The sequence below is a fragment of the Paraburkholderia sp. XV genome (genome assembly GCF_020177535.1).
GTDB lineage: Bacteria > Pseudomonadota > Gammaproteobacteria > Burkholderiales > Burkholderiaceae > Paraburkholderia > Paraburkholderia caribensis.
On the sequence record NZ_JAGUUD010000023.1, the window covers coordinates 1 to 85,401 of the forward strand.

The window sequence follows — 85,401 nt, forward strand, 5'->3', positions numbered from 1 at the left end:
TTTGCGGCGGCAAAGAAAAGTAGGTGCCGCCCCGCACAGGGGCAACGCGTGAAGCTAGATAACGCATCGCGGATGCCAGCGCCAAGTCAAACCCACACAAAACCAAAACCCACACAAAACCCACACCCTCACCCCGACTCACGCCCAACCACCCGAAACCCAACATCAACGAACGCCCGCTCCAGCCCCCCATCCAACCGATCAAGCAGCGCCCGGGCGGCGCTCAAGCCAATCCTCATCCCATCCACCCGCACGGTCGTCAATTGCGGCATCGTTTCCGTCGCGAACTCGAGATCACCGAAACCGCAAATCGCGAGACGCCCAGGCACCTCAAGACCCATGCGCCGCGCCGCGCCCAACGCTCCAATTGCCAGCAAGTCCGAGCCGCAAAATACAGCATCGACATCAGGCGCATCTTGCAACAACCGGGGCAACGCACTCTTCCCGGTAGCCACCGAACTAGGCGGCGCGACGATCGCTTCGGCCACCTCCGTCATACCCGCCTGCGCGAGCCGCTCGCGAAAGCCCGCGCGCCGCGCGAGCGCGCGCACGTCGCTCGCCGAAATCAACCCGGGCCGCTTCGCACCGCGCGCCAGAAAACGCTCCGCCACCGCGACGCCGATCTGGTAATGCGAGAAGCCGACCAGCATATCGATCGGCGTGTCCGTCATGTCCCACGTTTCGACCACGGGGATGCCCACATTGCGCAACCGCTCGCGCAGCGAATCAGTGTGCGCGACGCCCGTCAGCAGCACGCCTTCGGGACGTCGGCTCAAGACCGTATCGAGCAGGCTTTCTTCGTTCGTGTCGCTATAGCCGCTCAGCGCAAGCAGCACTTCATACCCCGCGCGCGACATGGTTTCGCTGAACACCTGAATGGTCTCGGAGAACAGCGAGTGCGCGACAGTCGGCACGATGGCTGCAATCAGCCGCGAACGCGCCGACGACAAACCGCCCGCCAGGCGGTTCGGCACATAGCCGAGTTTCTGCACGACCTGCCGCACGCGTTCGAGCGTTTCCGGCGCGACGGACGCCGGATTGTTGAACACGCGCGAGACCGTGATGGGCGACACGCCCGCCTGCGCCGCGACATCCGTGATGCGCAAGCCCTTCGGTCCGCCCCGCGTGCGACGCGCGGGCGCTGCCTTGAGATCGATCGGTGCGTCGGTTGGCTTGGCGGTCGGCATGAGTGATGGAGGGGATGACGTTGCGCGGCTATTGTAGCCAATGGCGCAATCGTGAATTATTCAGTGACGGGCGCGGCGTTGACGCCCTGCACTGCACGCCCGCTACGCCGCAGAACGAACGTCGTCACGCACGCGAAAATCAGCATGCAGGCAGCGGGAATCAGCATTGGCGCCTGCGTGCTGCCCGTGGTCTGCTTGACGAACGGCACGAGGTTCTGCGCGATGAAGCCGCCAATGTTGCCGAGCGAATTGATCGCCGCGATGCCCGCCGCAGCGCGCGCGCCGAACAGGAACTTCGGCGGCAGTGTCCAGAAGCATGGAATCAGCAAATACATGCACGGCGCGCCGAAGCACAGCGCGACGAAGCGCAACGTGTTGGTCGGCAAAAACACCGACGACAGAAAGAACACCATGCCGAGCAGCGCCGAAGCAAGCATCGCGATGATCGCGCGATTGCCCGCGCGCAGTTTCGACGGCAGCCACGCGAGCACGATCGTCGCCATCAGCCACGGAATGATGTTGAGAAAACCGTTCGTCGTGTTGCTGACGCCGAAGCCCTTCACGAGCGTCGGCAGCCAGTAGCTGACGCCGTAGACGGAGATCGACAGCATCATGTAGTAGAGCGCCATGCCGATCACGCGCGGCTCGGTGAGCACGCTCAGGAGCGTGCCGTGACGCGCGGCGCTCTTGCGCGCCTGCGCGCTTTCGCTTTCCAGTGTGCGCGCGAGCCAGTTCTTCTCTTCGTCGTCGAGGAACTTCGCTTCGCGCGGCGATGCGGGCAAGCAGAACAGCACGACGAGCGTCAGCAGCACGGAAGGAATGCCCGTCACGACGAACACCAGCTGCCAGCCTTGCAGGCCGAGCACACCGCCCTTGTCGAGCAGCCAGCCGCAGATCGGCGCGCCGACCATGTTGCCCAGACTGCTGCCCACCGTGAAATAACCGAGCATCCGTACGCGATGCCGCTGCGGAAACCACAGCGTCAGGTAATAGATCACGCCGGGATAAAGCCCCGCTTCCGACGCGCCCAGCAGAAAGCGCAGCACATAGAACATCGTCGCGTTCTGCGTGAACGCGAGCAGGATCGTCACGACGCCCCACGTGAACATGATGCGCGCCATCCACTTTGGCGCGCCGTACTTGTGCAATAGCACGTTGCTCGGCACTTCGAAGATCAGATAGCCGATAAAGAACAGCGACGCGCCCAACCCATACGCTACTTCCGACAACCCGAGGCTCCCAAGCATCTGCAGCTTCGCGAAGCTGATGTTCGAGCGGTCGATATACGCGACCAGATACAGCAGGCCGAGCAAGGGCATGAGCCGCAAGCCGAGCCGATTGATGAGGCGCGATTCGTCGATCGCTGAAGTCACGGTGTTCACGGTGTCTCCCGGGTCCGGCTGCATGCGCGCGGGCCTCGTTGTGCAGGTTTTCGTTGCGACGCGTGCGTTACTGCTTCTGCGCTTCGCGCCACGCCTTGTAGGCAGCCAGCGTTTCCTCGTTCGGCGGATACGTGCCGCGCAGCGGACTGCCTTCGGCGATGCGCTGCTGGATGAACACTTCGAGCTGCTCCTGCTCGGTCGCGTCGCGCGCGACGTCTTCGGCCATCTCGCGCGGCACGATCACCACGCCGTCCACGTCCGCCACGACGATATCGCCCGGATAGACGGCTACGCCGCCGCAGGCGATAGGCACGTTCATGTCGACGGCATGGTGCTTCGCGAGGTTCAACGGGGCGCTCGCGCCCGCGCACCAGATCGGCAGGCCCAGTTCGGAGATCGTGCCGCTGTCTCGCACCGCGCCGTCGGACACCATGCCCGCGACGCCGCGCTTCGCGAGGCGCAACGTGAGGATCGAGCCCGTCGATGCCACCGTGCGATCCCCGCGGCAGTCCTGCACCAGGACGCTGCCGGGCGGCGCCGTTTCCACCGCTTTGCGCTGCGGATGGTCGGGGTCCTGAAACACGCCGACATGATCGATGTCCTCGCGCGCGGGGATATTGCGCAGCGTGAACGCGGGGCCGACCAGGTTCGGCGCGCCCGGCGCGGGCTTCACGAGCGGCGCGACGCCTTGCAGGAACACGTTGCGCAGGCCGCGCTTGAAGAGTTGCGTGGTGAGCGTCGCGGTGCTCACGTGACGGAGTTGTTCGAGCGCCTCGGCGCTCACGGTCGTTTCGGATGCGGTCATTTTGTGTGGGCTATGACAGTGTTCGTGTTAGTGGATTTCCGGCTCATTGCTGTTCGCTTCGTGGGCTTCATGCGAAGGCGCCGCCAGTTTCTCTTCGAGGAAGTCGAAGTCGCAACCCTTGTTCGCCTGGGTCACGTGCAACTGATGCATGACGCCGAAGCCGCGTTCGAATGGACGCTTCGGCGGCTTCCATGCTGCTTTGCGCGTCGCGAGTTCGGCGTCGCTGACGTCGAGATGCAAGCGGCGGGCCGTTACGTCGAGCTCGATGATGTCGCCGTCCTTCACCAGCGCAAGCGGGCCGCCGACGAACGACTCCGGCGCCACGTGCAGCACGCATGCGCCATAGCTGGTGCCGCTCATGCGCGCATCGGAGATGCGCAGCATGTCGCGCACGCCCTGCTTGAGCAGCTTTTGCGGGATCGGCAGCTGGCCCCACTCGGGCATGCCCGGCGCGCCGACGGGTCCGGCATGTTGCAGCACGATCACCGAATCGGCCGTCACGTCGAGGTCTTCGCTGTCGATGCGCGCGGCCATGTCGCCATAGTCCCTGAACACGACAGCCGGGCCCCGGTGCTTGTGCAGATGCGGTTCCATCGCGGCGGGCTTGATCACGGCGCCATCGGGCGCGAGGTTGCCCGACAGCACGGCGAGCCCATCGCGTTCGACGACGGGATTGCCGCGCTTGCGGATCACGTCGTCGTTGAAGATTTCCGCGCCCGCGATGTTCTCGCCGAGCGTCTGGCCGCTCACCGTCATCTGCGTGCCGTCGATCAGTTCGCCCAGTTCGGCCAGCAGCGCGCGCAGGCCACCCGCGTAATAGAAATCCTCCATCAGATACTGGCCCGCTGGGCGGATGTTGCCGAGCACGGGCGTCACGCGCGCAAGCTCGTCGAAACGCGCCGTGGTCAGGTCGATGCCCGCGCGGCGCGCAACGGCGACGAGGTGCACGATCGCGTTCGTCGAGCCTGACATCGCGAGCACGGTGGTGACGGCGTTGTCGAAGGATTTCGCGGTGAGCAGGTCCGATGGCTTCTGGTCGGTCCACACCATCTCGACGATCCGCTGGCCCGTCAGCGATGCAAATTGAGCGTGCCGCGAATCGGCGGCGGGGATCGACGAGAAACCCGGCAGCGTGAGGCCGAGCGCTTCCGTCGCGCTCGTCATCGTCGAGGCCGTGCCCATGGTCATGCAGTGCCCCGGCGAACGCGCGATGCCGCTTTCGATGCCCTTCCACTCGTCTTCCGTGATCTTGCCCGCACGCAGTTCCGCCCAGTACTTCCATGTATCCGAACCGCTGCCGAGCGTGCGGCCATTCCAGTTGCCGCGCAGCATCGGGCCGGCGGGCAGATAGATGGCCGGCAAGTCCATGCTGATCGCGCCCATCAGCAGACCGGGCGTGGTCTTGTCGCAGCCGCCCATCAGCACGCAGCCGTCGAACGGATACGACTTCAGCAGTTCTTCCGTCTCCATCGCGAGGAAGTTGCGGTAGAGCATCGTGGTCGGCTTCTGGAACGGCTCGGCAAGCGTCATCACGGGCATTTCGACGGGAAAGCCGCCCGCCTGCCAGATACCGCGCTTCACTTCCTCGACGCGCTGCTTGAAGTGCGTGTGGCACGAGTTGATCTCGCTCCACGTATTGACGACGGCGATCACCGGCTTGCCCATGTAGTCCGACGAGTGATAGCCCATCTGCGCGGTGCGCGAGCGGTGGCCGAACGAACGGAGATCGTTGACGCCATACCAGCGGTAGCTGCGCAACTCTTCAGGCTTCTTGCGATTCGAGGACAAATCAGTCTCCTTGGTAACGCTATCATTTCCGGCCGCACAGACACGCGGCGGGACATCATGGACAGTCTTTCGCAACGGCGAAACGATGACGGGATCGACGGATGGTAGCGTTATCATCTGGCGCAGTCCGCCAGGGATAGTACGGAGAGGCGAAGGAAAACCAGAGCGGAAAAGACCGCGCGCGGGAACGCCGTATCCGCGTCAGACGTCTTTCGAGTCGAACACGAGCAGTTCGACGCCCGCCTGCGCGAAGTTCTGCAGATCGGCGGTGGTGGCGGCGGCTTCGGGCGTGCCCAGCGCTTGCTGCAGCGACTCGAAGCTGTCGAAGCTGAGGATGGCCGCCAGCGCATAAGGCGATTCGCCCTTCGCGACGGCCACCGGCCCGACGCTGACTTCGTAGCGCCGCAAGCCGGGAATCGACTTCGCGAGCGGCACGTGTTTGTCGAAGTAATGGGCGTCGAATGCGTTGCGGTCGGCTGGGGTCTTGTAGAGCGCGATGAGCTTTGCCATGTGAGGCCTCCTGAAACGGACGTTCAGTGCAAGGTTGCTTGATGCCACATGCTGCCAGGTCGACGGTGCGTGGATTTTACGCTCGGCATCTGCCATTCCCGTGTCGAAGGGACGCGTTCCAGGCGCGGCGCCGCGAGCGCCCCGCCCGTCACGCCGACGGACGCCGGCGCAACGCCCACCAGCCGGCCAGCACGGTAAAGCTCACCACCAGCAGCACCATCACCCAGAAACCGTGCTTGTTTTCCGCGAGGGGCACGCCGCCCACGTTCATCCCGAACAGACCCGCGATGATGTTGATGGGCAGCGCGAGCACCGTCACGATGGTCAGCGTGAACAGCGTGCGGTTGGTCTGCTCGTTCAGGCGCGCGGCGATCTCTTCCTGCAGAAGCTTGATGCGCTCCGCGAGGCCCGACAGGTCGCCGAGCACCAGCGAGAACTCTTCCGTCGAATCGCGCAGGCTTTGCACATCGACGGGCGACAGCCACGCAGGCGGCCGCACCAGCAACCGGAAGATCGAGCCCGGCTCCGGCGCGAGCAGCCGTTGCAGCCGCACGAGCACGCGACGCATCGCGCCGAGGTCGCGGCGGCTTTGCCAGGCGCGCTGCGATAGAAAATGATCTTCGATGCGGTCCACTTCGACGCTGGTTCTGCGCACGATTTCCACCAGCAGATCGGCCTGGTCGCGCAGCAGATGGATCAGCAGTTCAGCCGCCGTATCGAAACTCTCGCCGTTGCGCACCGACGCGCGCAGCCGGTCGACTGAGCGCAGCTGCTTCAGGCGCGCCGTCACCATGATCCGCTTGTGCGTGTAGACCCACAGCGTCGCGATTTCGGAAGGCGTCTGCTCGAAGTCGTACATCACGTCGTTGACGACGGCGAGCAGCGCGCCATGCTGGTGCTCGATACGCGTCGAATGCGAGCCTTCGCGCAGGGCTTCGAAGAAGGTGTCGGGCAGATCGAGGTGCGTGCGCATCCAGCGCTCGCTCGACACATGCGCGAGATTGAAATGCAGCCAGAGGAATTCGCCCGGATGGGCGCCCGACCCTTTCGCCTCGTGTCGGCATTCGGCGAGCCATTCGGCTGCTGTGTCGGTATCGACGGCGAGGCCGGGCTTGTCGGGTGAAAAGCGGAATCCGCAGACGAGGCCGGAGCGGTCGGCCCCATAGGTGGCGGGCGCCAGGTTCAAAGTCATGTGCGTTTCGAGGTGGGGTCCGCGAAAGCGCCATTCTGACATGAGCAAACGGCAGAAACGTTACGTGACAGCTGCTTGACGTGTATTTGTCGGAGCCTTGACAGCGTTTTGACAGGCTCCCGCAACGCCCTGCCTGCAAGCGTCGCGAGGAACCTGTCAGTCAGGCGAGACCTCAGGCGCTGAAGCCGCCATCGATCATCAGGTTCGCGCCCGTCACGAAGGCCGCTTCCGGGCTGGCGACATACGCGACCATGCCGGCGATTTCGTCGGCCTTCCCGTGACGCGGGATCGCCATCAGACCATGCAGCGACTCCGCGAATTCACCTGCCTCCGGGTTCATGTCGGTATTGACGGGACCGGGCTGCACGTTGTTGACCGTGATGCCCTTCGGGCCGAGATCACGCGCGAGACCCTGCACGAACCCTTGCAGCGCCGACTTGCTCATCGCGTAGACCGCGCCGCCCGCAAACGGCATGCGATCGGCGTTCGTGCTGCCGATGTTGATGATCCGTCCGCCCTCGCCCATATGCGCGAGCACCGCCTTCGACGCCACGAACACGGCGCGCACGTTGACCTGCACGGTCGCGTCGAAGTCCTCGAGCGAGAAGACGTCGAGCGTGCCCAGGCGCAGCACGCCGGCGTTGTTCACGAGAATATCGATCTTGCCGAGCTGGCGCGCCGTCTCGTTGATCGCGTTGGTCAGTGCCGCTGCATCGGCGACGTCCGCCTTGACGGCAACGGCACGGCCGCCCGCCTTCTCGATGCTCGCGACGAGTTCGTTCGCGCCTGCAGCCGAGCTGTGATACGTGAAAGCGACCGTCGCGCCTTCGCTTGCCAGCCGGCGCACAACCGCCGCACCGATGCCGCGCGCGCCGCCCGTGACGAAAGCTACCTTGCCTTGCAGATTCGAGTTCATGTTGTGCTCCAGTGGGTTTGTTGATCAGGTGAGGCCAGTATGGCGAGCGGATTGCATTGCCGGTAGTATCGAATCACGACTAACAGTTTCAACCACAGGTATAAGCTACAGATACGGCAGCATCACGACGGATATCACATGGAAGCGCTGAACCTCATTGAATCTTTCATACAGTCCGCCGAAACGGGCAGCTTTTCGGCGGCGGCGCGGCGCCTCGGCCTGACGCCCGCCGCCGTCAGCAAGAATGTCGCGCGGCTCGAAACGCATCTGGGCGTGCGGCTCTTTCATCGCAGCACGCGCAAGCTCACCTTGACGCCAGGCGGCGAGCAGCTCTGGGCCGACGCGGGCAGTCCGTTCGCCAGCCTGCAGGACGCGTTTGCGCGCGCCGCGCAGCAAGGCGGCCAGCCGTCGGGCGTGCTGAAGGTCAGCATGGCCGTCGCGTTCGGGCGCGAGTATCTGCTGCCCTTGCTCGGCGAGTTTCTCGAACGCTACCCCGACATCGTCCCCGACTGGCACTTCGACAACCGGGCCGTCGACCTGATCGCGGGCGGCTTCGATGCGGCGATCGGCGGCGGGATCGAGTTGACGCAAGGCGTGGTCGCGCGCGATCTGGCGCGGCCCGCCGTGATCGTCGCGGCGTCGCCGGCCTATATGGCGGGCCGGCCGCTGCCCGCGCATCCGTCCGATCTCGCCGAACTGGACGGCATCGCGCGCCGCTCCAGCAGCACGGGCCGTCTGCGCGCGTGGACGATGCGCAATCAGGTCGGCGAGGAAGCGCTCGCCGAATGCAAGACGCGGATGATCTTCGACGATCCCGAAGCAATGGCGCACGCGGCGCTGGCCGGTCTCGGCGTCGCGTTCCTGCCGACGCCGCACGCCGCGCGGTGGCTCGAAAACGGCCAGCTGATGCGGCTCTTGCCCGGCTGGTACGCGGAACTCAGCCCGCTCACGATTTACTACCCGAACCGCAAGCTGCTGCCCGCCAAGACGCGCGTGTTCGTCGATTTCGTCGTCGAAGCGTTCCGTGAGCGGCGGCTCGCCGCGCGCTTCGACGCGCGCTGATCGCCGCTCTCCGCACAATCCATGACAGGGTTTCCCTGTACGCAAGCCCACGCCTCAGTTGTCGATATATCAGATGGAGACATGCGTGCCGCATTGCAGCGCGGCGCGTCCACATTTCATATATCGCCCACGTAGCGAGGCGTCCGAATGCTGAAGCTGAGTTTTACCCAGAAACTGTGGTTGCCGCTCGTCATCAGTCTGATCGCCTTGCTGCTGGTGTCGGTGTCTGCGGCGTATCTGTCGCGCGAAACGCGCATCGAGGAACGCAAGAACGACCTCGTGAACGTCGCGCACGTCGGGCTGTCGCTGGTCGAGGAATACGCGAAGCTCGCCCAGAGCGGCAAGCTGAGCGAAGCGGACGCGCGCCAGGAAGCGCTCGCCCGGTTGCGCGACATACGCTACGGCGAGGACGGCTACTTCCTCGTGATCGATTCGACGCCACGCATGATCATGCATCCGATCAAGCCTGCAACGAACGGCAAGGATCTCGCCGGCACCGCCGACGCGGACGGCCGCCATCACTACGTGGCTTTCGCCAAAGTCGCGCAGTCGCCCGATGGCGGCTTCGTCGATTACGTGTTTCCGCATTCGCGCCCGGCGTCGGCAGCGGGGCCCGCTGAAGCCGTCGACAAGATTGGCTACGTGGTGCGCTATGCGCCGTGGGACTGGATCATCGCGACGGGCGCCTATGTCGACGATATCGACGCGGCCTTCATGCGCTCGCTGTATCTGATTGGCGGCGTGTTCGCCGCCATTGCGTTGCTGCTGGCCACGCTCGTCGCGCTGACCAATCGCAGCATCCAGCGCACGATCGGCGGCGATCCCGGCTATGCGGCGGACGTCGCGAACGCGATTGCCGTCGGCGACCTCACTGTGTCGATCGACACGCGCACCGACGACGAGCGCAGCCTGCTGCGAGAAATGCGCCGCATGCGCGACACGCTGACGGACACGATCCGCGCCATCAAGCACGCCGCCGATCACGTCGCGACGGGCGCCGGAGAAATCGCGAGCGGCAACGCGGACCTGTCGTCGCGCACCGAGAATCAGGCCGCTTCGCTGCAGGAGACGGCGGCGAGCATGGAGCAGATGACGTCGATGGTGCGGCAAACGGCCGAGAACGCGCGCACCGCGAGCGAGCTGGCCGAAAGCGCCGCGCAGATCGCGAACCAGGGCAGCGTGATGGTCGGCGAGGCGGTGACGACGATGCGCGATATCTCGACGGAATCGCAGAAGATGGTCGAGGTGATCGAGGTCATCGAGAGCATCGCATTCCAGACCAACATTCTCGCGTTGAACGCCGCTGTCGAAGCGGCGCGCGCGGGCGAACAGGGACGCGGCTTCGCCGTCGTCGCGGGCGAAGTGCGGACGCTCGCGCATCGCAGCGCGGGCGCCGCCAAGGAAGTGCGGCAACTGATCAGCCGCGCCGTCGACAGAGTCGGCAGCGGCGCGGGCCTCGTCGAACGCACGGGCACGACGATCCAGCAGGCCCGCGATGCAATTGCGAGCGTCACGGGCGTGATGCAGGAAATCGCCGCAGCCGCCGCCGAACAGAGCGCGGGTATCGACCAGGTGAATCTCGCCGTCACGCAGATGGACAGCCTCACGCAGGAAAACGCGGCGCTCGTCGAACAGGCAGCCGCCGCTGCGCATTCGCTGACCGAGCAGGCTGGGCGGTTGAAGACCTCGGTCGACGCCTTCCAGGTGGCCGACGCCGTGGTCTGATGGTTCGGCGCAGGGATCTGGTTGGACCACTTTGGAGCCGCTGACAGCGGCTCAACCCTGCCGTTCGCGGATACTGCGCACGAAGTCGATATGCGTGTGCATTGCGGTGCGCGCTTCTTCCGGGCGCCGCGAACAGATTGCATCGCTCACCGCACGATGCTGGATCAGCAGTTGCTCCGATTCCGCCGGGCCTTGCAGGCGCACGTCCGTGCCGCTGATCGTGATGTGTTCGCGCAGCATGCCGAGCACGCTGGTATGCAGATGCAGGAACATCGTGTTGTGCGACGCGAGCGCGATGGCGTCGTGCAGCTGCGCGTCGGCGGCGGCTTCGCTGTCCTTGTCGTCGCAAGCGTGCGAGCGTTCCAGCTCGCGCATCATTGAACGGATGCGCCTGATATCCGCCTGCGTCGCGCGCATTGCCGCGAAGTAGGCTGTTGCGCCTTCCAGCACGCGGCGAAATTCGAGAATGTCGTCGCGCAAGACCGGGTGGTCCGCAACCAGTTGCCCCCACGGCGATGCGATGCCCGCGCGCAACTGGTCGGTCGCGAACACGCCCGCGCCGCGCCGGCTCTGCAACAGGCCGCGCGCCGCCAGCCGCTGAATCGCTTCGCGCACCGTGTTGCGCGACACGTCGTACTGTTCGGCCAGCGCGCGCTCGGCGGGCAGCCGCGAACCCGGCGGCCATGTGCCGTCGAGCAGCGACGTTTCCATCTGCCGCATCACGCCCTCCACCCTGCCCCGCTCTCTCGTACCCGTCGCCATACGCTTCCCTTGCTGCGTCGCTCATGCTTAAGTGGTCCAACCAATTTGTATTGTCGCGCACATTTGGGAATCATGCGTCAACGATTCAAGCGATCCGCGCGAGCCGCATCCGATGCCGACAGCGCACAAAGCGGACGAACAAGCGGAAGTACTCTGGAGCGAGATATGAAGGAAAGGCACTATCCGGCGGCCCCACGCGACGTCTATCTGTTCGCGACCTGCCTCGTCGATCTGTTCGTCCCCGAAGCCGGGCTCGACGCGGTGAAGCTGCTCGAACGCGAAGGGCTGGTCGTGCACTTTCCTCAGGAGCAAAGCTGTTGCGGCCAGCCCGCGTATAGCAGCGGCAATCCCGAACAGGCGCGCGACGTTGCGCGCGCCCAGCTCGATCTCTTCTCGAAACCGTGGCCTGTCATCGTGCCGTCGGGTTCGTGCGCGGGCATGATGCGCCACCACTGGCCCAAGCTGTTCGCCGACGATCCCGCGATGGCGCAAAAAGCGCAAGCGCTCAGCGAACGCGTGTACGAGCTGAGCGAATTCCTGCTGCGCGTGCTGCACATCGAACTACCCGCCTTCACCGATGCGCCGTCCGAACGCGTCGTGCTGCACACGTCGTGCGCGGCGCGGCGCGAAATGGGCACGCGCGTGCACGGCGTCGAACTCGTCGATGCATTGCCGGGCGTCACGCGCATCGAACACGAGCGCGAATCGGAATGTTGCGGTTTTGGCGGCACGTTTTCGCTGAAACATCCCGACATTTCCGGCGCGATGGTACGCGACAAGGTCGCCTCCGCTTGCGCGACGGGCTGCGAGCGGATCGTTTCCGCCGATTGCGGTTGCCTGCTGAACATCGGCCATGCGGCCCGTCACCAGGGCGCGCCTGTCGAAGTCGAACATATCGCGAGTTTTCTGTGGCGGCGCACGCAACGCGCCGATGCGAAAAACACGGGAAGCAAAGCATGAACGCGCGCGAACGCATGCTCGGACGGTTGCGCGCCGCTGTGCCCGCTCAGGTTTCAGGCGACGAACTGGAACGCCTCGACCAACGGATCGACCTGCATTACGACAGCCGCCGCGCCGCGCTGCCGACGCACGCGCTGGTCGAATCGATGCAGGCGGCGCTGACCGCCTCGCATGCCGAAGTGTTTCGCGCGACGGATCGCACGTGGCCCGCGTTGATCGCGCAACGTTTGCGCGATGCGAACGTGAAGCGCCTGCTGCTCGATACGTCGCGCGCGGAAGGTGCTGTGTTGAAGCAGGCGTTGCCCGCTTCCGTGGCGACGCGCCACTACGATCAGCCGATCGAAAACTGGAAAGGCGAACTGTTCGACACCATCGACGCAGGCTTCACGGTCGCGCGTTCGGGTCTGGCGTCGACGGGCACGCTGATCGTCGCGCCCGACGCCGGTTCGCCGCGCACGATGTCGCTCGTGCCGCCGCTGCATATCGCCCTCGTCTACGCGCATTCGCTGCACGCCGACCTGCACGCCGCGATGCGCGCCGAGCACTGGCAGGCGGGCATGCCGACCAATCTCGTGATGATCTCCGGCCCGTCGAAGACTTCCGATATCCAGCAAACGCTCGCCTATGGCGCGCATGGCCCGCGCGAACTGTGGGTCGTGATCGTCGAACATCAGGACGATGCGGCTGCCGCCACGGATGGAGACGCAGCATGAACGCCACCCCGATGCACTTCGTGCCGTCGCAGGACTTCAAGGCGCGCGCCCGCGCCGCGCTCGACGATCCCAAACTGCGCAGCAGCTTTCGCGGCGCGATGGACTTTCTGCAAACGAAGCGCCGCGCGCAGTTTCCCGACGACGACGAGTTGCAGCATCTGCGCGATCTCGGCGAAGCGGTGCGGCGTCATGCGCTGTCGCGCCTGCCCGATCTCCTCGTGCAGCTCGAAGCCAGTCTCACCGCGCGCGGCGTCCACGTGCATTGGGCCGAAACCGCCGCCGAAGCGAACGCGATCATCCACGGCATCGTGCAAACACATGACGCGAAGCGCGTGATCAAGGGCAAGTCGATGGCGAGCGAGGAAATCGAGCTCAACCATTATCTCGAAGCGCGCGGCATCGACTGTATCGAGTCGGACATGGGCGAGTACATCGTGCAACTCGCGCACGAAAAGCCGTCGCATATCGTGATGCCCGCGATCCACAAGACGAAGGCCGATATCGCCGGACTGTTCGAGCAGCACATTCCCGACACACGCTACACGGAAGACGTCGACGAACTGATCCAGACGGGACGCCGTGCGCTGCGCCGCGCATTCGTCGATGCCGACATCGGACTGTCGGGCGTCAACTTCGCGGCGGCGGATACAGGCACGCTGTGGCTCGTCGAGAACGAAGGCAACGGACGCCTGTCGACCACCGTGCCCGACGTGCATATCGCGATCATGGGCATGGAGAAAGTGGTCGAGAAGCTCTCGCATATCGTGCCGCTGTCCAGCCTCTTGACGCGCTCCGCCACGGGCCAGGCGATCACGACGTACTTCAATCTGATCACCGGACCGCGCCGCGAAGGCGAGCGCGACGGTCCGCGTGAAATGCATGTGGTGCTGCTCGACAACGGGCGCACGCAGGCCTATGCGGACGAGCAACTGCGCGCGACGCTGCAATGCATCCGCTGCGGCGCGTGCATGAATCATTGCCCCGTGTACACGCGTATCGGCGGACACGCTTATGGCACGACGTATCCGGGTCCGATCGGCAAGATCATTTCGCCGCATCTGCTCGGTCTCGAAGAAACGGCCGACCTGCCGACGGCATCGAGCCTGTGCGGCGCATGCGGCGAAGTGTGCCCGGTGCGCATTCCGATTCCCGAACTGCTGGTGCGGCTGCGCACGGAAGCGAATCGCGATCCGCACGAAGTGGTCGCGCATCCGCTGCGCGGACAGGGCGCGAAGTTCAGCCGCGAGGAACAGTTCGTATGGCGTTTCTGGAGCGGCGCGTTCGCGCATCCGCGCGCGTACAAGGTGTTGCGCTGGGCGGCGACCAGGCTGCGCGCATTCGCGCCGAAGCACCAGATGGGCTGGACCCGCCACCGCGAGCCGCTGAAGCCCGCGGCGCGCAGTCTGCATGATCTGATGCGCGAGCGCGGCCAACCCGAGTAACGCGCTTTCAACCGCTGAACGACACACGTGCATCGCCCGCCCGGCGATGCACCGGGCGCGGCTGCGTGCCGCCAAAAAGAATTCATTGACAGCATATTCGGAGGAGACCGACATGCACCCGTGGTATCAGACCTACCTGCCCCTCGGCAGCCTCTGGCTATCCGCGCTCGCGGCCAGCATCCCCATCATCTTTTTCTTCATCGCGCTGGCGGGCCTGCGCCTGAAGGGTCATGTCGCGGCAGCAGGTACGCTGGCGCTGTCGCTGGCCGTCGCGATCTTTGCGTATGGCATGCCGGCGCAGCAGGCGTTCGCGGCGGCGGGCTTCGGCTTCGCCTACGGCTTGTGGCCGATCGCGTGGATCATCGTCACGGCCGTGTTCCTCTACAAGCTGGTCGTGAAGACGGGACAGTTCGACATCATCCGCGCATCGGTGCTCGCGCTGACGGACGACCAGCGTCTGCAACTGCTGCTGATCGGCTTTTCGTTCGGCGCGTTTCTCGAAGGCGCGGCAGGCTTCGGCGCGCCCGTCGCGATCACGGCGGCGCTGCTCGTCGGGCTGGGTTTCGATCCGCTCAAGGCCGCGGGTCTGTGCCTGATCGCGAACACCGCGCCCGTCGCGTTTGGCGCGATGGGTATTCCTATCATCGTCGCGGGCCAGGTGACGGGCATCGACCCGTTTCTGATCGGCGCGACGGCGGGCCGCCAGTTGCCGCTGCTGTCGCTCGCCGTGCCGTTCTGGCTCGTGTTCATGATGGACGGCAAGCGCGGCCTCAAGGAAACGTGGCCGGCCGCACTGGTCGCGGGCGGCAGCTTCGCCGTCACGCAATACTTCACGTCGAACCACATCGGACCTGAACTGCCCGACATCACGTCGGCGCTCGTCAGCCTCGTCGCACTCGCGTCGTTCCTGAAGGTCTGGCAGCCGCGCCGCGCTCGCGATACCGCACGCGGCGCGGTGAGTGGCGGCGCAGCGGCGTTGTCGGGCTTCGGCGGCACGGGTGGCTTTGGAGGCGGTTCGAATGGCGCTGCGGGCGTCAGCCGTCGCGCGTCGCCTTATACGCTTCTTCAGACCATCCGCGCGTGGGCGCCGTTCGGCATTCTGACCGCCGTCGTCACCGTCTGGAGCCTGCAACCGTTCAAGGCGCTGTTCGCCGCGAAGGGTGCGCTGGCGTGGAGCATCCTCAAGTTCAAGGTGCCCGCGCTCGATCAGCTCGTGATGAAGACGGCGCCCATTGTCGCGACGCCGAAAGCGTACGAAGCCGTGCTCAAGATCGATCTGCTCCCGGCAGTCGGCACGGCAATCCTCGCGACGGCACTGATCTCGATGGTGTTGCTGCGCGTGAAGCCGCGCGACGCGCTCGCGACATTCGTCGAAACGCTGAAGGAACTGCGCCGCCCCGTGCTGTCGATCGGTCTGGTTCTCTCGTTCGCCTTCGTCGCGAACTACTCGGGGATGTCGTCGACGCTCGCGCTGCTGCTCGCCGGAACGGGCGCTGCGTTCCCGTTCTTCTCGCCCGTGCTCGGCTGGCTCGGCGTGTTCCTGACGGGCTCGGACACGTCGTCGAACGCGCTCTTCTGCTCGCTCCAGCACACGACCGCGCATCAGATCGGCGTGTCGGACACCTTGCTCGTAGCGGCGAACACGACGGGCGGCGTGACGGGCAAGATGATCTCGCCGCAGTCGATCGCGGTTGCTTGCGCGGCAACGGGGCTCGTCGGACGCGAGTCGGAGCTGTTCCGCTTCACGGTGCGCCATAGTCTGCTGTTCGCGGTGATCGTCGGTCTGATCACGCTGTTGCAGGCTTACGTGCTGCCGGGCATGTTGCCGGGTTGATCTTCCCGTTCCACCGCGCCTGGTGAACGCCCGCTTTCCTGAGCGGGCGTTTCTGTTCATGGCTCGCCGGTGAACCATGCCTTCAGGGTCGCCGCGCCCGGCTTGAGTTCGATCGAGTTCGGATGCACGAGGTAGTACGCGGTCTTCAAAGGCAGACTCTGACCGAATGGATCGATCAGCGATTTCGCCGCCGTCTCCGCTTCCGTCAATACCGCGCTCGTGAGAACGACGCCCTGTCCGCGCACTGCCGCCTCGATCGCCATCAGCGACTGGTCGAAGTGAATGCCCGCCATGCCGTCGATCTGCCGCGCAGACAGCTTGCTGAATTTCTTCAGCCACGTCGTCCAGTGCGGATGCAGCGTGTTATGCAGCAGCGTTGCACGTTGCAGATCGTCGGGGGCCTTCAGCTTCAGCCGCCTCGCGTACGATGGACTGCAATAGACGCGCGCTTCGTCGGCATGCAGCAGTTGCACATGCAGATCGGGCGCATGGCCGTCGAAGTAACGCACTGCGAGATCGATCGACTGCAATTCGAAATCGACCATCGCGGTCGTCGTGTTCAGCTCCAGTGCGATGTCCGGATGCGCGATCAGAAAGTCCGTCATGCGCGGCGCGAACCATTTGGCCGCGTAGCTGGGCGGCATCGACACGCGCACGCCTTTGCCCTGATTCTCGCGCACGCGGCGGCTGGCATGCATGATCTGCGCGAGTGCCGGCTGAATCTGTGCGTAGTAGGCGCGCGCTTCATCCGTTGGGATGATCTGCCGCACCTGACGCGCGAACAGCACCACACCGAGCCACGCCTCGAGCTTCTGGATCTGCTGGCCAACTGCGCCGGGGGTCACGTTCAGTTCATCGGCAGCCGCAGAAAAACTGTGCAGACGCATCACCGATTCGAACGCGATCAGCGCTTTCAGGGGTGGCGTGGCGGACATGGGATAGTTTCTCTACGGTATCGACGAGAACAAATCGTTTGTACCGCATCCGTGCGCGCAGCACAATCGGCGCATCGTCCTTTGCATCCGATGGTGTTCACCATGAATCCCGCTTATCTCGCGTTCGCGCTGCTCGGCCTGATCTGGGGCAGCAATTTTCTGTTCATGAAGTGGGCCAGCCTGTGGATCACGCCCGCGCAGATCGTGTTCTTGCGCGTGCTGTTCGGGTTCCTGCCGCTGCTCGTCTATGCGCTCGCGACGAAGGCGCTCGCGTGGAAACAGCTGCGACATGCGCACCATTTCATCGTGATGTCGCTGCTCGCGACGACTGTTTACTACTATGCGTTTGCCAAAGGCGCGTCGCTGTTGCTGTCGAGCGTGGCGGGCATGTTGAGCGGCGCCATTCCGCTTTTCTCGTTCGTCTGCGCGTGGGTGCTATTGCGCGCGGAACGGCCCAGCCCACGCGCGCTGGTCGGCGTGGTGGGTGGTTTCGTGGGCGTGTTGTTGATCGCGCGGCCATGGAATGGCGCGGTCGCGAGCATCGATCTGAGCGGCGTCGCGTATATGGCGGCGGGCTCGCTGAGCGTGGGCTGCTCATTCGTCTACGCACGGCGCTTTCTGTCGAAGCTCGACATGTCGCCCGTCGCGCTGTCCACGTGGCAAATCGGCTTCGCGCTGTTGACGATTGCCTGCGTGACGCCGTTCGACGGCATCACCCGCATCGCGCACGACACGCGCGCCGCCGTCGGCATCGTGCTCGGGCTGGGACTGCTCGGCACGGGCGCCGCGTATATCCTGTACTACTTCATCGTGCAGCGGCTCGGCGCGCTCGCGGCTTCGAGCGTCACGTATATTCCGCCCGTCGTTGCGCTGGGAATCGGCGTGCTGGTCGCGCACGAACCCATTCAACCGCTCGACCTGCTCGCGATGGCCTGCATTCTTGGCGGCGTGTTCCTGCTGCAAAACGGCCGTAATCCGCAGAAGACTGCAACCGTGGCACGACGTACCGCGTAACGTTCAGGTCTCGCTCCACATGCGCAGCAGGTTGTGGTAACAGCCCACCAGCGTGCGGCGCGCCGCTTCATCGCCGTTCGATGCGTTGAGGCGTTGTATCGCGCCGTCGAGGTCGAACAGCATCGCGCGTTGCGTGTCGTCGCGCACGAGGCTTTGCGCCCAGAAGAAACTCGACACGCGCGCGCCGCGCGTGACGGGCCGCACCTGATGCAGGCTCGTGCCCGGATACACGATTGCATGCCCGGCAGGCAGTTTCACTTCCTGCACGCCGAAGGTATCTTCGACCAGCAGTTCGCCGCCGTCGTATTCGTCAGGCGGCGTGAGAAACAGCGTGATCGAAATATCGGTGCGCACGCGCACGCCGCTGCCCGGCACCAGCCGGATCGCGCCGTCGACATGACTGCCGAAGTGCATCCCGCCTTCGTAGCGGTTGAAGAGCGGCGGATACACCTTGTTCGGCAGCGCGGCGCTGATGAACAGCGGGTGACGCTCCAGCGACGCGACGATCCGGTCGCCCATTTCCAGCGCGATCTGCGAGCCTTCCGCGATCTGCTGGTTGCGCTTGACGGGCGCGCCCTGGTAGCCGGCCGTCGCGCGGCCGTCCACCCATGCATCGCTGGCTTCGAGCGCAGCACGCATCGCGGCGGCTTCGGCGGGACTCAGTACGTCGGGGATCGAGACAATCATCGTTCAACGTTCCTGCATAAGCGGCAGCGCCGCGCACTCGAGCATGAAACGCTTCATGCGGCCAGGCGCGCGGCGTGCCGTGGGCTATCGCTTCGTGCGATCAGAAGAAGCGATAGTTTAGCGTCGCGAGGAACGTACGGCCGTAACCCGGCACCGCGCGTCCGCCGTCGGACGGAATCAGCGCGTCGTAGTAGTTCTTGTCGGTCAGGTTCAACACGTTGATCTGGACGTCGTAACGCTTCGCGTGATAAGCGGCCATCGCATCCCAGCGCGTGTAGCCGCCAACCTGCACGAGGTTGTTGTTCGCCGCGTAACGCGACGACATGTACGTCGGACCGCCGCCGATTTCCCAATGCGGCGTGAACAGATAGGTCGTCCACAGCGTCAGCGTATTGCGCGGCGTATTCGCGGGCGTCTTGCCTTGCGTGCCGTCGAACGCCTGCAGGATCGTGCCGTCCATATACGTGTAGCCGCCGAATACCTGCCACTTGTCCGTGATGTGACCGGCGAGACCGAGCTGATAGCCGCGCACGCGGATATCGCCGTCGAGCGTGTAGCTGCCGTCGGGGTTCGCGGTACGCGCGTTGGTCTTTTCGATGTTGAACAGCGATTGCGTGACGGACAGACCGCCGCCGAGCAGGTCCAGCTTCGCGCCGACTTCGTATGACTTGTTGTGCTCGGGCGGCAGGTTCTGCTGGCCGTTGGTGAGCGTCAGCGCTTCGAGCGACGGGTCGAACGACGTGCCGTACGACACGTAGTACGACTGCCAGTCGGCCGGCTGATAAATGATGCCGCCGCGCACGCTGGTGAAGTAGTTGGTCTGCGTCGCGTAACGCGGCAGGTTGATCGTATTCTTGATCGACGCTTCGTAGCGGTCCCAGCGCACGCCGCCCACCACTTTCCAGTGCTCGCCGAGCGAAATCGTGTCGTTCAAGTACAGGCCCACGCCATTCGCGCTCGATTCCGCGAGATTGGTCGCCACTTCCTTCACGTTCGCGGGACGCGGCGTGTACGGAGGATTGATCAGCGGCACCACGCCGATCGTGTTCGACGTCATGCCCGGCGAGGTCGCCGTGAAGCTCTGGTTGCTGTACGTTTCGTGGCTCAGATCGACACCCGCGAGCAGGTCGTGCTTGACCGGCCCCGTGTTGAATTTCCATTCGACGTCGGTCGAGTTGTAGACCGAATGGTCGTTGATGTTGCGGTCCTTGCCCTGCAGCTTCACGAACAGCTTCGAAGGATCGATCGTCGTGAAGTTGCCGTTGGTGAGCGCCGTCGACGTCGAGAGCGGCCCCGTCAGCACCGACGCCGCATTGGTCGCGCGCGCTTCCGTGCTGTAGTGGCTGAACTGCGTCTGGTTGCGCACCGTCACGTCGTCGTTGAAGCGATGCTTGATGCGCGCGCTGAAGGTCTGCACGTCCTGAATCGTGCGGTCGTCCGTGTAGCCGTAGAACGTGCCGCGATTCACCGGCGCGGGGTGGCCGTTCAGCGGCGGAATGCCGTAGTCGGGCTGATCGCGGTTGTGCTGGATCAGCGCAGACAGCGTGATTTCCGTCGGCGTGCCGATACCGAACTTCACTTCGGGCGCGACGCCGTAGTCCTTGTTCTTCATCACGTCGCGCGACGAGCCGAGGCTCTGGCCGAATGCGTTGATACGGAACGCGGAGGTGTCGGTGATCGGCGTGTCGAGGTCGACCGTGGTGCGGTAACGGTCATGCGTGCCCGCCTGCACGGAGACGTCGGCGCGCTTTTTCAGCGTCGGCTCCTTGCTGACCTGGTTGATCACGCCGCCCGTCGAGCCGCGTCCGAAATACAGCGACGACGGACCATACAGCACATCGATCGATTCGAGGTTGAACGTGTCGCGATAGTACTGGCCGCGATCGCGGAAGCCATCGAGGTAGATGTCGGTGCGCGCCGAGAAGCCGCGCAGGTTGATGTTGTTGCCGATCTGGCCGCCTTCGGCTGCGCCGATCGTGATGCCGGGCACATTGCGCAGCGCGTCGGAGAACGAGTTCGCAGCCTGCGATTGCAGCACGGCCTTGGGAATGACGGTGACAGCCTGCGGAATATCGCGCAGCGCGGTCGGGACCTTGGCGCCGACACTGGATTTGTCGGGCTGGAAGTCGGTGGCGTTGTCGGTCTGCCCCGTCACCTTGACGGCGGGCAGTGTGTTGCTATCGGAAGGCTGGCTGGCGGAGGGCTGGCTGGCGGGAGAAGCGGACGATGAAGCCTGGGCAAGTTGCACTGCCGGTGTGGCCGGCGTCGTCGTCTGGGCGTAGAGCGGCGTCGCAAAGACGGCCATGACGGCCGCTGCGAGTGGCGTGGTTCGAAGCATCGCGATTCCCTGTCGTTGTAACTGATTTTTTCTTGGTGCAACGGGCGGTGCCTGCCCGTCCGGCTCGCGTATTCGCGCGAACCGCCCCGCCGGTAACTGCCCCCGGCCGGCCCCTTCTAAATGAGAATCGGTATCATTACATGAACGCTAATGGTTCGCAATCATCCGTAATGCATGTGTGGTCATTGCGCGTCAGTCTTTCAAATGACAAATTGCTTTCTATTAATGGATTAACCGTACTTGTTTAATCTTTATTTCAAGCCGATTAAAACCAATAAAAAAAAGGGCGGCGTCTTTCGACACCGCCCGCTTCAACCTTCCCGCTTTTCTACATCAAATGCCTAGCGAACCTTGCCTGCCTTCCACGCTGCGAGCAGCTGGTCGTACTTGACCGTTTCACCCTTCGGCTTTTCGTTCGCGAGCTTCTTCCACGGCGCGTGCTGATCCGAAAGCCATTTCGACGGATCGCTTTCCGCGTTCAGTTGCGGCGCGCACACCTTCATCCCGGCACGCTGTAAACGCCCCAGCACCTGGTCCATTTCCTTCGCGAGGTTGTCCATCGCGGCTTGCGGCGTCTTCTCGCCGGCAGCCGCCGTCGCGACGTTCTTCCACCAGAGTTGCGCCATCTTCGGATAGTCGGGCACGTTGTTGCCCGTCGGCGTCCACGCGACACGCGCCGGGCTGCGATAGAACTCGATCAGGCCGCCGTATTTGTCGGCATTCTTCGTGAAGTAATCGCTATGAATGTCGGAGTCGCGAATAAACGTGAGGCCGACAATCGACTTCTTCAGCGACACCGACTTCGACGTCACGAATTGCGCGTAGAGCCAAGCGGCAGCACGTTGATTCGCAGGCGTCGACTTGAAGAAAGTCCACGAGCCGACATCCTGATAGCCGTTCTGCATGCCGTCCTTCCAGTACGGGCCATGCGGCGACGGCGCCATGCGCCACTTGGGCGTGCCGTCCGCATTCGTCACGTTGCCGGGCTTGAGCATCGACGCCGTGAACGCGGTGTACCAGAAGATCTGCTGCGCGATCTTGCCCTGCGCGGGAACCGGGCCGGCTTCGCTGAACGTCATGCCGGATGCTTCGGGCGGCGCATACTTCTTCAGCCAGTCGACGTACTTGGTGGTCGCGAAGACGGCAGCCGGGCTATTCGTGCCGCCGCCGCGCGACACGGATGCGCCAACGGGATGACAACCGTCCGGCGTCACGCGAATGCCCCATTCGTCGACGGGTATGCCGTTCGGAATGCCTTTATCGGCTTCACCTGCCATCGAAAGCCATGCGTCTGTGAAGCGCCATCCAAGCGACGGATCTTTCTTGCCGTAGTCCATGTGGCCGTAGACCTTTTCACCGTCGACGGTCTTCACGTCGTTCGTGAAGAAGTCGGCGATATCCTCATACGCGGACCAGTTCACGGGCACGCCGAGATCGTAGCCATACTTTGCCTTGAACTTGTCCTGCAGATCCTTGCGCGCAAACCAGTCCGCGCGGAACCAGTACAGATTGGCGAACTGCTGGTCGGGCAACTGATAGAGCTTTTTGTCCGGCGCGGTCGTGAAACTCGTGCCAATGAAGTCCTTCAGGTCGAGGCCCGGATTCGTGTACTCCTTGCCCTCGCCCGCCATGTAATCGGACAGCGGCACGATCACGCCATAGCGATAGTGCGTGCCGATCAGATCCGAGTCCGAAATCCAGCCGTCGTAAATGCTTTGACCGGATTGCATCGACGTTTGCAATTTCTCGACGACATCGCCTTCCTGAATGATGTCGTGCTTGACCTGAATGCCCGTGATTTCCGTGAATGCCTTGGCAAGTGTCTTCGATTCATACATGTGCGTGTCGATCGTTTCCGACACCACGTGCACTTCCTTGACGCCTTGCGATTTGAGTTTCGCAGCCGTGTCGATGAACCATTTCATTTCGTCCATCTGCTGCTGTTTGGACAGCGTACTCGGCTGGAATTCGCTATCAACCCATTTCTGCGCTTCTGGCGTGCCTGCCAGTGCAGCGTGATTCGCACAAGCCCCCGCGACCACTCCTGCCACCGCGAGCGCGACGATCCGTCTCCTGTGTTGCATGGTCTTCTCCTGTGTCTCCACACCCCTTTGGATCATCAGCCGGTTGCCGCCCGGGGCATCAACGAAACCGGTTTATTCTTGACGCTTTATCCCTTCCACATGATCGCGAGCAGCACGACCACAGACGCCGCAAAGCCCGGCCATGCGCTCGCGCCTTCGCCGCTGATCGCAATCCACGCGAGATTCACATAAGCGGCCGTCAACAGTCCGATAAAGAGCCTGTCGCCACGCGTCGTCGCAATCGGCAAAAAGCCTTTGCGTTCGATAGTCGGCGCGCGCATCTCCCACAGCGTCATGCCCGCGAGCATCGCGACGACGCAGCCGAAGAAGATCGCGACTTCGGGTGTCCAGTACATCCACGTGAACATCACACTCTCCCCATCGCAAAGCCCTTCGCGATGTAGTTGCGCACGAAGTAAATGACGAGCGCGCCGGGAATGATGGTCAGCACGCCCGCCGCGGACAGCACGCCCCAATCCATCCCCGCCGCCGATACCGTGCGCGTCATCACGGCGGCAATCGGCTTTGCGTTGACGGTGGTCAGCGTGCGAGCGAGCAGCAGTTCGACCCAGCTGAACATGAAGCAGAAGAACGCCGTCACGCCGACACCCGACTTGATCAAGGGAAGAAAAATCTTGATGAAGAACGCCGGAAATGAATAGCCGTCGATATAAGCGGTCTCGTCGATTTCACGCGAAACACCCGACATGAAACCTTCGAGTATCCACACTGCGAGCGGCACATTGAACAGCATGTGTGCGAGCGCGACGGCGACATACGTGTCCATCAGTCCGACGCTCGAATAGAGCTGGAAGAACGGCAACAGGAACACGGCGGGCGGCGTCATCCGGTTGGTGAGCAGCCAGAAGAACATGTGCTTGTCACCGAGAAAGCGATAGCGCGAGAACGCGTACGCGGCCGGCAATGCGACCAGCACCGACATCACCGTATTCATCAATACATAAACGATCGAATTGATGTAGCCCCAGTACCACGACGGGTCGGTGAAGATCACCTTGAAGTTCTCGAATGTCACCTGGTGCGGCCAGATCGAGAACGCCGACATCGTTTCCTCGTTGGTGCGCAGCGATATCGACAGCATCCAGTACAAAGGAATCAGCGCGAACGCGATATAGCCGAGCAGGACCAGCGCGCGTATCCAGCGGCGGTTGTCACGCATTGTCTTCTCCCGTCGTTGCAGGACCGCCCTTGCCTACGCGCTCCATCCAGTTATAGAGAATGAAGCAGAGCAACAGGATGATCAGGAAGTAGATCAACGAGAAAGCCGCCGCGGGTCCAAGATCGAATTGACCGACGGCCTTTTGCGTCAGGTACTGGCTAAGGAATGTGGTCGAGTCGCCCGGGCCGCCGCCCGTCAGCACGAATGGCTCCGTATAGATCATGAAGCTGTCCATGAAGCGCAACAGCACGGCAATCATCAGTACGCCGCGCATCTTCGGCAACTGGATATAGCGAAACACCGCAAAACGGCTTGCACCGTCGATTTCCGCGGCCTGATAAAAGGCATCGGGAATGGCGCGCAGACCCGCATAGCAGAGCAATGCAACGAGCGGCGTCCAGTGCCAGATATCCATCACCAGCACCGTGACCCACGCGTCGGTCGGACTCGCCGTGTAGTTGTAGTCGACGCCGATGCGATTGAGCACATAGCCGAGCAAACCGATATCGGGCCGGCCGAAGATCTGCCAGATCGTGCCGACCACATTCCATGGAATCAGCAGCGGCATCGCGAGCACCACGAGCGCCGCCGATGCACGCCAGCCGGACGCCGGCATCGCGAGTGCCAGCCCGACGCCGAGCGGAATCTCGAACAGCAGCACGCAGGCCGAGAAAATGATCTGCCTGCCCAATGCACCGCGCAGATCGGGATCGGTCATGATGTTGCGAAACCACTCCGTGCCGACGAACACATGCTGCGTCGGGCTGATGATGTCCTGAACGGAGTAGTTGACGACCGTCATCAGCGGCAGGATCGCTGAGAACGCGACGCAGATGAAAACAGGCACGACGAGCAGCCACGCCTTCTGGTTGAGCGGCTTGTTCATCACGCGCCTCCTGCGGCTCGCACCGCAATGCGTTCGTCGTTGCTGAAATAGACGGTTTCGGGCGAAGCGACGCGCAACCACACGGGGCCATCCACCACACGCAAACTCGGCTCCATCTTCGCGTTGAATACGTGACCTTCGCAGTTCGCCGTCACGAGCTGGTAGTTGCCGAGTTGCTGCGCGCGCGTGACTTGCGCGCGGACTGCGCCCGCTTCGCCGTCGCCGGCAAGACGCACGAACTCGGGCCGAATGCCGAGCTTGAGATCGCCATTCGTGCTTTTGAGCGTCGCGAGCGTACTCGCGTCGACAGTGACGCGCTGCGAGCCCAGCTTGATCGCGCCTTCATCGAGACTCACGGGACACAGGTTCATCCCTGGACTACCGATGAAATAGCCGACAAACGCGTGATCGGGACGAAGAAACAACGCTTCCGGCCCACCCTTTTGCACGACGCGGCCATTCGTCATCACGACCACTTCGTCCGCGAATGTCAGCGCCTCGACCTGATCGTGCGTCACGTAGATCAGCGTGAGCTTCAATTGCTGGTGGATCTTCTTCAGCTGACGCCGCAGCATCCATTTCATGTGCGGATCGATGACGGTCAGCGGTTCGTCGAACAGAATCGCCGCCACGTCCTTGCGTACCAGTCCGCGTCCAAGCGAAATCTTCTGCTTCGCATCCGCCGACAAATTGCTTGCCTTGCGCGGCAACTCACGCGCCATGTCGAGAATGTCGGCCACTTCATGCACGCGCGTGCGGACTTCGGCGGCAGGCAGCCCGCGATTGCGCAGCGGAAAGGCGAGATTGTCGAACACGGTCATCGTGTCGTAGATCACCGGGAACTGGAAGACCTGGGCGATATTGCGTTCGCGCGCGCCTTGCAGGGTGACATCGCGTCCATTGAAAAGCACTTTGCCTTCCGACGGCGTCAACAGGCCCGACACGATATTGAGCAACGTCGACTTGCCGCAACCCGAAGGACCGAGCAGCGCGTAAGCGCCGCCGTCTTCCCACACCATGCTCATCGGCTGCAGTGCGTAGTCGTCGAGCGAGGCGGGGTTGGGCCGGTACGCGTGACCGAGATTCTGAAACTCAATGCGCGCCATATGCCACCTCCTGCACCTTGGGACGCGCGACAAGATTGGCGTCCGCGCCGAACACGAACAGTTCGTCGGGGTCGATATAAACGTCGAGCTGCGTGCCGAGCGCGATCTGATGCACGCCTTGCAACTGCGCGACGAGATCGATGCCGCCGTGACGCGTATGCAAGTGAAGGTACGTTTCCGAGCCGCTCAGTTCGGCGAGTTCGAGCAGACAGGGCACGGCAAACGAATGCGCGTTGCGCGGCGCAAGACGCAAGTGGCCGGGCCGGATGCCGATCCGGCAAGTGCCCGTTCCGACAGCCGTCGCCGCCGCGCGGCGCACGGGCACGTCGATGCCGATGGGCAGACGCGCGTCGCCGTTCTCCAGCAGTTCGCTCGTCAGCATGTTCATGGGCGGATCGTTGAAAACGGCGGCCACATCGACGCTCGCCGGTGCGTTGTAGACGTCGAGCGTCGGGCCGAACTGCAGCACGCGGCCCTTGTCGACGACGGCCGTGTGGCCCCCTAGCAGCAACGCTTCGAGCGGATCGGTCGTCGCGTATACGACCGTGGTCTTGCCGTCGGAGAAGAGTGTCGTGAGTTCGGCGCGCAACTCCTCGCGCAACTTGTAGTCGAGATTCACGAGCGGCTCGTCGAGCAGCACCAGCGACGTGCGCTTGACGAGTGCGCGCGCCAATGCGCAACGTTGCTGCTGGCCACCCGACAGTTCGCCGGGACGCCGGTCGAGCAGATGCTCGATATGCAGCTTCGACGCGACCTCGTTCACGCGGCGGCGTATCTCACCCGCTTCCGTCTTTTGCAGCTTCAGCGGCGAAGCGATGTTGTCGAACACCGTCATCGCGGGATAGTTGATGAACTGCTGATAGACCATCGCGAGATTGCGCTGACGCACGCTCACGCCCGTCACGTCCTGGCCGTCGGCCAGCACGCGCCCCGTCGTGGGCCTGTCGAGTCCTGCCATCACGCGCATCAACGTGGTCTTGCCTGCCTGAGTGGGACCCAGCAGCACATTGATCGCCCCCGGGACGAGCCGCAGATCGACGCCGTATAGATGCGTCAGCCCGCCCGAAACGACGGTGACCCGCTCGAGTTCCAAAACCAAATTGCTCTCCTTTGTTCGATGCTTCTGATGCAGCTTCGCTCTTCTTCTGCTTGTTCTGTGTTCAACCGCGGCGTCGATGCCAATGCAGATGCTTTGGTACGGCTACAGCAATGATTCGGATACGGCGTTCGCATACGCCGGGCGCCGCAAGGCGCGGCCCGGGTTGCTGACGAGAGGCAGGGCAAGGGATAGCGCCCAGGGGCGCCGGAGAAGCCGTTGTCGATCCATTGTCCCGATGCTTTTCTTATTCGGGTACTTCAAAAACAGGCCACACGACCCATGTTCAAAAAGGAAATCAAAACAACAGCAACAATGTTCTCTTTTGTTCGTTTACGTTTAAATCGGGGTTAACCATACAAAACGTGAACAACTGCCATCTACTGTACTTACGGCCAGTAGAACAATCTATTACGCATTGACGCCGTTTTACTTACAGATGGAAAGTTGGCGGTCAGCGTAACAGAAGACAAACCACAGGCTGGAGCAGCTGCCGGGTTCGTCTGACCTGTCGAACGGGCCGTCCGGCTATCCGCACCTCGTGTGCGCGAGTCAATCGCATGCGTTCGATTCCCGCGCAATGAAAAAGACAGCAGGCTTAGGGTTTCTCGTGGTTGATCCGGTGCATGGGCGAAACGTCGCGGCGTGAGCGAGGCGCGAGCCGGACTCGCTATTTACGAAGCACTCCATCCGTGAGTCCGTGCGGAAAGTGCCTTGTTTTGCGGGCTTTTCACCCGTTCGAGCCCGTATTCAAAGGAACCCGGATGACATGCGAAGGCGTGCGGGTATACGTTAATTTGTGCGCGCCGGCCAGCCTCGTTTACTGAACGAAAGCCAGGTCGTCCGAACTACTTTGATCAGACATGATCGAGGGGTTCGGACGTTGTTTGTCCGTACCGGAGGTGTAGCATGGCGAATCTGTCCAGCAGTGCAATCGACGAATTCAAAGCTCTCACGCGGGGCCAGGTCGTATTGCCCGGCGATCCAACGTTCGACGAAGCACGCAGCATCTGGAATGGAATGATCGACCGTCGCCCCGCGATCATCGTTCGCTGCGCAGGCACGGCCGATGTCCGTCGCGCCGTCAATTTCGCGCGCGACAACAAGCTGCTGCTCGCCGTGCGCGGCGGCGGCCACAATATCGCAGGCAGCGCCGTATGCGACGACGGCATGGTGATCGACCTGTCGCAGATGAAGTCGGCGCGCATCGATCCCGTCGCGCGCCGCGCCTATGTCGAGCCGGGCTGTCTGTTGCGCGACTTCGATCACGAAGCGCAAGCCTTCGGGCTCGCCACGCCGCTCGGCATCAATTCGACGACGGGCGTCGCGGGCCTCACGCTCGGCGGCGGGTTCGGCTGGATCAGCCGGCGCTTTGGGATGACGGTGGACAACCTGATTTCCGCTGACGTTGTCACCGCCAACGGCGAATTGATCCGCTGCAACGCCGATTCGCATGAAGATCTGTTCTGGGCGATTTGCGGCGGCGGCGGCAATTTCGGCGTCGTCACGATGTTCGAGTTCAAGCTGCACGAAGTGGGACCCGAGGTCTACGGCGGCCTCGTCGTGCTGCCAATGGACCAGGCGCGCGACGCGCTCGTCAAATACCGCACTGCGTTCGAAACCTGGCCCGACGAGTTGACTGTCTGGGCCGTCGCGCGCTTCGCGCCGCCGCTGCCCTTCCTGCCCGCCGAGGTGCACGGCAAGCCGATCATCGCGTTTGCGGTCTGCTACACGGGCCCTGTCGCGAACGGTCCGGCCGTGGTCGACGAAGTGCGCAAGTTCGGCACGCCCTACGGCGAACATCTCGGACCGATGCCGTTCACCGCGTGGCAACAGGCCTTCGATCCGCTACTCACGCCGGGCGCGCGCAACTACTGGAAGTCGCACAATCTCGCAACGCTCGACGACGGCCTGATCGACGCGTTCGTCGATGCCATCGCCAATCTGCCTTCGCCTCAGTGCGAGATCTTTTTCGGCGCGATCGGCGGGCAGACGATGCGCGCGGCGCCCGATGCGACGGCTTACTCGAATCGCGACGCGAAGTACGTGATGAACGTGCATGGCCGCTGGACGGAAGCCGCCGACGACGAGCGCTGCATTGCATGGTCGCGCGCGTTCTTCGATGCATCGGCGCCGTTCGCGCTCGGCAGCGTGTACGTGAACTTCATGACGGAAGAAGAATCCGCGCGCGTGGGCGCGGCCTATGGTCCGAACTACGAGCGGCTCGTCGCAGTGAAAGACCGTTACGATCCGCAGAACCTGTTCCGCCATAACCAGAACATCAAGCCATCCGCCATGGCCTGAACGCCGCGTGTGTGACGTGCCGGATAGCAATCGTGGTGGCGTTGCTATCCGGCATTGCTTTTCAACGCCTCTCTTCTCTTCACATTGCACCGCGTCATGCGCGGCTGCAGCGCCTCACGCTAAAGTAGCGTGCACGCCCACCACGCTCCTTTTCCGCTCAACGCGCCCAACGCACCATGCCGCGCATGCGCATCGCCTTGCTGACGATCGTCGCCATGTTCGCCTTCGCGGGCAATTCGCTGCTATGCCGCATCGCGTTGAAGGGTACGTCGATCGATCCCGCGACGTTTACGTCCGTGCGCATCGTGTCAGCGGCTATCGTGTTGTGGATCATTCTGCGCAGCCGCAGCCCGTCGCAAGCCATCTCCGGTAACTGGCTTTCGGCTTTCGCGCTATTCGTCTACGCGGCGGCGTTCTCGTTCGCCTATGTATCGCTGTCGGCGGGAACGGGTGCGCTGCTGCTATTCGGCGCGGTGCAGGCGACGATGATCGGCTACGCACTCTGGCGCGGTGAACATCTGCGCATGCTGCAATGGACGGGTCTCGCATGCGCGCTCGCGGGCCTCGTCGGGCTCGTGCTGCCCGGCGTGAGCGCGCCGCCACTGCTCGCGTCGCTGCTGATGCTGTGCGCGGGCGTCGCCTGGGGCGCGTATTCGCTGCGCGGCAAACGCGCCGCCGATCCGACGGCCACCACGGCAGGCAATTTCATGCGCGCCATCCCGTTCGCGGCGGCGATCAGCGCCGCGACGTTTGCGCGCGCATCGATCGACAGAACGGGTCTGCTTTTCGCGGCGATATCCGGCGCGTTGACCTCGGGTGTCGGCTATGTGATCTGGTACGCCGCGTTGAAGGAAATCAAGGCCGCCACGGCCGCAACGGTGCAACTGAGCGTGCCGCTGATCGCCGCCGTGGGCGGCATCGTGCTGCTCGGCGAACCGCTGACCGCGCGAATCGCATTGAGCGCGGCCGCGATACTCGGCGGCATCGCGCTTGCGATCAGCCGCCGCTGAGTATCGGATCAACGGTCGAATCGCATGTGACGGAGATCGGGGTGGGCAGCACTCGTCGCGATGCGCCAACGGATGCGCTATCCGGGAAAATCAGCACGCTCAAGCCGATGTCGGCCGACGTGCGCGCGCAGCAGATTCGTGACGTAGTCGATGCGTTCCAGCGTCTGCGCAGCAGCGTCACGCGCTTCGTGCAGATGTTCGCGGCGACGCGGGACACTGCGTCGATGGTCAGCAGTCTTTCTTCTGCGTCGCTGCGCGAATTGCTGTCGATGCTCGCAAACGAAGCGCAAGCCGCGCGCTTCAGGCCACGGCGGGCGACGACCCGTGCGGGCGTTCGGCCTCGCTGGCGATTCTGGAACGCATGCGTATCGTGTATGTGGGCGGAAGGCCGGGTTCGACTGCGGCGATCACGACTCGATGAACATGCTCAAGCGAGTCTGCGAACGCGGCCACATTGCGTGGCATCCGCTGCGCACCGCGAGCGTCGCGAGCTTCATCGAACTGATCGGGCGGCTCAATGCCGATGCGCAGACGAACACCCAATCGGGTGGAGCGCCGCGCTTCTGCCTGCGCCACGGCTAGGCCTCACGCGACATCGAAATCACTCGCCGATCAACGCCGCACCATCTTCGTGAGCGCGGCGATATCGTCGGCACAGGCGGCGTATGCCTGCGCTTCGATGCCGCGATAGAGCCGGATGATCTCCTCGCCGACGGGCGTGAGCGCGCTGCCGCCGCCGCTCTGGCCGCCATGCTCGGATACCGTCGCGGGGGATTTCAGCGAGCGGTTCAATTCATCCATCAACAGCCAGGCGCGCCGATACGACATGTTCAGGCTGCGCGCCGCCGCCGAAATCGAACCATGCTCACGCACCGCTTCGAGCAGCGCGACCTTTCCCGGTCCCAGCGCGATCGTGTCTTCCTGCTGAATGCGCATTCTGAAGCGCACTTCGGGCTTCGGATGTGCCGATGTCTTCATGTTGTTCGCCGTTGACTCATGCGCGCAAGCATACACGATGCCATATGCTGGAATTCAATCGGCACTTGCACCCGTGCGCCGCGGCTCATGCTCATGCTCACGCTCACGGCGATGGCCACCGCGACCGCATCAAAGCTCGAGCACGCGCGCGAGCCGGCTCACATGACGCGACGCGGGCAGAATGTCAGCCGCTGAAAACAGGATGGGCGCGCCTTCGTCGTATCGGTTCGTCGTGTAGCAGCGCAGGTCGAATGGATCGGCCGTCAGGCGTGCGTGCTGCCGCAGCGCGTCGGCGCCTATCCGATGCTTGACTGGCGCTCAGTCGACGCCGACGATCACGCTCGAAGCCTTGAAGATCGCGGCGGCCGCCTTGCCGCTGGCAAGGCCGAGACGCTCGACGCTGTCGTTGGTGACGATCGCGGCGACCTGCGCGCCGCCTGCCGACGAGATGATGACCTCGCTGTTGACGGCGCCCTTCGTGACCGACGCGACCGTGCCCGCAATGCAGTTGCGCGCCGACACCTTGCTGCTGTCGGCATCGACCATCACGATCACCGACGACGCCTTGACGAGCGCGAACGCCGGCTTGCCCGCCGCGAGTCCGAGCGACGACGCACTGCCGTGCGTGATGACGGCGACGATTTCGAGTCCGTCCTGAGTGCGGAGCGTGATTTCGTCGTTGACGGCGCCGGCCTTGACGGCCGTGACCTGGCCGGCGAAATGATTACGGGCGCTGGTACGCATGCGACTCTCCTTTGGGTGGCCCCTGTGTGTCGTTCAGTATGGACGAACGGCAAGCCTGCAGTGTACCGCGCGGCCTGTGACAGCCTGTCATCGGCACGGCGGGCCCGCACGGCGCGCAATGTGACGCGTGCTCGACGGGACAGTGGCCTCCTGGTCGCTCATATCCAGCGGACAACTGTTCGATCGAACTCGACGTGGACGATACCGCCTCCGACGTGCCCGACGAACCCTACGACATGCGCTAGCGCCCGCAACGCAGCGACGGCCGGACACTTCCGGTCCCGCCGCCGGGACAATAGACTATGCTAACGCGCGAGCCCGTGTGCTCGCGCCGTTGCACACGCGGCCTTCTATCGAGTCCATTGCCCATGAATTCCACCACCGACGATACCCCGCGCCCCGCCATGCGCGCCCTGACGCCGCTCGAAGCCCGCGTGCTGGGCGTGCTGTTCGAGAAGCAGCACACCGTACCCGACACCTATCCGCTGTCGCTCAATTCCCTCGCGTCGGGCTGCAATCAGAAGACCTCGCGCTCGCCCGTGATGAACGTCAGCGAATCCGAGATTCTCGACGCGATCAACTCCATGAAGCGCCTTTCGTTGGTGCTCGAAGGCAGCAGCAGCCGCGTGCCGCGCTTCGAGCACAACATGGAGCGGGTGCTCGGACTGCCGCGCCAGTCGGCGGCGCTGCTGACCGCGCTGTTGTTGCGCGGCCCGCAGACGGCCGCCGAACTGCGGCTCGCCACCGCGCGCCTGCACAGCTTCGCCGATACGTCGTCCGTCGAGGCGTTTCTCGAAGAACTCGCCGCCAATGTGCCGCCGCGCGTCGTCAAGCTGGCGCGCACGCCGGGCGAGCGCGAGAGCCGCTGGATGCATCTGCTGTGCGGCGAGCCGACGGCCGAGCAGATCGGCGCCGGGGCACTCTCCGACGACCCGCTGCCACCCGGCGAGCTCGAAGGGCTGCGCGCGCAGCAGCGCGAGCTGAGCGAGCGCGTCGAGCGGCTCGAGGCGCTTGTGACGCGCCTCGCGGGCGAACTCGGCGTGCCGCTCGATGACCTGAACGGAAGCGTGTAACCACCGGAATCGTACCGGTTTGCCGTGCATGATCGCGGCGAACCGCTGGCGCGCCATCAACGTGTGGCCTGGCCCGACGGATGACTGAGCCAGGTCAGACCGACAAGCTATCCAGAACGCAAACCCTTGCCTGACCACGCATCCACCAGTCACCCACCAGGCCGCTAAACGGGTTGCGAAGCGCCCTGAACGAATGCGACGATGCGGTTGGCGCGCGGCCGACGCCAGGGCGCGCCGCCTTGCGCCCTGCCCTGCTTTGCCCATTTTTGCGATTCACTGTGCCAGGAGACTGACCGATGAACGAGCACGACGCCCCCAATCCGCCCGCTGCTGCCGACCTGCCCGCCGACGACCGCCCGGACGATCCCGACCGCCGCCGCGTCCTCACCGGGCTTGCAGCAGCGGGCCTCGGCCTAGCGCTGGCGGGCTGCCAGTCAGTCGACACCGCCTCGACGGGCGCGCCGCGCAGCGCGGCCGACGCCCGGCTTGACGCCGCGTTGCGCGATCAGGTCAAGCGCATCGTCGTGATCTACGCGGAGAACCGCAGCTTCGCCAACCTGTACGGCAACTTCCCGGGCGTACAGTATCCGCTGTCCGCCGTCACGCCCGAGCGCTACGTGCAACTGGACCGCGACGGCAACACGCCGCTCGCCACGTTGCCGAAAATCTGGGGCGGACTCGTGCCGCAAGCGCAGGAGGTCGACGGCAAGCGCTACATGATTGCCGAGCGCGATATCACCGGATTGCGGAACCAGCCGTTCCATCTGACCGACGCGCACGGCGCGCCGCTGCCGAACAGCGTGATCACCCGCGACCTCGTGCACCGCTTCTATCAGAACCAGATGCAGATCAACGCGGGCCGCAACAACCAATTCGCCGCGTGGGGCGATTCGGGCGGCCTCGTGATGGGCCATTACCGCAGTTCCGGCGAATCGCTGAAGCTGTGGGCGCTCGCGCAGCAGTACACGCTGTGCGACAACTTCTTCATGGCCGCGTTCGGCGGCTCGTGGCTAAACCACATCTTTCTGATTTCCGCGCAGGCGCCGCTCGTGCCGGACATCGGCAACGGCCCGGGGAAGAAATTCGTGTCCGTCGTCGAAGGCGACGACCCGACGGGCACGCGCCTGAAGCAGGCGCCCAATTCGCCGAAGACGGCCCTCGACGGGCCGCCTGTGTTCGTCAGCGACGGCCTGTTCACGCCCGACGGCTATGCAGTCAACACGATGGCGCCGCCCTATCAGCCGAGCATGGTGCGGCCCGCCGAGGGCGGCGACCCCGCGCTCGCCAATCCGGCCGACCCAAAGGTGCTGCCGCCGCAGCGCTACGCGACGATCGGCGACCGGCTGAGCGACAAGGGCGTCGACTGGGCGTGGTATAGCGGCGCCTGGCAATACGCGCTCGATCATCGCGATACGGGTGCCGTGCCCGACTTCCAGTATCACCATCAGCCGTTCAACTACTTCGCGAACTTCGCGCCAGGCACGGCGGCACGCGCGCGGCATCTGCGCGACGGCGGCGTTGGCGACGACGCGTCCACCAACCGCTTCATCGCCGATGTCGACGCGGGACGCCTGCCCGCTGTGACCTTCTACAAGCCGCAGGGCAATCTGAACATGCACGCGGGCTACGCGGACGTCGAGTCCGGCGACCGGCATATCGCGAACGTCATCGAGCATATCCAGCGCGGCCCGCAATGGCAGAACACCGTGATCGTCGTCACGCACGACGAAAACGGCGGCTGGTGGGATCACGTCGCGCCTCCCAAGGGCGACCGCTGGGGTCCGGGCTCTCGCATTCCCGCGCTCGTCATTTCGCCGCTCGCGAAGAAGGGCTATGTCGATCACAGCGTGTACGACACCAACTCGATCCTGCGTCTGATCAGCCGCGTGCATGGCCTGGCGCCGCTCGATGGCGTCGCGCTGCGTGACCGTGCGTTCGTGCAGAATGGGCTGACGCCCATCGGCGATCTGACGGGCGCGCTCGATCTCGCGTGATGCCGTTGTCGAAGCCGTATGAAAGGAAACACATGTTCGTCGTGTATTGGCTGGAACAAGGCACGTCGACGGAAACCGCTCGCTTCGAGCGGTTCGCCGCCGACCAGATGACCCAGGCGCTCGCATTCACCGAAACGCTGCGCAAGCAGCAGGCTGCCGGCGAAGACGTGAGCTTCGTCACGCTCTGCAGCGAGAACCCGCGCTCGGTCGGCAAGCCCGGCGCGTCCGATCCGCCCGCCGATTACGCGTGGAAAAAGCGCCGTCCATGAGCGCGGCAGCGTGGCGCCATGCCATCCAGCCATCCACGCATCACAACACCATTGCGCGCGTAAAAGGCAAATAGGCGAAGCCCTGTAACAAGAAGGAGCCAACATCAAACGCGGCGAAACGATCGCCGAGATGGCGGAAACCGACCATGGCAACGGCTCGATGCAATTCGAAGTCCGCAACGAGTGCGAGCCCGTCCATCCCGCAGCTATTTGCCGCGCGTGGGTTCATGACGCGCCAGCGCACAGCAAAAAGCCGCGCACGGCGTGATGCCGTGCGCGGCTGGGTCTTGCCCTACTCGCGCGTTGCGCTCAACGCACCGCGTTCGCTTCGAGCAGCGGATCGAGATTGCCGGCGGTTTCCAGCGCGTTGAGATCGTCGAAACCGCCCACATGGGTCTCACCGACGAAAATCTGCGGCACCGTACGGCGTCCCGTGCGTTCCATCAATGCAAGCGCCGTGGCGCGGTCGCCCTGTAAGTTGACTTCCTCGTACGACACGCCTTTCTTCTTGAGCAGCGCCTTCGCGGCGAGACAGTACGGGCACGTCGGAGTCGTGTAGATCGTGATTGCGGACATGGTTATCTCCGTGAGCGTATTGAGCGTATTGAATGCGGCGCGTTACTGGCCGCGATAGATGTCGTCGAATGCGGACGATGCGCCTGCCAGCGAATGAGCGCGCGCTGCACGGAAGCCCGAACCGGCGCTGCCGCTGGCCGACGGACCATACGAAGTCGCGATCAGATCATGCGAGCGATGAAACACGTGCGGCGCAGCGGCCGGATCGTTCGCGGGCTCCGGGTAGCGGGTGTCGCTTTGCGGGTACTGGCCGGCTTGCTGCGCGGCGATCAACTCGGCGCGAACCTGTGCGCGCGTGGCCGCCGGTTGAGTTTCAGCGTGGCTTGCGAGCGGCAGACCCAATGCAGCCGCAAGAACGAGAGCTTGATAGACGCGTTTCATGTTGAGCACCTTTGAGAAGCGTTGCCGTCGGCGACGGGATGGCTCAACTGTAGGCGCGCATCGGATGGCCGTTAATGTCGGCGCGTCTCATGAACATGCTCGATCGGCTCACGGCTTTTCGGCGCACGCGCCGCTAGCGCCATGCGCGGCTCCCGGGTGATCGCTCGACGCCTTGTGCGGCAAGGCTTGACGGGCAACGCTCGCGGCCGGTCGCAGAGGCCCCGGCGCATGCTGTGCGATTAATGAAATTCTCTATTGCTCCGCGTCAGCCGCAGCGTCAGCCGCCGCGGCCTCCTGCGCCGGCTGCATGGGTCCGCCCGATGCGCGCCAGCGCGCGGGCGTCACGCCGATCTGCTTCTTGAACACGCGCTGGAACGCCGCTTCCGACTGATAGCCGACCGTCTCGCCGATATCGCCGACGGGCGTGGTCGATTCGAGCAGCATGCGGCCCGCGATCGTCATGCGGACTTCCGTGAGCACGTCGGTTGCCGAGCGGCCGATCGCTTCCTGGAATTGCCGCACGAAAGTTGCGCGCGACATGTTGCACAGCGCCGCGAACTGGTCGAGCGTCCAGGGCTTGCCGGGCGACTCGAACATCGCCGACAGGGCCGCCTGCAAGCGCGGACGCCCCGCCAGCGCCAGCAGCCCGTGCGGCGGATGCGCCGCCTCGCTCGCAAAGCGCAGCGTCAACGCGAACAGCGCCGCCGACAGATGATTGACGAGGGTTTCGCTGCCGGGGCATTCGTCCGTGGCCTCTTCGCGCATCAGTTGAATCAGCCGCGCGAGCCGCGAGCCCGCGACGCCGCCCGGCTGTTCGCCATTGGCGGCGGCGTCGCCGTTGCTGGTGGTACGCGCGCCGCTGCGCACCACCAGCCGTGACGGCAAGTGATCGCGCAGCAGCCGGTCCGGCACGGCGCCGAGCAGGAAGCGGCCGCACAGGATGTCGACCGTGTCGCCCGTGCCGCTGTTCTCCGCGACGCTCAGCATGATGTTGCGCCGCTCCGTGACGGGCACGGGCGGCGCGCCGCTGCCGTCGTGGATACGGTGCGGGCTGCCCGTTGGAAACACGATGATGTCGCCCGCGGCCAGATGCTCGGGCGGCCCGTTGCCGTCTTCGAGCACCGCGCGCCCCGACAGCAGCACGTGATACGGAATCTCGCGCACGCCCGCCGGGCCTTCTTCGATCGCCCATGGCGCGCCGAAGTGGCAGCGAACGTCGACACGCCCGCTCACGGGCATCAGCGACAGGAAGCGGCTCAGCAGATCCATTCGAGCCGCCGGTTGAGCCGCGAGTTGAGCCGCGAGTTGAGCCGATTAAGCATGTTTTTGAATCGTTCGAGGATTAGCAACGCCCACGCAGGACCGTACAGTGAAGCTGTGCAATGCAAACCGATTCTACTGGACGGCAGCGACGCGCGCGGCACAGCACACTGATTCCGCCACCGCCCGTCAGAGCGAGGAACATCATGAAGACGCTTCATATCGATGTCGCAGTGATTGGCGCGGGCAGCGCGGGCTTGTCCGCCTTCCGCGCCGCGAAGGCCGCCGGCGCGAGTGTCGTGCTGATCGAAGGCGGCGCGTACGGGACGACTTGTGCGCGTGTCGGCTGTATGCCGTCGAAGCTGCTGATCGCCGCCGCCGAAGCCGCCCATGCGGCGCGCAGCATGGCGCCGTTCGGCGTGCATGTCGATGGCGCCGTGCGGGTCGACGGCCGCGAAGTGATGGCGCGCGTCAAGCGCGAGCGCGACCGCTTCGTCGGGTTCGTCGTCGAATCGACGGAAAGCATTCCCGATGCAGAGCGGCTGATCGGCTACGCGCGGTTCATCGACGACACCGTGCTCGAAGTGGGCGAGCACACCCGCGTGCACGCGAAGCGCGTCGTGATCGCGACCGGCTCGTCGCCGTACGTGCCTGCGATGTACCAGGCGCTGGGCGAGCGCGCGATCGTCAACGACGACGTGTTTGCCTGGGATGACTTGCCGCGCAAGGTTGCCGTGATCGGCGCGGGTGTGATCGGGCTGGAACTGGGCCAGGCGCTTGCGTGGCTCGGTGTCGACGTGACGATGCTAGGCGCGCGCGGGCGCGTTGGGCCGTTGAGCGATCCGGCAATCAAGGGTTATGCGCGCGATGTGTTCAAGGATTCTTTTCACTTCGAGACCCACGCGCAGGTGGAAGCGGCGACGCGGGAAGGTGACACGGTGCGTTTGCGCTATCGCGACGGCGCGGGGGAATTGCACGAAGACACGTTCGATTATGTGCTGGTTGCGGCAGGCCGTCGGCCGAATATGGACAAGCTCGCGTTGCATAACACGACGATCGAGGTCGATGCGCGCGGTGTGCCTGTGTTCGATCCGCTGACGTTGCAGGCGGGCAAGCATCCTGTGTTCATCGCCGGCGATGCGAATGATGTGCTGCCGCTCCTGCACGAAGCGGCGGATGAAGGCCGCGCTGCGGGCGAGAATGCGGCTCGGTATCCCGATGTGAAGCCGCTTGTGCGGCGGGCGGCGATTTCAGTGGTGTTTTCCGAGCCGGGGATTGCGATGGTTGGTGCGCGGTTTCTGGATCTTGCTGACGGGTCGTTTGTGACGGGTGAAGTCAGCTTCGAAGACCAGGGCCGCAGCCGCGTGATGCTGCGCAACCGCGGGCTGATGCATGTCTACGTGGATCGCGCTACGCGGCGGTTCCTGGGTGCCGAATGGATCGGGCCGGATGCCGAGCATATCGCGCATCTGCTTTCATGGGCGCTGCAGATGGGGCTGACCGTCGATGCGATGCTCGCGATGCCTTTTTATCATCCTGTTGTCGAGGAAGGTCTGCGGAGCGCGTTGAGGAGTGCGGCTGCGCAACTGGCTGTCGTGTGATTTCGGGGTCGGATTTTTGGCTTCGCCGGGGTTTGCGGTTTCGGGGGGCAGCGGTGCGCGCCCCCTACTTCGAGTACAACGTCGACTCCGCGAAATCCTCCGCCTCCAGCACCCGCCCGACCAGAATCAACGCGGTACGCTCTATATCCGTCGCTTGCACCTTTTCAACAATATCAGCAAGCGTCCCGACAACTTTCTCCTCATCCGGCCAGCTTGCCCGATACACCACCGCGACGGGACAGTCGCCCCCATAGTGAGGCATCAATTCATCGACGATCAGCGCAATATGGCGCACCCCAAGATGAATCGCCATCGACGCGCGATGCCGCGCAAGATCCGCAAGCTGCTCGCCTTCGGGCATCGAAGTCTTCCGCGCATATCTCGTCAGGATCAACGTCTGCGACACATCAGGCAACGTCAGCTCGACCCCGAGCGCAGCCGCGCAGGCCGCCGTCGCCGTCACACCGGGCACGATTTCATACGGAATCCCAAGCGCCCGCAAGCGGCGAATCTGCTCGCCAATCGCGCCGTACAACGACGGATCGCCCGAATGCACGCGCGCGACGTCCTGCCCCTTCGCATGCGCTTCGGCAAGCAGACCAATGATCCCATCCAGATCGAGCTCGGCCGTGTTCACCACTTTTTCAGCGACGTTCCCGCTCAACACAGCTTCAGGCACAAGCGAACCGGCATAGAGAATCACCGGACACGTACGCACCAGGCGCTGCCCCTTCACCGTGATCAGTTCAGGATCACCCGGTCCCGCGCCGATAAAAAACACCGTCATGTCACAGTACTCCAATCTTCTTCGTTCAATGCGCGCAGCAGTTGCGCCGGACTGTCGAACGCCCGATCGACCTCGGGCAGCGCAGGACGCCGCATCATCACGACCGGCACCTTCAGTTCCCGCGCGACCTCGAGCTTCGCCTGCGTCGCCGCGCCGCCGCTGTTCTTCGTCACCAGCACATCGATGTGATTCAGCGCGAACAGCGCCCGCTCGCCGTCGATATCGAACGGGCCGCGCGCGTCGATGATGCGCGCGCGCCCGTTGCCCGGATGCGCGTCGAGACAGCGCACGATCCAGTACTGATGCGCGGGTATCTCGTCGAGATGCGCGAGCGGCTCGCGCCCCGACGTGAACAGCACGCGCCGAAGCGGTCGGATCGCATCGACCAGTTCGTTCCAGCCGCTTACCATGCGCCAGTCGTCGCCCGTTTGCGGCGTCCAGCCCGCGCGGCGCAGCGCCCAGCATGGCACGCTGGCTTCGCGGCACGCAACAGCCGCGTTCGCGCTCATTTGCGCGGCATAGGGATGCGTCGCGTCGATCACGAGCGCAATGCCTTCGCTTTCGATAAAACGCGCAAGCCCTTCGCTGCCGCCGAACCCGCCGACCCGTACTTCACACGCCAGCCCGTCCGGCACACGTCCGAGCCCCGCCAGGCTATAGACATGCTGCCGCCCGAGTTGCCGCGCGATCTGCAATGCGTCGCCCGTGCCGCCGAGCAATAACAGACGTTTCATCGCGCCACCCCGATGATGTTGCCCTGCCGGTCGATCGCAAACATCTCGACTTCGACCGACGCGGGCACGATGTCGCGCGCCACGTCGCGCGCGCGTGCGCAGACGATATCGCCGAGCGGCACGCCTTTTTTCCGCGCCATCGCAAGCGCTTCCTGGCTCGTGTTCGCGCCGACGATAGCGGCCTGCAACGCGGCGTCGCTCGCGGCATGTTGCGCCGACCACGCGGCGAGTTGCGGCAAGTCGATGCTCGAATGGCGGCTGTGCAGATCGAGATGCCCCGCCGCGAGTTTGCTCAGCTTGCCGAAACCGCCGCACATGCTGAGCTTGTCGACGGGCGCGCGCTTCAGATGCTTGAGCACGGCGCCCGCGAAGTCACCCATTTCGATCAGCGCAATATCGGGCAACCGGTAGTAAGCGCGCATGGCGTCCTCGCTCGCATTGCCCGTGCACGCGGCGATATGCCGATAGCCGTTGGCGCGCGCAACGTCGATGCCCTGATGGATCGACGCGATATACGCCGAGCACGAGAACGGCCGCACGATGCCCGTCGTGCCGAGTATCGACAGCCCGCCGACAATGCCGAGACGCGGATTCATCGTCTTCTGCGCCAGCGCCTCGCCGTTCTCGACGCCTATCGTCACTTCGAAGCCGCCCGCGTAACCATGCTCGGCGGCCAGTTCGTTCAGATGCGCGGTCATCATCTGACGCGGCACCGGGTTGATGGCCGGCTCGCCGACGGGGAGCGTGAGGCCCGCGCGCGTCACCGTGCCGACGCCCGGCCCCGCATGAAAACGCACGCCGGGTTGATCGGCGAGACGCACGCGCGCGAACACCACCGCGCCATGCGTGACGTCGGGATCGTCGCCCGCGTCCTTGACGGTGCCCGCTTCGGCGCCGCCTTGGCCGCCGTCGATCAGGCGGCAGAACACGAGTGGCATCGGCACGTGCTGGCCTTTCGGCAGCACGATTTCCGCGACATCGCTCGCCACGCCCGACAGCAGCAAACGCGCCGCCGCCAGCGACGTCGCCGTCGCGCAGCTTCCCGTCGTGTAGCCGCTGCGCAGCGGCGCGGGCTGTTCGGGCGTTTCGTCGCGCATCACGGTTTGCGGGTGTCGAGTAGCGTGATCGGCAGCGCGGCGCGCCACGTCTCGAAGCCGCCCAGCGGCTGCGCTTCGGCGAGCGCGATACGCGTCAGCGTGCCGCCATTCTGCGCGCGCCACACGACGAGCGCCGCCTCGCCTTCGAGCGTGACGGCGTTCGCAATCAGCCGCCCGCCTTGTTTCAGCGCGCCCCAGCAGCCGTCGAGCACACCCTGCGCGGTCACGCCGCCGCCGATGAAAATGGCATCCGGCGCGGGCAGGCCATGCAGTGCGTCGGGCGCCTTGCCAGCGACCAGTTGCAGCCCCGGCACGCCGAGCGCGTCGCGATTGTGTTCGATGAAACGCTGACGTTCGCCGTTCGCTTCGATGGCTATCGCGCGGCAACTGGCGTGCGCGCGCATCCATTCGATGCCGATCGATCCACAACCCGCGCCGACGTCCCACAGCAGTTCGCCAGGCGCTGGCGCGAGGCGTCCGAGCGTCAGCGCGCGCACGTCGCGCTTGGTGAGCTGGCCGTCGTGACGATAGGCGTCGTCGGGCAGCCCGGGGGTCAGCGCGAGCCGCGGCGCGTCCGGTGCATCGCGCCGGCAGTCGAGCGCGATCAGGTTCAGCGCCGCCGACTCTCCAATCGACCAGTCGTGCGCGCGCGCGTCGACGATGCGTTCGGACGCGCTGCCCAGATGTTCCATCACGATCATGCGCGTCGCGCCGAAGCCGCGTTCGACGAGCCACGCGGCCACGGCGGCGGGCGTCGCGCCGTCAGCGCTCAGCACGAACACGCGCGCGCCATCGTGCAGATGCATCTGCAACGCGGCAAGCGGCCGGCCGACCAGCGACACCGTCGCCACATCCTGCAACGCCCAGCCGAGACGCGCCGCCGCAAGCGATACCGACGACGGCGCGGGCAGCACGCGCAATTCGTCGGCGGGAACGAGGCGCGCGAGCGTCGCGCCGACGCCGTAGAACATCGGATCGCCGCTCGCCAGCACGCACACGGGCGTGTCGCGCCGCGCCAGCACGGGCGCGATGTCGAACGGATGCGGCCATGGCTCGCGCGCGGCGGACAGGCACACGGGCAGCATCGCCAGATGCCGCTCGCCGCCATAGATCACCGACGCGTCGATCAACGCGCGCCGCGCCGTTTTCCCCAGGCCGGCAAAACCGTCATCGCCCATTCCCACTACGGTCAGCCACGCTGACATGCGTCGATCCTCATCTGCTTGCTGTACTGAAAACGCTGCTGCGGGCCGTGTTTCAAGGCTGCGGCATCGTTGTGCTGTTCGAAAAAAGGCATAATACCCGTTCGCCGGTGCCTTTCGGGGCCTAAGAGGGAACACACATCACTGCGATGACCGTGACTGCCCCCGCAACTGTATGCAGCGAGTCCACGCCAATTTGCGCCACTGGTGATACCGGGAAGGCCCGGCGTGTGCAGCGACCTGTGAGTCAGAAGACCTGCCGGCCAACAGTTCGTGCCAGCCAACATCGGGCGGGGTGTACCGATGCCGAGCCGCTCTCCTTCGAGATGCCCGGGCCGTCGCGCGACGTAAACCCCGTAATGTCTTGAGCCACGCTTTCCATTCGTCCGACGCTTCCGCCTTGCGCCCTTCGGCTTGTCCGGGGCTGTTGCGCATCGTGCCCGCGCTCGACGGCGGCCTGTGCCGCGTGAAGCTGGCGGGCGGCGAATTGAGCGCGACGCAGGCACTCGCCATGGCCGGGGCGATCGACGAACACGCGTCGGGTGTCGTCGACATCACGAATCGCGCGAATCTGCAGTTGCGCGGCGTGAAGCGCGGCCATGAAGCTGCGCTCGTTGCAGCGCTGCTCGACGCGGGGCTCGGACCGCAGAACGCCGAGCATGCATTCGCCGACGACGTGCGCAATGTGATGGTCAGCCCGGTTGCGGGCCGCGACGCAAACGCGTTATACGACACGAGCGCGCTAGCTGGCGATCTGCTGACGCTGCTGCAAGGCGACACACGGTTCGCCGCGCTTTCGCCGAAATTCGCGCTGATGCTCGACGGCGGCGAGCGTCTGATGATGCTCGATCATCCGCACGACATCTGGTTTTCGGCGATGCCGCAGCGCGACCGTCCGGACGTGCTGTTCGCAATCGGACTCGCTGGCTGTCCGCCCGTTACGACGGACCATGACAGCGCTTTGGCCGCCGTCACGGCTACGGATCTTGCGACGTTCACGCAAGCGCTCGTCCACACGTTCCTCGACCTCGCCGCGCCGGACGATGCCCGCATGCGCGACCTGCTCGCCGCGCATTCCATCGAGAACATCATCGGGCACGCCGAACGCAGGAGCGGTGTGAGCCTGCTGCGCGACGCGTCGATCCGAGGCTGGCGCCGGGAACCCGCCGATGCCGAGCGACGGCTCGGCGCGCATCGGCAAAACGACGGACAGCGCTGGCATGTCGGCGCGCAGCCCGCGTTGGGCCGCATGAACAGCACGACGTTGCGCGGCCTCGCCGAACTCGCCGGCGGCAATGCGCGCGCGACGCTGCGCATGACGCCGTGGCAAAGCGTGCTGCTCACCGACATCGACACGGTGAACCTCGACGCAACGTTACGGAAGCTCGAAGCACTCGGCCTCGCCACGACCGCTGACAATCCGCTGACCCGCGTGATCGCATGCGCCGGCTCGGCCGGCTGCGCGAAGAGCCAGGCGGACACGAAAGCCGACGCACTAAAACTGGCCGCACAGGTACCCGAGCATACGCAAGTGCATCTCAGCGGCTGCCCGCGTTCATGCGCGGCGGCGCATCGCGCGCCCTACACGCTGCTCGCGGCAGCCGACGGCCATTACGACCTGTATCACACACACGACCCGCGCGAGTCCAACGGCTTCGGCCGATGCATCGCGCGCGGTCTGACGATCGACGAAGCGGCGGATGCACTGAACGCGTCCGCCCTTCCCCCAACTGATGAGCCATTCGATGCTTGACTACATCCGCGACGGACAGGAAATTTATCGCCAGTCGTTCGCGACGATACGCGCGGAAGCGGACCTGTCGCGCATTCCCGCCGACCTCGAAAAGCTCGCCGTGCGCGTGATCCACGCGTGCGGCATGGTCGATATCGCCGGCGACCTGCGCTTTTCGGACGGCGCGGGCCGCGCGGGACGCGAGGCGCTCGCCAGCGGCGCGCCGATCCTCTGCGACGCGCGTATGGTCGCCGAAGGCATCACGCGCGCGCGGCTTCCCGCGCACAACGACGTGATCTGCACGCTCGCCGATCCGTCCGTGCCCGGGCTCGCGCGCGAGATGAACAACACCCGCTCGGCGGCGGCGCTCGAACTGTGGCGCCCGCGCCTGCAAGGCAGCGTCGTCGTGATCGGCAATGCGCCGACCTCGCTGTTTCATCTGCTCGACATGCTCGACGGCGGCGCGCCCCGCCCGGCGCTGATTCTCGGCTTCCCGGTCGGCTTCATCGGCGCCGCGGAGTCGAAGGCGATGCTCGCCGCCAATAGCCGCGGCGTGCCGTTCGTCGCCGTGCAGGGCCGGCGCGGCGGCAGCGCGATGGCGGCGGCTGCCGTGAACGCGCTCGCATCGGAGGACGAATAATGGCCGATCAGGCGAACAGCACGCGCGGGCGTCTCTATGGTCTCGGCGTCGGCCCCGGCGACCCGGAACTGATCACGGTGAAAGCGCTGCGGCTGCTGAAATCGGCGCACGTGGTCGCGTATTTCGTCGCGAAGGGCAAGAAAGGCAACGCGTTCTCGATCATCGAGTCGCATCTGTCGAGCGAGCAGCAGCAGTTGCCGCTCGTCTATCCCGTGACGACGGAAGCACTCGAACCGCCGCTGTCGTACGAAGCGATCATCGCCGACTTCTACGACACGGCCGCCGAAGTGGTCGCGAAGCATCTCGACGCCGGGCGCGACGTGGCCGTGATCTGCGAAGGCGACCCGTTCTTCTACGGCTCGTACATGTACCTGCACGACCGGCTCGCCAACCGGCTCGCGCCGCGCTTCGAAGGCGAAGTGGTGCCGGGCGTGTGCTCGATGCTCGGCGGCGTCGCCGTGCTCGGCCAGCCGCTCGTGTATCGCAACCAGACCTTGTCGGTGCTTTCAGGCGTGTTGCCCGAAGACGAACTCAAGCGCCGTCTCGCCGCCGCCGACGCCGCCGTCGTGATGAAGCTCGGCCGCAATTTCGACAAGGTGCGCCGCGTGCTCGACGAACTGGGGCTCGCGGAGCGCGCGCTATACGTCGAACGCGCGACGATGGCGAACCAGCGCATCGTGCCGCTCGCCGAAGTCGACCCGATGGCGTCGCCCTACTTCTCGCTGCTCGTCGTGCCGGGGGAAAAATGGCAAGGCTGACAGCACCGCCCGCGATCGTGATACTCGGCGTCGGTGCGCGGGACACGGCGCGGCGCGTGCAATCGCTGTATGACGGCGCGCAGGTGCATGGCCTGCAGGGCCGGGTCGCCGATGCCGATGTCGCTTACACGGAACTCAACGCGCATCTGCGCGAGCTTTACGCGAGCGGCACGCCGATCATCGCCCTGTGTGCGGCGGGCATCGTGATTCGCTGCGTCGCGCCGCTGCTCGCGAACAAGGGCGCCGAGCCGCCCGTGCTGGCCGTCGCCGAGGACGGCAGTGCCGTCGTGCCGCTGCTCGGCGGGCTGTCGGGCGTCAATGCGATGGCGCGCGAAATCGCCGCCGCGCTCGACGTGCCGCCCGCGATCACGACGAGCGGCGAGTTGCGCTTCGGCGCGTGCGTGCTGAATCCGCCCGACGGCTACACGCTCGCGAGCCTCGATCAGGGCAAGCGCTTCGTGTCGGATCTGCTGGCGGGCGAAGCAACGCGTATCGAAGGCGACGCGCCGTGGCTCGACGGCGTGCAACTGCCGCTTGCCGACGACGCGCAACGCGCGATCCGCGTCACGCCGCTGGCATGGCACGGCGCGACGGACGAACTGGTGATTCATCCGCGCAGTGTCGTGGTCGCCGTGCGTGCAACCGGCTCCGGCGCCGGATCGTTGCCTCAACGGATACGCGAAGCGGCGCAGACGCATGGGCTGGCGGCGCAAGCGCTGGCGGTGCTGCTCGCGCCCGCTACGCTGACGGGCGATCCCGCGCTTCGGCAGGCAGCCGACGAGTTGCAGGTCGCACTACGCTTCACCACTGACAGCAGCCTGGACCACGATGCAGACCATAGCGCGGCCCGGATGCTCAGCCAAACCTTACGCGTGCCTCACAAAGCGCTCGACGCGCCCGGCGACGCGCCCATCGCCTTCGCCGTCGCTCAAGCGCCGCTCGATCCCGCGACAGTCGGCCGCGCGCGCGGCAAGCTGAGCGTGATCGGCCTCGGGCCCGGCGACGCGTCGCTGATGGTGCCCGCTGCGCGCGCGGCGCTGACGCAGGCCACCGACATCCTCGGCTACGAAACCTACGTGAAGATGGCGGGCCCGTTCCGCGCGGATCAGCGCGTGCACGGCACGGACAATCGCGAGGAAATGCAGCGCGCCCGCCATGCATTCGAGCTGGCGAGCGCCGGGCGGCATGTGGCGATGGTGTCGTCCGGCGACCCCGGCGTGTTCGCGATGGCGGCCGCCGTGCTCGAAGCGCTGGACGGCGCGCGCGAAGAAGCACGACACGCGGCATGGTCGGCCGTCGAACTGGAAATCGTGCCGGGCGTGTCCGCCGCGCTGGCGACGGCCGCGCAGGCGGGCGCGCCGCTCGGCCACGATTTCTGCATGCTGTCGCTGTCGGACAATCTGAAACCGTGGTCGATCATCGAAAAGCGGCTGCGGCATGCGGCCGAGGCCGATCTGGTCATGGCGTTCTACAACCCGATTTCGCGCGCCCGTCCGTGGCAGCTCGACAAGGCACTCGATATCGTGCGTGAATATCGCGCGCCCGCGACGACCGTCGTGCTCGGCCGCGATATTGGCCGTCCCGGCGCCACATTGAAAACAACGACGCTCGCCGGATTGAAATCCGCCGATGTCGATATGCGGACGATGGTAATAATCGGCTCGTCGACGACCCGGGCTTTCAAACCCGCCGGAAGCGGCCGGGAATGGGTCTACACGCCGCGCTGGTATGAATAGGAGGCGATTTTAACGTTTGCATTGAATTGAATCAGCCAATTGTTGATATTCAATCAACCGGCTGAAAGGAAGATTGAAACTGTGCAAAAGAAAAATAAATTAAACTTTTTCCATAGTGCGACGTATACAACGATTATCTCCGGCCACCGCTTCGTTCGCCCACCATGCAAACCAGTGAAGACACCGTCGATACAGACGTGAGCGCACCTGTCCCCGCTGCGCGCCAGCTTTCTCCCGATGCCGTACCCGTCGGTACGCCGCTCGAGTTTCCGATTCTCGACAGCGATGGCGCGCTGCTGTTCGATCGCGGCGCGGTCGTGATCGGCGCGGATGAACACCGCTTTCTGTTCCAGCATTTCAAGCCGCAGCGCGGCGATCTGGCCACCGCGAACGACGACGCCACACGTGCCGCGCGGGCGGCGGCCAGGCAGGGCGAAGCCGAATCGCTCGCGCTCAAGGACATGCATCTGACGATCGGCGCGCTGATCGGCGTGCGCTCGCAGGTCGGAATGGGCGCGCCGATGCATCCGTCGCGCATCATCGGCTTTGCGCCGAACGAGTCGCTGTTCGTCACGCCGCCGCTCGTCGATGGCAAGCCGATGCTGCTGTCCGTCGGCGAGAACGTCGAGATCGTCGCGATTGCGAGCCAGGCGGTGTTCCGCTTCGTGTGCACCGTCGATTCCGTCTGCCAGGTGCCGTTCCACTATCTCGTGTTGTCGAAACCGGGCGTGGTGCGCCGGCTGCGCGAGCGCAAGTCGGTGCGCGTGCGCGCGAGCCTGCCGCTGCGCTTCAGCATCGAAGCGCAAGGCACGGGCTACGAAAGCCTCGGCCTCGTGCAGAGCGTGAGCGCGATGGGCATGTCGTTTTCCGCGCCGTGGACGGTCGGGGAAGTCGGCAAGCGCATCCGCGTCGCGTTCACGCTGCGCTCGAAGGACATGGAAACGCCGATCGAAACCACCGCGACGATCCGCAACGTGCAGCCCGGCTCGAAACCCGGCGAGCCCGCCACTCACGGCATCGAGTTCGACCAGCTCAACCAGGTCGAGCAGATGGCGCTGAAAGTCTATGTGTTCGACCGGATCGACGATGTGATCTTCTGGACGAGCGGACCGAAGTAAGCGCACTGCTTTCCTTTGCTGAAAAAAACGGCCCGGTCATTTGCATGACCGGGCCGTTTGGCTTGTGGGCCGCCTCGACGGCAGCGGCCCCCGTGACCGCTATTACTGCGCGGGCGGTTTTTGCAGCGATTGCGGCGCCACCTGCCACTGTTGTCGCTGCGGCGGCTGTTGAAGCTGCTGCAACTGGAGCTGTTGCGTTTGCGACGGCTGTTGCGGTTGCTCCTGTTTCATCTGCTGCGGCCTTGGTGACTGCGGCACGGCGGGTGCAGCGGCTGTAGCGGGTGCAGGCGTCACTGCTGAAACAGACTGCCCGCTCACACGAATCTCGACGCGGCGATTCGGCGCCAGACACGCGATGACAGCAGCGGACTTGCGTCCCGGGCAGGTTGCGATCGGCGCAGTCGATCCCGCACCACGCACGTCGAAGCGCGCGGGGTTCAGCCCGCGCTCCTTCAGCGCGTCCGCTACGGCCTGCGCACGGCGCCGCGACAGGTCGCGGTTGTGCGTGACCGAACCGAAGCGGTCCGTGTAGCCGATCACCGTGACGACATCGATCGATTGCACGCGCTTCAGATCCGTGGCGAGCGCGTCTATCGCGGTGGTGCCCTCTGCCTTGAGCTTCGCGCTGTCGAAATCGAACAGCGCATCGGCCGACAACGCGATCGGTGTGGCGGCATCGACGATGGGTGGCGGAGGCGGCGGTGGCGGCGCGCAGTGATCGAGTTCCTGATTCACCTGCACGCTCAACTTCTGCGCGCGCTCGATCGCGTCCCAGCCGTGCACCCAGTGCGTGCCGTGCGTCTCGTCCTGCTCCTTCCAGACTTCGTCGGTGAGCGCCAGCAGGCGGCCCGCCGACTCGCCTTTACATGCCGATGCCGATACCCGCGCGTTGGTGGCTTCGATAGCGCGGATCGCCTGCACCCACTTGTCGCGCGTTGGCCAGTTCTTCGCCGTATACAGCGGCTCCCACGGCGTGCTCTGGTCGATCAGGTAGCGCGCGTTGCCCAATGCCCGTTGCGCGGCATTGTTGTAGACGCGCGAAACGAGAACGTGGCTGTCCTGCCGCCCGGCGATTTCCAGGAAGCCTTCCGCCACGCCGCGACGGTAGGGATCTGCAATCTTCTGCGCGGCAGGCATCAACGCCTCGGCCTGGCTCTTGATGCTGGCCGGGAGAGCAAACGCGGCGGGTGCGGCGAACGCCGCCGCAAGCGTTGCGGCGAGCGTCACTGCAAACCGGGAGCGCACTGTTCCGCGTAATGTTGGTTTTCTCATAGATTTCTCCACGTCCGCCGCGCTTGTCGCGCGGCGGACGTATCAGGCCATCAGAAGCCGATCGTCACGCCTGCCGACGCGCCGGTGCTTGCACCGTTGCCCGTGGCGCGCGTCACGTGTGCATTCACGAGGAAACGATCGTTGACCCAGTAGTTCGCGCCCACGGCGACGGCTGCCGCCCCGCCATAGGTGCCGGCTGCCGCCGACATCTGGAAGTTGCCTTCCGCGCGCGCATTCGGGATCAACGAGGTCGCTGCCATCGCTGCTGCACCCAGCGAGTTCATCTTGTCGTTCATCTTGTTGAACTGGCTGTCGGTGTACGAGTTCGACTGCTGGACCGCCTGGTTCACCGTGTTGTTGCTGGCGTTCGTGATCGCGTCGTTCAACTGGCCGACGTTGACTGCGTCGGTGGTTGCCGTGCCCGCTGCGACGTTCGTGACGCGACGCTGCTGGCTTGCGGAACCGACGGACACGGTGTTGTCTTCCGACGCCACCGAGCCTGCGCCGAGCGCGACCGAGTTGTTGCCGCTCGCGGTGGAGGTCGCGCCGATTGCAACGGCGTTACTGCCCGATGCGTTCGATGCGTAGCCCGTTGCGACCGATTGCAGACCGTTCGCGACCGACAGCGCGCCCATTGCCGTGGCGTGCGTGCCGCCTGCCTTCGCCTGTTCCGTGTTGCGGTCGCCATCGCCGACGAACAACGTATCGACACCCGTGCCCGCGTTGCTGATGCTGTTGACCTTCGACAACAGATCCGCGTACTGCGAGTAGTTCACCGCGTCGGTGTCCTTCTCGCCCGCTGCAACGTTGTGGATCGCCACCGGCGCAGCACCCGACGAACCGTCACCCAGCGTGATGCTGCTGTAGTTGGTCACCGTCTTGCCGGTGTTGTCGGTGGTCGTGTCGTACGTCACAGCAGTCTTCATCGAACCATCGCCGCTGATGATGCCAGCAGCCTTCAACTGCGCGTTGTTGACAGCGTCCAAGTCGCCCGTACCTGCGGCTACGCCCGTGAGAACACGCGCGCCGTCCTTGCCCGTGAAGTCGACGATCGAACCGTCAGTCTGCGATGCGACCGTAATGTTCCTGCTCGACTGATTCTGCGTCACGAGACCAATACCGCCTTCATTGATCTGCGTCTGCAGGTTCGTGATGTCGGTGCTGTTCGCATACACGCGTGCGTCGAGGTTCGTGATCGCGCCGCCGATCGTCGTGACCGTCGAGCCCCCCACGATGTACGTCGGGTTGCTGATCGTGCCGTCCGTCTTCACCGTCGAACCGCCGCCGATCGCATTAGCCGTCGATGCCGCCACGTTATACAGCTGCGTGCCGTTCACCGCGTCGAAGCTCGATGCGTTCACGTTGCCAGCTGCTACACCCGTGAGCTTGCGCGCGCCCTTCGTTCCCGCGAAGTCGACGATCGAACCGTCCGTCTGCGATGCTACCTCGATATTCCTGCTCGACTGGTTCTGAGTCACGAGACCGATGCCGCCTTCGTTGATCTGCGTTTGCAGGTTCGTGATGTCGGTCGCGTTCGCATACACACGGTCGTCGAGGTTCGTGATCGCCCCGGCGATGTTCGTGATCGTCTTGCCGCCGATGTTGAACGTCGGGTTCGTGATCTTGCCCGTCGAAGGATCGAACGTCGAACCGCCGCCGATTGCATCAGCCGTCGATGCCGCCACGTTGTACAGCTGCGAGCCGTTCATCGCGTCGGTGCTCGATGCGTTCACGTCGCCCGCTGCCACCTTGGTGATCTTCGTGCCGGTTGCGCCTGCCAGCGTGATCTGGGACTTGGCGTCGCTGTCGTACACGACACCCAGTGCATTGCCCGAACCCGCGGCGTTGTTGAGCGCCGTCAAGGCATCCGCCACGTTGGTGTACGTGCCGCCGCCGAACGTGTACGCCGGTGCCGTGATCTCGCCCGTCGCCGTGTTGACCGACGCGCCACCGCCGAGTGCCTTGGCCATCGACGTGCCCTGCGCGAACAACTGCGAACCGTTGATGGCCTCCGTGCTCGACGCGTTCAATGCACCTGCTGTCAGACCTGTGATCTTCGTGCCGGTTGCGCCCTTCAGCGTGATCTGATCCTTCGTTGCGGTGTCGTAATCAACGGCCAGCGGGTCGCCGCTCGAAGCGATACGCGTGTCCAGCGAGGTCAGCGCGGCGGCTACGTTGACGTAGGTGTTGCCCGCAAGGGTGTATGCCGGTGCTACGACTGCACCCGTTGTCGGGTTGACGGATGCGCCACCGCCCAGGGCGCTTGCTACGCCGGCCAGCTGCGATACGTTCACGGCGTCGGTGTTTTGCGTACCGGCTGCGACGTTGATGATCTGGCGTTGCAGCTTGCTGCTTCCGATCGACAGAACGTTGACGCGGCCACCGTCTGCACTGGCGTTACCGAGCGTGACACTGTTAGAACCCGTGGCAACGATGTCCTTACCAATACCCATCGAGTTGACACCACCGACGCTGACGTTGTTACCAATCGCAATCGAATTGTCCGTGTCCGCTTCCGTGCCGTTGTTACCGATGGCGATCGCATTATCGCCCGCGGAGGACACCATCGAACCGATCACCACCGCGTTCTCTCCCTGAACCGCGATGTTCTGGCCAATACCGACTGCCGCAGCCGAACCGACCCGGACCGAGCCCCCAATCGCTACCGCGTTGTCAGACATTGCCTGCGAGTTCAGACCGATGGCCATTGCGTCGACGCCTTGGGCGTTAATCTGCCCTGCCTTGTCCGTGACGCCCGACATGATCAACTGATCCGGCGGCAGACTCGACGTTGCACCGAGCAAGGACGGAGACCCCGACAATTGCGATGAATACGACGCAGACTTCAGGAGTGCAGGCTGAGTTTGTGAAGAACTCAGATTCAGCTTGGCAATAGCCGCCTGAATGTCGGTAGTCATCTGACCAAGCGTCACTGCATCCGTATCGGCTGTACCATCCGCCACGTTGACGATGCGGCGGGTCGACGTTGCGCTACCGACTGCAAAGGTGTTGGCCACGCTGGTAGCCGAGCCGTAACCGATGGCCACCGAATTTTGCGCGAGCGCGCGCGCCCCCGTACCAATGGCCAGGCTGCCCGTTCCATTCGCAAATGCGTTTCCGCCGATCGCGACAGTATCGCTGCCCCCAGCCTGGGCCGCTGCCGCCTTGGTAGGACCGAACTTGATGTAGCTAAGGCTATTCAGGAAGCCATCAGTGCTCGTGAGGCCAGCCAGTGCGCTACCCACGTCCGTGTACGTTTTGCCGAGCACGTTATATGCCGGTGCTACGATCGAACCGTTTGCCCCCACCGTTGCGCCCGCACCCAACGCAGCCGTCACGCCAGTGAGTTGCGAAACGTTCACGGCATCGTTGCTTTGCTGACCGGCCGCCACGTTCACGATCTGACGTTGCGCGCCTGCGGAGCCCACCGACACCGTGTTATCACGGTCCGCCACCGATTTCGCGCCCAGCGCCACCGCATTCGATGCCGTCGCGACTGCAGCAGGGCCTGCCGCAACGCTATCCATACCCGTTGCCGATGCAGCCGCCAGTGACGAGTTCACAGCGAAGTACTTGAGGTTCGCGCCGCCCGCGATGTTGTTGACGATGTTACTCAGGTTGCCGACGTTGTTCGAAACGTTATTGACCTTCGCATCTTCAGCCATCAACTGGCTCACGTTCACGGCGTCCGTACCCGCATAACCTGCTGCCACGTTCGTGATACGACGTTCCTTGCCTGCCGCGCCCACCGACACTTCGCCGAAGGCCGTTGTAGCCGACAGCGTTGCGCCGCCCGGTGCGAAGCCTGCCTGGCCCAGCGTCGTCGAGTTCGCCAGCGAGTTCGAGCCCAGCGCGACCGAGTTCGCCGTCGATGCCATTGCCGCGCCGCCGATCGCCACGCTGTCCTTGCCCAATGCCGACGAATCGCCCAGCGTCGAGTTGGTGTGGAAATACTTGATGCCGTCGCCGTTGATGATGTTGTTGCCGTAGTTCTGGACGAGATTGTTCAGGTACGTAACGTTGTTCGAAACGTTATTGACCTTGCCATCTTCGGCCATCAACTGGCTCACGTTCACCGCATCCGTGCCTGCATAACCTGCTGCCACGTTCGTGATACGACGTTCCTTGCCTGCCGCGCCCACCGACACTTCGCCGAACGCCGTTGCGCCCGACAGCGTTGCGCCGCCCGGCGCGAAGCCTGCCGAGCCCAGCGTCGTCGAGTTCGCCAGTGCGTTCGCGCCCAGCGCAACCGCATTCGCCGTCGATGCCGTTGCCGCGCCGCCGATCGCCACACTGTCCTTGCCCGATGCCAACGAATCCGCCAGCGTCGAGTTGGCGTGGAAGTACTTGATGCCCTCGCCAGTACCGCTGGTTATGTTCGACAGACGAGCGTCGATGTTGGTGATCGCACCGCCCACGTTGTTATACGTCGCGCCAGCCGTGACATACGTCGGCGCCTTGATGTTGCCCGTCGCCGGATCGTAGGTCGAGCCGCTGCCCAGCGCCGCTGCCGTCGCCGAGCCTTCGGCGTTGAGCTTCGCGTTTTCGGCCATCAACTGGCTCACGTTCACTGCGTCGGTGCCGGCATAACCCGCGGCCACGTTGGTGATGCGGCGATTGAAGCTTCCATTTCCCACCGAGACCTCGCCTGCCGCCGTCATGCCCGACAGCGCTCCGTTGCCCGGGTTGTATGCCGTTGCCGACAGATTGGCCGTCGTCGTCGAATTCGAGCCGAGAGCGACCGATTCAGCGGCGGTTGCGCTCGCGTTGTAGCCAACCGCGATCGCGTTCGTGCCCGCTGCGGTCGCTTGCGGACCCACGGCGATTGCATTCGCACCCGATGCCGTCGAATCCACCAGCGACGAATTCGCGTGGAAATACTTCATCGACACATTAGCGCCGATGTTGTTGACTACGTTACTCAGGTTGCTGAGGTTATTGCTGACGTTGTTGATCCTTACGTCTTCGGCCATCAACTGGCTGACGTTGACTGCGTCGGTCGCGTTGTAGCCTGCTGCGACGTTCGTGATGCGGCGTTCCTTACCCGATGTGCCAACCGACAGTTCGCCGAAAGCCGTTCCCGCCGTCAGCGTCGCGCTGTCCGGTGCGAAACCCTTCACGCCCAGCGAGCCGGAGCTTGCTACCGAACCCGAGCCCAGTGCAACCGAGTTCGCACCCGAGGCGATCGCACCACCGCCGATTGCCACCGATTCCGCCCCCGACGCAGACGAATCTGCCAGCGTCGAACTGGCGTGGAAGTACTTGATGCCGCCGCCGTTGAGGACGTTGTTGAAGTTCTGGGTAAGGTTCGTGACGTTGTTGCTGACGTTCGAGACCGTACCGTCGAGCTTCGCGATCGCCGTGCCGACGTCGGTTGCCGTCGTGCCTTGCACGTTATACGTCGGCGCCTTGATCGAGCCGTCCGTGTTTACCGTTGCACCGCCACCCAACGCAGCCGTTACGCCTGTGATCTGCGACACGTTCACTGCGTCGGTCTTTTGCGTGCCCGCTGCGACGTTGATGATCTGGCGTTGCTGCTTGCTGCTGCCAACCGACAGAACGTTGGCGCGGCCACCGTCAGCACTGGCATTACCGAGCGTGATACTGTTCGAGCCACTGGCAATGATGTCCTTGCCAATACCCATCGTGTTGACGCCACCGACGCTGACGTTGTTACCAATCGCAATCGCATTGTCGGCGTTCGCTTCCGTGCCGTTGTTGCCGATCACGATCGCGTTGTCGCCCGCGGCCGACACCATCGAACCCATCACTACCGCGTTCTCACCTTGAACGGCGATGTTCTGACCGATACCGACTGCCGCGGCTGAGCCAACCCGAACGGTGCCGCCGACAGCCACAGCCTGGTCCGCCATTGCCTGCGAATTAAGGCCGATCGCCAGCGCGTCCGAGCCCTGGGCGTTAATCTGCCCCGCCTTGTCCGTGACGCCCGACATGATCAGTTGATCAGGCGGCAGACTCGACGTTGCACCGAGCAAAGACGGAGAACCCAGCAATTGCGATGAATTCACGCCCGACTTCAATGCCGATTGGCCTTGCGCAGAACTCAGGTTCAAATTGTTGATAGCCGACTGAATGTCGGCAGTCACCTGGCCGACCGTCGCTGCATCTGTATCATTAATGCCGTCGGCGACATTCACAATGCGGCGCTGGTTAATGGCATTGCCCACCGAGAAGGTGTTAGCCGCCGTGGCCATAGAGCCAAAACCAATTGCAACAGAGTTCGAACCAGTAGCTACAACAGATCGGCCAATGGCGACGGCACCATTCTGGCTTGCGACAGCGCCACCGCCAAGAGCGATTGAATCATTTCCCGTTGCTTGCGCAGTCGTCCCCGATGTATAACCGATGGCGATCTTGTCCGTCGTTTTCGTAATGTTAGCGACCACGTCACCAACATTAGAATATGTAGTGTCCCCAACGATATAAGCAGGTGCCTTGACCGTACCATCTGTCGCGACCGTCGCACCGCCGCCCAGCGTGCTCGCCATGCTCTTGAGCTGCGCCACGGTAGCCGGATCGCTGTCGCTCGTCGCACCCAATAACGCCGACGATTTCAGAAGCGTCGCTTGAGGCTTGCTCAAATTTGCAATTTGAGCCGCAAGGTCCGTGCCCATCTGATTCATCTGACCCAGCGTAGCTGCATCCGTATCATTGATGCCGTCGCCTACGTTGACGATGCGACGCGTGGACGTCGTACTACCGACTGCGAAAGTGTTGGGCGCGCTGGTGGCCGACCCGTAACCGATTGCCACTGAGTTTTGCGCTAACACTCGCGCACCCGCACCTATCGCCAAGGCGCCCGGCGCATTTGCAAAAGAATTGCCGCCAATCGCCAAGGAATCGGTGCCTCCTGCCTGTGCAGCGGCTGCCGCGCTCGTACCAAACTGGATGTACTTCACGTTCTGAACAAGGTTCGCCGTGCTGCTGGAAATATTCGACAGCGCATCACCCACGTTCGAGAACGTATTGCCATACACGGTGTACGACGGCGGCTTGACCGAGCCATCCGCATTCACCGCTGCACCGCCGCCCAGCGCCGCCGTCACGCCGCTCAGTTGCGACACGTTGACGGCATCGTTCGGCGACGTGCCGGCCGCGAGATTGGCGATCTTCGTCGCGCCGTTCGCGCCCTGCAGCGTGATCTGGTTCTTCGACGCATCGTCGTAGGCGACGGCAAGGGGGTTATCTCCGCCCTTCGAATTGTCGAGCGCCGTCAGCGCCGCGCCGACGCTGTTATATGTGCCCTTGGCGACGACGTACGTCGGATTCGTGATCGCGCCCGTCGTCGAATTGAAGCTCGAATTGCCGCCCATTGCTGCGGCAGTGTTCGCGCCCATCTGGTTGACCTTCGCGTTTTCCGACATCAGCTGGCTGACGTTCACCGCATCCGTCGCGCTATAGCCTGCCGCGACGTTGGTGATCCGGCGCTCCGTTCCCACGCCGCCGATCGACAGTTCGCCGCTCGCAGTTGCCGCGGACAAAGCGGCGCTGCCAGCGTTGAAGCCCGCCGATCCAAGCGTGGACGATCTCGCGACGGAGTTCGATCCCAGCGCAACCGAGTTCGAACCCGTCGCGCTTGCACCCGCGCCGAGCGCGACCGAATAATTGCCCGATGCGTTCGCTACGGCGCCCTGTGCAATCGACGCGGCACCCGAAGATACGGCCGCTACGCCCACGGCAATACTCTCGGCGCCCGATGCCAAAGAATCGGTCTGCGTCGAATTGGCGTGGAAATACTTGACGCCGTTGGCGCCCCCAATGTTATTGACGACATTGCTGAGGTTGGACACATTCTGATTGGTCGCGTACAGCTGCGAACCATTGATCGCGTCCAGGCTGCCCGACGTAACTGCGCCGCGATCCAGGCCGGTGAGCAGCACGTTGCCGTTCGACGCCGTAGCCGTCATCACGTTCGATGTCGTCTGCTTGCTATTATTGAGATAGAACGTTGCTTTCCCCGACGTCAACACCAGTGCCGACGACGATTGCGCGCCCGTTGTCTGTCCGGAGTCAAGCACGGCATAGGTACCGCTGAGACCCGTAACCCAGCTTCCGCAACCGGTCCAACTCGACGACGCCGCTCCGTAGGTCCGTATCCCAACCTGATCGCTGAGACACAGGACACTCGCAGAAGCGGATAGCGAAAATGCCGAGAGACAGGCTCCCGCAACCACCCCTACCCGGAACGACCGCGGCAGTTCGGCAGCGCCATCCCTTTTCGAGCCGCCCTTTGTCGTCGCAGTCGCATTCTCGTGAGCAGCAACCCATGTTTGCGTCGACTCATTCCATACTGACCGGTACACCTTATTCATTCGTCATCCTTATTTTATTAAAGATATTTCCCATACACCCGTCTACAACCGTGTGGCCTTCACAGCGAAGCACTCATTGCATCGGACGAGGATTCTCCGTTTGCCGTCACCCGGTGACGACAAAGGAAAAATCCACTGTGCTTAGTCGTGCAACAAACGGGAATTGCGCGACCAACTGATTGAATTTCAGATCAATTGAAAACAGTCAATTCGCCGGTGACGAACGGTATGGGAGACGACTAATCGACGGAAATAGGATCAATCCCAATAGGAACGTTCGAAATCAAATATCGAAGAAAGCCTACATACATCCCTACAAATCTCCATTTGATGTAGGCGCTATCCTTCAAAAATCGTACGATGTCGATTTTAGTAATCTGGATTACTAATGACATCATTTAACAGCCATCCAACAGTGAAATATCAGGCGTGAAATAAGTGCTGCGAGGCGATCGCGTTGTCCAGGCGGTCAAATCGGACCGCTCTCAGGCAAGCTTCAGATTGGCAAATTGGGAATGAATAAAACCGGCAATGCCGACGCACGGCGGCGCCGCATGTCTAGCTGAGCAACTCGTGCGGGCTGATGCACTCGCCGCCCCACGCGTCGGCAAGCCGCGCGCAGCGCCCCGTTCGCACCCCGCTGTCATGCTCGAAGTCGACGAACTGAACACGGTCGGCCGCCGCTGGGCGCATGGGCGAACCGCTGCTGCGGCCATCCGAGAAAATCCATAGGCAGCGTTGCTGTGCCGGATGCTTGCGCGCCGCCCGTTCGAGCAGCGCAGACGCCGTTTCGATACCCAGCACGAAAGGCGTGCCGCCACCGCCGCCTACAGTCGCGAGCCACCGCTCGTTCCACCAGCGCGGCACGGCAGGACCGAAGCGCACCTCCGCCCCAACGCCGCCAAAGCACACCAGCGCAACCTCCGCGCGAGTCGCGCGCGCCTGATCAAACAGCGCGACGAGCAATCCTTTGGCGAGCGCCAACCGTTGACCCGCCAGCATCGAATGGGAGCAATCAAGGACGAAGCAATGCAGCACGCCGCCGCGTGCCTCTTCGTGCACGAACCGTAGGTGTTCGGGCTGTAACGAAGCATTGCGCTTCGCCGCGAGCGTGCGTGGCCATGCAATGCGTCGCGCGCCGGCCGAACCGCCTCGCGTCGCATCGCCAGCGCCTTGCCGCCATCGAAAACCGCTGCGCATCGCGCGCGCGGCCGCGCTCTTTCGATGGCTCAGCGTTTTTTTGCGTTGAGGGGAATGACGCCTTTCACGCGCGTGATGCCTGTCGGTTCAGGCGGAAGGTAGCCGTAGTCGGTTTCTGACGAAGTACTCGCGCTATCGGTCGAGGTAGCTTCGTGAGATGAAGCGGAAGACGCGGAAGACACCCCCTCCGGCTGCTCAGCATCGTCTTGCAGACGGCGCCGATGCAACAACACCGACTCAGACACCCGGTCGACATGCGCAACCGTCACAGCATCGGCCTGTTCGAGCGCGGCCAGCGCACGCGCCGCGCGCAGCATCACGAGATCGGCGCGCAATCCGTCCACACCAGCTGCAATGCACAGCGCACTGACATGCGCATGCACTTCATCGTCGAACGAAAGGCTCGGTAACGCGGCCCGTGCATTCCGAAGCCGCGCGACATACGCATCCTGGTCCGCCGCACGTGACGCACGAAATGCAACCGGATCGGTATCGAACGCCAGCCGCGCCTTGACGATCGTCTGGCGCACGTGCGCGTCATAGCAGTTCTGCAGTTCGACCATCAAGCCGAAGCGGTCCGTCAATTGCGGACGCAGCTCACCCTCTTCCGGATTCATCGTGCCGATCAGCACGAAACTCGCATCGTGCGTGTGCGAGACGCCATCGCGCTCGACCGTGTTCACGCCGCTCGCTGCCGCATCGAGCAGCGCGTCGACGAGCCCATCGGGCAGCAGGTTCACTTCATCGACATACAGCACGCCGCGATGCGCCTTCGCGAGCAGTCCCGGCGAAAATTGCACCGACGCATCGCGCAACGCCGATTCGATATCGAGCGTGCCGATCAGACGGTCCTCGCTCGCGCCGAGCGGCAGCGTCACGAACTGGCCTTCGGGCAACAACTCGGCCAGCGCGCGCGCCGCCGTCGATTTCGCCGTCCCGCGCGGACCGCTGACCAGCACGCCGCCAATCCCGGGATCGACGGCCGCCAGCAGCAGCGCCTGCTGAAGCGGCGCCTGACCGATCAGCGCAGAAAACGGAAACGCCGCACGCCGCGCGCTGGCTTCACTCATGATCGTGATCCTTCGATGTGCTGTTCGCTATCCAGCAGATGTTGTTCGACCTGCGCGCGATACTCGCCCGGCTGTTGCCATAGTCCACGCTGCATCGCTTCGAGCAAGCGCTCGCAGACGCCATGCAGCGCATGCGGATTGTGTTCGCGCATGAACTCGCGCGTATCGGCGTCGTTCAGATACGCATCCGCGACGAGCGCGTATTGATGATCGGCGACCACGCGCGCCGTCGCGTCGTAGCCGTACAGATAGTCGACGGTTGCAGCGATCTCCGCCGCGCCTTTGTATCCGTGACGCTTCACGCCATCCAGCCACTTCGGATTCACCACGCGCGAGCGGATTACGCGCGCAATTTCTTCATGCAGCGTGCGAACGCGCGGCGCATCCGGGTTGCTGTGATCGGCGTGATACACATGCGGCTGACTGCCCGCGAGATGCCGCACGGCCGCCGTCATGCCGCCTTGAAACTGGTAGTAATCGTTCGAATCGAGCAGGTCGTGCTCGCGGTTGTCCTGGTTCTGCAATACGACATCCATGGCCGCGAGACGCGTGCCAAATGCGTGCCGCGCCTCTTCGCCGGCGCTTTTCTGCGTGTACGCATAACCGCCCCACGACAGATACGCGTCCGCGAGATCGGCATCCGTTTGCCATTGCTGCGTGTCGATCATCTGCTGCAAGCCCGCGCCATAGGCACCCGGACGCGCGCTGAACACGCGAAAGCCCGCGCGCCGGCGGGCTTCGTCGGGCGCGACGCCGCGCGCGATCCACGCATCGCGCTCGCGCAGCACGCGCGCGCGAATCGGATTCACGTCCTCGGGCTCGTCGAGTTCGGCAACGGCTTGCACGGCTGCGTCGAACAGATGCATCACGTTCGCAAACGCGTCACGGAAGAACCCCGACACGCGCAACGTGACGTCGATACGCGGACGATCGAAGGCCGCAATCGGCATGATCTCGAAGTCCGTCACGCGATGACTGCCCGGCGCCCACTTCGGCCGCACGCCGAGCAGCGCGAGCGCCTGCGCGATATCGTCGCCGCCCGTACGCATCGTCGCCGTGCCCCATACCGAGAGACCAATTGCGCGCGGATAGTCGCCATGCTCCTGCAAGTGCCGCTCGATCAGCGTCTGCGCCGACTTGAGTCCCAGCGACCACGCGGCTTGGGTCGGAATGGCGCGGGTATCGACGGAATAGAAGTTGCGGCCCGTGGGCAGCACGTCGGGACGCCCGCGCGACGGCGAACCGCTCGGGCCCGGCGGCACGAAACGCCCTTCGAGTCCGCGCTTCAGGTGCATCAGTTCGTGCGGACCGCATGCGTCCAGACGCGGCAGGATATCGTCGCGCAGTCGTTCGAGCACGCGCGCGGCTTGCGGCAGTTCTTCTATGGTTGCGAGCGCGTCAGGCGACATTGCGCACATGTCGTCGAGCAACGAAGCTGCGAGCAGTTCGAGCCGTTCGCGCGTGTCGCCGTTGTGTCGCCAAGGTGCGTCGCTGACCCGTTGCAGCAGCACAGGACGTGGTCCATCCCACACCGCCGACCAATCCGCCGACAACGGATCGAACAGATGATCCACATTCAGATCGCGTGCCAGCGCGTCGATAATGCCCGCCTTCGCACCCTGCCCATCGCCTACGGGAAAGCGCCCGAGCGCGAGCAACGTGTCGCGCCGCTGGATACCTTCAGGCGACTGCCCGAAGGTGTGCAGGCCGTCACGAATCTGCGCTTCCTTCAGCTCACATAGCCATGCATCGACACGCGTCAGCAACGAGTCTTCCGCGTCGGCATCGCTCGGCGCTTCGAGACTCAACTCTTCATGCAGCCGATGCTTGACGATCGTGTCGAGGATAGTCCGCCGCAACAGCTTCGCGCGGCGCGGATCGACCATCAACGCGTCATAGTATTCGTCGACCTGGCGTTCGAGATCCTGCAACGGCCCGTAGTTCTCCGCGCGCGTCAGCGGCGGCATCAGATGATCGACGATCACGGCTTGTGTACGCCGCTTCGCCTGGCTGCCTTCGCCCGGATCGTTGACGATAAACGGATACAGATGCGGCAGCGGCCCGAGTATCGCATCGGGCCAGCACGTATCGCTCAGCGCGACGCTCTTGCCCGGCAACCATTCGAGATTGCCGTGCTTGCCGACATGCACGACGGCATCGATATTGAACTGATAACGCAGCCAGAAATAGAACGCAAGATACGCGTGCGGCGGCACCAGTTCGGCGTCGTGATAGCTCGCGTAGTCGTTCTGTTCGCGCGAACGCGGCGGCTGGATGCCGATGAACACATGCCCGCATCGCCAGCCCGCAATCATGAAGCGACCGCGCCGCAGTGTGGGATCGTGTTCCGGCGCGCCCCACTTCGCGTTCAACGCGTCGCGCAGAGACTGCGGCAAGCGCGCGAACTGTTGCATGTAATCGCTCAACGCAAGGCTTTGCAAAGCGGGCCGCAGATCGCGGACGACGGGATCGTTGGTCACGCCTTGCGTCAAGGCGTTCATCAACGCGCCGCCGTTCGAAGGCACGTCGTCGATGCGATACCCTTCGTCGCGCAGCATCTTCAGAATGTTGACGACGGAGGCTGGCGTATCGAGCCCGACGCCATTACCGATACGCCCTTCGCTCATCGGATAGTTCGCGAGGATCAGCGCGAGCTTCTTGTCCGCATTCGACTTGACCCGCAACCTGCACCAGCGCTCACTCAACTCCGCGACAAACTCAACGCGTTCGTGATCCGGCTGATAACGGACCACATCCACTTCCGTATGCGGGCAGCGATACGCGAGCCCTTTAAAGCTTATCGCGCGCGTAATGATGCGGCCATCCACTTCGGGCAGCGCCACGTGCATCGCGATGTCGCGCGAATTGAGGCCGTGATTGTCGTTCACCCAGTCGTCGCGATTGCCGCCGCTCAGGATCACCTGCATCACGGGCGCGTCGCCCGCCAATGCGAGCGGCTCGGGGTCGTCGATAGCGGAGGCGGCGAATGCCGTCGTATTCAGCACCAGCGCGATACGATGCTGGGCGGCGAGTTGCTGCACGACATCGCGGCTGATCGTGTCTTTCAGCGACGTGATCGCGAGGGGCAACGGGTTCATCCCGCGTGCTTCGAGCGCGTCGATCAACGCATCGAATACGGCCGTGTTGGCTGCCTGCAAATGCGCCTTGTAGAACAGGATCGCGACCACGGGCGCGCCGGGCTTCCAGCGCGCCTGCCAGTCTTCAATCGTGGCGATATCGCGTGCCGGGTGATACAGCGCGGCAGCCGGCAGCGGACTCGGCGGTGCCGGCTCCCTGCCCCAACCGAACCCGCGCCACGCAATGCAACGCATGAACGATTCGGCGTTGTGCGCGCCGCCCTCGCGCAGATAGCGCCATAACTGATGGCACAGGTCCGCGTCAGCCGTGCTGCGCGCGAGCAGGTTCGGGTCTTCCTGCAAGTCGCCGGAAAACATTGCGAGCGTCTGCTGCCTGCGCTGCGCCAGCGCCACGACCTGTTCGATCCCATACGGCCAATATGCCTCGCCGCCCAGATGATCGACGACGACGACGCGCGCATGCTGCAACACATCGTCGAGGTAAAAGTCCACCGAAGCCGGTTGCCGCAGATACGTGACATTCGCGAGGCGCACGCTCGGAAAGCCGTCGCCCAGGCGCGGCACGACGCTCGCAAGCAGCGACAGCGTCGTGTCGGCGGAACTGAGGATCACGATATCGGCCGGCTTCTGGTCGATACGGATCACGCCCTTCGTATCGTCGACGAAGCCGCCCGGGACGGTGCGCAGCAGATGCATCGCGGTGCCTTCAGGTGCCTTAAGGTGACTTAAGCCTGTTGCGCCTGAGCGCTCAAGGCTGCGTCGAGCGCGCGTTGCAGCACCGGCTGATCGAGGTCTGCGCCGATCAGCACGAAGCGGCTCAGCGGCGACGCGTCGAGTTCGCCCGCCTGCCAGCGCCGGTCGAAATAGCTGTCGAAGCGCCCGCCCACGCCCTGAATCACGAGACGCATCGCCGCGTCCTGCAACGCGGCAAAGCCTTTCACGCGATAGATCGTGTGGCCTTCGACCACCCGCTGTAACGCCGCGATCATCGCCTCGCGCGAAGGCGCGCGCGCCATGACGACGACGGAGTCGAATTCGTCGTGGTGATGGTCGGCGTGCTCGGGATCGTCGGCGGAACCGTGATGATCGTGGCGCAGATGAATCGTGTCTTCCGAAGCCGATTCGAGCCCGAGCAGCGCATGCAGATCGAGTTGGCCCATGTGCGCGCGCACCACCTTGACCTGCGGCGGAATCTCTTCGCGGATGACGGCTTCGACGCTCGCCTGCTGCGCTTCGTCGAGCAGATCGGTCTTGTTGAGAATCACGAGATCGGCGGCCGACAACTGGTCTTCGAACAGTTCATGCAGTGGCGATTCATGGTCGAGATTCGGATCGGCCTTGCGCAATTGATCGACGGCGACGGGGTCTTCGGCGAATTGACCGCTGGCCACAGCCGGACCGTCCACGACCGTCACGACGGCATCGACGGTGAAGCTGTTCTTGATGGACGGCCAGTTGAAGGCCTGTACGAGCGGCTTCGGCAGCGCGAGGCCCGACGTTTCAATCAGCACGTGATCGATCTGGTCGCGCCGCTCCACCAGTTGCTCCATGACGGGGAAGAACTCTTCCTGCACGGTGCAGCACAGGCAGCCGTTGGCAAGCTCGTATAGCTGGCCTTCCGTTTCGTTGCCGTTTTCATCGCAACCGATGCCACAGCCCTTGAGAATCTCCCCGTCGATGCCCAGCTCGCCGAACTCGTTGACGATCACCGCGATGCGCAGGCCGCCCGCGTGCTGAAGAATGTGACGCATCAACGTCGTTTTGCCGCTGCCGAGAAAGCCCGTGACGATCGTCACCGGAATCTTGCGCATCTGTGTCTGCATGATGGCTCCGTTGCTCGAAACAGGTTCGAGTGACTTCGACGTTGCGCGCCGTCCGGCACGCTTTTGCGAGGTCTTCAGTGATACACGGGGACGAAAACGGCGCCGCATGCGCTCGCGCCAGCCGAACGACCGGACGCGCAAACGCACTGCGACGCATGAGGAACAGTCGACACGGTGCCGCATCCCCGCAGCATGGCGTCGTTTTCTCGGGCCGGTATCCGGGCTGATGAAAGCGCCGCCTCTCCTTCCCGCGCGAGCGTTTTCGCGCAGTGGATTGTCTGCATGGGCCGCTATTGGACGCACATGCAGCGAGGCCGGCTCTGCATCGTCTGCGCGATGCCTTCACCTACCGTTGCGGGGAGCAGCATAGTTTGGCCGGCGGCTGTGCGCACGGCCCGCTATTTCCCGTTTAACTGCGCGCGCAGAGAGCGCACGCGAGCACCAGAGTGCGTGCGAGTTTAGGCCCGGCGGCAGGTAGCGTCAAGGTGAGACGACGACATCAGGGTTGGCCGATGCCGTCGTTCGGTTGCGTGGATCGCAAAAGAGAGGGTCCGCCGGCTGCCGCCCTGCGACAGCCGTGGAGAGGCACGACTCAGTGGAGACTGAGTGTGAAATTAGTGCGCAGTAGCTTGCGGCGTGACTTCGATAGCCGTCGCCGAGACGAAAACCGCGTGGATCGTGTCGCCGACGTGCAGATCCTTGAGGTCGAAATCCGGCGTGACCTTGATGACCTGCGTCTCGTAGACACCGCGCAGTGTGAGCAGGCGTTTCGCCGGGTCGATCTTCTGCACGGTGGACAGCGTTTCGACCTGATGCAGCGAGTCCCGGCCGTCCGAGCCGCGCACCGTCACCTGCGCATCGACACGCTCACGGATGCCCTTGCCGGCGGGGTCGACCTTTTCGGCCTGGACGAGCAGTGCATTCTTGTACAGCACGTCGACCTTGTCGCCTACGCGCAGCTTGTCGAACCCGGGCATCTTGCCGTCCACCAGCATCGTGACCTCAATGCCGTCCTCGCCCTTCAGCGTGACTGCGCGGGCGCCTGCGTCGATGGCGATGATGCGCGCCTTCAGGTGCACGGGCGGCGCCGCTTCCACGAGCTTATCCGCGTCCCGTGCGAGCGAGTCTGCGGCTTGCACTGAGGTCGCCGTGAGCATGGCCGCCAGCAATACCGACGCAATCGCTGTTATTTTCATGTTGATTTTCTCCCTAAAGTTAATCTGCCGGTTCGACGGCAGATGCAGTCAAAAGCGGTGCCCGGCACCGCTAATCCGGATTGGCGTGAAATTTAATTAGGTATCCGATATTTGATACCGGGAAAACGGTCATTCCACTTCCGGTCACTATAAATGACCGCCCTTAGGATTTACTACCGACAACACTTGAAAACAGTTTTCGAACTTCTTGGAACACGGTGGGAATCGTCGTCGGGCGAGCCCGTCGCACGGTCCCGCGCCGCCCGCCCGCAGGGCGTGTGTGCTATCGTATCGGCGCATCTGGTGCCCCGCGCTGGCTCGAAGGCCGGCGGGGTTAAACGGGAAACAGGGAAGCGCCTTCACATCGCGGCCGCAACACGGGCGAACCACGCGAAGCATGAAGCCGCCAAGCCTGTGCTGTCCCCGCAACGGTCACGCGGCGAGCGGAATGAAGCATGTTTCGCGCAGTGCGTTCAAGGCCACTGCCTGCCATCCGCAGGTGGGAAGGCGAACGCGATGAGCCGCCAGCCCGGATACCGGCCAGTTGCAAGGGGGCGAGAATCTCATCGCCATTCGCTGGAACCGCGGGAAACGGATACTAGCGCCCACGCGCGGCACCGGCTCGAGCAGCCGTCGCGCGTCACAAGCAACATCGCATGACCTGTCACATTCAAGCGCCTGCCCGTGCAGCGGCGCCCTCCTCGCCATGAGCCGCGCCTGGCTGATCGGCGCCGGCCCCGGCGACGTCGAACTGCTGACGCTCAAAGCCGCGCGCACGCTCGCGCTGGCCGACGTCGTGCTGGTCGACGATCTCGTCAATCCCGAGGTCCTGCAGTTCGCGCGCGGCGACGCGCAGATCGTCCATGTCGGCAAGCGCGGCGGACAGCAATCCACACCCCAATCCGAAATCGTCGCGACGATGCTCGATCATCTGCGCGCGGGCCGCAGCGTCGCGCGGCTCAAGGGCGGCGACCCATTCGTGTTCGGCCGCGGCGGCGAAGAGCAACAGGCGCTGCAGGCCGCAGGCATTCACGTCGAAATCATCAGCGGAATCACGGCGGGCATCGCCGCGCCCGCTGCCGTCGGCATTCCCGTCACGCATCGCGACCACGCGCAGGGCGTGATCTTCGTCACCGGCCACGGCGCGGGCGAGCATGAGGCGGACTGGCGCGCGCTCGCCGCCACCCACATGACGCTCGTCATCTACATGGGCATGCGGCGGCTCAACGAGATCGTCGACGCGCTGCTGCGCGCCGGCATGCCGCCCGACACGCCCTGCGCCGCCATCGAATCGGCGACGCGCCCCGAGCAACGCCATGTCCGCGCGACGTTGAGCGAGTTCGTGCAGCGCGTCGCGCAGGCGCAGCTCGGTTCACCGTCGATCGTCGTGATCGGCGGCGTCGCGTCGCTCGCGGCGCCCGTCGATGCCATGCTCAAGCCATGAAGGCGCTGATCGCGGGCATCGGTTGCCGGCGCGGCGTATCGGCCGAACAGATCGAAGCCGCCGTGCGCGACGCGCTTGGCGGCACGCTGCCGTTCGCGGCGCTGACAGCGGTTGCTTCCGTCGATACGAAAGCCGGCGAGCCCGGACTCATCGCATTCTGCGCACGGCACGCGCTGCCTTTGCAAACCTTCACGCGCGCGGCCATCGCCGCGCTCGATGCACCGGTCGCCCCATCGCCGCATGTGCGCGCGCATCTCGGCGTCGACGGCGTTTGCGAGCCGTGCGCGCTGCTCGCCGCGCCAGGCGGCGAACTGCTCGTGCGCAAACAGGCGAGCGGCGGCGTGACTGTCGCTATCGCGTGCGCTGCCGCACACCCTCCTTCCACCGACACAACCAGAATCAAGGAACACCGATGAAGACCGATCCCGAATCGCATGCACGCATGACGCAGCGCCGCCGCGAAGGCCACGAAAAGAAGCAGGCGCAGGCCAACGTCGAGAAGGGGCTGCTGATCGTCAACACGGGCACGGGCAAGGGCAAATCGACGGCGGCCTTCGGCATGGCCGTGCGCGTGCTCGGCCACGGCATGAAACTCGGCGTCGTGCAGTTCATCAAGGGCGCGCTGCATACATCCGAGCGCGATTTTCTCGGCGCGCAGGCGAATTGCGATTTCGTCACGATGGGCGACGGCTACACCTGGAACACGCAGGACCGCGAAGCCGACATGGCGACGGCGCGCAAGGGCTGGAACGAGGCACGCCGCATGATCGAAAGCGGCGAATACCAGATGGTGATTCTCGACGAGCTGAATACCGTGCTGAAGTACGAATATCTTCCGCTCGACGAAGTGCTCGACGTAGTGAACGCGCGGCCGCAGATGCTGCATGTCGTCATCACGGGCCGCCACGCGCCCGACGCGCTGATCGACGCCGCCGATCTCGTCACCGAGATGCGCCTCGTCAAGCATCCGTACCGCGAGCAGCATGTGAAAGCGCAACGCGGCGTGGAGTTCTGAACGATGCCCGCGTGCCCCGCTCTCTTCATCAGCGCGCCGGCGTCGGGCCAGGGCAAGACGACGGTGACGGCCGCGCTTGCGCGGCATCACCGGCGGATGGGGCGTGAAGTGCGCGTGTTCAAGACGGGCCCGGATTTCCTCGACCCGATGATCCTCGCGCACGCGAGCGGCGCGCCCGTTTTGTCGCTCGACCTGTGGATGGTCGGCGAACGCGCGTGCCGTGCGTTGCTCGCGCAGGCCGCACGCGAAGCCGATCTGATTCTGATCGAAGGCGTGATGGGCCTGTTCGACGGCACGCCGAGCAGCGCCGACCTCGCCGCGAAGTTCAGGGTGCCCGTTGCCGCCGTGATCTCGGCAAAAGCAATGGCGCAGACGTTCGGCGCGATCGCCTTCGGTCTCGCGCGCTTTCGTGACGACGTGCCGTTTCATGGCGTGTTCGCGAACCGGGTCGGCTCGGCGCGTCACGCGCAGATGCTCGAAGAAGCGTTGCCGTCCGACCTGACCATGCTCGGCCATCTGTCGAGCACCGATGCGATCGGATTGCCCGATCGTCATCTCGGCCTGCTGCAGGCGGGGGAGATCGACGACCTCGATGCGCGCCTCGATCGCGCGGCGGATGCACTTGCGTCGACCGCGCTCGCGCAGTTGCCGCCTGCCGTCAAGTTCGAAGACGACGCCGGCAACGCGTCCTTGCCGCGACTGCTCGACGGCATGCACATCGCGATTGCGCGCGACGCCGCGTTTTCGTTCATCTACCCGGCGAATGTGCAGCTACTCGAAGCGCTCGGCGCGCGTCTCACGTATTTCTCGCCGCTTGCCGACGAAACCGTTCCCGCCGATGCGAGCGCGCTCTATCTGCCCGGCGGCTATCCCGAACTGCACGCCAGCGAGCTTGCGGCCAACGCGCGCGCTGCGGCATCGATCCGCGCGCATGCGGACGCGAACCGTACCGTCGTCGCGGAATGCGGCGGCATGCTTTATCTGCTCGACAGCGTCACCGACACGCAAGGCGTCGCCACGCCGATGCTCGGCCTGCTGCCGGGCAGCGCGGCCATGCAGACGCGCTTCACGGCGCTCGGCATGCAGCAGATGGACGACGGTGTGCACGGCATGCTGACGGGTCACACGTTCCACTATTCGCGCGTGAGCACGCCGCTCGCCCCCGTCGGCCATGCGACGCGCGCCCAGTCCGACGTACCCGGCGAAGCGGTCTATCGCCGGGGTTCGATCGTCGCCACTTACATGCACGGCTACTGGCCGTCCAATCCAGCCTTCGCGGCTGCTCTCTTCCATGGCCGAGCCTTTTGACGACGCCGAACGCGCCGCCGTCTACCGCGCGATCTACGAACGGCGCGACATGCGCCACTTCGTGCCCGCGCCCGTCGATCCCGCCGTGCTCGCGCGTCTCATCGACGCCGCGCATCATGCGCCGAGCGTCGGCTACATGCAGCCGTGGCGAATCGGGCGCATCACCGATCCCGCGCTGCGCGCGCAACTGCATGACGCCGTCGAGCGCGAAAGGCTGCTGACGGCGGACGCGCTCGGCAAGCGGCGCGACGAGTTCATGAAGCTCAAGGTGGAAGGCATGCTCGAGTGCGGCGAGCTGCTGGTGATGGCGCTGATGGACGGCCGCGAGAAACACGTCTTCGGACGGCGCACGCTGCCGGAGATGGACCTCGCGTCGGTTGCGTGCGCGATCCAGAACATGTGGCTCGCCGCGCGCGCCGAAGGCCTCGGCATGGGCTGGGTGTCGCTGTTCGACGCCGGTGAAGTGGGCGCGCTGCTCGGCATGCCGCCGGGCGCGCGGCCCGTCGCGCTGCTGTGCCTTGGGCATGTTGAGCGTTTCTATCCGGAGCCGATGCTCGAAACCGAGGGCTGGGCGGCGCGCAAGCCGCTGGGCGCGTGCGTGTTCGACAACAGGTGGCCCGAGGAGCCTTCCGCGTGCAACGAAGCGCAGCCGGACGGTGGCGCCGGTCAGAGGGTCTAGCGCGCGTTTGAAGCCGTTTTAAACGGCGGTTTCGAGGCCTGCTCAGGCCTCGCCCTTCTCAATGCGTTCCAGCCGGTAGCCGTAGCCGTAAATCGGCATCAGACGATATCCGTTCTCGGGCCGCAGACCGAGCTTCGAGCGCAGCATCGATACGTGCGTGTCCATCGTGCGCGAAGGAATGGTCGCGGCCTGCTTCCAGATGGCGTCGAGGATGTGCGAGCGCGACAGCGGCCGGCTCAGATGCTTGAACAGCAATAGCGCGAGCTCGAACTCCTTGTGCGTCAGCGTGACGGCATTGCCGCGCACATGCACGCGCTTCGCGCCCGGCTCGAATTCGTACTCGCCGAACACTTCTTTCTCCGCCATGGGCTCGCGATGAAACGCGCCGCGCAACAGCATGCCGACGCGCGCGAGCAGCGCCGCCGCGCTCACCGGCTTGACCAGATGATCGTCAGCGTCGATGTCGCGATGCACGGCATCGCTTGCGCGGGTCATGAACAGCACGGGCAAACGCTCCGTGAGATTCTGCCGGATCCAGTGCAGCACCTCGTCGCCCGACAATCCCGGCGTATGGCGATCCAGCACGAGCAGATCGAATGGCTGGCTGCGCAACTGTCCGACGAGTGCCCGGCCGTCGTCGAATGCATGACATGTGTGTCCCGCCGCCGACAAGGTCCTGCACACAAAGTCGGCTTGCGCCTGAGTCTCCTCCAGAACTGCAATTCTCATAAAACCCCGCAACGCTAATTCGTTGTTTCCGTCCGACCGGGTAATCGCCGATGAAGGGATGACGACTCGCGAATATGACATTTGAAATCCACATACGCTCTGTTCTTCACGCCCTACACCGAATGCCGGCAAATTGGTTCAGATTGCCAGACAACGCCTCGATAGCCCGATATTGCCTTAATGCCTGCGCGCCTCATTGCGACAATGGAACAACCACAATTAAACAGGCGCACAACCCACTTCTTTTGACCGCGCAGTACAAGCGGAATTTTTTTCTTGCGTTTTACTGCCCGCATCGTCCGCCGGAGCGTGTCGCGCGCCATGCTGCAAGAACATGACGGCACGCGCCTGGGGGACGTACGTGGCACTTCTTTTTTGCGGCTGGAAATGATCTGGCTACGACTGAAAGCTGATCGACAGATCACGCTGCCGATACACGAGGCGCTACATCACAAACGTCCGTTTTGTGTGTCCGATTCCACACATTGGAATAAAATTTCGTGCCAATATTCGTGCGATTTAACAATTCGTGCGTCACCGCTGACGCATTCGATTTAAATCGGGGTGAAGATTATTAGAACGAATTGAATCAGTCAATTAATCTTGCCATTTTTATGTGGCGACGCAGTCATTTCGTTAAATCGGACCGATGATACCGATAACGGACTTATCGGTGCCATATGAGCAATTCGCGGTCGAAAGCACTGCACTCAATTCGGTTAGCGGCTTTTGCCGCACTGCACTTTAGGGCCCGGCGCAACCTCGTGAGGCCCGCATATCGATACACCCATGCACGATAGACGACGCGCGGCGCAAATCTTTAACGCGCGATCAGACGACTTCCTCATTCGTGTCGTCCGCAGCGGGCGACGCGCAGATCACATCGACGCCAGCGCCCGTCAGCACCCTGGACAGTCCCGCTGCCGGCGCCGCATCCGTGACTAGGATATCGAGGCCGTCCGCGCCGAACACATGCACGAGCGCGTTATGGCCGAACTTCGTGTGATCGGCAGCGACGATGCGGCGCTCGGCTTGCGAGAACGCCGCGCGCGCGAGCTCGGCGTCGGCGGGCTGGGCGTCCATGAAGCGCCCTTTGGCGTCGATGGCCGTCACCGATACGATCGCGTGGCGCACATGGAATTGCCGGAAGAACGCAAGCGCGCTCTCGCCAACGGCGGACGCATCGTCCGCGCGCAGCTCGCCGCCCGCCATCATCACGCGGTTCTCGTTGCGCGGCGCAAGCAGGCGCGCGACCTCGGCCGAATTGGTCACGACCGTGAGCCGCGCGTGCGCCTCGAGCGCCTGCGCGATATGCACGCAGGTCGTGCCGCCGTCGAGCATCAGCGAATCGCCGTCGCGGACCAGTTGCGCGACGCGCGCGGCGATCGCACGCTTGGCGTCGCGCTGCTCCACCATGCGGCGCCGGAACGGCTGCTCGTCCAGTTGCGCCGGCAGCATGATGCCGCCATGCACCTTGACGAGCAGCCCCTCGGCCACGAGCGGCTTGAGATCGCGGCGGATCGTCTCGTCGGATACCGCGAAGGTGTTGGCCAGATCGGTGATCGTGCAGGTTTGTTGCGCACGGACCAGCCGCAGGATCTCGTTCTGTCGGTGAGTGGCGAACATCGTGGACGGGGTCTGGAAATTGGCGCCAGTCTAGCAAACCTGTCGGCCCGGCTCCAACACGAATCCACGCAATCCCACATGCACCCCCACTGTCCGCCGCCTCATAGTTGTCGGGCAACGTTGCATTTCAAGCACTTTTGCGGCAAAGTACGCAGCAACGCATTCCCACATATTTCCAATCATTTCCACATCTTTCCGCGAGCCTCCTCATGTCAACCCACCTTCCGACGCAGGCGCGCGTCGTCGTCATCGGCGGCGGCATCATCGGATGTTCGGTCGCGTATCACCTCACGAAGCTGGGGTGGACGGATGTGGTGCTGCTCGAACAGGGACAGCTGTCGTGCGGGACGACGTGGCATGCGGCCGGTCTCGTCGGCCAGTTGCGCGCGCAGGAGAGCATGACGAAGCTGATCCGCTATTCGACGGCGCTCTACGCCGAACTCGAGGCCGACACGGGCCTGGCGACAGGCTGGAAGCAATGCGGCTCGCTTTCAGTCGCGCGCACGGCCGAACGGATGACGCAACTCAAACGCACAGCGGCCGTCGCGCGTGCTTATGGCGTGAGTTGCGAGGTGATCGGTCCGAAGGAAGCCGGCGAACTGTGGCCGCCCATGCGCACCGACGACCTGCACGGCGCAGTCTGGCTGCCCGGCGACGGCAAGGCGAATCCGACCGATCTCACGCAAGCGCTTGCACGCGGCGCCCGTCAGCGCGGCGCGCGCATCGTCGAGAACACGCGTGTTACCGCGATCCACACGCGGGCTGCGTCGAAGGGCCGCGAAGCGAGCGGTGTCGCATGGCGCGACAAGGACGGCAACGAAGGCGCGATCGACGCGCAGATCGTGGTCAATTGCGCGGGGCAATGGGCCAAAACCGTCGGCCGTCTGTGCGGCGTCACGGTGCCGCTGCATTCGGCCGAGCACTACTACATCGTCACGGAACGCATAGCAGGCGTGCATCCCGATCTGCCCGTGATGCGCGACCCCGACGGCTACATCTATTTCAAGGAAGAAGTGGGCGGACTCGTGATGGGCGGCTTCGAACCTGACGCGAAACCATGGGGCATGAACGGCATCCCCGACAATTTCGAGTTCCAGCTATTGCCCGACGACTGGGATCAATTTCAGATCCTGATGGAAAACGCGCTGCAACGCGTGCCTGCGCTGGAGACAGCCCAGGTGCGCCAGTTCTACAACGGCCCCGAATCGTTCACGCCCGACAACAACTTCATGCTGGGCGAAGCACCCGAACTGCGCAACTTCTATGTCGGCGCGGGCTTCAACTCGATGGGCATTGCGTCGGCGGGCGGCGCGGGCATGGCGCTCGCCGAGTGGATCGTCGCGGGCGAGCCGACGATGGACCTGTGGCCGGTGGACATCCGCCGCTTCGCGCGCTTCAACGGCAACGATACCTGGCTGCACGACCGGGTGAAGGAAACGCTCGGCCTGCACTACGCGATGCCCTGGCCGAACCGCGAACTCGATAGCGCGCGGCCCTTCCGCCGCTCGCCGCTCTATGCGCTGCTGCGCGACGAAGGCGCGTGCTTCGGCAGCAAGATGGGTTGGGAACGGCCGAATTTCTTCGCGCCGTCACAGGACGAGGCACGCATCGACTATGCGTTCGGCCAGCAGAACTGGCTGACGTGGAGCGGCGAAGAACATCGCGCGTGCCGCGAAGGCGTCGCGCTGTTCGATATGACGTCGTTCTCCAAGTTTCTCGTCAAGGGACGCGACGCGCAAGCCGTGCTGCAACGGATCGTCGCGAACGATGTGGCCGTGCCGCCGGGCACCACGGTCTATACGGGCATGCTCAACGAGCGCGGCGGCTACGAGTCGGACTTCACGCTCACGCGCCTCACCGACGATCAATACCTGCTCGTCACGGGCTCCGCGCAAACCACGCGCGATTTCGACACGCTAGACAAACGCATTCCGCCCGATAGCCATTGCATGCTCGTCGACGTGACGAGCCAGTATGCGGTGCTCGCCGTGATGGGGCCGCGTGCACGCGATCTGCTCGCGAGTGTGTCGAAGGCCGACTGGAGCAGCGAGGGATTCGCGTTCGGGCAGAGCCGCGAGGTGGATATCGGCTACGCAACCGTGCGTGCGACGCGCCTCTCATATGTCGGCGAGCTGGGCTGGGAACTGTATGTGCCCGTCGAGTTCGCGGTCGGCGTGTACGAAACGCTGCACGCGGCGGGCAAGCGTTTTTGCCTTAAAAACGCGGGGTATTATGCGCTCGAGTCGCTGCGGATCGAGAAAGGTTATCGTGCGTGGGGACGCGAGCTGTCGCCGGATACGAATCCGTTCGAAGCGGGCCTCGCGTTCGCTTGCAAGCTCGACAAGGACATGCCGTTCATTGGCCGCGATGCGCTCGTGAGGCTGCGCGACGAACCGCTACAGCGACGCCTCGTCGTGTTCACCGCGCAGGGCGCGAGCGACCGCATGCTATGGGGCGGCGAAGCGATCCTGCGCGACGGCAAGGCGGTCGGCTTCGTGAGTTCGGCGGCGTTCGGGCATACGCTCGGTTGTCCCGTCGCGATGGGCTATGTGAAGCGCGACGACGGCGCCGCGCTCGACGCCGCCTGGCTCACGAACGGCCGCTATCAGATCGACGTCGCCGGAGAATGGCTGCCCGCGACGCTGCATCTGAAAGCGCCCTACGATCCCGCTTCCGCCCGTATCAAACGCTGAAGCGCACTACGCGCACGTTAGCGCGTAACGAACAGCCGCAGCGCGTCGTTGCGCGCGATGTCGCGCGGCGTCACGCCGAGCAGCCGCTTCATCCAGTGCGCCATGTGGCTCTGATGCGAGAAGCCGACTTCGAGCGCGACCTGGCTCGTGCTCAATCGCCCTTGCAGCAACAACACCTTCGCGCGCTCGACACGCCGCTGCACGACATGCCGATGCACGGGCACGCCCATCGTCTCGCGAAACAGCACCTTGAAATGCGGCACGCTCAACTCGACGAGCGCGGCCAGTTCGCTCAGTGTCAGGCGTTCGTCGAGATGCGCCTCGATATAGTCGATCACGCGCGCCGCCGCGCGCGCCGACAGCGTGCGTCGCTTGTCGTCGGATGATATCGAAGCGCCCGCGAGCCGCACGATCATCGCGGTGCACAGGCTTTCGGCGTAGAGCGGATCGGATGCGTCCTCGGCTTCCAGTTCCGCGCGCATCGCCCACGCCAGATGCTGGAAGCGCGCGTCGCGCAACTGGAACTGCGGGCGAATCTGCGCATCGGCAGCGCGCAGGCCGAGCTGATCGAACGTATGGCGCGCGAAGTCTTCGGCGAACCAGACGCGCAGGATCGTGCAGTTGCCGTCGTCCGACCATTCGCCGTCGAGGCCCGCTGGAATCACGTCGGCATCGCCGTGCGCCTGGATGCGCGACGCGCGCTGGCCGTTGCATCGGCAGACCGCTCTCACGGGCGCGCCGACATGCACGCCGACGCGATGATGCTCGATCGCCGGAATGCGATGCGCGCCCGCCGCGATCCCGAGCATTTCCGCGCCGAAACCCGACCAGCCGAGCGACGCGCTCGACAGCAGGCTCGCGCGCGCGCCGGAGTGCGGCACCAACGCAGGGTGGACTGCATTCATCGCTTGCACCTCGTTCCATCGTCCGATTGCCGCATTGTGCTGCGTTTTGCGCTTGCGTGCTGGCCGTTGCTCCGGGGCACGGCTGCGCGCGCGGATCGTCATCCGGATCTGCTGCCCGTCATCCTTCCATGCGCGATTCCCGATGCGCCGCCGCGTACGCTCGGTTCCCATGAAACCAGCGGAGACAGACGATGCATGTGATTTTTGGCGCAACGGGCAAAGTGGGACATTCGACGGCGGCAGCGCTCAGACACGAGGGGCACGCCGTGCGCGCCGTCGTGCGAAATCCGGCGCAAGGCGAAACGCTGACGCGCATCGGCTGCGAAGTCGTCACTGGCGACCTGAACGACGAGGCGTCGATTCACCGCGCGCTCGACGGTGCGCAGGCCGTGCAGATGCTCTGTCCACTGCCGCACCGTGATCCCGATCCAGCGGGAGCGATGCATCGCATGATCGAGACGGCCGCGCGTGCGCTGCGCGCGCATCCGGATCTGCATGTCGTCGCGCTGTCCGACTATGGCGCCGAGCTCGATGCAGGCACGGGCATCACGCTGCTGTTTCATCACCTCGAAGCAGCGCTCACGGAGGCTGCGCCGCGCCTCACGCTGCTGCGTTCGGCGGAACACATGCAGAACTGGGCGCGCGTGGTGCCTGTCGCGCTCGCAACGGGCCAGCTGCCGAGCCTGCATCATCCGCTCGACAGGCCGTTTCCGACAGTGTCCGCGCGCGACGTCGGCAGCGTCGCCGCGCAATTGCTGAGCGACGGGTTGAATGAAGAAGGCGTTCGAGTCGTGAGCGTGGAAGGTCCGCGCCGTTACGACGCCAACGATGTCGCACGCGCGCTCGGCGAGGCAGGTGGACGCGACATCGTTGCGCACGCGCTGCCGCGCGACCAATGGACGGCGACCCTGCTGCGCGCGGGCCTCGATGCGAATCACGCAAAGCTGATCGTCGATCTGTACGACGCGCAGAACTCGGGGCGCATCGATGCCGAAGCGGGCACTGAGCGGCGCTTCGGCACGACTGAATTACGCGACGTGATTGCAGCGCTCGTGTCGACGATCGACGCATGAGAGGAGCATGGCATGCAGTGCTGCGCTTCAATACGCGCGATCGAACATCGTCATGCGCGCCCTTCAGACCCGGCGGGCATGCTGTACAAGCTCATGACGACCCTTGCCGCGCGACTTGGCTGGCACCGGCTGGAGCAACTGCTGAGCGCGATCCCCGACAGCAACGACGACTTCATGATCTTCTGACGCCGTAAAGCAAATGGCCTCGCGTTGTCGCGAGGCCATTGCACGTTGCTCACATTGCCCGGCAAGTCCAGGCAACAGAAGTTATTCGTTTTCCTCGAAGTAGTGACGCAGCCTTTCATAGCGGTATTTCGGCTGCAAACCTACGCCAAAACCTACGCCGGATTACATCGTAACTCTTTCGTAAATTAGTGTCGCTTTTGAACAACCACGGAAGCGAAAACCCCGGCGACGCCTCTGCGTCGGGCTGTCTTCCTGACTGACTTTCCGGGCGTACTCCGCGAGTCACGCTACAAGATCGACCCCGGTTCAGCGATTACGCTGCTAAACGAGACGGATCACCAAGCGGACGCCACCGCAGATCTCGAGAACGAGATGCCCGGGGGTGCAGACAGCAATGCTTACCAAGCCTCGCGCGCGCGATGTACCGCGTGTTCGTTCTTACTTGGCGGCCGCCATTCCGTCACCATCGACTTCTGGACTCGCCGTCGTTATCAGGTTCAGCAGCACGGAAAGATCCGCAGGCTTGACGAGGTAGTGATCGATACCTGCGTCCATGGCGCGACGGATATGCTCGTCGTGCCCGTAGCCGCTCAGCGCGATCAACATTGATTGTGCGCATGCACTCGTCTCGCGCAATGAGCGCGCGAGTTCGTAGCCCGTCATATCGGGCAGGCCGATATCGAGTACGACGACATCAGGTGTCATCGACTCGGCCAGCCGCAATGCAGACTTGCCGTCATATGCGCACTTGACGACATAGCCGTGTATTGTGAGCAGCGCTTCGAGACTCTCCGCGGAGGCGACGAGGTCGTCGACAACGAGCACCCGCGTCGCCAGCCTGCGGTTTAGATGCACCACGGGAGCGAGCGCGGGCGACGTGCGCTCAGCCGTCGTTCCTGGCAAGCGCACGACAAACTCGGCACCCTTTCCAAGCCCTGAGCTGTGGCATTCGACCGAGCCACCGTGCAGTTGCGTCAGATGCCGGACCAGCGTCAGACCGATCCCAAGCCCGCCGAGCGAGCGATGCAACGACGCATCGGCCTGAGCGAACAGATCGAACACATGCGGTAGAAACGCGGCATCGATCCCAAGTCCGTCGTCCGCAACCGTGATCGACGCAACACCGTCGACAAATCGCGTCGATAGCGAAATATGTCCGCCTTGTGGTGTGAACTTCGACGCGTTGTTCAGCAGATTCGACACGATCTGTGCAAGCCGCACGACGTCGCCTTCGACCACGGTGTCGACAGCGCCTTCATCGCACACCAGAGTTTGGGAGCGACGAATGAAATGAGGACGGCTCGTCTCCACTGCGCGCCCGATCACGACCGACAACGACACGGGCGCCGTGCGAAGCGCGACCGTTCCTCTTGCGATACGCGACACGTCGAGCAGATCCTCAACGATACGCACCATATGTTCAACCTGAGTTCCGATGATTTCGCATGCCCAGCGCAGCACGTCCCGGTCGCCCTCTTTTGCGCTGCCCATGACCGCGACGGCATTCGCAATCGGTGCAAGCGGATTGCGCAGTTCGTGCGCCAACATCGCGAGAAACTCGTTCTTTCGGCGATCGCCTTCGATGATTGTGGAGAACAGCACCGCGTTTTCTAGTGCAATCGCGGCGCGGCCCGCGAATTCCTGGGCAAGCGTCGCCTGCTCAACCGGCAACGCGCCATCGAAAGAACACAGCACGATCACACCGCGCTGCCGGCCTGTCAGCAACGGGAACGCGCTCACGCGCGTGATTCCTTCCGCAGTCGCACCTTCTGGCGCACGCTGGGTAACGAATTCGATGGCGGCGATCTCGCTGTCTGCCGTCTCTTCATTAAGCAGCCGTTGTACGAAGCCATCGACTTCGGGGAAAGCGTTCGCGAGTGTCCCGGCGCAGAATGATGCGAGATCAGGAGCAGGCTGCTGATCGCGTCTCGCCGATCGGGTGCCGAACCCGCCCGCTGCGTCCCCGATACCTCTCGCCGCAACGAAAGCGATGTCCGCCATGCCTGCTGACGCCAGCTCGACGATGCGCTGCAATGTCATATCGACTTCAAGCGATCGCGTTAGCACATGACTCGCATTGGCCAGAAAATCGGCGCGCTGGCGCGCCCTCACCGCCACCGCCCTGTCCGCTTCGGCGCGCACAAACGCCTCACGTTCCTCTGCTCGCAGCAACAGCTCGCGATGCATCCGATGCATTTCGACGAACACCCTGACCTTCGAGCGCAAGATCTCTGGCACGACGGGCGCTGAGATATAGTCGACTGCGCCGAGTGAATAGCCGTGTTTCATCTCATGATCGTCGACATACGCGGTGACGAAGATGATCGGCGTGCTGGCTGTGCGCCGATAGGTCCGCAGCAATGATGCCGTCTCCAGACCGTCCATCCCCGGCATGTTGACGTCAAGCAGGATGACGGCGAAGTCGCGTTCCAGCACCGCCTTCAGCGCATCGCGCCCCGAGCAGACACCGATTACATTCTCGCCGAGTTCTTCGAGAATTGTCCGCATCACGACCTGCTGCGCAGGCAAATCGTCGACGACCAGGATGTTGACTGGCTGCTGCGCGATTGCAGACACAGGCTCCATCGCGGTCTCCTAGCGGTGCAACCACGCGTAAAGCACCGCGAGCAGGCCCTCGCGGTTCACAGGCTTCGACAGATAGTCCCACGCGCCTGCCTCGATGCAGCGTTCGCGATCACCCTTCATCGCTTTGGCCGTCACAGCGATGATCGGCAATGTGCGTCCGACGGGACGCTTGCGGATTTCCCGCATCGTCGCGAGACCATCCATCTCCGGCATCATGATGTCCATCAGCACGATGTCGATTTCGCCGTCCGCTTCGACCAGCCGGATTGCGTCCCTGCCGTTGTCCGCCCACACATGGCGCATACCGTGGTCCTCGAGCACCGTTGCGAGCGCGAAGATATTGCGCATGTCGTCATCGACGATCAACGCCTTGCGTCCTGACAGAGCGGCGCTTCGTCCACGCAGGCTGTCGATCGCCTCGCGCGCAGGATCGGCCAGCCATTGCCAGTCGATGTGCAGCGACGCGATCGTCGCGTCCAGAAGACGGTTCACGTCGGACGCGATATGAAGTGTGAAATGCTCAGCCGTATGCGCCGCCACGTTCGAATCATCGCCTGGCGCATAGACGATCACTTGAACTGGAGCGAGCCGCTTGCGGTTCGCCAGAATCTCTTCGATCTCGTGCGAGCATGAGGCAAACAGCTGCGCGTCGAGCACGATCGCATATGGACTGTCGTCGGTCAGCGTGGTCAACAGTTGCTCGGGCGATGACACCAGCACGGGCGCGAGACGCTCGCTCGCGATGAACGCGATGAACTGCTCGCGTGCGGCCGACTCGGGCAGCGCCACTACAAGCTTGCGCGGTGTCCCGTCGACGTAGTGTGCTAGCGCGACGAGCGCATCGTCCAATATTTCTCGTGATTGAATCGGTTTCCCGAGAAACGCGAACGCACCCGATTGCAGCGCCCGCTCGCGTGATTCGTCGGTCGAGATCACGCAGACGGGCAGATGACGCGTCGCGAGGTCGTGCTTGAGCCTCGCGAGAACGCGCCAACCGTCCATGCCCGGCAGGAACAGATCTAGCGTGATCACATCGGGCTTGAACTGGTTGGCGAGCGTCAGCGCGGACGCGCCGAGTGGCGTGACAAGCCCCTTGAAGCCGCGCTCGCGCGCCGCATCGAGCAGGAAATGCGCGAATGCGAGATCGTTCTCGACGATCAGCAGCACACGCTCGCCCGGCATGATAGCGAGGCGGTCGTCTTCCGGCGCGGCCTGCAATTCACGTGTGTCGCTCATCACCAAATCGACGAACTCGTGCGCGGCGAGCGCGTCGGCCTCGCTGATCGGCACACTGCCTGCCACCGGCGGGACAGCGGTATCGCCGTCGGTCATCGCAACCGTCTTGCGGGCGACACGGCCCATCTCGCCCAACAGCGGCAGATACAGTGTGAATGTGCTCCCTTTGTTCGGCGAGCTGACAAGACGTATCTCGCCGCCCAGCAGCTTCGACAGTTCACGGCTGATCGCGAGCCCCAGGCCTGTACCGCCGTATTTACGGCTCGTGCTGCCGTCAGCCTGCTGGAACGCCTCGAAGATGATCTGCTGCTTGTCGACCGGAATGCCGATGCCCGTATCAGACACCGAGAACGCAATCACGTCCTGCGCGCGGTTGAGGCTTTCGTTATCGACGGTCCATCCGCCGAACACTTCTTCGATTGACAACGTCACATGCCCCCGGAGCGTAAACTTGAATGCATTCGACAACAGGTTCTTCAGAATCTGCTGCAATCGCTTGATGTCGGAACGAATCGATGGTGGCAGACGCTTGCCAACGTGAATCGCGAACTCCACGCTGCGCGCCTCGGCTACATGCCGGAATGTGCGCTCCACATACGACGTGAGATCGGCAAGCCGATGCTCGGCGAAATCCATTGCGACGGTGCCTGACTCAATCTTCGACAGGTCGAGAATGTCGTTGATCAGCATCAGCAGTTCGTTGCCGGACGAATGGATCGTGCGCGAGAACTCGATCTGCTTCTGCGACAGGTTGCCTTCGGGATTCTTGCATAACTGGTCCGACAGGATCAGCAAGCTGTTGAGCGGCGTGCGCAGCTCGTGCGACATGTTCGCCAGAAACTCCGACTTGTACTTCGACGTCAACGCAAGCTGTTTGGCCTTCTCTTCCAGCGCCTGGCGCGCCTGCTCGACTTCCTCGTTCTTGCGCTCCACTTCCTGATTCTGGTGGGCGAGAAGTCGCGCTTTTTCCTGCAATTCCTGATTGGTCTGTTGCAGCTCTTCCTGGCGGCTTTGCAGCTCATGCGCAAGCGACTGCGACTGCTTGAGCAGGTCTTCCGTGCGCGTATTCGCTTCGATCGTATTGATCACAATGCCGATACTTTCGGTCAACTGGTCAAGGAACGCGAGGTGCGTCGGATTAAAGCGCTCCGTTGACGCAAGCTCAATGACGCCCTTGACCTGCCCTTCAAAGACGATCGGCAGCACGAGCACATTGTGCGGCACGACTCTGATGAGGCCAGACGTGATGTGAAAGCCGTCGTCCTTCGTTGGCTCGAGCAGGATCTTGCGCCGCTCCACCGCACATTGCCCGATCAATCCTTCGCCGGGTTGCACACGCTTGCCGTGCGAAGGGTGACCGCTCGAAGCGTAGCTTGCTCTCAGCCGCAGCGACGCCGAGTCGGCCGTCGAATCGAGCACGAAGAACTCCGCCTGTTGAACTCCGACCACGGGTGCAAGCTCGGAAAGGATCAGCTGGCCGACAGCAACCAGATCCTTCTGCCCTTGCAGCATGCGGCTAAACTTCGCGAGGTTCGTCTTCAGCCAGTCCTGCTCAGTGTTCACCTGTGTCGTGTCTTTCAGGTTACGGATCATCTCGTTGATCGTATCCTTCAGCGCCGCGACCTCGCCGAGCGCTTCGACAGTGATCGAACGCGTGAGGTCGCCCTGCGTGACCGCGGTCGCGACCTCCGCAATTGCGCGCACCTGGGTAGTCAGATTTGCCGCGAGCTGGTTCACGTTCTCGGTGAGCCCTTTCCACGTGCCCGATGCCCCGGGTACTTTCGCCTGACCGCCCAGCTTGCCCTCGACGCCCACTTCGCGCGCCACGGTCGTCACCTGGTCGGCGAAGGTCGCAAGCGTATCCGTCATGCTGTTGATGGTGTCGGCGAGGGCCGCGATTTCGCCTTTTGCCTCGACGGTCAGCTTGCGCGCGAGGTCGCCGTTCGCGACGGCCGTCACCACCTTTGCGATGCCGCGCACCTGGCCGGTCAGGTTGCCCGCCATGAAGTTCACGTTGTCGGTCAGATCCTTCCATGTACCGGCAACGCCCTGCACATAGGCTTGTCCTCCAAGCTTGCCCTCCGTGCCCACCTCGCGCGCCACACGCGTTACTTCAGACGCGAATGAGCGCAACTGATCGACCATCGTGTTGATCGTGTTCTTCAGTTCGAGAATCTCGCCCTTCACGTCGACCGTGATCTTCTTCGACAGGTCGCCCGCCGCCACGGCTTTCGTCACGTCCGCGATGTTGCGTACCTGGCTCGTCAGATTGCCCGCCATGAAGTTCACGTTGTCAGTCAGATCCTTCCACGTACCCGCGACGCCCTGCAC

The 85,401-nt window shown here is 63.9% G+C and carries 65 protein-coding genes, 2 pseudogenes and 3 riboswitches; of the genes and pseudogenes, 27 read left to right on the forward strand and 40 right to left on the reverse strand.

Features of this window, described 5'->3' with window-relative positions:
• Positions 1-128: 128 nt before the first annotated feature.
• The 7 genes from KFO72_RS14280 to KFO72_RS14310 form a co-directional block, all read right to left on the reverse strand.
• The gene (locus KFO72_RS14280) at positions 129-1,187 is read right to left on the reverse strand and encodes a LacI family DNA-binding transcriptional regulator (protein ID WP_054934718.1); all 1,059 of its coding nucleotides are present in this window, start codon (positions 1,185-1,187) and stop codon (positions 129-131) included.
• Positions 1,188-1,243: 56 nt separating this feature from the next.
• Positions 1,244-2,569: an MFS transporter gene (locus KFO72_RS14285; protein ID WP_054934722.1), complete on the reverse strand. Its 1,326-nt coding sequence runs from the start codon at positions 2,567-2,569 to the stop codon at positions 1,244-1,246.
• Between the two features lie 67 nt (positions 2,570-2,636).
• Positions 2,637-3,374: a ribonuclease activity regulator RraA gene (locus KFO72_RS14290; RefSeq protein WP_054934717.1), complete on the reverse strand. Its 738-nt coding sequence runs from the start codon at positions 3,372-3,374 to the stop codon at positions 2,637-2,639.
• Positions 3,375-3,401: 27 nt separating this feature from the next.
• On the reverse strand, positions 3,402-5,162 hold the full coding sequence (gene araD / locus KFO72_RS14295; RefSeq protein ID WP_054934716.1) for an L-arabinonate dehydratase: 1,761 nt from the start codon (positions 5,160-5,162) through the stop codon (positions 3,402-3,404).
• A gap of 201 nt (positions 5,163-5,363) precedes the next feature.
• Positions 5,364-5,672: an EthD family reductase gene (locus tag KFO72_RS14300; protein WP_054934715.1), complete on the reverse strand. Its 309-nt coding sequence runs from the start codon at positions 5,670-5,672 to the stop codon at positions 5,364-5,366.
• 148 nt (positions 5,673-5,820) lie between these two features.
• The gene (locus KFO72_RS14305) at positions 5,821-6,864 is read right to left on the reverse strand and encodes a transporter (RefSeq protein WP_054934714.1); all 1,044 of its coding nucleotides are present in this window, start codon (positions 6,862-6,864) and stop codon (positions 5,821-5,823) included.
• 172 nt (positions 6,865-7,036) lie between these two features.
• Complete coding sequence (locus KFO72_RS14310; protein ID WP_054934713.1) at positions 7,037-7,780, reverse strand: SDR family oxidoreductase; 744 nt, start codon at positions 7,778-7,780, stop codon at positions 7,037-7,039.
• A gap of 138 nt (positions 7,781-7,918) precedes the next feature.
• Between KFO72_RS14310 and KFO72_RS14315 the strand changes: the two genes are divergently transcribed.
• Both KFO72_RS14315 and KFO72_RS14320 read left to right on the forward strand, forming a co-directional pair.
• Positions 7,919-8,842 carry a LysR family transcriptional regulator gene (locus KFO72_RS14315; protein WP_054934712.1) on the forward strand — a complete coding sequence of 308 codons (924 nt, stop codon included), beginning with the start codon at positions 7,919-7,921 and terminating at the stop codon, positions 8,840-8,842.
• 147 nt (positions 8,843-8,989) lie between these two features.
• A complete protein-coding gene (locus KFO72_RS14320) occupies positions 8,990-10,567 on the forward strand; it encodes a methyl-accepting chemotaxis protein (protein ID WP_062916450.1) in 1,578 nt (525 codons plus the stop codon).
• Between the two features lie 51 nt (positions 10,568-10,618).
• On the opposite strand, the gene KFO72_RS14325 is transcribed toward KFO72_RS14320, so the two are convergent.
• On the reverse strand, positions 10,619-11,329 hold the full coding sequence (locus tag KFO72_RS14325; RefSeq protein ID WP_176056895.1) for a FadR/GntR family transcriptional regulator: 711 nt from the start codon (positions 11,327-11,329) through the stop codon (positions 10,619-10,621).
• A 165-nt stretch (positions 11,330-11,494) separates the two neighbouring features.
• On the opposite strand from KFO72_RS14325, the gene KFO72_RS14330 reads away from it, so the two are divergent.
• The 4 genes from KFO72_RS14330 (at position 11,495) to KFO72_RS14345 (ending at position 16,278) form a co-directional block, all read left to right on the forward strand.
• Entirely contained in the window at positions 11,495-12,289 is a 795-nt protein-coding gene (locus tag KFO72_RS14330; RefSeq protein WP_225032403.1) for a (Fe-S)-binding protein, read from the forward strand.
• Positions 12,286-13,002, forward strand: a complete 717-nt coding sequence (locus tag KFO72_RS14335) for a LutC/YkgG family protein (protein WP_225032404.1) — start codon at positions 12,286-12,288, stop codon at positions 13,000-13,002. The genes KFO72_RS14330 and KFO72_RS14335 overlap by 4 nt, the downstream gene beginning before the upstream one ends.
• On the forward strand, positions 12,999-14,444 hold the full coding sequence (locus KFO72_RS14340; protein ID WP_225032405.1) for a LutB/LldF family L-lactate oxidation iron-sulfur protein: 1,446 nt from the start codon (positions 12,999-13,001) through the stop codon (positions 14,442-14,444). The genes KFO72_RS14335 and KFO72_RS14340 overlap by 4 nt, the downstream gene beginning before the upstream one ends.
• A gap of 112 nt (positions 14,445-14,556) precedes the next feature.
• Entirely contained in the window at positions 14,557-16,278 is a 1,722-nt protein-coding gene (locus tag KFO72_RS14345) for a lactate permease LctP family transporter (RefSeq protein WP_225032406.1), read from the forward strand.
• A gap of 56 nt (positions 16,279-16,334) precedes the next feature.
• Here KFO72_RS14345 and KFO72_RS14350 read toward each other — a convergent pair whose 3' ends face one another.
• The gene (locus KFO72_RS14350) at positions 16,335-17,213 is read right to left on the reverse strand and encodes a LysR substrate-binding domain-containing protein (protein ID WP_225032407.1); all 879 of its coding nucleotides are present in this window, start codon (positions 17,211-17,213) and stop codon (positions 16,335-16,337) included.
• A 102-nt stretch (positions 17,214-17,315) separates the two neighbouring features.
• Between KFO72_RS14350 and KFO72_RS14355 the strand changes: the two genes are divergently transcribed.
• Positions 17,316-18,227: a DMT family transporter gene (locus KFO72_RS14355; protein WP_176054117.1), complete on the forward strand. Its 912-nt coding sequence runs from the start codon at positions 17,316-17,318 to the stop codon at positions 18,225-18,227.
• Positions 18,228-18,230: 3 nt separating this feature from the next.
• Here KFO72_RS14355 and KFO72_RS14360 read toward each other — a convergent pair whose 3' ends face one another.
• From KFO72_RS14360 to KFO72_RS14395, 8 genes are all read right to left on the reverse strand, one after another.
• The gene (locus KFO72_RS14360) at positions 18,231-18,914 is read right to left on the reverse strand and encodes a Fe2+-dependent dioxygenase (protein ID WP_007587605.1); all 684 of its coding nucleotides are present in this window, start codon (positions 18,912-18,914) and stop codon (positions 18,231-18,233) included.
• Positions 18,915-19,014: 100 nt separating this feature from the next.
• Positions 19,015-21,252, reverse strand: a complete 2,238-nt coding sequence (locus KFO72_RS14365) for a TonB-dependent receptor (RefSeq protein WP_107202030.1) — start codon at positions 21,250-21,252, stop codon at positions 19,015-19,017.
• 341 nt (positions 21,253-21,593) lie between these two features.
• On the reverse strand, positions 21,594-23,336 hold the full coding sequence (locus tag KFO72_RS14370) for an ABC transporter substrate-binding protein (protein ID WP_035989411.1): 1,743 nt from the start codon (positions 23,334-23,336) through the stop codon (positions 21,594-21,596).
• Positions 23,337-23,422: 86 nt separating this feature from the next.
• The gene (locus KFO72_RS14375; RefSeq protein ID WP_054934705.1) at positions 23,423-23,704 is read right to left on the reverse strand and encodes a DUF2160 domain-containing protein; all 282 of its coding nucleotides are present in this window, start codon (positions 23,702-23,704) and stop codon (positions 23,423-23,425) included.
• Positions 23,704-24,516 (reverse strand): carbohydrate ABC transporter permease, encoded by an 813-nt coding sequence (locus tag KFO72_RS14380; protein ID WP_060602999.1) that lies wholly within the window; start codon positions 24,514-24,516, stop codon positions 23,704-23,706. The genes KFO72_RS14375 and KFO72_RS14380 overlap by 1 nt, the downstream gene beginning before the upstream one ends.
• The gene (locus KFO72_RS14385; protein ID WP_035989403.1) at positions 24,509-25,402 is read right to left on the reverse strand and encodes a carbohydrate ABC transporter permease; all 894 of its coding nucleotides are present in this window, start codon (positions 25,400-25,402) and stop codon (positions 24,509-24,511) included. Before KFO72_RS14385 ends, KFO72_RS14380 begins: the two co-directional genes overlap by 8 nt.
• Positions 25,402-26,508 carry an ABC transporter ATP-binding protein gene (locus tag KFO72_RS14390; protein WP_225032408.1) on the reverse strand — a complete coding sequence of 369 codons (1,107 nt, stop codon included), beginning with the start codon at positions 26,506-26,508 and terminating at the stop codon, positions 25,402-25,404. The genes KFO72_RS14385 and KFO72_RS14390 overlap by 1 nt, the downstream gene beginning before the upstream one ends.
• Entirely contained in the window at positions 26,495-27,607 is a 1,113-nt protein-coding gene (locus tag KFO72_RS14395; RefSeq protein WP_225032409.1) for an ABC transporter ATP-binding protein, read from the reverse strand. The genes KFO72_RS14390 and KFO72_RS14395 overlap by 14 nt, the downstream gene beginning before the upstream one ends.
• A 906-nt stretch (positions 27,608-28,513) precedes the next feature.
• Here KFO72_RS14395 and KFO72_RS14400 point away from each other — a divergent pair.
• From KFO72_RS14400 to KFO72_RS14410, 3 genes and pseudogenes are all read left to right on the forward strand, one after another.
• Positions 28,514-29,908 (forward strand): FAD-binding oxidoreductase, encoded by a 1,395-nt coding sequence (locus KFO72_RS14400; protein WP_225032410.1) that lies wholly within the window; start codon positions 28,514-28,516, stop codon positions 29,906-29,908.
• 176 nt (positions 29,909-30,084) lie between these two features.
• Positions 30,085-30,918 carry a DMT family transporter gene (locus tag KFO72_RS14405; protein ID WP_225032411.1) on the forward strand — a complete coding sequence of 278 codons (834 nt, stop codon included), beginning with the start codon at positions 30,085-30,087 and terminating at the stop codon, positions 30,916-30,918.
• Between the two features lie 265 nt (positions 30,919-31,183).
• Positions 31,184-31,500: pseudogene (locus KFO72_RS14410) on the forward strand (DUF2325 domain-containing protein); the annotation flags it as partial.
• Between the two features lie 30 nt (positions 31,501-31,530).
• Here KFO72_RS14410 and KFO72_RS14415 read toward each other — a convergent pair.
• Both KFO72_RS14415 and KFO72_RS14420 read right to left on the reverse strand, forming a co-directional pair.
• Entirely contained in the window at positions 31,531-31,854 is a 324-nt protein-coding gene (locus KFO72_RS14415; RefSeq protein ID WP_035991166.1) for a winged helix-turn-helix domain-containing protein, read from the reverse strand.
• A 360-nt stretch (positions 31,855-32,214) separates the two neighbouring features.
• A complete protein-coding gene (locus KFO72_RS14420) occupies positions 32,215-32,640 on the reverse strand; it encodes a TOBE domain-containing protein (protein WP_054934699.1) in 426 nt (141 codons plus the stop codon).
• Positions 32,641-33,008: 368 nt separating this feature from the next.
• On the opposite strand from KFO72_RS14420, the gene KFO72_RS14425 reads away from it, so the two are divergent.
• From KFO72_RS14425 to KFO72_RS14435, 3 genes are all read left to right on the forward strand, one after another.
• Positions 33,009-33,713 (forward strand): YceH family protein, encoded by a 705-nt coding sequence (locus tag KFO72_RS14425; protein WP_054934698.1) that lies wholly within the window; start codon positions 33,009-33,011, stop codon positions 33,711-33,713.
• 296 nt (positions 33,714-34,009) lie between these two features.
• Complete coding sequence (locus KFO72_RS14430; RefSeq protein ID WP_107202036.1) at positions 34,010-35,707, forward strand: acid phosphatase; 1,698 nt, start codon at positions 34,010-34,012, stop codon at positions 35,705-35,707.
• Between the two features lie 32 nt (positions 35,708-35,739).
• Positions 35,740-35,976, forward strand: coding sequence for a hypothetical protein (locus KFO72_RS14435; protein ID WP_225032412.1), 237 nt, complete (start codon positions 35,740-35,742; stop codon positions 35,974-35,976).
• A 40-nt stretch (positions 35,977-36,016) separates the two neighbouring features.
• Here the strand turns inward: KFO72_RS14435 and KFO72_RS14440 are convergent, their stop codons facing one another.
• The 4 genes from KFO72_RS14440 to KFO72_RS14455 all read right to left on the reverse strand — a co-directional run bounded on the left by KFO72_RS14440 (position 36,017) and on the right by KFO72_RS14455 (position 38,202).
• Entirely contained in the window at positions 36,017-36,205 is a 189-nt protein-coding gene (locus KFO72_RS14440; RefSeq protein WP_225032413.1) for a hypothetical protein, read from the reverse strand.
• Positions 36,206-36,285: 80 nt separating this feature from the next.
• Positions 36,286-36,552 carry a glutaredoxin 3 gene (gene grxC / locus KFO72_RS14445; RefSeq protein ID WP_054934695.1) on the reverse strand — a complete coding sequence of 89 codons (267 nt, stop codon included), beginning with the start codon at positions 36,550-36,552 and terminating at the stop codon, positions 36,286-36,288.
• 42 nt (positions 36,553-36,594) lie between these two features.
• A complete protein-coding gene (locus tag KFO72_RS14450) occupies positions 36,595-36,933 on the reverse strand; it encodes a DUF4148 domain-containing protein (RefSeq protein ID WP_062916441.1) in 339 nt (112 codons plus the stop codon).
• Between the two features lie 252 nt (positions 36,934-37,185).
• On the reverse strand, positions 37,186-38,202 hold the full coding sequence (locus tag KFO72_RS14455) for an AraC family transcriptional regulator (RefSeq protein ID WP_060603015.1): 1,017 nt from the start codon (positions 38,200-38,202) through the stop codon (positions 37,186-37,188).
• Between the two features lie 197 nt (positions 38,203-38,399).
• Here KFO72_RS14455 and KFO72_RS14460 point away from each other — a divergent pair, with 197 nt between their 5' ends.
• Entirely contained in the window at positions 38,400-39,794 is a 1,395-nt protein-coding gene (locus tag KFO72_RS14460; RefSeq protein ID WP_225032414.1) for a dihydrolipoyl dehydrogenase, read from the forward strand.
• Between the two features lie 64 nt (positions 39,795-39,858).
• Here KFO72_RS14460 and cobM read toward each other — a convergent pair whose 3' ends face one another.
• From cobM to cbiE, 4 genes are read right to left on the reverse strand one after another with little or no spacing between them, the layout of a single operon-like run.
• Positions 39,859-40,581, reverse strand: a complete 723-nt coding sequence (cobM, locus tag KFO72_RS14465; protein ID WP_060603020.1) for a precorrin-4 C(11)-methyltransferase — start codon at positions 40,579-40,581, stop codon at positions 39,859-39,861.
• Entirely contained in the window at positions 40,578-41,315 is a 738-nt protein-coding gene (locus tag KFO72_RS14470) for a cobalt-precorrin-6A reductase (protein ID WP_225032415.1), read from the reverse strand. Before KFO72_RS14470 ends, cobM begins: the two co-directional genes overlap by 4 nt.
• Complete coding sequence (locus KFO72_RS14475) at positions 41,312-42,412, reverse strand: cobalt-precorrin-5B (C(1))-methyltransferase (protein WP_054934688.1); 1,101 nt, start codon at positions 42,410-42,412, stop codon at positions 41,312-41,314. Before KFO72_RS14475 ends, KFO72_RS14470 begins: the two co-directional genes overlap by 4 nt.
• Positions 42,412-43,617, reverse strand: a complete 1,206-nt coding sequence (gene cbiE, locus KFO72_RS14480) for a precorrin-6y C5,15-methyltransferase (decarboxylating) subunit CbiE (protein ID WP_225032416.1) — start codon at positions 43,615-43,617, stop codon at positions 42,412-42,414. The genes KFO72_RS14475 and cbiE overlap by 1 nt, the downstream gene beginning before the upstream one ends.
• Positions 43,618-43,705: 88 nt before the next feature.
• Positions 43,706-43,893: riboswitch (cobalamin riboswitch) on the forward strand.
• Positions 43,894-43,978: 85 nt separating this feature from the next.
• Between cbiE and cobG the strand changes: the two genes are divergently transcribed.
• From cobG to KFO72_RS14505, 5 genes are all read left to right on the forward strand, one after another.
• The gene (gene cobG / locus KFO72_RS14485) at positions 43,979-45,367 is read left to right on the forward strand and encodes a precorrin-3B synthase (RefSeq protein WP_225032417.1); all 1,389 of its coding nucleotides are present in this window, start codon (positions 43,979-43,981) and stop codon (positions 45,365-45,367) included.
• Complete coding sequence (locus KFO72_RS14490; RefSeq protein ID WP_054934685.1) at positions 45,360-45,986, forward strand: precorrin-8X methylmutase; 627 nt, start codon at positions 45,360-45,362, stop codon at positions 45,984-45,986. The genes cobG and KFO72_RS14490 overlap by 8 nt, the downstream gene beginning before the upstream one ends.
• Positions 45,986-46,744 (forward strand): precorrin-2 C(20)-methyltransferase, encoded by a 759-nt coding sequence (locus tag KFO72_RS14495; RefSeq protein WP_062916435.1) that lies wholly within the window; start codon positions 45,986-45,988, stop codon positions 46,742-46,744. Before KFO72_RS14490 ends, KFO72_RS14495 begins: the two co-directional genes overlap by 1 nt.
• On the forward strand, positions 46,732-48,480 hold the full coding sequence (gene cobJ, locus KFO72_RS14500) for a precorrin-3B C(17)-methyltransferase (RefSeq protein WP_225032418.1): 1,749 nt from the start codon (positions 46,732-46,734) through the stop codon (positions 48,478-48,480). The genes KFO72_RS14495 and cobJ overlap by 13 nt, the downstream gene beginning before the upstream one ends.
• Before the next feature lie 164 nt (positions 48,481-48,644).
• Positions 48,645-49,598 carry a flagellar brake protein gene (locus KFO72_RS14505; RefSeq protein WP_054934684.1) on the forward strand — a complete coding sequence of 318 codons (954 nt, stop codon included), beginning with the start codon at positions 48,645-48,647 and terminating at the stop codon, positions 49,596-49,598.
• Positions 49,599-49,700: 102 nt separating this feature from the next.
• Here KFO72_RS14505 and KFO72_RS14510 read toward each other — a convergent pair whose 3' ends face one another.
• From KFO72_RS14510 to KFO72_RS14545, 8 genes and pseudogenes are all read right to left on the reverse strand, one after another.
• On the reverse strand, positions 49,701-50,870 hold the full coding sequence (locus tag KFO72_RS14510; protein WP_225032419.1) for an OmpA family protein: 1,170 nt from the start codon (positions 50,868-50,870) through the stop codon (positions 49,701-49,703).
• 50 nt (positions 50,871-50,920) lie between these two features.
• The gene (locus KFO72_RS14515) at positions 50,921-58,909 is read right to left on the reverse strand and encodes a YadA-like family protein (RefSeq protein ID WP_225032430.1); all 7,989 of its coding nucleotides are present in this window, start codon (positions 58,907-58,909) and stop codon (positions 50,921-50,923) included.
• 162 nt (positions 58,910-59,071) lie between these two features.
• Positions 59,072-59,203, reverse strand: a pseudogene (locus tag KFO72_RS42535) (ESPR domain-containing protein); the annotation flags it as partial.
• A 558-nt stretch (positions 59,204-59,761) separates the two neighbouring features.
• The gene (locus tag KFO72_RS14525) at positions 59,762-60,403 is read right to left on the reverse strand and encodes a vWA domain-containing protein (RefSeq protein ID WP_060603044.1); all 642 of its coding nucleotides are present in this window, start codon (positions 60,401-60,403) and stop codon (positions 59,762-59,764) included.
• Positions 60,404-60,432: 29 nt separating this feature from the next.
• Complete coding sequence (locus tag KFO72_RS14530; protein WP_225032420.1) at positions 60,433-61,473, reverse strand: ATP-binding protein; 1,041 nt, start codon at positions 61,471-61,473, stop codon at positions 60,433-60,435.
• Entirely contained in the window at positions 61,470-65,267 is a 3,798-nt protein-coding gene (gene cobN / locus KFO72_RS14535) for a cobaltochelatase subunit CobN (protein ID WP_225032421.1), read from the reverse strand. Before cobN ends, KFO72_RS14530 begins: the two co-directional genes overlap by 4 nt.
• A 29-nt stretch (positions 65,268-65,296) precedes the next feature.
• Positions 65,297-66,394, reverse strand: a complete 1,098-nt coding sequence (gene cobW, locus KFO72_RS14540; protein WP_176054100.1) for a cobalamin biosynthesis protein CobW — start codon at positions 66,392-66,394, stop codon at positions 65,297-65,299.
• A 191-nt stretch (positions 66,395-66,585) separates the two neighbouring features.
• Positions 66,586-66,855: riboswitch (cobalamin riboswitch) on the reverse strand.
• 153 nt (positions 66,856-67,008) lie between these two features.
• On the reverse strand, positions 67,009-67,590 hold the full coding sequence (locus KFO72_RS14545; RefSeq protein WP_054934678.1) for a hypothetical protein: 582 nt from the start codon (positions 67,588-67,590) through the stop codon (positions 67,009-67,011).
• Positions 67,591-67,874: 284 nt separating this feature from the next.
• Positions 67,875-68,150, forward strand: a riboswitch (cobalamin riboswitch).
• Positions 68,151-68,296: 146 nt separating this feature from the next.
• Between KFO72_RS14545 and cobA the strand changes: the two genes are divergently transcribed.
• The 5 genes from cobA to bluB are packed head-to-tail and all read left to right on the forward strand — an operon-like array spanning position 68,297 to position 72,036.
• Entirely contained in the window at positions 68,297-69,034 is a 738-nt protein-coding gene (gene cobA / locus KFO72_RS14550; RefSeq protein ID WP_062916426.1) for a uroporphyrinogen-III C-methyltransferase, read from the forward strand.
• Positions 69,031-69,450, forward strand: a complete 420-nt coding sequence (locus KFO72_RS14555) for a cobalamin biosynthesis protein (protein WP_225032422.1) — start codon at positions 69,031-69,033, stop codon at positions 69,448-69,450. The genes cobA and KFO72_RS14555 overlap by 4 nt, the downstream gene beginning before the upstream one ends.
• On the forward strand, positions 69,447-70,049 hold the full coding sequence (gene cobO, locus KFO72_RS14560) for a cob(I)yrinic acid a,c-diamide adenosyltransferase (protein ID WP_062916424.1): 603 nt from the start codon (positions 69,447-69,449) through the stop codon (positions 70,047-70,049). Before KFO72_RS14555 ends, cobO begins: the two co-directional genes overlap by 4 nt.
• A 3-nt stretch (positions 70,050-70,052) precedes the next feature.
• Positions 70,053-71,357, forward strand: coding sequence for a cobyrinate a,c-diamide synthase (locus KFO72_RS14565; RefSeq protein WP_225032423.1), 1,305 nt, complete (start codon positions 70,053-70,055; stop codon positions 71,355-71,357).
• Complete coding sequence (gene bluB / locus KFO72_RS14570) at positions 71,341-72,036, forward strand: 5,6-dimethylbenzimidazole synthase (protein ID WP_062916422.1); 696 nt, start codon at positions 71,341-71,343, stop codon at positions 72,034-72,036. The genes KFO72_RS14565 and bluB overlap by 17 nt, the downstream gene beginning before the upstream one ends.
• Positions 72,037-72,078: 42 nt before the next feature.
• On the opposite strand, the gene KFO72_RS14575 is transcribed toward bluB, so the two are convergent.
• Together KFO72_RS14575 and KFO72_RS14580 are read right to left on the reverse strand one after the other, a co-directional pair.
• Positions 72,079-72,765, reverse strand: a complete 687-nt coding sequence (locus tag KFO72_RS14575; protein ID WP_062916421.1) for a response regulator transcription factor — start codon at positions 72,763-72,765, stop codon at positions 72,079-72,081.
• An 831-nt stretch (positions 72,766-73,596) separates the two neighbouring features.
• Positions 73,597-74,391, reverse strand: coding sequence for a DeoR/GlpR family DNA-binding transcription regulator (locus KFO72_RS14580; protein ID WP_225032424.1), 795 nt, complete (start codon positions 74,389-74,391; stop codon positions 73,597-73,599).
• 209 nt (positions 74,392-74,600) lie between these two features.
• On the opposite strand from KFO72_RS14580, the gene KFO72_RS14585 reads away from it, so the two are divergent.
• Positions 74,601-77,084 carry a GcvT family protein gene (locus tag KFO72_RS14585; RefSeq protein WP_225032425.1) on the forward strand — a complete coding sequence of 828 codons (2,484 nt, stop codon included), beginning with the start codon at positions 74,601-74,603 and terminating at the stop codon, positions 77,082-77,084.
• Between the two features lie 17 nt (positions 77,085-77,101).
• Here KFO72_RS14585 and KFO72_RS14590 read toward each other — a convergent pair whose 3' ends face one another.
• Complete coding sequence (locus KFO72_RS14590; protein ID WP_225032426.1) at positions 77,102-77,989, reverse strand: AraC family transcriptional regulator; 888 nt, start codon at positions 77,987-77,989, stop codon at positions 77,102-77,104.
• 191 nt (positions 77,990-78,180) lie between these two features.
• Between KFO72_RS14590 and KFO72_RS14595 the strand changes: the two genes are divergently transcribed.
• Both KFO72_RS14595 and KFO72_RS14600 read left to right on the forward strand, forming a co-directional pair.
• Positions 78,181-79,062, forward strand: a complete 882-nt coding sequence (locus KFO72_RS14595; protein ID WP_225032427.1) for an NAD(P)H-binding protein — start codon at positions 78,181-78,183, stop codon at positions 79,060-79,062.
• Between the two features lie 12 nt (positions 79,063-79,074).
• The gene (locus KFO72_RS14600) at positions 79,075-79,248 is read left to right on the forward strand and encodes a hypothetical protein (protein ID WP_224102042.1); all 174 of its coding nucleotides are present in this window, start codon (positions 79,075-79,077) and stop codon (positions 79,246-79,248) included.
• Positions 79,249-79,686: 438 nt separating this feature from the next.
• On the opposite strand, the gene KFO72_RS14605 is transcribed toward KFO72_RS14600, so the two are convergent.
• Together KFO72_RS14605 and KFO72_RS14610 are read right to left on the reverse strand one after the other, a co-directional pair.
• Complete coding sequence (locus KFO72_RS14605) at positions 79,687-81,834, reverse strand: response regulator (protein WP_225032428.1); 2,148 nt, start codon at positions 81,832-81,834, stop codon at positions 79,687-79,689.
• A gap of 9 nt (positions 81,835-81,843) precedes the next feature.
• On the reverse strand, positions 81,844-85,401 hold a 3,558-nt coding region (locus KFO72_RS14610), incomplete at its 5' end, for a response regulator (RefSeq protein WP_225032429.1).

What these genes read in the sequence shown, in the direction of transcription:
- KFO72_RS14595 (WP_225032427.1), top strand. Translation starts at nt 78,181, where the DNA reads ATGCATGTGATTTTTGGCGCAACGGGCAAAGTGGGACATTCGACGGCG.
- KFO72_RS14575 (WP_062916421.1), bottom strand. Translation starts at nt 72,765, where the DNA reads ATGAGAATTGCAGTTCTGGAGGAGACTCAGGCGCAAGCCGACTTTGTG.
- KFO72_RS14320 (WP_062916450.1), top strand. Translation starts at nt 8,990, where the DNA reads ATGCTGAAGCTGAGTTTTACCCAGAAACTGTGGTTGCCGCTCGTCATC.
- KFO72_RS14330 (WP_225032403.1), top strand. Translation starts at nt 11,495, where the DNA reads ATGAAGGAAAGGCACTATCCGGCGGCCCCACGCGACGTCTATCTGTTC.
- cbiE (WP_225032416.1), bottom strand. Translation starts at nt 43,617, where the DNA reads ATGTCAGCGTGGCTGACCGTAGTGGGAATGGGCGATGACGGTTTTGCC.
- KFO72_RS14380 (WP_060602999.1), bottom strand. Translation starts at nt 24,516, where the DNA reads ATGCGTGACAACCGCCGCTGGATACGCGCGCTGGTCCTGCTCGGCTAT.
- KFO72_RS14530 (WP_225032420.1), bottom strand. Translation starts at nt 61,473, where the DNA reads ATGAGTGAAGCCAGCGCGCGGCGTGCGGCGTTTCCGTTTTCTGCGCTG.
- KFO72_RS14505 (WP_054934684.1), top strand. Translation starts at nt 48,645, where the DNA reads ATGCAAACCAGTGAAGACACCGTCGATACAGACGTGAGCGCACCTGTC.
- KFO72_RS14420 (WP_054934699.1), bottom strand. Translation starts at nt 32,640, where the DNA reads ATGCGTACCAGCGCCCGTAATCATTTCGCCGGCCAGGTCACGGCCGTC.
- KFO72_RS14545 (WP_054934678.1), bottom strand. Translation starts at nt 67,590, where the DNA reads ATGAAAATAACAGCGATTGCGTCGGTATTGCTGGCGGCCATGCTCACG.
- KFO72_RS14355 (WP_176054117.1), top strand. Translation starts at nt 17,316, where the DNA reads ATGAATCCCGCTTATCTCGCGTTCGCGCTGCTCGGCCTGATCTGGGGC.
- KFO72_RS14345 (WP_225032406.1), top strand. Translation starts at nt 14,557, where the DNA reads ATGCACCCGTGGTATCAGACCTACCTGCCCCTCGGCAGCCTCTGGCTA.
- KFO72_RS14400 (WP_225032410.1), top strand. Translation starts at nt 28,514, where the DNA reads ATGGCGAATCTGTCCAGCAGTGCAATCGACGAATTCAAAGCTCTCACG.
- KFO72_RS14565 (WP_225032423.1), top strand. Translation starts at nt 70,053, where the DNA reads ATGCCCGCGTGCCCCGCTCTCTTCATCAGCGCGCCGGCGTCGGGCCAG.
- cobA (WP_062916426.1), top strand. Translation starts at nt 68,297, where the DNA reads ATGAGCCGCGCCTGGCTGATCGGCGCCGGCCCCGGCGACGTCGAACTG.
- cobJ (WP_225032418.1), top strand. Translation starts at nt 46,732, where the DNA reads ATGGCAAGGCTGACAGCACCGCCCGCGATCGTGATACTCGGCGTCGGT.
- KFO72_RS14360 (WP_007587605.1), bottom strand. Translation starts at nt 18,914, where the DNA reads ATGATTGTCTCGATCCCCGACGTACTGAGTCCCGCCGAAGCCGCCGCG.
- KFO72_RS14365 (WP_107202030.1), bottom strand. Translation starts at nt 21,252, where the DNA reads ATGCTTCGAACCACGCCACTCGCAGCGGCCGTCATGGCCGTCTTTGCG.
- cobN (WP_225032421.1), bottom strand. Translation starts at nt 65,267, where the DNA reads ATGCATCTGCTGCGCACCGTCCCGGGCGGCTTCGTCGACGATACGAAG.
- bluB (WP_062916422.1), top strand. Translation starts at nt 71,341, where the DNA reads ATGGCCGAGCCTTTTGACGACGCCGAACGCGCCGCCGTCTACCGCGCG.
- KFO72_RS14490 (WP_054934685.1), top strand. Translation starts at nt 45,360, where the DNA reads ATGCTTGACTACATCCGCGACGGACAGGAAATTTATCGCCAGTCGTTC.
- KFO72_RS14310 (WP_054934713.1), bottom strand. Translation starts at nt 7,780, where the DNA reads ATGAACTCGAATCTGCAAGGCAAGGTAGCTTTCGTCACGGGCGGCGCG.
- KFO72_RS14440 (WP_225032413.1), bottom strand. Translation starts at nt 36,205, where the DNA reads ATGAACCCACGCGCGGCAAATAGCTGCGGGATGGACGGGCTCGCACTC.
- KFO72_RS14290 (WP_054934717.1), bottom strand. Translation starts at nt 3,374, where the DNA reads ATGACCGCATCCGAAACGACCGTGAGCGCCGAGGCGCTCGAACAACTC.
- KFO72_RS14340 (WP_225032405.1), top strand. Translation starts at nt 12,999, where the DNA reads ATGAACGCCACCCCGATGCACTTCGTGCCGTCGCAGGACTTCAAGGCG.
- KFO72_RS14470 (WP_225032415.1), bottom strand. Translation starts at nt 41,315, where the DNA reads ATGAAACGTCTGTTATTGCTCGGCGGCACGGGCGACGCATTGCAGATC.
- KFO72_RS14325 (WP_176056895.1), bottom strand. Translation starts at nt 11,329, where the DNA reads ATGGCGACGGGTACGAGAGAGCGGGGCAGGGTGGAGGGCGTGATGCGG.
- KFO72_RS14435 (WP_225032412.1), top strand. Translation starts at nt 35,740, where the DNA reads ATGTTCGTCGTGTATTGGCTGGAACAAGGCACGTCGACGGAAACCGCT.
- KFO72_RS14335 (WP_225032404.1), top strand. Translation starts at nt 12,286, where the DNA reads ATGAACGCGCGCGAACGCATGCTCGGACGGTTGCGCGCCGCTGTGCCC.
- KFO72_RS14475 (WP_054934688.1), bottom strand. Translation starts at nt 42,412, where the DNA reads ATGCGCGACGAAACGCCCGAACAGCCCGCGCCGCTGCGCAGCGGCTAC.
- KFO72_RS14350 (WP_225032407.1), bottom strand. Translation starts at nt 17,213, where the DNA reads ATGTCCGCCACGCCACCCCTGAAAGCGCTGATCGCGTTCGAATCGGTG.
- grxC (WP_054934695.1), bottom strand. Translation starts at nt 36,552, where the DNA reads ATGTCCGCAATCACGATCTACACGACTCCGACGTGCCCGTACTGTCTC.
- KFO72_RS14585 (WP_225032425.1), top strand. Translation starts at nt 74,601, where the DNA reads ATGTCAACCCACCTTCCGACGCAGGCGCGCGTCGTCGTCATCGGCGGC.
- KFO72_RS14510 (WP_225032419.1), bottom strand. Translation starts at nt 50,870, where the DNA reads ATGAGAAAACCAACATTACGCGGAACAGTGCGCTCCCGGTTTGCAGTG.
- KFO72_RS14370 (WP_035989411.1), bottom strand. Translation starts at nt 23,336, where the DNA reads ATGCAACACAGGAGACGGATCGTCGCGCTCGCGGTGGCAGGAGTGGTC.
- KFO72_RS14305 (WP_054934714.1), bottom strand. Translation starts at nt 6,864, where the DNA reads ATGACTTTGAACCTGGCGCCCGCCACCTATGGGGCCGACCGCTCCGGC.
- KFO72_RS14525 (WP_060603044.1), bottom strand. Translation starts at nt 60,403, where the DNA reads ATGCGCAGCGGTTTTCGATGGCGGCAAGGCGCTGGCGATGCGACGCGA.
- KFO72_RS14280 (WP_054934718.1), bottom strand. Translation starts at nt 1,187, where the DNA reads ATGCCGACCGCCAAGCCAACCGACGCACCGATCGATCTCAAGGCAGCG.
- KFO72_RS14405 (WP_225032411.1), top strand. Translation starts at nt 30,085, where the DNA reads ATGCCGCGCATGCGCATCGCCTTGCTGACGATCGTCGCCATGTTCGCC.
- KFO72_RS14590 (WP_225032426.1), bottom strand. Translation starts at nt 77,989, where the DNA reads ATGAATGCAGTCCACCCTGCGTTGGTGCCGCACTCCGGCGCGCGCGCG.
- KFO72_RS14455 (WP_060603015.1), bottom strand. Translation starts at nt 38,202, where the DNA reads ATGGATCTGCTGAGCCGCTTCCTGTCGCTGATGCCCGTGAGCGGGCGT.
- KFO72_RS14430 (WP_107202036.1), top strand. Translation starts at nt 34,010, where the DNA reads ATGAACGAGCACGACGCCCCCAATCCGCCCGCTGCTGCCGACCTGCCC.
- KFO72_RS14600 (WP_224102042.1), top strand. Translation starts at nt 79,075, where the DNA reads ATGCAGTGCTGCGCTTCAATACGCGCGATCGAACATCGTCATGCGCGC.
- KFO72_RS14300 (WP_054934715.1), bottom strand. Translation starts at nt 5,672, where the DNA reads ATGGCAAAGCTCATCGCGCTCTACAAGACCCCAGCCGACCGCAACGCA.
- KFO72_RS14375 (WP_054934705.1), bottom strand. Translation starts at nt 23,704, where the DNA reads ATGTTCACGTGGATGTACTGGACACCCGAAGTCGCGATCTTCTTCGGC.
- KFO72_RS14450 (WP_062916441.1), bottom strand. Translation starts at nt 36,933, where the DNA reads ATGAAACGCGTCTATCAAGCTCTCGTTCTTGCGGCTGCATTGGGTCTG.
- KFO72_RS14390 (WP_225032408.1), bottom strand. Translation starts at nt 26,508, where the DNA reads ATGGCGCGCATTGAGTTTCAGAATCTCGGTCACGCGTACCGGCCCAAC.
- cobO (WP_062916424.1), top strand. Translation starts at nt 69,447, where the DNA reads ATGAAGACCGATCCCGAATCGCATGCACGCATGACGCAGCGCCGCCGC.
- KFO72_RS14555 (WP_225032422.1), top strand. Translation starts at nt 69,031, where the DNA reads ATGAAGGCGCTGATCGCGGGCATCGGTTGCCGGCGCGGCGTATCGGCC.
- KFO72_RS14495 (WP_062916435.1), top strand. Translation starts at nt 45,986, where the DNA reads ATGGCCGATCAGGCGAACAGCACGCGCGGGCGTCTCTATGGTCTCGGC.
- KFO72_RS14605 (WP_225032428.1), bottom strand. Translation starts at nt 81,834, where the DNA reads ATGGAGCCTGTGTCTGCAATCGCGCAGCAGCCAGTCAACATCCTGGTC.
- KFO72_RS14460 (WP_225032414.1), top strand. Translation starts at nt 38,400, where the DNA reads ATGAAGACGCTTCATATCGATGTCGCAGTGATTGGCGCGGGCAGCGCG.
- KFO72_RS14415 (WP_035991166.1), bottom strand. Translation starts at nt 31,854, where the DNA reads ATGCGCATTCAGCAGGAAGACACGATCGCGCTGGGACCGGGAAAGGTC.
- KFO72_RS14425 (WP_054934698.1), top strand. Translation starts at nt 33,009, where the DNA reads ATGAATTCCACCACCGACGATACCCCGCGCCCCGCCATGCGCGCCCTG.
- KFO72_RS14580 (WP_225032424.1), bottom strand. Translation starts at nt 74,391, where the DNA reads ATGTTCGCCACTCACCGACAGAACGAGATCCTGCGGCTGGTCCGTGCG.
- KFO72_RS14385 (WP_035989403.1), bottom strand. Translation starts at nt 25,402, where the DNA reads ATGAACAAGCCGCTCAACCAGAAGGCGTGGCTGCTCGTCGTGCCTGTT.
- cobW (WP_176054100.1), bottom strand. Translation starts at nt 66,394, where the DNA reads ATGCAGACACAGATGCGCAAGATTCCGGTGACGATCGTCACGGGCTTT.
- cobM (WP_060603020.1), bottom strand. Translation starts at nt 40,581, where the DNA reads ATGACGGTGTTTTTTATCGGCGCGGGACCGGGTGATCCTGAACTGATC.
- KFO72_RS14315 (WP_054934712.1), top strand. Translation starts at nt 7,919, where the DNA reads ATGGAAGCGCTGAACCTCATTGAATCTTTCATACAGTCCGCCGAAACG.